Annotated in this window: 105 protein-coding genes, 1 tRNA gene and 2 pseudogenes (1 of these 108 running past the window's edge); 40 read left to right on the top strand and 68 right to left on the bottom strand. The window is 56.9% G+C overall.

Annotated elements, in window-relative coordinates; genetic code table 11:
• The first annotated feature begins 382 nt into the window (after positions 1-382).
• Complete coding sequence (locus ACZ5CE_RS06625) at positions 383-1,300, top strand: hypothetical protein (protein WP_464577129.1); 918 nt, start codon at positions 383-385, stop codon at positions 1,298-1,300.
• Between the two features lie 55 nt (positions 1,301-1,355).
• On the opposite strand, the gene ACZ5CE_RS06620 is transcribed toward ACZ5CE_RS06625, so the two are convergent.
• The 10 genes from ACZ5CE_RS06620 to ACZ5CE_RS06575 all read right to left on the bottom strand — a co-directional run bounded on the left by ACZ5CE_RS06620 (position 1,356) and on the right by ACZ5CE_RS06575 (position 11,992).
• A complete protein-coding gene (locus ACZ5CE_RS06620) occupies positions 1,356-1,697 on the bottom strand; it encodes an EscU/YscU/HrcU family type III secretion system export apparatus switch protein (protein WP_464577448.1) in 342 nt (113 codons plus the stop codon).
• A gap of 52 nt (positions 1,698-1,749) precedes the next feature.
• Positions 1,750-2,865, bottom strand: a complete 1,116-nt coding sequence (locus ACZ5CE_RS06615) for a flagellar hook-length control protein FliK (protein WP_464577127.1) — start codon at positions 2,863-2,865, stop codon at positions 1,750-1,752.
• Between the two features lie 111 nt (positions 2,866-2,976).
• Positions 2,977-3,309, bottom strand: a complete 333-nt coding sequence (locus ACZ5CE_RS06610) for a flagellar protein FliT (RefSeq protein ID WP_464577125.1) — start codon at positions 3,307-3,309, stop codon at positions 2,977-2,979.
• Between the two features lie 14 nt (positions 3,310-3,323).
• Complete coding sequence (fliS, locus tag ACZ5CE_RS06605; protein ID WP_464577124.1) at positions 3,324-3,824, bottom strand: flagellar export chaperone FliS; 501 nt, start codon at positions 3,822-3,824, stop codon at positions 3,324-3,326.
• A gap of 14 nt (positions 3,825-3,838) precedes the next feature.
• On the bottom strand, positions 3,839-5,848 hold the full coding sequence (fliD, locus tag ACZ5CE_RS06600) for a flagellar filament capping protein FliD (protein WP_464577122.1): 2,010 nt from the start codon (positions 5,846-5,848) through the stop codon (positions 3,839-3,841).
• Positions 5,849-6,305: 457 nt separating this feature from the next.
• Positions 6,306-7,463: a flagellin N-terminal helical domain-containing protein gene (locus ACZ5CE_RS06595; RefSeq protein ID WP_464577121.1), complete on the bottom strand. Its 1,158-nt coding sequence runs from the start codon at positions 7,461-7,463 to the stop codon at positions 6,306-6,308.
• Between the two features lie 471 nt (positions 7,464-7,934).
• Positions 7,935-9,092: a flagellin N-terminal helical domain-containing protein gene (locus tag ACZ5CE_RS06590; RefSeq protein ID WP_464577119.1), complete on the bottom strand. Its 1,158-nt coding sequence runs from the start codon at positions 9,090-9,092 to the stop codon at positions 7,935-7,937.
• Positions 9,093-9,344: 252 nt separating this feature from the next.
• Positions 9,345-9,971, bottom strand: coding sequence for a response regulator (locus tag ACZ5CE_RS06585; RefSeq protein ID WP_464577117.1), 627 nt, complete (start codon positions 9,969-9,971; stop codon positions 9,345-9,347).
• Positions 9,972-10,328: 357 nt separating this feature from the next.
• Positions 10,329-11,486, bottom strand: coding sequence for a sensor histidine kinase (locus ACZ5CE_RS06580; RefSeq protein ID WP_464577115.1), 1,158 nt, complete (start codon positions 11,484-11,486; stop codon positions 10,329-10,331).
• Positions 11,487-11,815: 329 nt separating this feature from the next.
• Positions 11,816-11,992, bottom strand: coding sequence for a hypothetical protein (locus ACZ5CE_RS06575; protein ID WP_464577113.1), 177 nt, complete (start codon positions 11,990-11,992; stop codon positions 11,816-11,818).
• 19 nt (positions 11,993-12,011) lie between these two features.
• Between ACZ5CE_RS06575 and ACZ5CE_RS06570 the strand changes: the two genes are divergently transcribed.
• A complete protein-coding gene (locus ACZ5CE_RS06570; RefSeq protein WP_464577112.1) occupies positions 12,012-12,296 on the top strand; it encodes an ArsR/SmtB family transcription factor in 285 nt (94 codons plus the stop codon).
• A 98-nt stretch (positions 12,297-12,394) separates the two neighbouring features.
• Here ACZ5CE_RS06570 and ACZ5CE_RS06565 read toward each other — a convergent pair whose 3' ends face one another.
• From ACZ5CE_RS06565 to ACZ5CE_RS06545, 5 genes are all read right to left on the bottom strand, one after another.
• Complete coding sequence (locus ACZ5CE_RS06565; protein ID WP_464577110.1) at positions 12,395-12,742, bottom strand: addiction module antidote protein; 348 nt, start codon at positions 12,740-12,742, stop codon at positions 12,395-12,397.
• Positions 12,739-13,062 (bottom strand): type II toxin-antitoxin system RelE/ParE family toxin, encoded by a 324-nt coding sequence (locus ACZ5CE_RS06560; RefSeq protein ID WP_464577108.1) that lies wholly within the window; start codon positions 13,060-13,062, stop codon positions 12,739-12,741. Before ACZ5CE_RS06560 ends, ACZ5CE_RS06565 begins: the two co-directional genes overlap by 4 nt.
• Before the next feature lie 584 nt (positions 13,063-13,646).
• Positions 13,647-15,593, bottom strand: coding sequence for a hypothetical protein (locus tag ACZ5CE_RS06555; RefSeq protein WP_464577106.1), 1,947 nt, complete (start codon positions 15,591-15,593; stop codon positions 13,647-13,649).
• Positions 15,594-15,600: 7 nt separating this feature from the next.
• Positions 15,601-16,362 carry a PP2C family serine/threonine-protein phosphatase gene (locus ACZ5CE_RS06550; protein WP_464577104.1) on the bottom strand — a complete coding sequence of 254 codons (762 nt, stop codon included), beginning with the start codon at positions 16,360-16,362 and terminating at the stop codon, positions 15,601-15,603.
• Positions 16,359-17,018, bottom strand: coding sequence for a vWA domain-containing protein (locus ACZ5CE_RS06545; RefSeq protein ID WP_464577102.1), 660 nt, complete (start codon positions 17,016-17,018; stop codon positions 16,359-16,361). Before ACZ5CE_RS06545 ends, ACZ5CE_RS06550 begins: the two co-directional genes overlap by 4 nt.
• Before the next feature lie 668 nt (positions 17,019-17,686).
• On the opposite strand from ACZ5CE_RS06545, the pseudogene ACZ5CE_RS06540 reads away from it, so the two are divergent.
• Positions 17,687-17,994 (top strand): annotated as a pseudogene (locus ACZ5CE_RS06540) (transposase).
• Positions 17,995-18,308: 314 nt separating this feature from the next.
• On the opposite strand, the gene flgL reads toward ACZ5CE_RS06540, so the two are convergent.
• The 11 genes from flgL to flgB form a co-directional block, all read right to left on the bottom strand.
• Entirely contained in the window at positions 18,309-19,244 is a 936-nt protein-coding gene (gene flgL, locus ACZ5CE_RS06535; RefSeq protein WP_464577100.1) for a flagellar hook-associated protein FlgL, read from the bottom strand.
• Positions 19,245-19,322: 78 nt separating this feature from the next.
• Complete coding sequence (flgK, locus tag ACZ5CE_RS06530) at positions 19,323-21,233, bottom strand: flagellar hook-associated protein FlgK (RefSeq protein WP_464577098.1); 1,911 nt, start codon at positions 21,231-21,233, stop codon at positions 19,323-19,325.
• A 162-nt stretch (positions 21,234-21,395) separates the two neighbouring features.
• On the bottom strand, positions 21,396-22,361 hold the full coding sequence (gene flgJ, locus ACZ5CE_RS06525; protein ID WP_464577096.1) for a flagellar assembly peptidoglycan hydrolase FlgJ: 966 nt from the start codon (positions 22,359-22,361) through the stop codon (positions 21,396-21,398).
• Positions 22,361-23,509: a flagellar basal body P-ring protein FlgI gene (locus tag ACZ5CE_RS06520; RefSeq protein ID WP_464577094.1), complete on the bottom strand. Its 1,149-nt coding sequence runs from the start codon at positions 23,507-23,509 to the stop codon at positions 22,361-22,363. The genes flgJ and ACZ5CE_RS06520 overlap by 1 nt, the downstream gene beginning before the upstream one ends.
• Before the next feature lie 9 nt (positions 23,510-23,518).
• A complete protein-coding gene (locus ACZ5CE_RS06515; protein ID WP_464577092.1) occupies positions 23,519-24,280 on the bottom strand; it encodes a flagellar basal body L-ring protein FlgH in 762 nt (253 codons plus the stop codon).
• A gap of 44 nt (positions 24,281-24,324) precedes the next feature.
• Positions 24,325-25,107 carry a flagellar basal-body rod protein FlgG gene (flgG, locus tag ACZ5CE_RS06510; protein WP_464577090.1) on the bottom strand — a complete coding sequence of 261 codons (783 nt, stop codon included), beginning with the start codon at positions 25,105-25,107 and terminating at the stop codon, positions 24,325-24,327.
• 396 nt (positions 25,108-25,503) lie between these two features.
• Positions 25,504-26,256, bottom strand: a complete 753-nt coding sequence (flgF, locus tag ACZ5CE_RS06505) for a flagellar basal-body rod protein FlgF (RefSeq protein ID WP_464577088.1) — start codon at positions 26,254-26,256, stop codon at positions 25,504-25,506.
• Positions 26,257-26,386: 130 nt separating this feature from the next.
• On the bottom strand, positions 26,387-27,607 hold the full coding sequence (gene flgE, locus ACZ5CE_RS06500) for a flagellar hook protein FlgE (protein WP_464577086.1): 1,221 nt from the start codon (positions 27,605-27,607) through the stop codon (positions 26,387-26,389).
• 84 nt (positions 27,608-27,691) lie between these two features.
• Positions 27,692-28,360, bottom strand: coding sequence for a flagellar hook assembly protein FlgD (locus tag ACZ5CE_RS06495; RefSeq protein ID WP_464577084.1), 669 nt, complete (start codon positions 28,358-28,360; stop codon positions 27,692-27,694).
• Positions 28,361-28,371: 11 nt separating this feature from the next.
• Positions 28,372-28,827 (bottom strand): flagellar basal body rod protein FlgC, encoded by a 456-nt coding sequence (gene flgC / locus ACZ5CE_RS06490; RefSeq protein ID WP_464577082.1) that lies wholly within the window; start codon positions 28,825-28,827, stop codon positions 28,372-28,374.
• Between the two features lie 14 nt (positions 28,828-28,841).
• A complete protein-coding gene (flgB, locus tag ACZ5CE_RS06485; RefSeq protein ID WP_464577080.1) occupies positions 28,842-29,240 on the bottom strand; it encodes a flagellar basal body rod protein FlgB in 399 nt (132 codons plus the stop codon).
• Between the two features lie 353 nt (positions 29,241-29,593).
• Between flgB and flgA the strand changes: the two genes are divergently transcribed.
• From flgA to ACZ5CE_RS06470, 3 genes are all read left to right on the top strand, one after another.
• Positions 29,594-30,325, top strand: coding sequence for a flagellar basal body P-ring formation chaperone FlgA (gene flgA / locus ACZ5CE_RS06480; protein WP_464577078.1), 732 nt, complete (start codon positions 29,594-29,596; stop codon positions 30,323-30,325).
• 252 nt (positions 30,326-30,577) lie between these two features.
• Positions 30,578-30,886 (top strand): flagellar biosynthesis anti-sigma factor FlgM, encoded by a 309-nt coding sequence (flgM, locus tag ACZ5CE_RS06475; protein WP_464577076.1) that lies wholly within the window; start codon positions 30,578-30,580, stop codon positions 30,884-30,886.
• Positions 30,887-30,900: 14 nt separating this feature from the next.
• Positions 30,901-31,368 carry a flagella synthesis protein FlgN gene (locus tag ACZ5CE_RS06470; RefSeq protein ID WP_464577074.1) on the top strand — a complete coding sequence of 156 codons (468 nt, stop codon included), beginning with the start codon at positions 30,901-30,903 and terminating at the stop codon, positions 31,366-31,368.
• A gap of 404 nt (positions 31,369-31,772) precedes the next feature.
• Here ACZ5CE_RS06470 and motD read toward each other — a convergent pair whose 3' ends face one another.
• The 15 genes from motD to ACZ5CE_RS06395 form a co-directional block, all read right to left on the bottom strand.
• Complete coding sequence (gene motD / locus ACZ5CE_RS06465; protein WP_464577072.1) at positions 31,773-32,672, bottom strand: flagellar motor protein MotD; 900 nt, start codon at positions 32,670-32,672, stop codon at positions 31,773-31,775.
• A gap of 195 nt (positions 32,673-32,867) precedes the next feature.
• On the bottom strand, positions 32,868-33,608 hold the full coding sequence (locus ACZ5CE_RS06460; protein ID WP_464577070.1) for a flagellar motor protein: 741 nt from the start codon (positions 33,606-33,608) through the stop codon (positions 32,868-32,870).
• Positions 33,590-34,318: an RNA polymerase sigma factor FliA gene (locus ACZ5CE_RS06455; protein WP_464577068.1), complete on the bottom strand. Its 729-nt coding sequence runs from the start codon at positions 34,316-34,318 to the stop codon at positions 33,590-33,592. The genes ACZ5CE_RS06460 and ACZ5CE_RS06455 overlap by 19 nt, the downstream gene beginning before the upstream one ends.
• Positions 34,311-35,249, bottom strand: coding sequence for a MinD/ParA family ATP-binding protein (locus tag ACZ5CE_RS06450; protein WP_464577066.1), 939 nt, complete (start codon positions 35,247-35,249; stop codon positions 34,311-34,313). The genes ACZ5CE_RS06455 and ACZ5CE_RS06450 overlap by 8 nt, the downstream gene beginning before the upstream one ends.
• On the bottom strand, positions 35,242-37,095 hold the full coding sequence (flhF, locus tag ACZ5CE_RS06445) for a flagellar biosynthesis protein FlhF (RefSeq protein ID WP_464577063.1): 1,854 nt from the start codon (positions 37,093-37,095) through the stop codon (positions 35,242-35,244). Before flhF ends, ACZ5CE_RS06450 begins: the two co-directional genes overlap by 8 nt.
• Complete coding sequence (gene flhA / locus ACZ5CE_RS06440) at positions 37,092-39,173, bottom strand: flagellar biosynthesis protein FlhA (protein WP_464577061.1); 2,082 nt, start codon at positions 39,171-39,173, stop codon at positions 37,092-37,094. The genes flhF and flhA overlap by 4 nt, the downstream gene beginning before the upstream one ends.
• A 3-nt stretch (positions 39,174-39,176) precedes the next feature.
• Positions 39,177-40,373 carry a flagellar biosynthesis protein FlhB gene (flhB, locus tag ACZ5CE_RS06435; RefSeq protein WP_464577059.1) on the bottom strand — a complete coding sequence of 399 codons (1,197 nt, stop codon included), beginning with the start codon at positions 40,371-40,373 and terminating at the stop codon, positions 39,177-39,179.
• A gap of 177 nt (positions 40,374-40,550) precedes the next feature.
• Positions 40,551-41,483 carry a flagellar motor protein MotB gene (gene motB / locus ACZ5CE_RS06430; RefSeq protein WP_464577057.1) on the bottom strand — a complete coding sequence of 311 codons (933 nt, stop codon included), beginning with the start codon at positions 41,481-41,483 and terminating at the stop codon, positions 40,551-40,553.
• 147 nt (positions 41,484-41,630) lie between these two features.
• Positions 41,631-42,491, bottom strand: coding sequence for a flagellar motor stator protein MotA (motA, locus tag ACZ5CE_RS06425; protein ID WP_464577055.1), 861 nt, complete (start codon positions 42,489-42,491; stop codon positions 41,631-41,633).
• 584 nt (positions 42,492-43,075) lie between these two features.
• Positions 43,076-43,624 (bottom strand): flagellar transcriptional regulator FlhC, encoded by a 549-nt coding sequence (gene flhC / locus ACZ5CE_RS06420; protein ID WP_464577054.1) that lies wholly within the window; start codon positions 43,622-43,624, stop codon positions 43,076-43,078.
• 74 nt (positions 43,625-43,698) lie between these two features.
• Entirely contained in the window at positions 43,699-44,019 is a 321-nt protein-coding gene (gene flhD, locus ACZ5CE_RS06415) for a flagellar transcriptional regulator FlhD (RefSeq protein ID WP_464577052.1), read from the bottom strand.
• Between the two features lie 261 nt (positions 44,020-44,280).
• Positions 44,281-45,108 (bottom strand): PP2C family protein-serine/threonine phosphatase, encoded by an 828-nt coding sequence (locus ACZ5CE_RS06410; RefSeq protein ID WP_464577050.1) that lies wholly within the window; start codon positions 45,106-45,108, stop codon positions 44,281-44,283.
• Positions 45,109-45,227: 119 nt separating this feature from the next.
• Entirely contained in the window at positions 45,228-46,424 is a 1,197-nt protein-coding gene (locus ACZ5CE_RS06405) for a hypothetical protein (protein WP_464577048.1), read from the bottom strand.
• Positions 46,425-46,776: 352 nt separating this feature from the next.
• Complete coding sequence (locus tag ACZ5CE_RS06400) at positions 46,777-47,793, bottom strand: zinc-dependent alcohol dehydrogenase family protein (RefSeq protein WP_464577046.1); 1,017 nt, start codon at positions 47,791-47,793, stop codon at positions 46,777-46,779.
• Positions 47,794-47,837: 44 nt separating this feature from the next.
• On the bottom strand, positions 47,838-48,413 hold the full coding sequence (locus ACZ5CE_RS06395; protein ID WP_464577044.1) for an NADPH-dependent F420 reductase: 576 nt from the start codon (positions 48,411-48,413) through the stop codon (positions 47,838-47,840).
• A 450-nt stretch (positions 48,414-48,863) separates the two neighbouring features.
• Between ACZ5CE_RS06395 and ACZ5CE_RS06390 the strand changes: the two genes are divergently transcribed.
• Positions 48,864-49,547: a zinc metallopeptidase gene (locus ACZ5CE_RS06390; protein ID WP_464577042.1), complete on the top strand. Its 684-nt coding sequence runs from the start codon at positions 48,864-48,866 to the stop codon at positions 49,545-49,547.
• Between the two features lie 16 nt (positions 49,548-49,563).
• On the opposite strand, the gene ACZ5CE_RS06385 is transcribed toward ACZ5CE_RS06390, so the two are convergent.
• From ACZ5CE_RS06385 to ACZ5CE_RS06375, 3 genes are all read right to left on the bottom strand, one after another.
• A complete protein-coding gene (locus tag ACZ5CE_RS06385) occupies positions 49,564-53,199 on the bottom strand; it encodes an ATP-binding protein (RefSeq protein WP_464577040.1) in 3,636 nt (1,211 codons plus the stop codon).
• Positions 53,196-54,488 (bottom strand): metallophosphoesterase family protein, encoded by a 1,293-nt coding sequence (locus ACZ5CE_RS06380; protein WP_464577038.1) that lies wholly within the window; start codon positions 54,486-54,488, stop codon positions 53,196-53,198. The genes ACZ5CE_RS06385 and ACZ5CE_RS06380 overlap by 4 nt, the downstream gene beginning before the upstream one ends.
• Before the next feature lie 80 nt (positions 54,489-54,568).
• Positions 54,569-55,039 (bottom strand): SRPBCC family protein, encoded by a 471-nt coding sequence (locus ACZ5CE_RS06375; RefSeq protein ID WP_464577036.1) that lies wholly within the window; start codon positions 55,037-55,039, stop codon positions 54,569-54,571.
• A gap of 239 nt (positions 55,040-55,278) precedes the next feature.
• On the opposite strand from ACZ5CE_RS06375, the gene ACZ5CE_RS06370 reads away from it, so the two are divergent.
• Positions 55,279-55,926: a MarC family protein gene (locus tag ACZ5CE_RS06370; protein WP_464577034.1), complete on the top strand. Its 648-nt coding sequence runs from the start codon at positions 55,279-55,281 to the stop codon at positions 55,924-55,926.
• A gap of 146 nt (positions 55,927-56,072) precedes the next feature.
• Here ACZ5CE_RS06370 and ACZ5CE_RS06365 read toward each other — a convergent pair whose 3' ends face one another.
• Positions 56,073-56,525: a surface-adhesin E family protein gene (locus tag ACZ5CE_RS06365; protein WP_464577032.1), complete on the bottom strand. Its 453-nt coding sequence runs from the start codon at positions 56,523-56,525 to the stop codon at positions 56,073-56,075.
• Positions 56,526-56,630: 105 nt separating this feature from the next.
• Positions 56,631-56,966: a hypothetical protein gene (locus tag ACZ5CE_RS06360; RefSeq protein ID WP_464577030.1), complete on the bottom strand. Its 336-nt coding sequence runs from the start codon at positions 56,964-56,966 to the stop codon at positions 56,631-56,633.
• Positions 56,967-57,354: 388 nt separating this feature from the next.
• On the opposite strand from ACZ5CE_RS06360, the gene ACZ5CE_RS06355 reads away from it, so the two are divergent.
• The 5 genes from ACZ5CE_RS06355 (at position 57,355) to ACZ5CE_RS06335 (ending at position 65,412) form a co-directional block, all read left to right on the top strand.
• The gene (locus tag ACZ5CE_RS06355) at positions 57,355-58,983 is read left to right on the top strand and encodes a DUF4011 domain-containing protein (protein WP_464577028.1); all 1,629 of its coding nucleotides are present in this window, start codon (positions 57,355-57,357) and stop codon (positions 58,981-58,983) included.
• Positions 58,984-59,014: 31 nt separating this feature from the next.
• A protein-coding gene (locus tag ACZ5CE_RS06350; RefSeq protein ID WP_464574421.1) for an IS3 family transposase occupies positions 59,015-60,243 on the top strand; the annotation gives its coding sequence in 2 pieces (ribosomal slippage) (positions 59,015-59,291 and positions 59,291-60,243; 1,230 coding nt in all).
• Positions 60,244-60,307: 64 nt separating this feature from the next.
• The gene (locus ACZ5CE_RS06345) at positions 60,308-63,832 is read left to right on the top strand and encodes an AAA domain-containing protein (protein ID WP_464577027.1); all 3,525 of its coding nucleotides are present in this window, start codon (positions 60,308-60,310) and stop codon (positions 63,830-63,832) included.
• A 77-nt stretch (positions 63,833-63,909) separates the two neighbouring features.
• On the top strand, positions 63,910-64,893 hold the full coding sequence (locus tag ACZ5CE_RS06340) for an IS5 family transposase (RefSeq protein ID WP_464574943.1): 984 nt from the start codon (positions 63,910-63,912) through the stop codon (positions 64,891-64,893).
• Positions 64,894-64,992: 99 nt separating this feature from the next.
• Positions 64,993-65,412, top strand: coding sequence for a hypothetical protein (locus ACZ5CE_RS06335; RefSeq protein WP_464577025.1), 420 nt, complete (start codon positions 64,993-64,995; stop codon positions 65,410-65,412).
• A 160-nt stretch (positions 65,413-65,572) separates the two neighbouring features.
• Here the strand turns inward: ACZ5CE_RS06335 and ACZ5CE_RS06330 are convergent.
• Both ACZ5CE_RS06330 and ACZ5CE_RS06325 read right to left on the bottom strand, forming a co-directional pair.
• Positions 65,573-65,661, bottom strand: a tRNA-Leu gene (locus tag ACZ5CE_RS06330).
• Between the two features lie 440 nt (positions 65,662-66,101).
• Positions 66,102-66,692 carry a CHRD domain-containing protein gene (locus tag ACZ5CE_RS06325; protein WP_464577024.1) on the bottom strand — a complete coding sequence of 197 codons (591 nt, stop codon included), beginning with the start codon at positions 66,690-66,692 and terminating at the stop codon, positions 66,102-66,104.
• Between the two features lie 479 nt (positions 66,693-67,171).
• On the opposite strand from ACZ5CE_RS06325, the gene ACZ5CE_RS06320 reads away from it, so the two are divergent.
• Genes ACZ5CE_RS06320 through ACZ5CE_RS06310 form a run of 3 tightly spaced genes read left to right on the top strand, consistent with a single transcriptional unit; the run spans position 67,172 to position 71,272 of the window.
• Positions 67,172-69,082, top strand: a complete 1,911-nt coding sequence (locus tag ACZ5CE_RS06320; protein WP_464577022.1) for a Tar ligand binding domain-containing protein — start codon at positions 67,172-67,174, stop codon at positions 69,080-69,082.
• A gap of 21 nt (positions 69,083-69,103) precedes the next feature.
• On the top strand, positions 69,104-69,517 hold the full coding sequence (locus tag ACZ5CE_RS06315) for a response regulator (RefSeq protein ID WP_464577020.1): 414 nt from the start codon (positions 69,104-69,106) through the stop codon (positions 69,515-69,517).
• Between the two features lie 57 nt (positions 69,518-69,574).
• Positions 69,575-71,272: an ATP-binding protein gene (locus ACZ5CE_RS06310; protein ID WP_464577018.1), complete on the top strand. Its 1,698-nt coding sequence runs from the start codon at positions 69,575-69,577 to the stop codon at positions 71,270-71,272.
• Between the two features lie 22 nt (positions 71,273-71,294).
• On the opposite strand, the gene ACZ5CE_RS06305 is transcribed toward ACZ5CE_RS06310, so the two are convergent.
• On the bottom strand, positions 71,295-71,903 hold the full coding sequence (locus ACZ5CE_RS06305) for a DUF4760 domain-containing protein (protein ID WP_464577017.1): 609 nt from the start codon (positions 71,901-71,903) through the stop codon (positions 71,295-71,297).
• 234 nt (positions 71,904-72,137) lie between these two features.
• Here ACZ5CE_RS06305 and ACZ5CE_RS06300 point away from each other — a divergent pair, with 234 nt between their 5' ends.
• Positions 72,138-72,848, top strand: coding sequence for a UdgX family uracil-DNA binding protein (locus ACZ5CE_RS06300; RefSeq protein ID WP_464577015.1), 711 nt, complete (start codon positions 72,138-72,140; stop codon positions 72,846-72,848).
• A 305-nt stretch (positions 72,849-73,153) separates the two neighbouring features.
• Positions 73,154-74,020: a DUF72 domain-containing protein gene (locus tag ACZ5CE_RS06295; RefSeq protein WP_464577014.1), complete on the top strand. Its 867-nt coding sequence runs from the start codon at positions 73,154-73,156 to the stop codon at positions 74,018-74,020.
• Positions 74,021-74,104: 84 nt separating this feature from the next.
• On the opposite strand, the gene ACZ5CE_RS06290 is transcribed toward ACZ5CE_RS06295, so the two are convergent.
• On the bottom strand, positions 74,105-74,506 hold the full coding sequence (locus ACZ5CE_RS06290) for a KGG domain-containing protein (protein WP_464577012.1): 402 nt from the start codon (positions 74,504-74,506) through the stop codon (positions 74,105-74,107).
• 345 nt (positions 74,507-74,851) lie between these two features.
• Between ACZ5CE_RS06290 and ACZ5CE_RS06285 the strand changes: the two genes are divergently transcribed.
• Positions 74,852-75,799: an EipA family protein gene (locus tag ACZ5CE_RS06285; RefSeq protein WP_464577011.1), complete on the top strand. Its 948-nt coding sequence runs from the start codon at positions 74,852-74,854 to the stop codon at positions 75,797-75,799.
• Between the two features lie 388 nt (positions 75,800-76,187).
• Here the strand turns inward: ACZ5CE_RS06285 and ACZ5CE_RS06280 are convergent, their stop codons facing one another.
• Positions 76,188-76,460: a KGG domain-containing protein gene (locus ACZ5CE_RS06280; protein WP_464577009.1), complete on the bottom strand. Its 273-nt coding sequence runs from the start codon at positions 76,458-76,460 to the stop codon at positions 76,188-76,190.
• A gap of 396 nt (positions 76,461-76,856) precedes the next feature.
• On the opposite strand from ACZ5CE_RS06280, the gene ACZ5CE_RS06275 reads away from it, so the two are divergent.
• The 6 genes from ACZ5CE_RS06275 to ACZ5CE_RS06250 all read left to right on the top strand — a co-directional run bounded on the left by ACZ5CE_RS06275 (position 76,857) and on the right by ACZ5CE_RS06250 (position 83,377).
• Positions 76,857-77,840, top strand: coding sequence for an IS5 family transposase (locus ACZ5CE_RS06275; RefSeq protein ID WP_464574943.1), 984 nt, complete (start codon positions 76,857-76,859; stop codon positions 77,838-77,840).
• 275 nt (positions 77,841-78,115) lie between these two features.
• Entirely contained in the window at positions 78,116-80,539 is a 2,424-nt protein-coding gene (locus ACZ5CE_RS06270) for a heavy metal translocating P-type ATPase (protein ID WP_464577007.1), read from the top strand.
• Positions 80,540-80,573: 34 nt separating this feature from the next.
• On the top strand, positions 80,574-80,783 hold the full coding sequence (locus ACZ5CE_RS06265) for a heavy-metal-associated domain-containing protein (protein WP_464577005.1): 210 nt from the start codon (positions 80,574-80,576) through the stop codon (positions 80,781-80,783).
• Entirely contained in the window at positions 80,758-81,075 is a 318-nt protein-coding gene (locus ACZ5CE_RS06260) for a metal-sensitive transcriptional regulator (protein WP_464577004.1), read from the top strand. Before ACZ5CE_RS06265 ends, ACZ5CE_RS06260 begins: the two co-directional genes overlap by 26 nt.
• Before the next feature lie 191 nt (positions 81,076-81,266).
• Positions 81,267-82,049 carry a cytochrome c4 gene (locus ACZ5CE_RS06255; protein WP_464577002.1) on the top strand — a complete coding sequence of 261 codons (783 nt, stop codon included), beginning with the start codon at positions 81,267-81,269 and terminating at the stop codon, positions 82,047-82,049.
• Entirely contained in the window at positions 82,046-83,377 is a 1,332-nt protein-coding gene (locus ACZ5CE_RS06250) for a c-type cytochrome (protein WP_464577000.1), read from the top strand. Before ACZ5CE_RS06255 ends, ACZ5CE_RS06250 begins: the two co-directional genes overlap by 4 nt.
• 304 nt (positions 83,378-83,681) lie before the next feature.
• Here ACZ5CE_RS06250 and ACZ5CE_RS06245 read toward each other — a convergent pair.
• Positions 83,682-84,617: pseudogene (locus tag ACZ5CE_RS06245) on the bottom strand (SulP family inorganic anion transporter); the annotation flags it as partial.
• 684 nt (positions 84,618-85,301) lie between these two features.
• Positions 85,302-87,515 carry a TonB-dependent receptor family protein gene (locus ACZ5CE_RS06240; protein WP_464576998.1) on the bottom strand — a complete coding sequence of 738 codons (2,214 nt, stop codon included), beginning with the start codon at positions 87,513-87,515 and terminating at the stop codon, positions 85,302-85,304.
• A 65-nt stretch (positions 87,516-87,580) separates the two neighbouring features.
• Here ACZ5CE_RS06240 and ACZ5CE_RS06235 point away from each other — a divergent pair, with 65 nt between their 5' ends.
• On the top strand, positions 87,581-87,835 hold the full coding sequence (locus ACZ5CE_RS06235; protein ID WP_464576996.1) for a hypothetical protein: 255 nt from the start codon (positions 87,581-87,583) through the stop codon (positions 87,833-87,835).
• A 158-nt stretch (positions 87,836-87,993) separates the two neighbouring features.
• Here the strand turns inward: ACZ5CE_RS06235 and ACZ5CE_RS06230 are convergent, their stop codons facing one another.
• From ACZ5CE_RS06230 to ACZ5CE_RS06200, 7 genes are all read right to left on the bottom strand, one after another.
• The gene (locus ACZ5CE_RS06230) at positions 87,994-88,500 is read right to left on the bottom strand and encodes a cupin domain-containing protein (protein WP_464576994.1); all 507 of its coding nucleotides are present in this window, start codon (positions 88,498-88,500) and stop codon (positions 87,994-87,996) included.
• A gap of 497 nt (positions 88,501-88,997) precedes the next feature.
• Entirely contained in the window at positions 88,998-89,378 is a 381-nt protein-coding gene (locus ACZ5CE_RS06225) for a hypothetical protein (protein WP_464576992.1), read from the bottom strand.
• A gap of 167 nt (positions 89,379-89,545) precedes the next feature.
• The gene (locus tag ACZ5CE_RS06220; protein ID WP_464576990.1) at positions 89,546-90,265 is read right to left on the bottom strand and encodes a hypothetical protein; all 720 of its coding nucleotides are present in this window, start codon (positions 90,263-90,265) and stop codon (positions 89,546-89,548) included.
• A gap of 148 nt (positions 90,266-90,413) precedes the next feature.
• Positions 90,414-90,854 carry a hypothetical protein gene (locus ACZ5CE_RS06215; RefSeq protein ID WP_464576988.1) on the bottom strand — a complete coding sequence of 147 codons (441 nt, stop codon included), beginning with the start codon at positions 90,852-90,854 and terminating at the stop codon, positions 90,414-90,416.
• 479 nt (positions 90,855-91,333) lie between these two features.
• Positions 91,334-92,293, bottom strand: a complete 960-nt coding sequence (locus ACZ5CE_RS06210) for a metal ABC transporter permease (protein WP_464576986.1) — start codon at positions 92,291-92,293, stop codon at positions 91,334-91,336.
• Positions 92,293-93,126 carry a metal ABC transporter ATP-binding protein gene (locus ACZ5CE_RS06205; protein WP_464576985.1) on the bottom strand — a complete coding sequence of 278 codons (834 nt, stop codon included), beginning with the start codon at positions 93,124-93,126 and terminating at the stop codon, positions 92,293-92,295. The genes ACZ5CE_RS06210 and ACZ5CE_RS06205 overlap by 1 nt, the downstream gene beginning before the upstream one ends.
• Positions 93,098-94,087 (bottom strand): metal ABC transporter substrate-binding protein, encoded by a 990-nt coding sequence (locus ACZ5CE_RS06200; RefSeq protein ID WP_464576983.1) that lies wholly within the window; start codon positions 94,085-94,087, stop codon positions 93,098-93,100. The genes ACZ5CE_RS06205 and ACZ5CE_RS06200 overlap by 29 nt, the downstream gene beginning before the upstream one ends.
• A 291-nt stretch (positions 94,088-94,378) precedes the next feature.
• On the opposite strand from ACZ5CE_RS06200, the gene ACZ5CE_RS06195 reads away from it, so the two are divergent.
• From ACZ5CE_RS06195 to ACZ5CE_RS06185, 3 genes are all read left to right on the top strand, one after another.
• A complete protein-coding gene (locus ACZ5CE_RS06195) occupies positions 94,379-96,712 on the top strand; it encodes a TonB-dependent receptor (RefSeq protein WP_464576981.1) in 2,334 nt (777 codons plus the stop codon).
• Between the two features lie 231 nt (positions 96,713-96,943).
• Positions 96,944-97,405, top strand: a complete 462-nt coding sequence (gene nikR / locus ACZ5CE_RS06190) for a nickel-responsive transcriptional regulator NikR (RefSeq protein ID WP_464576980.1) — start codon at positions 96,944-96,946, stop codon at positions 97,403-97,405.
• A gap of 36 nt (positions 97,406-97,441) precedes the next feature.
• Complete coding sequence (locus tag ACZ5CE_RS06185; RefSeq protein ID WP_464576978.1) at positions 97,442-98,200, top strand: carbonic anhydrase; 759 nt, start codon at positions 97,442-97,444, stop codon at positions 98,198-98,200.
• Positions 98,201-98,306: 106 nt separating this feature from the next.
• Here the strand turns inward: ACZ5CE_RS06185 and ftsB are convergent, their stop codons facing one another.
• The 5 genes from ftsB to tadA all read right to left on the bottom strand — a co-directional run bounded on the left by ftsB (position 98,307) and on the right by tadA (position 103,169).
• Positions 98,307-98,612 carry a cell division protein FtsB gene (ftsB, locus tag ACZ5CE_RS06180; RefSeq protein ID WP_464576976.1) on the bottom strand — a complete coding sequence of 102 codons (306 nt, stop codon included), beginning with the start codon at positions 98,610-98,612 and terminating at the stop codon, positions 98,307-98,309.
• Positions 98,613-98,659: 47 nt separating this feature from the next.
• On the bottom strand, positions 98,660-99,943 hold the full coding sequence (gene eno / locus ACZ5CE_RS06175) for a phosphopyruvate hydratase (protein WP_464576975.1): 1,284 nt from the start codon (positions 99,941-99,943) through the stop codon (positions 98,660-98,662).
• Between the two features lie 214 nt (positions 99,944-100,157).
• The gene (locus ACZ5CE_RS06170; protein WP_464576973.1) at positions 100,158-101,843 is read right to left on the bottom strand and encodes a CTP synthase; all 1,686 of its coding nucleotides are present in this window, start codon (positions 101,841-101,843) and stop codon (positions 100,158-100,160) included.
• Positions 101,844-102,198: 355 nt separating this feature from the next.
• Positions 102,199-102,678, bottom strand: a complete 480-nt coding sequence (locus tag ACZ5CE_RS06165) for a L,D-transpeptidase family protein (protein WP_464576971.1) — start codon at positions 102,676-102,678, stop codon at positions 102,199-102,201.
• Positions 102,675-103,169 (bottom strand): tRNA adenosine(34) deaminase TadA, encoded by a 495-nt coding sequence (gene tadA / locus ACZ5CE_RS06160; protein ID WP_464577446.1) that lies wholly within the window; start codon positions 103,167-103,169, stop codon positions 102,675-102,677. The genes ACZ5CE_RS06165 and tadA overlap by 4 nt, the downstream gene beginning before the upstream one ends.
• 903 nt (positions 103,170-104,072) lie before the next feature.
• Here tadA and ACZ5CE_RS06155 point away from each other — a divergent pair.
• On the top strand, positions 104,073-105,017 hold the full coding sequence (locus ACZ5CE_RS06155) for a DUF5996 family protein (protein ID WP_464576969.1): 945 nt from the start codon (positions 104,073-104,075) through the stop codon (positions 105,015-105,017).
• Positions 105,018-105,302: 285 nt separating this feature from the next.
• Here ACZ5CE_RS06155 and ACZ5CE_RS06150 read toward each other — a convergent pair whose 3' ends face one another.
• Positions 105,303-105,611, bottom strand: coding sequence for a hypothetical protein (locus ACZ5CE_RS06150; RefSeq protein ID WP_464576967.1), 309 nt, complete (start codon positions 105,609-105,611; stop codon positions 105,303-105,305).
• Between the two features lie 112 nt (positions 105,612-105,723).
• Here ACZ5CE_RS06150 and ACZ5CE_RS06145 point away from each other — a divergent pair, with 112 nt between their 5' ends.
• Positions 105,724-106,707 carry an IS5 family transposase gene (locus ACZ5CE_RS06145; RefSeq protein ID WP_464576965.1) on the top strand — a complete coding sequence of 328 codons (984 nt, stop codon included), beginning with the start codon at positions 105,724-105,726 and terminating at the stop codon, positions 106,705-106,707.
• A 145-nt stretch (positions 106,708-106,852) separates the two neighbouring features.
• On the opposite strand, the gene ACZ5CE_RS06140 is transcribed toward ACZ5CE_RS06145, so the two are convergent.
• The gene (locus tag ACZ5CE_RS06140) at positions 106,853-107,266 is read right to left on the bottom strand and encodes a hypothetical protein (RefSeq protein ID WP_464576963.1); all 414 of its coding nucleotides are present in this window, start codon (positions 107,264-107,266) and stop codon (positions 106,853-106,855) included.
• A 388-nt stretch (positions 107,267-107,654) separates the two neighbouring features.
• Between ACZ5CE_RS06140 and ccmA the strand changes: the two genes are divergently transcribed.
• From ccmA to ccmI, 9 genes are all read left to right on the top strand, one after another.
• Positions 107,655-108,275: a cytochrome c biogenesis heme-transporting ATPase CcmA gene (gene ccmA / locus ACZ5CE_RS06135; RefSeq protein WP_464576961.1), complete on the top strand. Its 621-nt coding sequence runs from the start codon at positions 107,655-107,657 to the stop codon at positions 108,273-108,275.
• Between the two features lies 1 nt (position 108,276).
• Complete coding sequence (gene ccmB, locus ACZ5CE_RS06130) at positions 108,277-108,936, top strand: heme exporter protein CcmB (RefSeq protein WP_464576959.1); 660 nt, start codon at positions 108,277-108,279, stop codon at positions 108,934-108,936.
• A gap of 251 nt (positions 108,937-109,187) precedes the next feature.
• Positions 109,188-109,934 (top strand): heme ABC transporter permease CcmC, encoded by a 747-nt coding sequence (ccmC, locus tag ACZ5CE_RS06125; protein WP_464576958.1) that lies wholly within the window; start codon positions 109,188-109,190, stop codon positions 109,932-109,934.
• A gap of 11 nt (positions 109,935-109,945) precedes the next feature.
• On the top strand, positions 109,946-110,128 hold the full coding sequence (gene ccmD, locus ACZ5CE_RS06120) for a heme exporter protein CcmD (protein ID WP_464577445.1): 183 nt from the start codon (positions 109,946-109,948) through the stop codon (positions 110,126-110,128).
• Positions 110,112-110,558, top strand: a complete 447-nt coding sequence (gene ccmE / locus ACZ5CE_RS06115; protein ID WP_464576956.1) for a cytochrome c maturation protein CcmE — start codon at positions 110,112-110,114, stop codon at positions 110,556-110,558. The genes ccmD and ccmE overlap by 17 nt, the downstream gene beginning before the upstream one ends.
• 115 nt (positions 110,559-110,673) lie before the next feature.
• A complete protein-coding gene (locus ACZ5CE_RS06110) occupies positions 110,674-112,713 on the top strand; it encodes a heme lyase CcmF/NrfE family subunit (protein ID WP_464576954.1) in 2,040 nt (679 codons plus the stop codon).
• Positions 112,710-113,234 carry a DsbE family thiol:disulfide interchange protein gene (locus tag ACZ5CE_RS06105; protein WP_464577443.1) on the top strand — a complete coding sequence of 175 codons (525 nt, stop codon included), beginning with the start codon at positions 112,710-112,712 and terminating at the stop codon, positions 113,232-113,234. Before ACZ5CE_RS06110 ends, ACZ5CE_RS06105 begins: the two co-directional genes overlap by 4 nt.
• Entirely contained in the window at positions 113,231-113,728 is a 498-nt protein-coding gene (locus ACZ5CE_RS06100) for a cytochrome c-type biogenesis protein (protein ID WP_464576952.1), read from the top strand. Before ACZ5CE_RS06105 ends, ACZ5CE_RS06100 begins: the two co-directional genes overlap by 4 nt.
• Positions 113,725-115,053 (top strand): c-type cytochrome biogenesis protein CcmI, encoded by a 1,329-nt coding sequence (ccmI, locus tag ACZ5CE_RS06095; RefSeq protein ID WP_464576950.1) that lies wholly within the window; start codon positions 113,725-113,727, stop codon positions 115,051-115,053. Before ACZ5CE_RS06100 ends, ccmI begins: the two co-directional genes overlap by 4 nt.
• Positions 115,054-115,338: 285 nt before the next feature.
• Here ccmI and ACZ5CE_RS06090 read toward each other — a convergent pair whose 3' ends face one another.
• On the bottom strand, positions 115,339-115,343 hold the final stretch of the coding sequence (locus ACZ5CE_RS06090; protein WP_464576949.1) for a hypothetical protein. 553 nt of this gene lie beyond the right edge of the window; the window shows 5 of its 558 coding nt (coding positions 554-558); the start codon falls outside the window, past its right edge — the gene reads right to left on this strand; it ends in the stop codon at positions 115,339-115,341.

The following is a 115,343-nucleotide window of genomic DNA, read 5'->3' as shown; positions in this document are numbered from 1 at the left end:
GCGACCCCGTAGCGGGATGCCTGCGCCCCAACAAAACTGGGGTGCGGTCGAAGCATCCCCTCCGCTGCCCGATCCCGTTCTGCGGGGCCCCTCGGGCGACGCTCCGGGGCGCTCCTTCGCCAGGAGCCTGACAAGGCAGACCGTTCGCAAAGCCCCGCCCCATAAGGGTTGTGGTAAAATCGGGTTCTCATGGCGTTGCACTCCTTGGCATCGTAGTCCCGGCTACGACCTTCGTCGCGCGCCTTATGATCATCCCGATTTTACCAGCAACGCGCTCAACGAGGATTTGTTCAGCGCTTCCCTAGCCTTAAAAAGGCGAATAAATCGGAGTTGCTTCGGCTTCGGCCTGATTGCCGCCCGAAACTGGAATCCGGAGGGAGAGATGGCTGTTTATTTCAGCGGCCGAAAGAAAATTGGGGAAGTATCTGTTGATCTCGATTCCGGCCGGACGAGGATCGATTGCGTCATTCATGAGAAATGGATCGATATCGACAGCAGCACCACGGCGAGATGCGGATCGCCGGGAGTCTGCCAGGTTGCCCGGACCGAAGGCGTTTCGGAGAAAACCAGCCAGACGGTCGAACAATCCATTGGCGCTTCCCTCGGCCTGGAGGATATCCTCAAGCTGAAGGCGACGATCAAGGAAGTTTTCGGCTACGAAGTCAACTGGAGCCACAGCATCACCACCACGAAAACCTTCAACTTCGAGGCGCCCATGTGCGGGAGATATTCTCTTGTGATATACCAGCTTTTGCGGGAATACGAACTGACCTGCTTTCGCCAAAGGCGCTGGACCTTTCGGGATGATGCCTGGGACAAAAAATGGAGCCGCACCATAGTCGAATACACGAATACTCACGACGCGCTTCCCGATGTGGAAGAATTCGATGAAATATGCAAATCCCGGCCGCAATGCAAAGACAGAGATGCCGCGTCGCCTTTTCACGACGGATTGCTGTGCTTCGACATGGGAAAAGCAAGCTTTCGCGTTCCCTTCAGGCTGACACCCGATGGATTCGACGTGCAGATATTGAAGCGGATCATCTCCTTCACCTTCACCGACTATCCCGCGGGAGTTCGCGGCCTGGAACACGGATTGACTATCTCGCTGCCGATCCAGGCCATACCCGAGCCGCTCGTTTTTCTTTCGCCGCCCCAAGGCCAGGAAATGGAGGCGCAGGTATTCCGGTATAGGGACCCGAACGAGAGCCAGGCCCGTATCCCCGTGGAAGCGCTGACCGGCGTCATCACGCTCAAGGGCATACTGGCGCTAACTGGCCAGGAAACCCAGACCCGTTAAGACAGAGCTGAGGAAGCGCTGAATAAATCCCCAGCAGGGATTTGTCCAGGGCTTTCTAACCGTCTCGATCCTTCATCATATTTTCTATCGCGGGAAGCGAATGCGAGAGCGGGAGAGCAACTCCCGCTTCGAGCCGGTAAAGCCAGGCGAGCAGTTCAGCCACTGCGCGGTAGAGTTCGGGTGGAATCGCCTGATCGAGGTCCACCTGCATCAGCAGGGATACCAGTTCCGGCGATTCGTGCACATATACTCCATGTGCACGCGCCTTCTCGATTATGGCTTCCGCCACCAGCCCCCGGCCTTTTGCAACGACTTGCGGAGCTATCCTGCCATCCCGATAGGCCAGCGCCACCGCCGCGCCATGGGATGCTGGGGATGCAGGAAGCGCAGGAAACATGGAGGATTCCGGCGGTGTGGATGTCACGGATAAGGCAGGTAAGGCAGGCGGTTCAGGAGGCTTCATCATGCTCCGCCTCCATGCCCATCAATTCGATTCCCGCTGCTTTCAGGCCATCCGCCAGTGGCGCCATGCCGGCACGCAGCGCGGCCACGGTGCCTGCCTCCGCTGCGGCGAGGCGCACATCCACTGCGCATCCGATGCTCTTGTCAAGCCGGAGGCTTGCGGTGATCTGGCCAAGCCGGGGAAGAACAAGACGCACTGTGGTGCGCCAGGCGGAAGCGGTTTGCTCTCTCTCCCCCGGATTCCGAGCGTCCGATTCTCCCCGGTCTTGCGTTATTTCCTGTGCCGCCTCCCACGTGATGACCTGACCCGGCCAGGCCATTCCCTGCAGGGCGAATTGCCGCGTTTCCAGCATATCCAGTTGTTGCCGCACCAATGCCAGGGTAGCCGGATGAACGGGATCGCTTGCGCCGGCTGTACCTGGCGCGATGGAGGGCGCGGCTGGCCCCCCTTCTTCTCCACCGATGATACCGCCTGCCCCCGCCCCTACCCCTTGTGCGGCGGCGAGACCGGCTTCGGAAGATAGCCGGGCCTGAGGCTCCAGCAGCAATCTGGGCAGGGATCTCAAGCCCGCGACCCATTGCGCCTGATGGGATTCGTAGAAAAACCCGCTCCGATCCAGCGCTCCTGCAAGGCTTTTCGCAAGCTGCACGCTATCCAGCGGTGGCCCCACAAGAAGAGATCCCGTGCTCGACAACGTCGTCAGCCCCGCGGGTGCCGCCACCGGCTGGCGCAGCAACTGATCGATAAAACGACCGGCATCGCTGACGCGCGATGATACGCCCTGCGAGAAGGGAGAATCTTCGGCAGCAATCATGAAGGTCGGACGCGGCTCCCGCGAGACGAAAACGAGATTCAGCAGATCGCCCGGACGCACGCCTGCCGGCAACTGCATTTGCACCGCCCGCCCCCCCTGCCCACCCGCATGCCGCGCGGCCAGTTCGACCAGGAACTCGCCGTTATGAAGCTTGCCGAGCACGCGCGCACCCAGGCGCCGCCCCGGCTCCAGGCCCGCGAGCAGCGCCAATTCACCGGGCTGCTTGCGCGCCAGGAGCGCGCCGGCGGAGCTCCGGGCCAACGCATTCAACGCATCGAGCGCAAGCATATCAAAGACCTCGCATTTTCTCGTCCACCTCGACCCTTCCAGCCTCGAGAAGACCGGGAAGCAGCGTCAACAGATAAAATCGGCAGGTTCTGGCTACTGGTTTACCGGCGATTACTCGAACGCGCTCGAATCGTAGGCTTTCCCTACCTGTCTCGCCATTCTGGAACTGCCAAGCAGCGACCACAGGCGTTTCATCCAGGGCTCGGTGAAATTGCGGATTTCCGCATCATTGGCCAGGATCTGATGTATCAGTTCGATTTTGCGGCGCTGCGTCTCGCTCGTGAGCTGTACCGGCTGCATCGCCTTGATCTGGGCAACTTTGGCCGCGCAATGCCGCTCCAGTCCTGCGAGCTTTTCCCATTCTCCGGCTCGGGCCGCTTCAGCCATTTCGGTGGTCACCTGGGCTATGTATTCGAATCCTGCAAGGCTTCCGGAATCATTCATGGAGTCGGTATCCTTCATTTTCCGTGCCCATTGTTCGAGGAAAGAGCCGAAACCGGCGCATCATAGGAATGATGAGCGGCGGATGATGATATGGATGATATGGGTGGCATGGCGGATACCGTCGAAGCCGGCCCGATCGCCTCCCATGCATCATTCAGTTCCCCCAGAAGGCGAGCCACTTCTTCCAGATATTCCGGCTTGTTATGCAGGTTGGCCTCAAGCAGCCTGCGGCTCATGTAATCGTAGAGCGCGTACAGCCGCTCGCCGAGCTCGCCACCCGCTTTTATCTCCAGGCTGGCCTGCAACCCGGAAGTGATGATGGTGATGGCTTTGGAGATGGCCTCCCCCTTGGCGATGATCTCGCCATTCTTCATGTGAACGAGGGCCGACGCAAGCGCAATCCGCGCACCCTCGAACAGCATCAGGATGAGCTTGTGCGGGCTGGCAGCCAATACGCCGGTTTCGAGTCCGATGCGGGCGTAGGCGCTGGTGCCGTAGCGGGATGCGGAATACATTTCACGTTCTCCTATCAGGAATATTTGGTCGGCAAGGCACTCAACTGCTGGGTCATATACGCGCTGGTCTGATTGAGACTGCTGAGCATGGTGTCCAGCGCGGTGAATTGTGCCCGGTAGCGCGCTTCGATGGCCGTCAGGCGATCATTGAAATCACTCTGGCGCTGGTCGAGATCCTTGATACTGGCGTTAAGCCCGTCGGTACGGCTGGCAATCAACCCGTCGCTTGTCAAAAAGCCGCTAACCAGCGTATTCAGCTGATCGGCGTATCCGCGCGAAAAACCGATATTTCCGCGTGAACCGAGCGGACCGCCATTGATATTCACCCGCAACCCTTCCGCGTGATCGCCGACGGCCGCCGAAAGCGTCTGCCCTATTCCCGTAGCGGCGATGCCATTGATCGTGCCGGCCACGTCTACTCCCGCGGCGGAGACGGGGCTCGCCCCCATCAGACTGGCTGCGCCATTGCCGCCCATGACGCTCACCGCGGAGGCGGAACCGTAGCGGGCTGAAGCAATAGTGAGCACGCCTGCGGATTGGGAAACCGTAACGGCATTTCCGGCATTCAGGAGTGCCGCCGTGCCGTTCAGTTTGCTCTGCACCTCCGCAGCCAGCGCATCCGCCGATCCATATGTTCCTGCGGAGAGCGTGATGCTTGCCAGAGTGCCGTCCACATTGATGTCCAACTGGTCGTTGATACCCGTGGTGATGGTCAGACCCGCGGCCTGGCTTCCGGCCACGCTGGCCTGGGCCGCGAGCCTGCTGACGGTAACGGCGTAGTTTCCCGGCACTGTATTCCCGGTAGACCCGACGTAGGAAACCAGGCTGTCGCTGGATTTCCCCTGCGCGGAAAACAGTCCGGCGATCCCATTGAAATTATTATCCAGCGCAGCCTGCAGCTTGGTGGAATCCAGCGCCAGGGTGCCATCTTTCTGGAAAGCCACCCCGATATCCGACAGCGAGCTCAATCCACCTCCGGCCGCGGCTGCGCCCACGGTCGCGGATAGCGTGGCGCGTATGCGGGACTGGATCGACAGCGTGGTCGAATCCCCCTGCAGCGCCGCGCCAGTCTTGGTCGCGGCGTTATATGCGCTGAGGCCTGCAAGGGTCTGGCTGACATTGTTATATGCCTTGACAAAGGCTTCCACGGACGCCTTGACGCCGGCGACATCGCGCCCGACGGTCAGCGTGGTCGGGCTGCCGGTATTGCTCTTGAGCAGATTGAGCGTGACGCCCTCGATCGCATCGGTAATCGTGTTCGATGACTTGCTGATGTCTATCCCGTCGATCTTCAGTTTGGCGTCCTGCCCCGGCTGTACCTCGGCCATATTTCTTCCCATACCCGCCGCTGCGGTGGGATCGAAAGCGAGCCGCGAAAGCCCGGATGCATCCAGATCGTTTCCGTCGTCGTCGGCGAGACTGATCTTGATGCTGCTGGAAGCGCCCGTATCCTTGCTGGTCATTACCAGCCGGTTGCTGGCGCCATCGTTGATGATGGTCGCGCTTACGCCGATATTTGCCGCGTTGATTGCATCGCGCACTCCGGAGAGCGTGTTGTTGGCCGGATCGATCGTCACGGTTTGCGCGGGTTTCGCATTGTTCAGGGTGAAGGTGTTGGAGTCGCCATCGTATGCGCCGTACTGGATGGTAAGCGTGCCGCTTCCTATCACCGTGGAGGTGCTGGCGAATCCATCGGAGCGGATTTTCTGCTGCTGCGCCAATTGCTGCACCTCGACGGAGTAACTGCCGGGTACCGCCTTGCCGCTTGCGCTGGCGGCAAGCACCGAGGAATCCGCCGCACTCGCGGTCGCCGCCTGGAATTTACTGCCATCAGCCAGACCCTGCATGGCGGTCTGGAAGGCCGAAAGCGAACCTTTGAGGGATCCGTATGCGGACAGCTTGGCCTGGTAGTCCGCTTCGCGTTTCTGCAGCAGCGCAAGCGGCTGCTTTTCCACCGCCATCAACTGGCTGACGATGCCATCCACGTCAAGATTCGATCCGATACCCGCTGCCGACATTGCCATGTTTTTCTCCAACTTCCCCGCGATGCGCCGTTGCGCCTCGCCTTTGTTTCGATCCTATTTTCCTTGCGTTTATCGTCGCCGATTACCCGCCGCTTCCGATTGCCGGCCCGCACAGGTTCAAGCTTCGCTTACAGCAGTTCCTTCCTGGCCTGCGGGGGTCGTAACGAGACCGGCACGCCCGCGGCAACGGTTCCGGTCCGGTTGCTGATATGATCCCCAATCCGGCAGTTGATCGCTCATTTCCAGTTTAGAGCTATGACCCACAAAGACTTTTCACGGTAACGACGTTCACCTGCATGGTGAGTTCGCTACAGATGCGCATTATTGAGCTCATTCTTCGATTAGAAACCGTTCGGAACTGAAACCCGGGGCATGTCGATCACCCCGGATTCCTTTTTCTGCTTCCACTTTTTCTACATTTTCGCCGGACTGCGCCGGGCGATCTCGACCGTGCCGATCAGCCTCTCAGCAGGGACAGCACCGATTGCGGCATGGCGTTGGCCTGGGTGAGCATCGCCGTGCCGGCTTGCTGCAGCACCTGGTTGCGCGACAGGGAGGCCGTTTCAGCCGCAAAATCGGTATCCACGATGCGGCTGCGCGAGGCGCTGAGGTTTTCCGAGGTGGTCTGCACATTGGAAATCGCCGAGGAAAAACGGTTCTGGTAGGCGCCCAGGTCGGCACGGCCCGCATTCAGCGCGCTCAAGGCCGAATCCATCGCGGCAATGGCGAAATCGGCATTGGCGGTATTGCTGATATCGAGATTTTTGAATCCCGCGGCGGTGGCAGTAGTTACCGCGGTGGTGCCAGCCGTCAGGCCGGTGGTGGCCGTGGTGGCGGAAGCGCCGGCAAAGGCCACTACCGTGGTGCTTCCGGAAATGTTGTTCAGCGTCACCTTGCCCGCCGCATCCGCGGTGGCGGTCACGTTGGTGGTGGATGAGACCGTGTTGATGGCCGCTGCAATGTTCGCGCCCTGCGTCGCGGCATTGCCGCCAGCCGCTACCGCGCCCACGCTCACGCCATTGACCGTCAGGTCTCCCGCCGTGATCGCAGTGAAAGCCGTCGCGGCTACACCGGTGACGTTGGCTGTGCTGCTGGTGCTGGTGCCGAGAGATGAACTCTGCGCGTCAACCAGATTGCTGATGGTGATGGTTTCGCCGACATTGGCGCCAACCTGGAAAGACTGGTTGGTGAACGAGCCGTCGATCAGCTTGATGCCATTGAACGAGGTCGAGGAAGATACCCGGTCGATTTCCGACTTGAGCTGCTGGACTTCGTTGTTGAGCGCCTGCCGGTCGCTCGCGCTGTTGCTCGCGTTGCGCGATTGCACCGCCAGCTCGCGGATGCGCTGCAGGTTGTTGCCAATCTCGCCCAGCGCGCCTTCGGCAGTCTGCGCCATCGAGATGCCATCGTTGGCGTTGCGGGCCGCCTGGTTCAGGCCACGAATCTGCGAGCTCATGCGCTCGGATATGGCAAGCCCGGCCGCATCGTCCTTGGCACTGTTGATGCGCAAACCGGACGACAGCCGCTGCAGCGAAGTGGCCAGCGCATTCTGCGAACTGGTGAGGTTGCGCTGGGCATTGAGCGATACGACATTGGTATTGATGATTGCAGCCATTTTCGAAATTCTCCTAGATTAAAGTCCGTTGGAATAAACCCCTACAGCTCTGGCTTGATCCCCCTGCTTTATCCGAGGCTGATCAACCGCTGCTATCCTGGTTAACGGCGCTCAGGAGTATAAATTGAGTCATTCATCAAGTTTTTTTGATGTCGCATGCGGTCTCGATAGCTTGCGGCCGCGCCATTGCGGGATTTGCGGTACCGGTTCCCTTGTTTCGCCACTTTGTCCACCGCCGTTTTACCCAGCAGCCATGATAAGTGCGCCAGGCTGTATTCCATCCGCGGAATAACGGGCTATATATCGCGTATCTCGGTACTTGACCCGGAATGCGCGGCAATCCGGAAAATGTGAACCAGCAGTCTGTCGAACTTGTTTTGCGTCCAGGCAAACGCATAACGGGAATCCGGAACAATGCCCCGGATTCCCGTTTGGCTAAGTGATGCCGAAATGGATTACCGCTTCGGCCGATCAGCCTCTCAGCAGGGACAGCACCGATTGCGGCATGGCGTTGGCCTGGGTGAGCATCGCCGTGCCGGCTTGCTGCAGCACCTGGTTGCGCGACAGGGAGGCCGTTTCAGCCGCAAAATCGGTATCCACGATGCGGCTGCGCGAGGCGCTGAGGTTTTCCGAGGTGGTCTGCACATTGGAAATCGCCGAGGAAAAACGGTTCTGGTAGGCGCCCAGGTCGGCACGGCCCGCGTTCAGCGCGCTCAAGGCCGAATCCATCGCGGCAATGGCCGTATCCGCTCCCCAGGTGGTGCTGATGTCTACCGTGGAGAAACCGGCAACCGTGCTGGAGGACGCGGTCGTCGTGCCGGCTGTCAGGCCGGTGGTGGCTGTGGTGGCGGAAGCGCCGGCAAAGGCCACTACCGTGTTGCTTCCGGAACCGTTGGTCAATGTCACCAGGCCTGCGGCATCCGCGGTGGCGGTCACGTTGGTGGTGGATGAGACCGTGTTGATGGCCGCTGCAATGTTCGCGCCCTGCGTCGCGGCATTGCCGCCAGCCGCTACCGCGCCCACGCTCACGCCATTGACCGTCAGGTCTCCCGCCGTGATCGCAGTGAAAGCCGTCGCGGCTACACCGGTGACGTTGGCGCTGCTGGAGGTAGTGCTTCCCAGGGCAGAGCTTTGCGCATTGACCAGATTGCTGATGGTGATGGTTTCGCCGACATTGGCGCCAACCTGGAAAGACTGGTTGGTGAACGAGCCGTCGATCAGCTTGATGCCGTTGAACGAGGTCGAGGAAGATACCCGGTCGATTTCCGACTTGAGCTGCTGGACTTCGTTGTTGAGCGCCTGCCGGTCGCTCGCGCTGTTGCTCGCGTTGCGCGATTGCACCGCCAGCTCGCGGATGCGCTGCAGGTTGTTGCCAATCTCGCCCAGCGCGCCTTCGGCAGTCTGCGCCATCGAGATGCCATCGTTGGCGTTGCGGGCCGCCTGGTTCAGGCCACGAATCTGCGAGCTCATGCGCTCGGATATGGCAAGCCCGGCCGCATCGTCCTTGGCACTGTTGATGCGCAAACCGGACGACAGCCGCTGCAGCGAAGTGGCCAGCGCATTCTGCGAACTGGTGAGGTTGCGCTGGGCATTGAGCGATACGACATTGGTATTGATGATTGCAGCCATTTTCGAAATTCTCCTAGATTAAAGTCCGTTGGAATAAACCCCTACAGCTCTGGCTTGATCCCCCTGCTTTATCCGAGGCTGATCAACCGCTGCTATCCTGGTTAACGGCGCTCAGGAGTATAAATTTAACCGCCGCTGAAATATTTTTTCCCCGGATTCTTCAGCCCGGGATAGCGCCCGCGCGATGGGGAAATGGCACAGACTTACCTATCTGTGGAATCTGCAAGGGGAAGAGGGAAAAGAGCAGCCGGATCAGACCAGGCCGTTTTTGATGGCGTAGCGCGTCAGCTCCGCATTGTTCTTGAGCTTCATCTTTTCCAGCACGCGCGCGCGATACACGCTTACCGTCTTTACGGACAGGCGCATCTCCTCAGCCGCATCGGTCAGCCCCTTGCCCGAAGCGATCAGACAGAGGGTCTGGTACTCGCGATCGGAAAGCGTTGCATGGGGCGGTTGCTCGTGATTGACGCCAAGGCTGTCGGCCATCGCCTCGGCCAGCGCCGCCGTGAGGTATTTGCGGCCCCTGGCGACCTGCCGGATCGCGGCCGTCAGCTCGGCGGGCGCACTCTGTTTCGTGATATAGCCCGAAGCGCCGGCTTTGAGGGAGCGTAGCGCGTAAAGGCTTTCCTCGTGCATGCTGAGCATGAGTACGGGGATCTTGGGGTACTCCTTCTTGATCTGCTTCAGGACATCGATGCCGCTTCTGTCCGGCAGCGAGATATCCAGCACCACCGCATTCCACTCGCCCTCGCGTACGTGGCGCATCGCTTCCGAACCGCAATCCGCTTCCTTGATGAGCATCGGTTCGCCGCTCTCCGCCAGGATCTGCCGCAGGCCCTGGCGCACAATGGCATGGTCGTCGACAATGAGGATATTCATGGTGTTAGGAACCTCTGAACAAGTCTTCGCTGGCGCGACGGCGGCTTTGCAGGATGGAATGCGCGAAAGACGACGACGCGAATGGTGCGACCGCGCAGGGCGGAGCAGTGTTTTCCGAAAGGAAGATGCGACCCCGTAGCGGGCTGCTGGCGCCCCATGTATACTTTGGCGCGCTCTGGCATCGCCGCCGCTGCCCGATCCCCGCTTCGCGGGGCCCCTCGGGCCACGCTCTGGGGAGCCATGGCGTTGCGCTCCCTGGCATCGTAGTCCCGGCTACGACCTGCGTCGCGCGCCTTATGATCTTCCCGATTTTACCAGCAACGCGCTCAGCGAGAACTTATTCAGAGGTTCATTAGCCTATTCATGCCAGGAGTCGGGGCGCGGGTCGCGGGGGATGTCATTTTCCTCCGGCGCCAGCGGGACCGATAAAAGCACCGTGGTACCCTCTCCCGGCGCGCCGCTCACGGTCAGTTTGCCATCCAGCAGGCCGGCACGCTCGACCATCCCGCGAATGCCAAAGGAATTCAGCTTTGCCTTGTCGAGCTCCGTAACGCCGCGGCCATTGTCCCGCACCTCGAGCTCCAGCACGCACCCCGAAGCGTCGTTTCCAGATCCACAAGTATCCAGCCGGACCCAGGCCTGCGAAGCTCGTCCATGCTTGGCGATATTGGTAAGCGCTTCCTGGAATATCCTGAATACGGCAACGGCGGCGTCCTGCTTCAGATCGATGTCTTCCTGCGCGCAGCTCACTTCGCAGGGAATCCCGAGGCGTTTGCTGAACTCGCCTGCCTCCCATTCGATCGCCGCGACGATGCCGAAATCCATGATGCCCGGGCGCAGGTCGCGCGACATGCGCCGGATGGAATCGATGGTTCGGTCCACCAGCCGGTCGATGGTTTGAATTTTTTCCAGCAATACGGCGTCATCCTCTCCGATGTGGCGGCTCAGCCAATCCAGGTCGATCTTGATCGCGGTGAGGTTCCCGCCCAGGTCGTCGTGGATCTCCTGCGCGATGCGGATGCGCTCGTGCTCTCTTGCCGCCATGACGTGCGAAGACACCTCGCGCAGCCGTTCATGGGATTCCTTGAGTTCCGCCTCCCTGCGCCGGCTCTGGGTGATATTGATGATGATGCCTTCCCAGATCACCCCGGTTCCTTCTTCCCGCCGCGGGCTGGCTCGCAGGCTGATCCATTTCACGTCGTGGAACGACTCGATCCACAACCGCCCTTCCCAGTTCCATGTGCCGAGGCTGGCCGCCGATTCGGCTTTTGAGCGGCGCAGGCTTTCGCGATCCTCGGGCAGGACGATATCCATGAACAGCTCCGGGTTGCTCCGCAGCGTCTCGACGGGCAAGCCCAGCACGTTCAGGCACTGATCGCTCACGAACGGCAAAGCATACCGGCCGTCTTCGCCCTGGACATACTGAAAAACCATGCCGGGCGCGTTGGCGACGATGGTGGACGGCTGGGTTTCTTCTTCCGCTAGCTGGAAAGGTTCTATTTTCTTCTCCGGCAATGCTGTTTCTGCGTGAAATTCCTCGGGCAAAGGAAGGCAACCATCTGGAACTGGTCGGACGAGACGAGATTGCCGAGGCTGCCGGACTCGGACTATGACACGAGGAAAAAGAAAAATCGTGGGTGCGTGCTTCCTCCACGAAATACCCCGGACTGCTGGTGGACGTACCAAAGTGTAGACGATTACCAGCGAGTTTTTCAAGAGCTTGCCGGCTGGATGCGAAATTCTCATTGGGCAACAAAAAAGTTGCGTGCCAGTGTGGTCCGCATGGAGCCGGAAACGCTGTTTTCCTTCACCTGGCATCCTTATGCCGTGGATCCCGCGATAGACTATTCGAAGGAAACCCCTACCCTGGTGGATTTCAGGTTGCAGGGAATCCCCGGTGGCACCCCCTGTTTCGCGTTACCGAATCCGGATTCGACAAGATTCCCGCCGGTCGCCACGTGGAAGCATTCCGCATGAATGACGGCGGATGGGAGGAGCAGATCAAAAATATAGAAAATCATGTCATTGCGAATGCGTAGCATGGCTCTGGCAAAGCAGCATGCCTATGCGAACGTATTTGCGGCTTTGGGAGATCCTACGCGGCTATCCCTGGTCGCGAAACTCTGCGGCAGCCAATCCCGTTCCATTTCGCGACTAGCGGAAGGAAGTGCACTTATCCGGCAAGCGGTTACCAAGCACCTGCGGGTGTTGGAAAACGCAGGGATCGTTCACAGTGTGCAGAGAGGCCGCGAGAGCAGGTTTACGCTTGATCCCGGGCCGATCGACGATCTCAGGGCCTATCTGGATGAGGTTTCCGGACAATGAGGCCATGCGTTGGCGAGACTGAAGAAATAGTAATCGAACTAAAGGTACATCAGCCTCTGAGTAGTGGTTATTCTTATTGCACTCCCTCTGCAACCGGTTCAGACAATGGCTTCCAAACCTTTCTTCTGCACGTGCTCAGATTCAACGGATAATCGTAACCCGACTGTCTTGAGAACCGCCAGCAGCGTTTTGAGAGTAGGGTTGCCTTTTGGCGATAACGTGCGATACAGGGATTCACGGCTGATGCCTGCTTCGGCGGCAACGACCGCAAGCCCGCCATAGGCTTCAGCCACGGTGCGAAGCGCCAACAGGCCCGCAGCACGGTCGTCGGGATTATCGAGCGATTCCATTGCTGCCTTCAAATATTCGACTGCCAATTCGCGATCAGCGCTCAGTTCGGCGATTTCTCGTTCGTGGTGCGAGACGACACCTTTCAATTTGCTCATGCTTGCCTCCGTTTCCATTCCATCCAAAGTGCCTTGGCTTGCTTGATATCTGCCGGCTGCGAACGCTTGTCGCCACCGCAAAGCAGGATAACAACCGATTTTCCATGCCTTCCAAAGTACACACGGTATCCAGCGCCGACATGAATACGCAATTCTGTTACCCCTTCGCCAACCGGTTCGCAGTCTCCGAAGTTGCCGGTTTGTATCTGGCGCAAACGAATCCGGATACGCGCCTGGGCGACCTTATCGCGCAGAGTATTCAGCCATTCAGTAAAAGGTTCGCGCCCATCGCCACGCTGATATCGGAGAAGTTCTATCACATGCCATATTGTAGCTTAAAAGCTACTTTAAAGCCACTATGTCGTTTTCGAAAGACGACAGCACGGAATATCAGGAATCGGCTGCACCCATCGCTTGCAAGTGCGGCGTACAGGATGGTTTACCAACCTTGAGGCATGCCGCAGCCTCGCGGACGTTCAATCCGTATGAATAACACCCCGACTTCGCCACATGCTCAGCGGTGATTCCGTACCTGGTCAGATCGGAAAGATATGTGGTCAGCAGTATCCGAAGATTTAGTTAAATAAATAAGGTAATCCCCCAGCTATGCTGCAGGATTACCTTATTTATTTACGATTCATCACGTTAGCCCGCTTGTCGAAGTGGATTTAAAATCTCGATCCCGGGAAAATCCTTCTCGTTGTCCGTCACGACGATGCAACCGTTGGCCTCGGCGACCGCAGCGATGATGGGATCAAAGCCGCTGCGAGGTTTTAAATAACATTGTCACCATCACCGGCTAAAACAAAACGTCATTGAACCGAGCGAAGTAAATTTACAGCAAAATTTGAACTTGACCGAGTTGGAGTGCGGTGTTAGAGGTTGTAAGTGATGAAAGCAATAATCAAATAACATTTAGATCAGCCTGTGTTTGGGCTAATTTTTGGCTGGCTGCTTGTAACAATGGGTTTAACGCATTCACTTTATTGATCATATCTTGGCGCAAGTGTTGGAGCTGCGCCGGGCCAGCATTGAGGGTGATTTCAAGGATGCGCTTACGGTTTGCAATCTGTGCTCGTACGGAATTCTTATCGGCCTCGGTTGCGCCAAGATGAGGATTAAAGAGAAACCGGCGTTCACAGGCTTTCCGCCAATCTACCACGGCCCGCGTTAAGACCTCGCCAAAACCCTTCACGGCAATGACCTTGTTCCATGTCACATCAGCCGCTGTTTCAATTCCGAATGATCGCAAAGCTGCTTTCTTGGTCGAGCCAACACCGGAAATGGACACAGTATCAAGAAATTGGCGTTCCAAAAATTGATGTTTCTGGCGGGCTTCTGCCGTAGCATGCAGATTGGCAATTTCAGTTTTCTCGCGTTCTGGCAGGTGTTGGTATTCATCCCGTAAGCGGATGAGTTCTTGTTTTTTCTTGCTGAACGCTTCCGGACTGATTTCTTGCTGCACGCGTGCGACCATCTGGTCATACACCTGCTGGGCGGCGTCTCGTGCTTTCTGGCGTTTGATTCGCTCGGCTTTGCGTTTGTTTCCTAGATCATCTACCGTCACCCATGCCCACCAAGTTCCTGCCAAAGTGAAGAACCACACCCCGGGGGAGATGGTAAACAGCCAGAGCGTGATACTGACGATAACGAGTCGCCAGAAAGTGATCATCCCTTGTTTCTTGATATCCGATGGTAATGGGGCAGGTGTGGCCGTAATGGATGCGATATTAGGAATCGATATGGTGGAAGGCGCGGGAATGGCTTCGATCGCTGCCCAGATCCGCGCCAAGACAAAACCGGCGGTCCCCCTGGAGATAACCTCCACCTGCACATCCAGAAAATAAATCACCCCATGATCTTCCAAGGCGCACCACGGGCACCGGCCCAAGTGGCCGGAATAGACATGCATTGGAGTCGTGACACAGCGCTTTAACTGGCCCCGTAAGCCGTCCAAAGCGGTTACCCATTGCTGGGCAGTGGGCCGCCCACCTTTCGTGCCGTTCTCGGTAAATGCAGCCGTAAGCATCGCCTCGATAGAATCCGGCACGATGGTGATTGGAATAGATTTAGGTGGTGGTTTAAACCCGCGTTGTTGACCATCCCGGGCATAGGCATAGCGGTAGGCTTGAATATCTTTCTCCAGCGCTTCGCCGGCATTGGCGCGCAGGGGAACGCCGGAATAGGGATGTCGCCCGCCAAAGAGCAAGTGGAAGATCAACAGAGCCAAGCCAAAGTTGTCGTGGTTGCTGCTGCGGAATACTTGGTCAAATAACACATCCCCTTGGAGTTCTGGCGGCGTGAAATGGGCCACTCCGACTTTGCATAAGTGCACTGTGCCATTGGCATTGATCTGAAAAGAGTCGGTATCAATCAGGACCGCCTTGCTATCGGCACCAATCAAGACATTGCCTTGGTTAACGTCGCCTAGCACATGCCCGTGGCGGTGAATGGCGGCAAACGCGGCCGCAATATTCCGGGCCGCAAAGAGTAGAAAATCCCATGCCGCGTTGGGATAGTCTTGGCGACGGTGGGCGGGGCTATAAAGCATATGGATCGGCATCCGTCCGCTGACCTTGGGCATCAAGAATCCAACTACCGGCCCATTATGGCTCTTATGGAGGGTGCCTTGGGGCCAAGCTGCGTAACTGAGCAACTCCGTATCTGCCGTACTAGTCATGAAACGCAATTTGGCCTGTTTTGCTGCATCCGGCGCGTGGTGTATGTTGTATAATTTGGCCACCCAATGGTGATTCGCAGGTATCTCATAGACTGCGCCCTCACCACCCTTGCCGAATTCCCGTCCAATCTCAATCGTCTTGCCCGTGCTAGTGACAAAAGTTTTTGTCATAGCGCAACTACCCTACCCAGTGTGCCAACGCTAATGTCTTGTCGTCGTCGGTACGTTCATTTACGGCCCGACTGCTCAAGAACCGCACCAACGCGGTTTGGAGGTAATCCTCTTGCACTGCCGTGGCCGTTGCCAAAACCGTAAAAAATGGGATAAAGAACGGCCCGTAAGCAGTATTGGTGCCCATATTCAAGGCCAACCGCTGAATGCCATCGGAGAAGACTGCTACTTTATCGGCGCGGGTTGGCAAGGTGGTGACTGCGAGCACATCGATTGCATTCTCGTCAGTCACGAAGTTGGTCATATTGGCGTATTCCCCCGTCATTGGAGTAATAGGCACTTCTAGCCCATTGCCAACATCGACTACGATCCCGCCGTCGCCAATCTGCATTAGCAGAGTGGCAAAAGGGGAGGCGACCACGCCCAAGAACGTACAGGCATAGTCCCTGGCTTTCGTACCTTGCTGATCCGCAACTGCATAGATTTTCGTCCGTACAGCTTGGACGCATTCCACCGCCCAATGGTCATTAAGGGCGAGTTCCGTCTGGGTATATTGTTGGCCAACAAACGCCGTGGCGGCTTCAATTGCCAATTCCGCGCCAGTTCCACCGTAAGTGGCACTCCCAGCCCCGTCCGCCACAAAGATCGTCAGGAACGGTGGTTTGGCTGGATCTGTTTCAACTTGGGCGAGACAACTATCTTGGCAGTTTGTATCCGTGACCGTATGAGATGTCCCAACCGCAGAGGCGGCAACGACCCGCCACGTCACACAGAAGCCCAACCTTGCGGAGACTGTAATGGTACTTCTGTACCCGGTGTGGATCGGGATACCGAACGCAAGGAACTCGACAGCCAACTGAACAAATCTCGGAACCGTAAACCATCCAACCGTAGCGGGTCCCGCACACTAATTTGTTGCAGGGTATCCATATTGGCGCCTTGAACCCCAATCGCGAAGAAAGCAAACGACTTCGAAGCTTCACCTTCCCGCACAACGGTAGCTGCCGAGTGCCATTCATCAGTTGGGCCACCATCAGTAATCAGAAACACCCACGGTCGATAGTAAGAAATCCCGTTTGCCCGGTACTCATCCTTACGCTGGCGCACCAATTCCAATCCCTGCTTGATCGCAGCACCCATCGGGGTATCACCCTGGGTCGTCAAGGTGGGCGGATAGAACGTCGCTGCCCCTTGAAATGGTAAAGCAATCTGTACCGGTCCGAAAGTTACAATTCCGACTTCCACTCGCTTCATCGCCAAGGTATCCGTCACCAGCTCATCTTTGAAGGTGGTCAACCCGGCATTTAGCTCGGCAATTGGTTGACCTTGCATTGATCCGGACACATCTAATAGTAACAAGCATGGACAACGCGGTTCAGGATTGTCTGCAAATTCTGTGGTCCCAAATGAAATTTGTTCAGTCATTACGATCTCTCCGTTCAGTGTTTGTATAATGCTCGTTGGCTTGCATGAAAAGTGGGTAGCGGGCACATGTTTGCAACCTGTAACGATCAATTGGGGCGTATATTAACATTACAAAATGCTTTAACGATCAGAGCGAAATGAATAAAGCCGATGAACATCACCCAGCTTCTCGAAACACGAGAAGATGCACCGGAAGCCTTTGAGCTTGTGAAACAGGCATTTGATTAAGTGAGGTAAACCCCCGGCTTTGCCGGGGGACTCCGAAAGGTTTGACCTTTGCGTCGGTCGGAGATGGTTTTGAATCGGTGCATGGAACTGGAGAGGCCCTATGATCGAAGTAATGTTTGCAAGAGAGATCAACTTTGGAGCTGTACGCCTCACTGCGCCGCGAAGCGGCTCACGGTTTTGAGACCCCTTTGAGGGGTTCACCCAATAAACCACCGGCTTTGCCGGTGGTAATTTAATTTCGTTACGGCGCTTGCATATCTCCCATCAAGCTGACATGTGCCACGCCGCAACGAAAGACGACCCGCTCGTACTGGGGCTTGAGTGATTTCCAAGCCCTGCGGTATACCTTGATACATGTAATAAAGACCTCCGTATGACCCCTTATCTGGCCGGCGCAGGTACCCTATGAAGACGAACAGTTTTACTGCACACGCGGCGAGATGGAAAACCGAATCAAGGAGTGCCAGCTCCACCTGTTCGCCGATCACACTTCGACTGCCACGACGCGTGCCAATCAATTGCACCTGTGGTTCGCCTCGTTTGCCATATGATGCTGGAAGCATTGCGCCGTCTCGCCCTGCACGGTACCGGACTGGCGGACTCAACATGTGAGCGTATGCGCCTGAAACTCCTGAAGATCGGCGCACTGATACGCATCGGTGTACGCCAGGTTTACATCTGCATAGCCAACAGTCATCCCCATCAACACAAATGGCGTCTCGCACAAGCGCGACTAGCATCAGGCTGAGCCTCATTACGCCCACGCATGTGCATTGCGCCATGTGGCGAGGAGACATCGTGCCTGTTGCAGCGAAACTCAGGGGTAGGCCTGTCGCAAGCTCAGAAATCCGTACATGCTGCAGGCAAACCTCGTTTATCTACCCAATCTCGTTTCTCTACCCAATATTGACTGCCCGCAGGCTCCAACCGATCAAACAGTACGGAAACAAACCCCAGCAAAGCGTAATCGTGAGGGTGTGAGAAATGCGGGCTAGTTCCCTTCTATGCGGGAAAAATAAGGGTCGCATCTAAAAATCAAGTGTTAGCCGATCTCGGAATCGATCACTTGATGAAATCGAACAGCGACAACCCCTGCACTTTCAGGAAGGCCTGTTGTGTCGCCTGCAGGTAGGTCTGCTGCTGGGTCAGGTCGCTGATGGCTTTGGCATAATCCACGTCCTGCAGCGAGGAAAGCTGCTGCTTGTACTGTAGGCCCAGGTCGTCCCCGGTATTGTTCAGCGTCTCCACTTCGTTCATCCTGTTGCCAACCCCCGAGCGAACGCGCAGCACGCTGTCCAGCGAGTTCGATAGATTGGTTTGCGCAGAATTCAGGCCATTGGCGAGCGCGGTCTTGTCGGCCGGGGTGGCGACCGGGGCCTGGAGCACGTCGATCATGTCCGACAGTGTCTTGAAGAGGCTCTGGTACCCGCCTCCGGCAGCGGGTATGCGCTCGAATACTTCGCGCCCCGATTCGTTCACGGCAAGCTGCCGCGAGTCGCTGGCCTGCACCAGCCGCTGGCCATCATCGCCAAGATACTGCACGCCGCTGCCCGTATCCACGAACGGTTTGGTCGATCCCTGGAAGCCGGAAAACAGATACTGTCCGTTGGCGTCCGTGCGGTTGGCGAGACTCATCAGTTCATCCAGGTTGCCCCGCAATTGAGTGGCGATGGCGGCCCGCCCGCTATCGCTGAGCGTGCCATTGCCAGCGTAGACCGCGAGCTCCTGCGCGTTCTGGATCACCTGCGTCACGTTTCCCAATGTTCCTTCCAGCGCGCTCAGGCTGGTCGCCGCGCTCTGCCGATTGGCCGCGTATTGCGTGTTGGCGGCGTCCGCCTGGGATACCTTCAACGCCTGCACATATGATGAGGGATTTTCCGCCGGAGTGAGAATGCGCTTTCCGCTGCTGATCTGCTCCAGGTTCTTCACCTGTGCGGCTTGCTGCCGGTTGAGGGCGGCAAGACTGAGTTCGAAGCTGGTATTACTGCTGACACGCATGATCTTTCCTCTCGCTAATCTCGGTAAACCGGGTAAGCAGCCGCATCAAACAACGCCCATTCCTGAATTCCGGACCCATCACCTGCCCAGGCTCAGCAAGGTATCGAACATCAGGTTGGCTGTCTGTATCACCTTGCTCGCGGCCTGGTACGCCTGCTGGTAGCGCAGCAGGTTGGCCGCCTCTTCGTCCAGGTTCACGCCTGACTCGGATTGCTGGTAAGCCTGGGTCTGGCTTACCAGGTTGGTCTGGGCCGCGCTGGTCACTTCCAGTTCGCGGGTCTTGCTTCCCATCTGGCTGATTATCTGTCCAAAGGCGCTCTGGTAATTCGCAGTGCCGCCCGCCAGGATATTCTGGCCCGGCAGCGCTCCCAGAAGCAGCGCGTTGCGGTTATCCCCCACGCCGTTGGTGTTTGGTTCTATGGTAAAGGTATCGCCGGGTTTCGGCTGCCCGGTAACCTGCACGGTCCAGCCGTTGTAGCTGATCGATCCGCCTGGCGTGAATGAAACGCCCGCAGGGTTCCCGGTACCGGTTCCGCTAACATCGAAAGTATTCGTTCCGGTAAAGGTCAGGGTTACGGGCTGCCGCAGGTTGGGATCTGGCGGCGCCGGGAGATTGACCACGCCGGTGCTGATGAGTCCCGTGCCGGTGTTGGCGAGCGGCGCGCCAGTACGAATCGGCGCGGCTGCCGCAATCAGGCTGGGATCCTGTATGGCGACCTTGATTTGTCCTGCCCCGTTGCGCGTGGGTTGTATCAGGAATTGGTCTCCGGCGGCCATCGTGCCGGAAGCCAGTGTCAGGCTGACGCCATCCATGGTTTGCGGAAACGTGGCGAACGTCTGCGCGGTCCCGTCATCCAGCCGCGTGAGCGTGTAATTCGCTCCATCGTAACGCAGGGAATAGTCGCTGGCGGTAAGGCTGTTGAAGCCGGTAATATCCGCCGCAATGGTGGCGTTGCCCGTGTTTTTTATGGAGGGAGCCACGGCCGGGCTGGGCACGGTGAAAAAGTCGCCGCCCAGGTTGCCCTGCATATCCTGCCCAAGCTGATGCTGCTGGTTGAAGGTTCCCGCCAGGCCGATGGCGAGCCTTCCCAGCCCATTGCGCACGGCGTCCAGCGATTCGCTGCGAAATTGCAGCATGCCGCCCAGCCTGCCGCCATCCAGGCTGGATTCCTTGATGGTAGCCGTATTGCCGCCGGAAACGTGCGCCACCTCGAGCCGGCTGGCGTCATCAGGCGAGGCAACTGTGGCTAGCTGGAATACCTGGGTGCCTACCACCAGCGACTGCCCGTCGCCGATGAAGATATTGTATGAGCCATCATTCTGCACCACGACATTGGCGCGGATCTCCTGGTTGAGCTGGTTCACCAGCTCGTCGCGCTGGTCACGCAGATCGTTGGCAGGCTGGCCGCGTGCCGCATTCTCCGATTTGGCGATGGTCTCGTTCAGCTTGCCGATTTGCGCCGCATAGGTATTTATCAGGGAAACGCTGTTCTTTATCTGCGTGTTTACACCATCCTGTATTTCATTCAGACGGCTGTCGAGCGACTGGAAGCGCCGCACCAGCACTTCCCCGCTGGACAGCATGGACTGGCGCGAACTGAGATCGGAAGGATTGGTGGCGACATCCTGCGCACCATTGAAAAGGTTCTGGAGCGCAGGCGACAGGCCAAGATTGCCATTGGGGTCCGCCAGCAGATTGTTGATCTGTTGCATCTGCGCGTAATAGGTATCGAGCTGGCTCGACTCCGTTTTTGCCTGTGTGAGCTGGTTGGAGAGAAACTGGTTGTAGGCGCGGCTTACGGTGTCGACCTTGACCCCCTGGCCGTAGAATCCCGTGCCGGTTGCCTGCGCCGCATTGGTGGATTGAACAATGGATTGCCGGGTATATCCGGGCGTGGCGGCATTGGCGACATTATGGCCTGCGACCAGCAGCCCCTGCTGCGCGGCGGCCAGGGCGCTGAGCCCGATGCCGAAGATGCTGTTACCCATGCGGTCCTCCATCCCTGCCGAACATACCGATGCATCTCTCCAGATGCATGCCGATCATCCTTACCGTGCTCATATCCGTTTTTACGGCAGTGCCAGAAAAATATTTAGCTTTCCCGGGCGGCAGATGCATTTTCATCGCGCCATCTTTCAAAATCGGGGGTATCAGGACCACTGCGTGGTCTTGATGATGCGGCTCAGCTTGTCGGCATAATTCGGGTCGGTTGCATAGCCCGCGCGTTGCAGGCCATAGGCGAACCCGTCGGCATCCAGCCCCCGCACCGCCTGATCCATGATTCCCGCATAGCGCGGGTTGCTGCGCAACAGGTTGGCATAATCGCGGAAAGCGTCGGCATAGGAATCATATGCCCGGAATTTCTCCACGCTCTTCTGTGCTACGCCGTTGACATACTCGGTGGTAACTGCCTCCACTACTGCCCCTTTCCAGTTGGCCCCCGCCTTCACGCCGAACAGGTTATGGCTGGGGGTGCCATCAGCCGCGCGGATCTCTCGCCTTCCCCACCCTGTCTCCAGGGCCGCCTGGCCCAGCATGAACTGCGCCGGTATCCCCGTCATCTGGCTGGCTGCCTGGGCATGGGGCATCAAACGGGCCTGAAATTCAGCGGACTGGCCTTGCGGGTGGGACTGCGGGGATGTCCACTGCGGCCGCAGCGATTGCTGCAACGCCTGTGGAGCCTGGGTTCCCTGCAAATCCTGTGCAGCTGGAGCTTGCAACGGCTGCGGCGCCGCTCCCGCCGGGGATGGCGCGGAAATGTCCCGGGCGCCAGCCTGGGCGGCTTGCGCGGATATGTCCGCAGCTTCCGCGGACATGCCGCGGCTCAACTGCTGCACCATCATGTCGGCGAGCCCCACTCCCCTGGCGGCCATGCTCTGCGCGAGCTGCTGGTCCAGCATGGAAACGTATAGCCGGCTCTGGTCGTTATCCATCAGGCTGTCCTGCGGGGTGGCTTCGCGCATGCTCTTGAGCATCATGTTCATGAACAACGCTTCGAATTGCCGGGCTGCGGCCTCAAGCCCGGCCTTGTCGGTTTTTCTTGCCTGCAGACGCAGCCCGTCTACCGCCTGGACATCGAGGGCAAGCTTGCCGGAAAGATCGGCGGATAGCGCCATCAGATGATCTCCAGGTCAGCGCGCAACGCTCCCGCCGATTTCATCGCCTGCAGGATTGCCAGCAGATCCTGCGGAGTGGCGCCAATCGCGTTGAGCGCCTTGACCACCTCGGTCAGCGAGGCGCCTTCCACCATGGTGAGCATGCCGGATTCCTGTTTGATCTCTATGGTGGAGCGCTGCGCCTGCACCGTCTGACCACTGGAGAATGGGCCGGGCTGGCTGATGACAGGCTCGGTACTGATCACGACCGAAAGATTGCCATGGGCAACGGCGCAAGCTTCCACTGTCGCCGCCTGGTTCATGACCACGGAACCGGTGCGGCTGTTGACGATCACCTTGGCATAAGTCTGGGCCGGTATGACGTTCATGCTTTCCACCTCGGCAATGAATGCCACACGCTGGTCGCTTCCCTGGGGAGTGCGCACCTGTATGGTGCGGCCGTCGAGCGCCGCGGCGGTGCTGGCGCCGAAGCGCTCGTTGATCGCATCCACGATGCGCTTGGTCGTGGAGAAGTCGGTGTTGATGAGATCGAGGCGGATGGTGTCATCCTCTCCCAGCGCGACCGGTACTGCGCGCTCGACTGTCGCGCCGCCGGTGATGCGCCCGACGCTCAGGTGATTGACCTGGACCTGGCTGCCGCTGGCTGCGGCGCCAAAGCCCCCGACCAGCAGGTTGCCCTGGGCCATGCCGTAAACCACCCCATCCGCACCTTTGAGCGGAGTCATGAGCAGCGTTCCGCCGCGCAGGCTGCGTGCGTTGCCCATGCTGGAGACGGTTACATCGATGACCTGGCCGGGCTGAGCGAAAGAAGGCAGCATGGCCGTAACCATCACCGCCGCCACGTTTCTCAACCGCAGGTTGGTGCCGGGAGGAAGATTGATCCCCATCTGCATCAGCATGCTCGTTATGGTCTGCACCGTGAACGGTGTCTGGCTGGTCTGGTCGCCGGTGCCATCCAGGCCCACCACCAGACCATACCCGATGAGCTGGTTGGGCCGGACCCCCTGCACCGAGGCGAGATCCTTGATGCGCTCAGCCTGGGCCTGCATGGGCATGACGGCCCAGCAGGCAAGCCAGGCCAGCGAAAGAATCAACCGGATGGGCTTGGGGAAGCGGCGATGCATTGCGATATATTGCATGGGTTGCATGCTTACCTCTCAAAATGGAGAGACAGTCAGGAAAAACCGCGAAAGCCAGCCCATCGTCTGGGCCTCGTCGATATAGCCATTGGCCTTGTATTCGATTTTCGCATCCGCCACCTGCACCGAGGACACGGTGTTATTGATGACGGATTCGGGCCGTACCACACCGGAGAAGCGAATGTATTCGGTGCCCTGGGTCATGGCGATCTGCTTCTCCCCGCTGACCAGCAGGTTGCGGTTAGGCAGCACTTTCAGCACCGTGACAGTGATAGTGCCCGTGAAATTGTTGTTGGAGGCGGCCTGGCCATTCCCGTCGTACTTGTTGTCGGAAGAAGCGCCGAGTTCCACCTTCTTGGTGATGGGCACGCCGAATACGATGGGCGGAACGCCGAAATTGAGGGAACCGTTCTTGCTGACACTGCTGTTCGACTGCTTGCGTGCATTGTTTTGCTCGTTGAGCACAATGATCAGGATGTCGCCCACCATGCGCGCCCGCCTGTCTTCGAATAATGGCCGGTCGTGCGTTCCCGCCTGGAAGATGGCGCCATTGCTGGGCGCCGGTTCCGGCTGCGGGGTAACCGTGGTCAGGGGATGCTGTACGATAGCTGGTGGTGCCGGCAGGGTCACGCAGCCGGAAAGAGCTGTCAGCACGACGATGCCGGAGAATGCCGTTTTCAATTTCCGGGTGCACCGTGCGGATAGGCCGTACAGGCCAGGCCTGCCGCCCCCGCCGCCCTTGCCGTTTCCGTTGCCGGGGATGCGCGTGTTCCCGTTCATTGGCTTCTCCTTTTTCCTGCGTCCTTGTATCGCTGGGCGATCCGTTACATTTGAGAAAGTTTCTGAAGCATCTGGTCCGAGGTCTGCACTGCCTTGCTGTTGATTTCGTAGGCGCGCTGCGTCTGAATCATGTTGACCAGCTCTTCCACCACGTTCACATTGGATGTCTCCACGTAACCCTGGTTGAGTATGCCGGCTCCATCGATGCCGGGCGTATTGATATTGGGCGGTCCGCTGGAGAAAGTTTCCACGTAGAGGTTTTCTCCCACTGCCTGCAATCCCACCGGGTTGATGAAGGTGGCGAGCTGCAGCGAACCCACCTCCACCGGCGCGCTGGAACCGGGCTGGGTAACGGAAACCGTGCCATCCCGCCCCACGGTAATGCTGAGCGCATTGACCGGGATGGTGATGTTGGGATGCACCTGGTACCCGCTGGATGTCACCAGTTGACCCTGGAAGTCGGACTGGAACGAACCGTCCCGGGTGTAGGCAGTGGTTCCGTCCGGCATCATCACCTGGAAAAACCCCTGGCCCTGGATGGCGACATCCTTGGAGTTGCCGGTTTGCTGCAGATTTCCCTGGGTGAACACCCGCTCGGTCGCCACGGGCCGCACACCGGTGCCGACCTGGAGGCCCGAAGGCAACTGCGTCTGCTGCGATGACTGGGCGCCGGGCTGGCGCAGGGTCTGGTATAGCAAATCCTCGAACACGGCGCGGGAACGCTTGAAGCCATTGGTGCTAACGTTGGCCAGATTATTGGCGATCACGTCCATCTGGGTCTGCTGCGCATCCAGGCCGGTTTTCGAAATCCAAAGCGAGCGAATCATGCGAATCTCCTGAGAGGGAATCCATATCGGGCGAGGCCGGGCGCCGGCATGCAGACACAGGCGAAATACCCATACTGCATTGTTTGCCGCATCATCTTCTGCATCATCTCCTGTCTCCTGTTGGCTGTCTGGACCGGTTCATGCCGGCCGCCACGTTTCCGTCATCTTATTGCAGCAATGCCGGAATCAGCGCCGGGAAAAGAGGGATGATTGCCTGCCTGTTTACGGGATTGACGGGATTGACGGGATGACGGGTTTGATGGGTTTGATGGGTTTGATGGGTTTGATGGGTTTGATGGGTTTGATGGGTTTGATGGGTTTGATGGGTTTGATGGGTCCAATGACTTCAGCTTGCCCCTGGCCGGGCAGGCCGGCATGGACCCACGCATGCCAGGGTTAGGAACTCAGGTTCAGCAGGCTGCTGGCCCGCTGCGCATTGCCCTCCGCATTTTGCAGCAGCTTCATGTGCGTCTCGAACTGGCGCGAGAGCCCAATCATATCCACCAGGGCATCCACCACATTGACATTGCTGCCCTCCAGCATGCCGCTGATCAAGGTGACGTTCGGGCTGGCTTCCGCCGGGCGGCCGGTGCCGAGGCGGAAAAGGCCATCGGCCCCGCGCGTAAGCTGCCCCTCCGGGGGATCGACCAGCTTGATGCGCCCGGCGGTTATCACGACGTTCGATTCATTCGAACCCGGGCGAAACGGCACGGTGGAAACCGTGCCATCCTTGGCAATGGTGATGGTGGAATTGGGCTGGATGGCGATAGGGCCGCCGTCACCCATGATGTTCATTCCATTCCGGGTCTGCAATACCCCGTTCGCGCTGACCTGGAGATTTCCGTTGCGGGTATAGGCTTCTTCGCCATTCTCCAGTTGCACCGCGATCCAGCCCCGGCCTTCAACCGCGACATCGAGATCGCGCGCCGTTTCCTGGAGCGTGCCCGGCCGGAAATCCGATCCGGCGCTGGAATCGACCACGAAGGCGCGAGTTGCCAGCGTATCGCTGAATACGGGCACGGCGCGCAGCATGTTGTTTTCGGCGCGGTATCCGGTCGTATTGAGGTTTGCGAGGTTATTCGATGCGGCGGCCTGCTGTCCCAGGGTATGCTTTGCCCCGGTCATCGCCACGTAGATCATGCGATCCATCTTCTGTTCTCCATTCCAGGCATCAAGATATTCGGGTGTTCAATCCAGGCATGGCGAATGGCTGAAAGGAAGGCCAGGCCTTCGCCGAGCCTTCGCCATGCCTACACCAAGCCGTTCTTTCCGCGCTTCATTACCTCATGTTCACCAGCGTCTGCAGCAACTGATCCTGCGTCTTGATGGTTTGCGCATTGGCCTGGTAGACGCGCTGCGCGGTAATCATATTGACCAGCTCCGACGTCAGTTCCACGTTGGATTCCTCGACCGCTCCCGACTGCAAAGCGCCCAGGCCGCTCGTCTGGGGCGCGCCCACCAGCGGAACGCCGGAGTCGGTGCTTGCTGCCCAGAGATTGTTGCCCTGCACTTGCAATCCTTGCGGATTGGCGAAATTCGCCAGTGCAACCTGGCCCAGGTTCAGGAACTTGCCATTCGAGTAGCTGCCGCGGATCATGCCATCGTTCCCGACGTCGAAACCGACCAGCTTGCCAGACGCATAGCCATCCTCGGCCAGGGAATTGACGCCGAAGCCCGACCCGAACTGGGTGGAGCCAGTGAAGTCGAGGTTGAATACCACGGGATTCGCCCCGTTGCTCACGGGTTTCGTCACATTGAATGTCGCCGTACTCAACGGGTCGAGTGCTCCATTGGACAGATAGTTCAGCGAGCCTACCGGCGCCCCCCCATTGAGCAGCGTGCCCTCGCTGGAGGCGAATACGTCCCAGGTGTTGGCTGCCGTCTTGACGAAATAGGCGGATAGCGTGCTCGCGTTGCCCAGGCTGTCGTGAAGCGGCATGGGCGTGGAACTGGTGTACGTCGCGGAATCCGTTGGATCGAAAGCGGCCGGATTGAGCGTGGATGCCCGGGAATCCAGGTTGATCCCGGCGTTCACGAGCGTGGTGGCGCGGGGAGACAAGTCGGCCGTCGAGATCTTCAGGTCGGTTGGCGAGCTGGCGGTAATCTGGCCGGACGCGGTAGCGACGTAGCCGGTCAGGCGCTGGCCGCCGCTGGAGACGATATATCCATCCTTGTCCGGATGGAACTGGCCGTTGCGGGTATAGGCTATGTTGCCCTGGTCATTGAGACGGAAGAAGCCCGCGCCGTTGATGGCGATATCCAGCGAATTGCCGGAAGTGGTAATGCTCCCCTGGCCGAATTGCTGCGCCACGGAAGCCACGCTGACACCCATTCCCGCCTGGGTGGAGCCGCTTCCCGCGAGCGAATTGGCAAACATGTCGGCGAATTGCGCATGCGACTGCTTGAATCCAACCGTATTGGCGTTCGCCACGTTATTGCCGATCACGTCCAGATTCCTGGCCGCTGCATTCAGACCACTCAAGCCTTGCTGAAAACTCATGATACGCTCCTTGTCCTTGGTAAGCGTCTCGCTCCGGCTTGGGCGCGAGACAGAATATGATTAAACCGCTCCGGTTTCGAATACTCAGAAAATCTGCTTCACATCGGCGATTGCCGCCGTGCCCAGTGACCCGACATTGAGGCGCGCTCCCTGGCTATCCTGCGATACGCCCTGGACCATGCCGATGGCCAGCGGCTGCGCGTCGACCTTCTGGCCGCCGCGCGTCGCCTCGACACTGATCGCATAGCCGCCATCGGCTGCCTGGGTTCCGCCCGCGGTTTTGCCATCCCATCCGAATGCAAGCGATCCCGCAGCCTGCGGACCCAGGTTCATGACCTGCATGGTTGCGCCGGAGCTGTCCTGTATCGTGACCTTCACCTCATCCGCAGGTTGCGCCAGATCGATGCCGAACGCGCCGCTGCCGCCGGCGAGATGCAGGGCCGAACCAGGCACGAGGACATTGTGCCCGATCATGCCTGCCGCCTGCAGGGACTGCCCGGCGGTGAAGCCATTCGCCATGGCCTGCAGGGTGGTGTTGAGCTTCTCGATGCCATTGACGGTGCTAATCTGGGCGAGCTGGGAAGTGACCTGGGCGTTATCGAGCGGATTCAGGGGGTCCTGGTTCTTCATCTGCGTGACCAGCAGCTTGAGAAAGCGGTCCTGCGGATCGTCCGCCGCGGACTGCGTCGTGTTTTTTGCGTTGTATGATGTAAACAGGTTCGAGGCCTGTCCCGTTTCCTGGATGGAGCTCATGGCGGTTTTCCTTATTGTCCGATGGTCAAGGTTTTCAACAGCAGCGTCTTCGCGGTATTCATCATGTCCACGTTGTTCTGGTAGGAGCGCGAGGCGGAAATCATGTTGACCATTTCCTCCACCACATTGACATTGGGCATGGTCACGAAACCATCCTTGTCCGCCATGGGATGGCCGGGCTCGAACACTTTTCGCATCGGGGATTGGTCTTCGATTACTGCCGAGACGCGCACCCCGGCGGTGCCATAGGACCCATGCGCTCCATTCATGCCATCCGCGGGCAATCCGGCGGCAGCCTGGGCGCCGACGGATTGGGTGGTGAATACCACCTGTTTTGCCTTATAGGCCTCGCCATTGGAACTCGCCGCGCTGTCGGCGTTGGCAAGATTGCTCGCAACAACGTTGAGACGCTTGTTCTGAGCGGTCATCGCCGAACCGGCGACGTCGAAAATGCTGAATAGCGACATGATCCGGTTTCTCCTTAATTTTGAAGGGCAGCCAGCATCATCCGCACCTCGGTGCTGATGAATGTCAGGTTGGCCTCGTAATGGATGGCGTTATCGGCGAACTGGCTGCGCTCGATATCCATGTCCACGGTATTGCCGTCCACGCTGCCCTGCACCGCTCCGCGGTAAAGCAGGGGAGCGCCCCCATTCGCGCTCGCGGGAGGCGCGATATGGTTGGGCGCGCTGGTGGTAAGCACGACGGCATTGCCGCCCGTCAACGCACCTTGCAGCGCCGCGCTGAAATCAATATCCCGCGCCTTGTACTGGGGCGTATCCGCGTTGGCGATGTTGGATGCGATCAGTTGCTGCCGCTGGGCCCGCAGGTTTGCGGAATCCTGATAAAACCGGAAGGTGCTGTCCAATTTGTCTATCACGGAAACTCCTCAAAAACTCCTCAAGTTATGCATCTCGCTGCTGTTCACCACTACGGACTGCAGCCACTGTGGACAGCATCCCGCATGGAGCGCGCGGCATACGATGTAAGCATGGTAGAGCATCGCCTCTGGAATCAAACCAGGGAAAAGAGAGCCAATTACCCCGCATCTCGCTGCTTTGGCCCGCTGGCTTGGCAATGGGCGCATCATAGAGAAACCCGCTGGAAGGCAATCGGATGAACAGCGGCCCAAATCAGCCTCAGTTCCATTCAATGGCGCCGCCGGGAGATGGCTAGAATTCCTCACGTCGCCGCGGCTCGCTCCGAAACGCGGAAAAAACTGGAGAAATCATCATGCCTGCAATCGGTTCGCGCCATTCGCGCACTTCGTCATCCATTCCCGGCCTGCTCCTTCTTGTCCTTACGCTGGCGCCCGCCGCGGCACCCGCTTCGCCGGGCGTCAAGCAGGATCACGGGCTCATCCAGGCATCGGTCACGCATTTCCTGCGCATGCAGACAGCCGGCCTTCCCGGCGAGGTGGAAATCATTCCCGGCGCAATCGATACCCGCGCCAGCCTGCCGGCATGCGCTGCGCTGGAGCCCTCGCTGCCGCCGGGAAGCCGAGCGTGGGGCAACACGACCGTGGCGGTGCAATGCACCGTTCCCCACTCCTGGACGATTTATGTTCGCGCCACGGTAAGAGTCGTGGCGGATTATGTTGTCAGCGCCCGCCCACTGAACCAGGGCCAGTTGCTGACCGCTGCGGACTTCGCAATACGCAAGGGAGATCTGACGCAGCTTCCCCCCGGCATCGTCACGGACCTGAACCAGGCGATCGGCATGACCATGGCCGGCAGCATCCCATTCGGAAGCCCGTTGCGCCAGGACATGCTGCGCGCCCAGATAGCGGTGAAGCAGAACCAGCCGGTCAAGCTGGTTTCAAATGGACGCGGATTCAGCATAAGCGCCGAAGGCAGGGCGCTGGGCAATGCGCTGGAAGGACAGCGTGTGCAGGTCAAGAACCATTCCGGCCAGATAGTGAGCGGCATTGCCCGCGCGGGATCGATAGTCGAGGTGATCTATTGATGACGCGCCCTGGCATTCCGGATGCCGGACAGTCATTTCCTCCACCCGGAAGGAAACTTGTTCGAAGGCTCGCGAATGATCTACAATGGTTTATGCCAGCGACGGAAGTATCCGGGATAATGGGGGGATGAAGTGGCGGATGGCAGCATCAATTTACGCCTGATTGTGCCGGATATTTCTGTTCATGTTTCCTTCTCAAGTTTTACCTGGGGCTGCCGTTAGACATCTACGGTCAACCGTAGGAGAGATACCATGAAAATCGATAATTCCGTCAACAATACTGTCACCGCCCTTCCAGGCGAATCACCTATCCGATCGGCCAGGGCCGCGCAAAAAGCGGAACCGGAAGCAGTCGTGAATGGCCAGGGCGCCGCTGTGCACCTGAGCCCGCAATTGCAGACCATCGAGAAGAATTTCGCCAGCAACGAGGCTTTCGATATCACGCGCGTGAATGAAATCAAGCAAGCCATCAGCGAAGGACGCTTCACCGTCAATCCCGGCAAGGTAGCGGATGGCCTGCTCGATTCCGTGCGGGATCTGATCCAGAACCGGAACACCTGATTCGACTCGTCATCATGGTTTTTGACCCGGCCACGCGTATTGCAGCGGAACGCGATGCCACCCAGGATTTCATTCATCTGCTCCAGCGCGAGCAGGGTATCCTGCAGGAAAAAGATGTTTCCGAATTGCTGGCGCTGTCAAGGGAAAAAGGCAGCCAGGCCCAGCGCCTGGTGGAGCTTGCAAGCGAGCGCAATCGCTGGATCGAAAGCCTGGGCTGCAGCCACGATCACGCCGGGATGGAGCGCGCCCTGCAAGGCTATCCGGAAGCAGCGCAAGCCTGGAGCCAATTGCTGCAGCTTGCCCAGGCCGCGAGCGAACTGAACAAGATCAACGGCATCCTCGTCAACCAGCGGCTGCGCTACAACACGCAGGCGCTTGCCGCGTTGCAGGGGCCGGTGCAAAGCGCTGGACTGTCCGGCCTCTACGGTTCGGATGGACAGCCACGGCTGTTCAAGGGTGGCCGCCGGCTGGGCGAGGTTTGATTCTTCGTTTCGCTCTCCCGCCTCCGCATGCAGATGTATTGAATGGGTGGCACGGGAAGATGCTTTTACCGCTTTGCAGGCGCGCGGGCAAACCCGTTTTGATCGTTCCGGTTGCTTCCTAGCGCGCAATGCGCCTGCAGCGATTGCTGGACGTCCAGCGCATGAATCTCATGCGATGTCTTGATGGGCTACGCTGCGCTTTCCCATCCTTCCATTGCTGCTATTGTTGCGATTGCTTGCGGCAGAATGGATGGAGTGAAACGTAACCCATCGCTATGGCCTGGCTTTCAGCAACCTACACGGATTATTTTTTCGTCATCAAATCGCATATACATGGGCATTTCTGGTACTTCCGGGTATTTCGGGCACACCGGCAGGAACGAGTACCGAACCAAAAAAAGAACTCAAGCCGATCCGGTTTCCGACTCCTTGCGATCTTCTGTCCGGACTTCATGCACAGGGCCGGCTGGCAAGGTACCAGCTTCCGGCGCCGCTGCGTCTTCCGGGGTTTCCTCCGGATCTTCAGGCGCATCCGGCGGGCCGGACAGGATCATCAGGGTGACGCGGCGATTGCGCGTACGTCCCTCTTCGGTATCGTTCGATTCCACCGGATGATTTTCCCCATAGCCCACGGCGGTAAGCCGGGAAGCGGCCACGCCGCTGTCGATCAGCAGCCGCACCACGCTCGTGGCCCGCACCGCGGAAAGCTCCCAGTTGGAGGGAAACCTGGGGGTGGTGATGGGCTTGTCATCGGTATGCCCCTCGACCTGGATGAACTGATCGCCCTTTTGCAGAACCTGCGCCACCGCCCTGAGCGCTTTGCCGGATTCCTCATGCAATGTCGCCTCGCCGGACGAGAACAGCACGTTGGCATTGATTTCCACCCGCACCCCCCGTTCGTTCTGCATGACCCGGACCTGTCCGTCTTCCACCAGGGGAGCGAACGCTGCCACGATATCGCGCGCGATGCGCTGCAATCTTTCGTGCTGCCTCAGCCTTGCTTCCGCAAAACGCCTGGCTTTTTCACTTCGCGCATCCTCCTTTGCTGCTGGCTGCGGAGAAAGCGGCGTCTCGACGCGCTCCGGCAAGGGGTCAGGCGCGACGATCAGCGGCGTGCGGCGTTCCGCTTCCTTCGCGAACGCCGTGATGAGCGAATTCGTCAGCTTGCGGTACTTGCCTTCGTTGACCTGGGAAATCGCATACATCACGGCGAAGACCGCCAGCAGCAATGTGATGAAATCGGCATAGGACACCAGCCAGCGCTCGTGGTTTTCCCGCTCTTCCGCCCTGTATTCCTTTCTCATGTTCCATCCTTCCTCATATGGTATTCACATGCTCCGGAATCAAACTTCCAATCATGTATCCTGCATGGTAACGGCAGGATGGGTGGAGTGAAACGCAACCCATCAAAAAACTCCACCCATCCTGCGCAAACTGCATAATCCACAATGCATGTCAATGGAATATAACGTTCCACTGGAACCAAATACGGGTTTTGCTCATACCCCATATCCCTTCAGCCTCCCGGCTATCAGCCTGGGATTCTCGCCGCTCGCGATCCCCACCAGCCCGTCCACCATCATCTCGCGCATCAATACCTGGCGTGAGATCAGGGTCTTCAGCTTGTTGGCCATGGGCAGGAATGCGAGGTTCGCCAGCCCCACGCCATAGATGGTTGCCACGAAGGCAACGGCGATCCCCGCTCCGAGATTCGCCGGATCGGACAGATTTTCCATGACCTGGATAAGCCCCATTACGGCTCCGAGGATGCCGATGGTGGGCGCATATCCACCTGCCGCCTCCCAGACTTTCGCTCCCTGGCGGTGCTGGTCCTCGAAAGCCTGTATTTCGACTTCCAGTACCCGTTTCAATTCTTCCGGCGGGGTACCGTCCACCACGAGCTGCAACCCCTTCCTGATGAAAGGGTCGTCGATTCCCGCGATGTGCGGATCCAGCGAAAGCAGCCCTTCCTTCCGCGCCGAGTTGCTCCAGGCGAAGACGTGATCCACCAGCGCCCCGGCATCCAGCAGTGGCGGCATGAATATCCAGCGGCTCATCCTCATGCCGAGCAGAAACTGGCGCACCGGGCTTTGCAGCAGCACGGCCCCGAGGGTGCCACCCACCACGATGGCAAATGCCGTGAACTGGATGAGCGAGCCCGGGTGGCCCCCTTCGAGTGTCTGGCTGCCGAAAACCGCTATCAGGGCAATGACGATGCCCGCTATGCTATTGAAGTCCATGCTCCCTCCTTGAGTTTGGCGCGCAACCGCGCAACCGCCTGGTTGTGAATCTGACATACCCTCGACTCGGATACGCCCAGCACTGCGCCGATTTCCTTGAAATTCAGCTCCTGCTCGTAGTACAACCCCATCAGCATCTTTTCCCTCTCCGGCAGATCGCCGATCGCCTCGATCAACAGTTCGCGCAAATCGTCGTTCAGCAGGCTTGCCAGGGGATCGGGCTCGGCGCCGGAACAGTTGCGCTCCAGGAAATCGTCATCCCCCTCATTCACGAAATCCTCGTAATGGATGAGCTGGGTCCCATGGGCATCCATCAGCATCTGCTGGTAATCGGCAAGCGGCACCTTGAGTTCCGCGGCGATTTCCGTTTCCGCGGGCGGACGGCCGAGGCGATGCTGCAATGCCTGCACTGCCGTCTCGATCTGGCGCATGCTTTTGCGCGCGCTGCGCGGCATCCAGTCGGTCTGGCGCAATTCATCCAGCATGGCGCCGCGGATACGCTGGGCCGCATAAGTCTCGAATTGCGCTCCCGGTGTTTCCTCATAGCGGCTCAGCGCCTCCATCAGACCCATCATTCCTACCTGGATGAGATCGTCCACTCCCACGCTGGGCGGCAGCTTCGCCATCATGTGGTTCGCGATGCGTTTCACCAGCGGAGCGTACTCGGCTACCGCGGGCTTTCTATCGATGACACCTGCTGCGTTATACATGATCACTCCTCGTTTCCTGGATGGTTGCGCTGCTCTGCCTGGCGTGTTGATCGGAATGGCTGGGCTGGTCGCCAGCGAGCCGCGTGAGGCTTTGCATGAACCCGCGCATCCCGCCGTTGTTCGCGTCTTCGGACGTCCAGTTGAAAAGCGATTCCGCCGCGCGGCTGAAGGCGACGGCCGACTCGGATGCGGGGAACAGGTCTATGACCGCGCGGCCGCGCCGGATCGACTGCCTGAGCTTGTCGTCCGGCGGTATGAAGCCGATAAAATCCAGCGATACCGAAAGATAGCGGCTCGCCACCCGGGCCATGTTATCGAATATCTTTTTCGCTTCCGTTGCCTCGTTGACCTTATTCACCAGCACGCGGAAGCGCTGGCTGCCGCCATTGCCGCTTATGTGCTTGATCAAGGCGTAGGCCGCGGTGATGGACGCGGGCTGGGATGAAACCAGGACCGCGATTTCGTGGCAGGGGAAGACAAGCGAGAGCAGTTTGCTGGCGTGGCCAGGCGCCGCATCGACGAGTATCACGTCCACGGGAGGCGTCAGGCTCCCGAACGAATCGACCAGGTGAGCCTGATCGTCCGGATTGAGCTTGTTCAGCACTCGCATACCGCGTCCCGCCGGCAGGATGCTGAATCCGTCGTAATGCTGGATCAGCACCTTGTCGAAAGCCATGTCGCGGCGAATCACGTCCAGCAGATCCCGATGCGCGCTGAGTCCCAGCGTTCCGCCCAGGTTGCTGGCGCTCGCATTCTCGTCGATTATCAGCACCTTTTTGCCGCTTCGCACCAGGGCGGTCGCCAGGTTGATCACCGCGATGGTCTTGCCCGCGCCCACGCTGCCCGAGATCACGGTTGCGGCATGCAGATTGCTGTCCTGCACCAGCAGGCGGCGCAGGCCCTCGGCCTGGTCCTGTATCGGATTAGCCAAGGCGGCCTCCATTCATTTCGAGACCGGCCACCCTCCCGATTCCCCCCCTCATCAGCAACGGAAATGTGTTTTCCGGCATGGCAAAGGGAGAAGCGGCAGGCAGGTTATCGAAGGCGTCGCCAACCAGGTGATCCGCATTGCCAACATGCAGATCTTCGGGAACTCTTTGCCCAGTAGCAGCATAGTAGAGCTTCAATTGATGGCGGATGACAGTATCGAGCACGCCGCCGGTGGTAGCCGCTTCGTCCAGCTTGGTAATGATCGTCCCCGCGAGGCCGCCGCCCTCGTAGGCGGAAACGACTTCATTCAGCGTATCTCCGCTGGATGAGGCATTGAGCAGCAGCAGGCGCTTGACGTCCGTGCCGCAGCCGGAAAGCATCGCCACCTGTTCGGCCACCATCCTGTCGCGCTGGCTCATGCCGACGGTATCGATCAGCACCATGTGCTTGCCCCTCAGTTCCGACAGGGCCAGGGAAAGATCCTGCTGGTCCTTTACCGCGTAGACCGTGACCCCCAGGATCTTGCCGTAGATGCGCAACTGCTCATGGCCGCCTATCCGGTATCCATCCGTAGTCAGCAAAGCCAGCTTGTCCGCGCCATGGCGCACCACGCAACGTGCGGCGAGCTTGGCCGTGGTCGTGGTCTTGCCCACCCCGGTAGGCCCCACCAGCGCATATACGCCGCCTTGTTCCAGGATTTCGTTTTCATTGGCAATAGTCTGCAAGTTGGCTTTCAACACGGTCTTGATCCACTCCATGGCCTTGCGTTCTTCCAGGCCCGCGGGAAGCCGTTCCAGCAGTTCATGCGCCAGCGCGGCGCTGAACCCGGCTGCCAGCAACTGGCCGAGCACGTGGCCACGGCTGGGGTCGCGGCGCTGCCGCTCGGTCCATGTCAGCGTAGCAAGCTGATGCTCGAGCTTGCCGCGCATCGACCTGATTTCGCTGAGCACGCTCGCTGCCACCTGGTCGGCAACCTGGCGGGAATCGAACGCGGGCTGGCCAGTCGCTTCGGATACCGCATCCTGCTCCCGTGCCTGCGATTTTACCGCCTTGCGGACAGTTGCCGCGGCGCGCCGTTTCCTGGGGCCTGCTTCCACCTCATGATCCCGGATGTTTTCTTCCTTCGGCCCAGGAATGGCTGGCTCGTCGCCGTTTTCGGACTGGTGCAACGCCCCATTGCCGGATGCCGTATCCACCATGCTTGCGGCAACGTTCTTTCCGGCCCCGAACGCAGGGAGGGTTGCGGCACTGGCGTTCTCCGGCATCCGCTGGGTATTCCCGGCAGCGGGCGCCAAAGGCTCGCGCGCTGCATCGGCACCGGTTGCGAAGTTCGGAATGTTCGATACCGGGGAACGTGGAGGCCGTTGCTGCTGCTTATCGAACGCGGGAAACTTGAATCGCGGCAAACTATGGGCCGCAACAGGATTGCTCTCCGCTTCTTCCTCTAACCACTCCTCCTCAGATTCCTCCTGCTTGTTCCGCCCGCCTTGTTCCACCGGCGGCGCCATGAATGGAGAGATCTTCCGGGATTGCGCCGTTTCTTCCATTTTCAACGCCCGATAGACGGAGGCCTTGGCACTTTCCTGGCCTGGAGCACGGAATCCCGGTTGCTCCGGCTCCGCATCATTCCTGGATTCATCCAGCCGGGTTCTGTCCACCGCACCCTTCGCTGCGGCTTTCCCCGCTGGCGGCATCAGCGCCGTGATGTCTTCCGCGCCGAGGGCGAGGATTTCGACCCCGCCATCGACCGAGCGGTTGGAAAGGATGACTCCATCGGGACCCAGCGCATCCCGCACCATGCGTAATGCATCCCGGGTGGTGGCTCCAAAAAACCGCTTTATGCTCATGCTCTCGCTCCTAGAATAGTGGTGACTTTGATGTTGCTGGAATCGGGTACTTCAGCGTGCGACAGAATCCTGAGTTGCGGCAGCGCGCGCCGCAGGAAGCGGGCGAGCAGCGTCCTGAGCGGCGCCGGCACCAGAAGCACCGGAGCGATGCCCATCTGCTCCTGGCGCTGGCTCGCGCCCATGGCTTCGCGCAACAGCGTATCGGCCAGCCCTGGCTCGATGCCGGTATTGCTGGGGCTAGCCTGCAATGCCTGGACAAGCAGTCTCTCCAATCCGGTATCCAGTGCCATGACCTGCAATTCGCCCATCTGCGGCGCGATCTGCTGCACGATCGCCCTTCCCAGCGCAACCCGCACCAGGGCAGTCAGTTCGTACGGATCCTGCACTCGGCTCCCATGTTCAGCCAGTGCATCCAGAATCGAGCGCATGTCGCGTATGTGCACATTTTCGTCCAGCAGGTTTTGCAGGACCTTTTGCACCGTCGAGATGGGAAGGAGCTTGGGAGTGAGGTCTTCCACCAGCTTGGGAGATTCCTTTGCCAGCCGGTCGAGCAGTTGCTGTACCTCCGTGCGGCCCAGCAATTCCGCTGCATGGCCATGCAGCAGATGATTCAGGTGGGTAGCCACTACGGTGCCGGCATCCACCACGGTATAACCGAGCATTTGCGCATGGTCGCGCTGGCCGGCTTCGATCCACAAGGCGGGAAGCCCGAATGCGGGATCGCTGGTGGCGGCGCCCGGCAGGCTGCCGGAGACATTTCCGGGATTGATGGCGAGATACTGGCCGATATTGACTTCGCCCGCGCCAATGGATACGCCCTTTATGGTGATGCGGTATCCGTTGGGGCGCAGTTCCAGGTTGTCGCGTATATGCACCGAAGGCGGCAGATACCCGATTTCCTGCGCAAATTTCTTGCGCACGCCCTTTATCCTGCGCAGCAATTCGCCATCCTGCGCTTTATCGACCAGCGGGATCAGGCGGTAGCCCACTTCGAGGCCCAGGATATCCACCGGCATGACGTCATCCCAGCTCGCGTCCTGCACCTCCGCCGGCGCTTTGGGCGCCGCCGTTGCTTGCGCCGCCACCGCCCGCTTCTCCCGTTTGATCATCAGATACGCGCCGCCGCCCAGCACCGCGGCCAGCAACAGGAAAGCAACATGGGGCATGCCGGGTATCGTGCCCATCAGGCCGATGATCGCAGCCGTCAGGATCAGCACTTGCGGCTTCATGAAAAGCTGCGTGATGAGCTGCCCGCTGATATCCTCGTCGGTGCCTACGCGGCTTACCACCAGGCCCGCCGCCGTGGAGATGATAAGCGCCGGTATTTGTGCCACCAGCCCGTCGCCGATGGCCAGCAGGGTGTAATTATGCGCCGCGGTGGAGATATCCAGACCGTGCTGCAGCACGCCGACGATCAGGCCGCCGATCACGTTGATGAATAGAATCAGGATGCCCGCTATCGCGTCTCCACGCACGAATTTGCTGGCGCCATCCATCGAACCGAAGAACTCCGCTTCCTGGGCAATGGCGCCGCGCCGTTTGCCAGCCTCCTCCTCGCCGATGAGGCCGGCATTCATGTCCGCATCGATGGCCATCTGCTTGCCGGGCATCGCATCCAGGGTAAACCGCGCGGCGACCTCGGCTATGCGCCCCGCACCCTTGGTGATGACGATGAAATTGATGACCATCAGGATGAAGAAGACCACGATGCCAACCGTGTAGTTGCCGCCCACCAGGTAGTGGCCGAAAGCCTCGATGACCTTGCCTGCCGCATCCGGCCCGGTATGGCCTTCCATCAGCACGATCCGGGTGGAGGCAACATTGAGCGACAGCCTCAGCAGCGTGGTCAGCAGCAGCACGGTGGGAAACGCGGCGAACTCCAGGGGTTTGTGCGTATGGATGCTGACCAGCAGCACCATGATGGAAAGAGCGATATTGAAGGTGAACATCATGTCCAGCAGGAAAGCCGGCAATGGCAGCACCATCATGCCCAGGATCATGAGTATCAGAAGCGGCCCTGCGAGGCCCCTTGCGTTCACGCCGCCGAAGAAAGAGGAAAGACTGGCAATCGCGTTCATGGGTTAACGGGCCTCTATGTCGGTTTCTGTCGGGGATGCGGAGGATGGGCTGTTCAGCGGATCCATATCGGCCGGCACCGCAAGCGTAGCGGGCGGAACCGGCGCCTTGCGGCCCGCCATCGCATTCGGGCCGTATTCGCGATAGCGGCGCAGCTGATAAATATAGGCCAGCACTTCGGCCACGGCGTTATACAGCGCATGGGGAATTTCGTCGCCCAGTTCGGTGTGGGTATAGAGCGCGCGCGCCAGCGGCGGCGCTTCAAGCACCGGGATGTCATGCTCCGCGGCGATTTCGCGGATTCTCAGAGCCAGCAGGTGCGCACCCTTCGCAACCACGCGGGGCGCGCCCATCTTGCCATCCTCATATTTCAGCGCAACCGAGTAATGCGTGGGGTTGGTGACGATGACGTCCGCCTTGGGGATTTCGGCCATCATGCGCCGCCGGGCAATCTCGCGCTGCTGGGCGCGTATCCTGCCCTTGACCTGCGGGTTGCCCTCCGTTTCTTTTGCTTCCTGCCGCGCTTCTTCCTTGGTCATCCTGAGCTTGCGGTGATGGTCCCATAGCTTATAGGGCACATCCACCGCTGCGATCAGGATCATGGTGCCGGCCACGGCAAGAAAGCTCATCGCCACCAGTTCGCCCATGTGGCCGATCCCTGCCGCCACAGGCGCCGCGATCAATGAAAGCACGGCCTCCTTGTGATGCCAGATGGTCCATACTCCGGCGCCGCCGATCAGCGCGGCCTTGAGGAGGGCCTTCGACAGTTCGACCAGGCTGTGCATGGAAAACATCCTGCCCAATCCGCTTGCCGGATTGAGCCGGCTAAACTTGGGGATGAGTGCATTCCAGGTGAACAGCCAGCTCGAAAGCAGCATGGGCGCGGCGAGCGCCACCAGGAGCATCAGGACCAGGAAGGGAGCAAGTGCAAGCAGGGCGTGTATCGATTGCCCGAGCAAGCGCTCGGAAAGCAGTTCCGCATCGAAGCCGACGTCGCGGGACACTTTCATGCCGTCTTTGATCAGGCCGGCAAGCTGGCCCGCAATATGGCCACCCATGAACCACATCGCGGCACCCGCAGCGATCAGGGTGGCAAAGGTGGATAGTTCCGGAGAACGTGGAACCTGGCCTTCCTCGCGGGATTTCTCCAGCTTCCTGGGCGACGCAGGTTCTGTTTTTTCGAGATCGCTCTCTTCGCTCACGCCTCACTCCGATATCTCGTTCATCAAGGCTGCCAACGCTACGATCGGCTACCATTGGCGAGCATTATCGAACGGCCCGGGCGCGGGTCATCGAGGGAAAAGAGAGAAATTCCTGCCGCTATTCGGCGTTAAGAAATATCATCAAAAAAAATCAGATCATGGAATGAGCGCATTTTCTCATCCGGCCTCGGAAGGCTCCGGGGTCTTGGCATTGATCGTGGCGGCATCGCTCTTGATATCCATGGTTGTCCCGCCTTCCTGGGTGACAGCCTCCGCCGCCTTGTGGCTCATCACGACGATGCTGATGCGCCTGTTCACGGGGTTGACGGGGTTGATCTTGTCGAACAGCACGGCCGAACTCAACCCCACCACGCGCATGATCTTTTGTTCGTTCATCCCACCCATGACGAGCTGGCGGCGTGAAGCATTGGCGCGATCGGCGGACAGCTCCCAATTACTGTAGTTTTTTTCTCCGCTGGCATAGGGGGTGGCGTCGGTATGGCCCGCGAGGCTGATCCTGTTCGGCATTTCGTTCAGCACTCCGCCAAGCTTCTGCAGGATATCCCGGGTATAGGGCTGCAGATCCGCCTTGGCAAGCGCAAACATGGGACGGTTTTTATCATCGACAATCTGGATGCGCAGTCCCTCCGATGTAATGTCCAGCAGCAGTTGATTCTTGAAGTCGCGCATGGTCTCGTTCGAGGCGATCAACCGTTCCAGCCGGCTCTTCAGGTCCTCGAGCTTGATTCTGTCCAGCCGTTCGAGCTCGGCCTGGGCCGCCTTGAGGTTGCGAGGCTTGCTCCTCTCGCCGCTTACCTTCCTGGCCTGGCCGACATTCATCGTAATATCCCTGCCCCCTCCCTGGATCACGCTGGCACGATCTCCGGTTCCGCGGGCCTTATCCAGAGGAGTCTTCACCGGGGTCTGAAAATACTCCGAAAGCCCCTGCAACTGCTCCTCGCTGGCCGAGCCCAGCAGCCACATGAGCAGGAAGAATGCCATCATGGCGGTGACGAAATCCGCATAGGCGATCTTCCATGCGCCCCCATGATGGCTGCCATGTTTTTTCACTTTTTTGATGATGATGGGGCGCTTCTCGGTCGCGGTCATGGTTTACTTCCTGGAATCATCCATCCTGAACCCCCCTGCAGCGAACTTGCCATATGGCTGAACCTCGAGTGCCGTGGAAAGTCTTCGTGGATCATGGCTCTAAACTGGAAATGAGCGGTCGATTGCCGGATTCAGATTCAAGATCGCCTATTTATGCCTTGCCTGCCTGACACGCTCTTCCAGTTCCACGAAGCTCGGGCGCTCGGTCGAATACAGCGCCTTGCGGCCAAACTCGACCGCCAGGGCGGGAGCGTAGCCATTGATGCTGGCAAGCAATGTCATCCGGATGCACTGCAGCATCTTGGTCGACTCCTCGAGTTTTTGCTCCAGCACGACGGCGCACGGTCCGACGAAGCCGTAGCCCAGAAGAATTCCCAGGAAGGTGCCTACCAGCGCCTGCGCTACCAGCACCCCCAGCTCCGAGGGCGGGAGACCAACCGACGCCATGGTATGGATCACGCCCATCACAGCGGCGACAATGCCGAATGCGGGCATGCTGTCTCCCAGCTTGGAAATGCAGTGCACCGGAATCTGGCCCTCCTGGTGGTGCGTCTCGATTTCATTGTCCATCAGGTTCTCGATCTCGAACGCATTCAGATTGCCTCCCACCATCAAGCGAAGATAGTCGGTCATGAACTCGATTGCCTCATGATCCGCCAGGACACTGGGGTAATGTGAGAAGATCGGGCTCTCGCCCGGATTGTCGATGTCGGACTCGATGGACATCAATCCCTCCTTGCGCACCTTCGCCAGGAGATCGTAGAGCAGCGCCATGAGGTCCATGTAAAGCATCTTCGTATACTTCGGGCGATGAGCAACCCTGGGCAAAGCCTTCAAGGTCGCCTTCAGCGCCTTGCTTGTATTGCCCAGCACAGAGGCGCCCACTGCGGCCCCCCCTATCATCAGAAGCTCCAATGGCTGATACAGTGCGGCAAGGTGTCCGCCCGCCAGTGCAAATCCTCCGAATACTGAGCCCAGAGTGATGAGGCATCCTACAATGATCAGCATTTTTTCCGGTACTCCGTTTCGATGATTGATGCTGCGTGTCCCCGCTCTTGCGGAACTTTCAATTCGTTGGCTCAATGCAGCCGGCATTGCCGGCAATTGCGCGAACGCCCACCCCCAGGCGGCAGCCGTGCTGCATTGAAACATTCACTTCTGTAACGGCGGGAACCTGGCAAACTTTAACGGGAGCAAGCGAAAGAAGCGCTGGAAAACCAGGCGGATAAAGCGTTTTGGGCTTAGCGGCAGGACGCAAAAAAAATGCGGTGTGGCAGCCTCAATATAGGGGGATTGAGAATGCCCGCACCGCAGCGGAAATCAGGGGCCGGTTAAACCTGAATCCGGCAGTTGATCGCTCATTTTTAGTTTAGAACCATGATTCACCGAGACTTTTCTCGGTACTCGACACTCATCTATAATGGTGGGTTCGCTACAGGGCGGATTGTGCGATTTTTGCGGCACATGGCTGCGTTGCAACTCCTTGGAATGGAATGGCCATTGCGCGTCGCAGCACCTTGCCCTGCATTCCAAAAACCGCACACTCCACCCCGTTAAACTGCCGGATTCAGGTTAAAGCCCGTAAAAGGGAATCAGGCCGCCATGGCGGCGTAGGTCAGCGTACGCGGCTTGCTGGTCTTGCCCGCGCGGGAAGGAACATTGCACAGCCCGCAGACGAAGCGATGGGTGAGATCATGCGCATGAACCACGAAATGGCCGCTGCATTGCCCGCAGGAGGCTGTTTTCAACATTTTTCCTTCAAAAAAACGCACCAGGGTCCAGGCGCGAGTCAGACTTAGCACGGGCTCCATCTCCGCGACTTCGCAGTGCTCCAGGTAGAGCTTGTAGCTTTTGATGATTGCCTCGATTCCGCGGCACTCGGCATGGGCTGTCAGATAGCTGTAAATATCGGCGAATACGGAAGAATGAATATTGGGTTGCCAGGTCAGAAACCAGTCCTCTGAAAAAGGCAGCATGCCCTTGGGGGGAGAAACGCCCTTCAATTCCTTGTAAAGCTTGATCAGGCGTTCGCGGCTCAGACTGGTTTCGCTTTCCAACAGCTGGAGGCGCGCTCCGAGATGGATCATTTCCATGGCAGTCTGGATTTCCCTGGCTTCCGACGCTACGCTCTTTTTCCGCATGATATTTCCCCTATCGTTGGAGTACTGTTTTTTATCGATGAATCTTGTCGGCTTCGCTTGCCCTTGCCCGGCGCCTAGGTGATCTCTTCCACCGGCTGGCCTGCCATGAGGATGGCCGCATGGGATTGGGACATCGTTTTTTCCTTGCCGCTATAATTCGCCAGCATGCCAAATACCAGGTTGTCGTCGAACCGGATACGGCAAAGCATCATGTTGGAGTTGGATAATTTGAGAATCTGGCTGGGGGTCAGCACTGCCAATATGTCAGCGATGTCCTTGCTGATCCCCAGGCGGAAGATGGCCATGTCCTTGTCGGCAAGGACCATCTGCTGGGCCAGCATCAGGTAGGTCAGGTTGAGATCCCTGATTTCCGTGGTCAATTCGTTCGCTTTCATTTTGCCCCCAATGTGTTGTTGAGGACTTCATTGTGCCCATGGGACGATGTTCCGGAAATCGGAAGGCCTCTGATTCGCGCGTAGGAAATGGATGCGTTTCCATGTAGGAAAATTTCCTACATGCGCAGGAAAAGCGACGCCATGTCCGGATGGCCCGGGAGAAGCTCCGGAAAATGAATGCCGGCGCGCAGAGTGCTTTTTAAAGGAGCATGCCGACTCAACGGCACGGCTGCCTCGAACTTTAGGGAAATTTTGCGGAATTCAGGCAGCCACTTCGCAAAGCACGACGGTAACGTTGTCCCTGCCCCCCGCCGCCAGCGCCTGTTCGATCAATTTCAACACCTTTTGCTGGATGGATTTGTGCGAAACGAGTATTTCCCGGATCTCGGCATCCTCCAGCATATCGGTCAGTCCATCCGAGCAGAGCAGGAAGATATCGCGGTCCAGCGCATTCCCCCTCAGCAGGTCGAAAGGCACGGCGGCATCCGGTGCATTCATCGAACTCCCGCCAGTTGAGCTCATGCTTCCGCCGAGAACCTGGAACAGAATATTCTTTCGAGGATGATGCCTTGCTTCCTCCGCAGTCAGCTCGCCGTTATCCACCTGAAGCTGCACCAGGGAGTGATCCTTCGTCAACTGGCATAAATTTCCTTCCCGCAGCAGATAGACCCTGCTATCTCCAATATGGCCGATTACATAATCATTTTCATGGATTATCAGCAGGTCCGCAGTGCATCCCATTCCCTTGTCATGCGGGTGCTCCACCACATGCCTGGCTATGAGCCTGCTTGTCCGGTTGAATACTTTTTCCAGCAGATGCTCGTAACCCGCCACGGGCGAGGCGGCGGTAGCGGCGTGCCGCAATTCGCCATTCGCGTGCATCCCGGGAGTCCCGCCGGAGTCTTCGCCGCCAAAAACGCTACGCGCAGCCTCGATGAAATACTTGCTGGCAATTTCCCCGGCGGCTGCGCCGCCCATGCCATCCGCCACTCCAAAGAGGCCGATTTCCGGCATGACGCAATAAGCATCTTCGTTGTTGGTGCGCCGGAGCCCGATATCGGTGGCTCCGGCAGACAGAAGCCTGGTCATTCAGTCAGTTTTGCCTGCAAAAATTCAAGATCGGATCGGTTCATCTGTCTTCCTTCGCCAACTGCCTGTCCCGCACTTCTGTGCTTGCGCCAATCGGTGTCCGCCAGAATGGCGGTTGCTCACGGAAACTTTCGATCCAATGCAGCATAGAAGGACCTGATCCGTGATTTTATGCTCGCTGCTCCGGTTCTGTCTTCTTTCGCCAGATCATCCACCAGCGCTTCTACAGCCGGCCGTTTCTGCCTGAATTCCGCCACGACAGCTGAAATATCCACAGGCTTGAAGAAAGGATTGTTAAAATTTGGCAGTTCAGGAGCGGAATCATCCGGCCTCACCCAGCCGGCCAGGTCGTAATCGTAGGGAAAAACGATCCATTTGCCATCGGTTTCGACTACCTTCATATTCCAGAGGCCGCGGGAAGCGCTGGTGTCGTCGGGTGAAATGCGCAGGATCCAGTCATAGTTTGCGACCAGTGACTGGAACAGCATGAGGCGGATGATACCCCGGGGGTCTATGGGCTCGATTTGCGAGCCTGCATCCCGCGCATCTTTTTGCGCTTCCGTGAGGCTGGTGAAAATGTACTGCGTATCGGAATCCTTGATGGGCGAATCCGCGGCGCGGATTTCCTTTCCTTTCGCATTTTTCACAAAGGTCTTGATATTCTCAAGGAAGAAACCCGGCATGGGCTGGTTCACCGCGAACCCGCTGGGCTGCGGCTCGACCGGACCTCTCCCCGTAGTGCTGTCGATATAGCTGAAGCTTGTCGCCGCGGCCTGGAAACCGGGAACGCCCAGAAGCTCCTGCACCTTGTATACCAGCGCTTCCCGATGAGGCGACAGGCCTCCCCAGACACGGTGGAAACGCTGGGATGCCCCCGGCTTGCCTCCGCAGTGGGTGCCTATCCCCACGGAATGCAGCCCGTCGAACAGCGTGCCCTTCGAGACCCGGTCATCGGTTGCACGGTCTTTTTCGAAACTGATCGTCATTTTCGGGAATGGGCATTCCGTTTTAGCCTGGCTGGTGTTTCCTCGCAACTGCACTTGCACCGGAAGATCATGCGAGCCAGAACCGTCCTTCCACGAAAGCCTTCCGGGAGCCGTAAAATCCCTTATGTCTTCTGGCACCTCGGCGTTTGGAATGGCGCGATGGTTCCACAAATCTCCGAAATCCGTCTTCAGGGTGAATACGATTTTCTCCTGCGTGGAAAATATCGGCGCGTTGCTATGGCCAATGCCGGTACTATCAGCTTGCGCCGGGAAAACAGCGCAAGCGGCCAGAACCGCAAGAGTTGCCCAGCTGATCAAGCACTTTCTCATGGCTGTTCTCCTAATATGGTCGAGATAATCGAGATAATCGGGATAATCGGGATGCTTAAAAAATACCGGGCACCTGGATACAAATTTCCAGGTCTCGCGGCATGCATCAACTCCAATTGAAATATAGACCAGAAATGCCGGATATGCGCGAGTGAAAGGGCCGCGAGCAACTGGCCGCATCAAAAGGAATGGGAGAAGGGACGAGCCAGCGATGAGAAGGGTCTCAAGGTTCCGGGTTCCGGGTTCCGGGTTTTGAAGGCCTGCGTGCATGGGTTGGGCACTCCGGCTCTTCCCGGAACATTATGATTCCTCCTGAATCGATCCGCTGAATCGATCCGCTGAATCGATCCGCTTAGGCAGCGCCGGCCACGACCGTTTTCCCGAAATGTTTTGCCGCCTGCTGAAAATGATAGGCGTAGATCGCATGCTCGAAGGGATACGAGCGGGCAATGACAGGATGTAAACCAGCTTCGGAAATGGCGCGGTTCATTTCCGTGAACATCGCAACCGAACCGGTATTGATGCCTATCAAGCGTATCGAGCGCTGCATCAGCGGCAGCGGATCTATGTGCCCAAAGCCGGAAACCAGGCCGATCAGCGCCACGGCTCCCCCGAACCGCACGGATCGCATGGACCGCTCCAATGTTTGCGCGCCCCCCACCTCCACCACGATATCGACGCCGCGGCCAGCGGTCAGTTTCATCACTTCCTGATCCCAATCCGGCGTCTTCTCATAATTGATAAGATGATCGGCGCCCATCGCCCTGGCCTGCTCCAATTTTTCGTCGCTGCTTGAAGTCTGAATGACAGTCGCACTGTGCAATTTGGCAAACTGCAAGGCGAACAGGCAAACGCCGCCGGTTCCCAGCAGCAGAACCGTCTGGCCTGCCCGGATGCGCCCGGCTTCCACCAATGCATGCCAGGCGGTTACGCCTGCATTCGGGAGGGTGGCCGCTTCCTCATAACTCAAATGGTCGGGAAAGGGGATAACGGCACGCTCTGGAAGCACCACATATTCGGCCAGCATGCCATCGATCGAACCGCCCAGAGACCGCAGGAAAACCTCTTGCGTCAGAGGGCCTGCTACCCAGTCCGGAAAAACGCAGCCTGTCACACGATCGCCCACCTTGACCCGGGTTACGCCCGAGCCGACCTCGACCACATCGCCAGCGCCATCCGAAAGCGGAATGACGTTGGGTTTGACTCCCCCCGGATATTCGCCATGGGCCACGATGAAGTCCCGGAAATTCAGGGAATTCGCCCTCACGCGAATAAGCACGTCGCCCCCGCCGGGCTCAGGCCGGGCCAGATCCGTGCACAATGCCAATCCGTCGATGCCGCATGCTTGCCTGAGTTTGAAAGCTTTCATTGGTTACACTTCCTGTTCATATTTCCCTGCATCGGCCATTTTCCTCAATGTATGAATTTGAAACCGGTATCCGTGCCGTTACCCAGGGTATACCCTAGCTGGATAATGAAATACCCCAATGCCTCAAGCTGGCGGGCATTGCTGAGCGGGCCGGCATCCACCGCATCGAAACCGATGGCCTTGCCCATCTCCAGTGCCGCGGCGCGTGCCTGCTGATCGTCGCTCGCCGCAAATAGCGTAAGCTGCTCGCCTGCCACCGTGCCCTTATCCATGTGCTGGGCGAACACGGTGTTGAAGGCCTTGACGATATGTGCGCCAGATGCCTTCTTTTGCAGCTCTTCCGCGCCGCTGGTCGAAAAGCCCAGCGCGAGCTGCATGTCCGGGGTCAGCGGATTGGTCGCGTCCACCACTATCTTTGTGTCGATCGTTTCCGCGAGTTGATGCAGCACATCATCGATCGCGCCGAAAGGAACCGCAAGGATAATGATCTCACCCCATGCGGCCGTTTCCTTGACTGCTTCCTTTCCGCTATTGCGTACGTCATAACCCGCCCGGTCCAGCCCGCGCTTCAGCGCGCTTCCGACATTGCCTTTTCCGATGATTGCGATTTTTTGTTTCATGGCGTCCTCTCCATCAGAGATATGAAAAAATCGTGGGACCCGCAACAAAATGCGCGAAGGTAGAACTTGCGGCCTGGCTTGGGCCCGAGATATCACTCTACGCAGTATAGTAACTAGGGCCTGTTAACACTTCAAAGTAACTCATTGAACTCGAAGCATTACCCAGAATCCTCACATCTAAATAAAACTTTTGCAAACAATGATATATGTAATATGTGTTAACAGGCCATAGTAACTGCATGCAACAGATCCAGACCAGGAAAAAAGAACCTCTGAACATGCCCTCCGCCCCTGTAGCCACCCCGCTATAATTGACGTGTTTATATAGCCGCTTTTATGCCCTGCCCACCCGGGAATTATTGTCGCCATTATCGATCAAATGCTCTCATATGAGACCGATCAGCCTCATTCAGGCTGGCTGATCGAAGTCATTTTTCCGGTATTCCCTGAATGCTTTATCTGATATTGGCCTGTTTCATCGCTCTCCTGATTATCGGCCCGTCTTACTGGATCAGGCATACCATGGAGAAATATAGCGAACCCGCAGACCGCTACGCATTCACAGGAGCGCAACTCGCCCGCGACCTTCTCGACCAGGCGAATTTGCAACACGTCGGTGTGGAGCTTGCCGAATCGGGCGACCATTATGATCCCCTGGAAAAAAAGGTTCGCCTTACCCCGGATAAATTCAACGGCCGCTCGCTGACCGCCATAACGGTGGCGGCGCACGAAGTCGGCCATGCGATCCAGCACCGGGATAACTATGTACCCCTTGCCTTGCGCACTCAGTTAGTGCAATGGCTTGCTCCTGCCGAAAAGCTGGGGGCGAGCATCCTGATGCTGGCCCCGGTAATCATGGCGTTATCACGCTCTCCCGCCGTAGGATTGCTATTTCTTGCGGGCGGAATCCTGACTCTGGCGAGCGCGGCGCTGGTGCATGCCGCAACCTTGCCAATGGAATTGAACGCGAGCTTTGCCCGGGCGTTGCCCATTCTGGAGCAAAAACGTTGCCTGATCGACGGAGACCTGCCTCATGCCCGGCGCCTGCTTACTGCCGCGGCCTGGACTTACGTTGCGGCTTCCCTTATGACACTTCTCAATATGGCGCGCTGGTGGGCAATCCTGCGACGGTAATGAGTCGGGAAGATGCTTACAGTAATTTTACGGTGCCGGAAGCGCGCTGGCCGCCGGAAAACGGTTCCCCCAGATCGTGCCGGCGCCATGTACCCAGAGGCAATGCCGAGGCAGCAAGCTCGCAAAGATGTTCATGGTGCGTAAAGAACAGAACCTGGGTTTGCCGGGACAGGCCGGCCAGCACCGCCAGGGTAGCTGATGCGCGCGCATCGTCGAACTGGACAAGCAAGTCGTCGATGACCAGCGGAATCACCTCCCGCTGCTTCAGGTGCTCTTCGATTGCGGCGATGCGTAGCGACAGGAAAAGCTGATCCCGTGTCCCCTGGCTCATGCCGGCAACATCGACGCGGGTAGCGCCGGGCCGTTGGCCAAGCAGAACCTGTGCATTGTCCTCGTAATCGGTTATCAGGCCGCTGAAGCTTCCCAGCGTGATGTTCGCGAAAATTTCCCCTGCGCGCCGGAGCACGGGCCGCTGGTGCCGCTCGCGGTAGGCCTGCACGACGCGCGACACGATCACTTCTGCGAGCCGCGTACGGGCATAAATGCGCGCATGTCCGGCAATGCAGGCAATCAATTCTTCCGCCTCCTGCTGTGCCTGTGCAGCTGCATCGTTGCCGTCCATGGTGTCGAATTCCCGGTTCGCTTCGAGTAAATGGGCGTGGGCGGTTTCTGCTTCCGGCTCGCTATCCCTGACGATGGCTTCGATCTCGCTCAGCCGCGCCGCTGTGGCTGATATGTCATGGCCTTCGACTTCAGCCAGGACTTTCGCGAGTGGCCTGGCCGCGCTGCGAACCAGTTGCTCGCCAATCTCGTCTATCCTGGCGGAAAGTAGCTGTTTGCGCGCGGCGTTCGCCTCGATCGACGGCAACTCGTCCTGCGATTGCGCGCCGGCGCGGCTGATCAGTTCCGCCAGGCGCTCGCGCTGCGTTTCGGCTGCAAGCCGGGCCTGCTGAAGGCGGACCGTTTCGTGCTCGATGAGCCCATCAGTCTGCTTGCGCAGTTGATCCGCTTCCCGTGCGGCGGCTAGTTCTTCATAGAGTTTCGCCACTAGATGATCCGCATCCCCGGAAGCATCTCGCACCTCCATTTCAGATATCCCGGGCGCCTCCTGTATTTTCTCCGCTTCGTCAACTTTTCTCGCGAGGGCAGTGAATTCAGCCTCGAAATCGAAGCACCTTGTGTGTTCTACTTCGCTTTGCCGAGTAAGGTCATCGAGCGCGACAAGCGCGAGATTGAGCGCATGGAATTCGTCACGGCGTACATCCGCTTCTGCCGGCAATGCCCCGGCAGGCAGGCGCAATGCGGTGACTGTTTCATCCCACTGGCTCTGCCAGAGCTTCGTCTTCTCACTTGCTCGTGCCTGCTGGGAAGCGATGTCAGCCTGCTCAAGCGCCAGGTGGGCGATTTGTGCGACGAGCGCGGCTCGCGCCGTGGTTGCCTGTTGCGCAGCATCGACTGCCGCCTTGGCACGGGCGAGTGCGACAGCCAGCGATTCGCCATCGGCCAGATCGGGAAGCCCGCAAGCCGTCAGTGCCACGTTCAGGCCGGCGCGCGTCGCCGCCAGCAAGCCGGCGATCTCCTGTCGCGTCTGCTTCAATGCGCCCAATTTCGTATAGCGCTCGACCCAGTTGGCGTGTTTCTGGCACCATTCAACTGCTGCGGCCGGCGTGAGCTCCACCGGGCCTAAAGACTTGGCGATAGCGCCCCAACGGCTGTCAAGTTGGTCACGTTCCGCACTTAGCACATCGCGACGAGCAGACAGCATGGCACGTGTCTTGTGCATGTCGGCGATACGCTGGCGGGTGGTTTCGTAGTTGGCCGAGCGTTCAGCGTGGGCGTGCAGGATGTCGGCCAGGCGGTCGGCTTCGCGCACAGCGCCTTCGTAGGCAGCAGGCAGAGATAATCCGGGAGAAAAGGCGGCTGGCAGTCCGTCAGGAACGTCAGGAATTTCTGTCCGCTCGATGTATTCGTGGCGAACACGCTTCCAGCCGTCGTCGCGATGCGCGCGCGCTGCCTGCACCTGCGCATGGGTGGCGATTTCGCCGGCGGCTGCCAGGCCGCGCAGCTCGCGCTCCCGCTCGTCGATATCCCGCGCCAGCTCATCATCCCTGCTCTGAAGCGCACGCAAATCCTCGTCCACGCGCCGATAGCCGGCATCGAATTCCTTGATAGTGGTCGAGAAAGGAACGCGCAAGGCTGCGAGTTCATCGAGCGTTCCGTTCCAGAGGACGGCGGCGTCACGGACGATGGCGGCCTCCAGGGCGGCAATTTCCCGGTCCAGCCCGGATTGCTGAGCTGTGATGTCGCCCTGGGAGGCAGCTTTTTCACGGGCAATTGCCAGGATATCGAGGGGTGCGGGCGCCGGGTGGGCGGCCAGGTCGCTGCGCAGCCTGCTGAGCGCATCCGCAACCTTGCGAGCGCGTTCTTCCAGTTGTTCATTGCGCGCCTGCAAGGTGGCGTATTGATTTCCCAGCGCCTGCACGCGAGCGGTCAGCGCAGGCGTTGGAATGAGCGTGCGAGCCTGCTCGATTGTGATACCCTGCGCCAGTTCCGGCGCGATCGCACCTACATGGCTGGCTATGCTTCTGCGGGCGATATCGATATCCTTCCTGATGCGCGGCAAACGTTCTATCGCGCCACGCCAGTCTTTGGCGGCGTGATGCAGGCGCTCGATGCCGGCGGCATTGACGATCAACGCTTCGCGCACCGTCAGCGACGATCGCTTCTGTTGCAGCCGTTCCAGTCCCGCCATTGCCTGGCGTTGATCTTCGACGGCGTTGCGCAGCCGCTCCTCCGCCTCGATCCGATGCTGCGCCGCCTCGGGCGAAAGCAGGGGAACGTGCCCGAGCGTAGTTAGTTCCGCCTCCTTCGCCGCGCGCTCAGCCGCCAATGGCAGGTTGACGGCGATACGGGATAATCGACGCTGTTCACTCCTCAATACTGTTAGTTCGTCACGTATCGCAGCATATTTAACCTCCGCCTGGCGCCTGTTGCGGTCGGCTTGCTCCCAGGCATGAGTGCTGACTTTGGCGTCGCGCACCCGCTTGCGTTTTTCTTCAAATTCCTTGATGGCGATATTGATCACACTGGTAGTGGCACGCGGCCGGAAAAGGTGCGACGCTTCGCTATCCAGGCGGCCCAGCAGTTGCTGCAGGCTGGTCATCCCGGCGGCGGCTTCGAACAGGCTCTGGCCGATTTCCCCCTTGCCCGCCAGCAGGGCTTCGCTGCCCCGGGCCAGCCCTTCCATATCCAGGCCGAACAGGGAACGGTAGAGTCCTTCATCCAGCCCGCCGAGCAGTCGGGAAAGCGTGTCTTCCGGCAGCGGTCGATCGGTCAGCTCCACGCCGGTTGTTTCATCCAGTGCAAACAGCGTCTGCTTGCGCCCCTTGCGCCGCATGACGGACAGCTGTGTTCCCTGCCCGGTGATCAGGGTCGCACCAACGCGCAATTGAGGGTTCGGGTGCAGAAAACTGTCTGCCGTACGGTCGTCGATGCCGAATAGCAAGCCCGTCAGCGCTCGCAAGGTGGTTGATTTACCGGCCTCGTTCGGGCCGTAGATGATGTGGAAATTCGCACCATCCCCGTTGCCGAAATCGAGGCGCTGGCCCGAGAATGCGCCATAGGCCTTGAGATAGAGCTGCGCGATCTTCACGAGGCCATCCCGCCGCCACTATCGCTATCATAGCCACCCTGGCCGGACAGGCGTGCAATCACCTCCGCTTCGACCTCGCCCAGAAGCGCTGCGAGTGCTTCGGGCGCATCCAGGAGCAGGGCATGCGGCCCTTCCCTGAATTCCAGCGGCAGTTTTTGCTGCAGGTCCCGGATTGCCTCTTCCACCACGCTGCCCCGCGCCGCATCATCGGCTGCCAGGCCCCGCAGTTCGCGCACCAGCAGGCCCAGTGGATCGTCCCGCTCGGCGAGGCGGTCGAGATCCAGCTCGGGGCGTGTGGTGAGCTCGATTTTCTCGATCCAGACTTGAGCGTTGGATGCCTCGATTGCCGCGCCGCGCAGTTGTTGTTCCACTGTCTCAGGCCGGGTTGCGAGCAGGCGGTGCAGCGGCCCGCTCCCGGCAATCCGCACCCGCATTGCCAGCGCCCGGCCATCCGCCCGGGCAAGCCGGGCGCGAATGCCCACCGTAGCGGCATCCAGCAGGGCCTCGAGGTCGGGCAGCGCGGAGATGTCAAGCAAAAGGGTTTCCCAGCGCATAACATCCAGCGCAATGATTTGCTGCTCCCGCACCGTGCCATTTTCGACTGCTATAAGGGAACAGCCCTTGGCGCCGGATTCGCGGATATGCCTTCCCTGCGTATTGCCTGGATAAACCACCCAGGGCTCGCGTGAGACGATTTCCGCGGCATGGACGTGACCCAGTGCCCAATAATCGTAACCCTTGCCCTGGAGGACTGACAGGGTCGTAGGCGCGTAATTGTCATGTCCGGGGCGGCCGTTCAGGGACGTATGCAGCAGGCCGACGTTGAAACAGTCCGGAATGGGAGCTGGATAAGCGGATGCAAGATCATCCAGCACGGCAGGCGTGAAAAAACTCTGTCCATGCACGGCGACCCCGATCTGGTCGAGAACGACTGTTTCGGGCTTTGCGTCAGCCAGTAAATATACGTTGCGCGGCAGGCGCAGGGACTTGGTCAGCTTGCTTGCCGCGTCATGATTGCCGCGCACGACGATGACCGGAATGCCTTCTTCCGCAAGTTGCGCGACCCCTTTTACGAAGAAAAGCCCCGTATTGTGGTCGGGCCAGTCGCCATCGTAAAGGTCGCCGCCAATGACGACGAGATCGACGCGCTCGCGCAGAGCAACGGCGATCAGGTTTTCGAAGGCCCGGCGGCTGGCTCCGCGAACCTCGTCGACCGGTGCGCCCTCGTACCGGCTGAGTCCGAGCAGCGGACTGTCGAGGTGCAGGTCCGAGGCGTGGAGGAAGCGCACTGGCAGACTACCCGCTCAAACCTTGTTCATGCAAGGATTCCCGCAAAAGCTTGACCGCGCCATACTGGAAAATCGGGAATTTATTCAGGGTTTCCTCCATGCTTCGCTATTTGGTTCGAGCGTCTGGCGCCAAAGCCTGTGGCAAGGTCCATGAGGAGAGACCGGTACACTTCATTCATGTAGCCGACCATATCCGCATTTTTCGACTCCCATGTCGCGGACCATTCCACGAACGTCGCGCTATCGGCTGTCACCGGCAGCAGATGCAGGTCGCCCACATAGTCTTGAATCTCGCTGGAGGAAACCGGCGAGGGCCCTTCATCCATGGAATACATCATTCGCCTGCCGATCGAGCTATAGGCGATCAGCGTGTCCAGGAATACCCCGTTCAACAACCGCCTTGCACCTATCGAGTACCCGTCGCCCGGCCCTATTTTTTCGCATGAAGTAACCAGGGATGGCGCCCATGAAAAATCATGAAAATCGCACACCCTTGACCATACCGCTTCCACCCGGGCGGGGACGATAATGGAATTGTATACTTTTGGCATGGTATTCCCTCTATATTCTGATGTTTGATGCGCTGGTGCGTTCGAAGTTCTTCTATCGCTTTCCACCGCGAAAGCGCGATATCGAGGTATCATTCAGGCGAGCTATAAACCTGTGAACGAGCTTGCCACGTCCGTGCCAGCTTGCTCATATCAAACGTCGAACCCAGCTTGAAAAGAATCGACCGCCCATCCCTCATCCGCGTGGGCGGTACACCATATTTCACCCATACCGCTAGATAATGCTTTCAATCCTGGCCCTGACGATCAAGAAAACCATCACGCTGTTCGTGCTGATGGGACCTGTTTCCATGATCCCGGTTTTTCTCGCGGCTACGGAAGGTTTTGATGCACGAAGCAAAGGCCGCTTTGCCAAGACGGTGGGGTTGAGCGTCACGGTGGCATTGCTGGTAGCGACGTTCCTGGGGATGCCTATTTTAGGATTGCTTGGCGTATCGCTGGGGGCGATGCAGGTGGGCGGGGGAGTGATTGTCCTGCTGCTGGCGATTGCAATGGTTCTTGGACAGGAAACAACCTTCAAGGGATCCCCCGGCATTGCCAATGAGGATGGAATTCGGGAAGCGGCAATCGTTCCTCTCGCTGTGCCATTGCTGGCCGGTCCGGCGGCCTTCAGCTACGTCATGGGAAACAGCGCCTGGCATGCCACCGCCGATTTGATTCACGTGGTGATGCCTATCCTTCTCGCAGGCATAGGGTGCTGGTTAACTTTTTATATGGCTTCCCGCGCGGAGAAGAAGATTCGGCAATCCACGCTGGACGTAGTACAGCGCATCGGAGGATTTATCCTTGCGGCTATAGCCGTGGAAATGATGGCCGCGGGATTGCGTAAACTGTTTCCGATGCTTGGTCATGTAATATCCAATTCGTAATCCATATACCTGGTTCAGAAAATCACACCCGGAGGATTGTTTATTGATAGTCTCGCAACAACATCCCAGAATGCCATTCACCACTCGGCAATTAGCCAGTTGTCATTTCCCGGCGGGTTGCTCCATCCCCATTCCACCTGGGCCTTTCATTTCTTGGGGCATACAAGCCTCATTAATTCTTCCGTCATGCTATTTTGAGCTATGTCTGTGTATTCAATCTCTTTTTCTGCATAAGAATACGAGAAAATACGAACTCCATTTTTACTATAGGCATACATAGCCGTCCTGGCAAACTTATGTTCATTGCAATTTATATTTCCCCTCGTTTCGGTATAGGCGTAGTCCTTGAAAGCAGAGTCCATTGCAATCGATTTTTGTAAAACATCATCTGTTACCGCAAATTTTTCCCATACGGAAACAACACCATTTCCCAACTCCCTTATTCTGCCCTTATCGTAATAAGCAGGTCCGGTGGTGCCAAGCGCAAACTGTACCCATTCCGCACTTGAGTTTGTGGAAAAGATTGCTATCAAGATCGCTGCCAAATATCTCATTCTGGCATCTCTATCGTGCCATGGGAAATCCTGCCAGGCACCCACCTGAATGGCGTTTCCATCTTCTCTCCTTTTTGTCGGTCATGTAATCGTCGGTCATGCCCTATTGTACGGCTTCCCCCAAAAGAGAAAAACCCCCGAGGGCTTCGGCTACCAGCCATGCGCGCGAAAGGAACCGTCAGGTTCCGGATGGTGAGAAACTAAAACCAGGTAACCAAGAGAGTCGAACCGGCATTGGCGATTAAGCCCGAGGGATTTTAAGTCTCTTATTTTCAATAATATACAATAGGCCGGCAGAATATACAGCAATACAATCAAAAAGATATAATTTTCTTCTTGTTGTGGCTTATCGTACTTTTTTGTAATTATCTTGCCCTCGACCAATGTGCGTTTCTCGATATTTGCCATTCCTACCCTCTGTAAAAACAACGCGAAAGGGATACGGTAAACGGCAACAAATAGCAACAAGGTCCATAGTTTTTTCATATGCCTACATTCCAATCCTGTTCTTGTGGGGCACTAGCGGGGCATATTTGAAAAAAATTTTTCCCTGTTTCAGAAAGATGGACAGCCACCAGTTTTTAGGCCGTCTTTTTGCATATCATGGACTGGTCTACGGCTTTCCTATTCTCAATATCTTTGTTGATTTCCGTTGTACTTTGGGACAGTAGCTAATCCCGCTGAATTCTGTAAAATTTCGCGCGAAGCTAAGAGGTGCAACCCTATAAAATGGAGATAAGGCAATCCCATTCAATTGAAAAAAGAGCGTTATTTGAGAAGGGAGAATAAATTGGCATCAATATTTAAAAGGTGGATGAACGGATAATTGATCGGAATCAAAAGGCGTCACCAGTACATTCCAGGAGTCTAGAACATGCAAAATCAACAAGAAAAAGCCGTTGACTGCGAGGTGAGCAGTCCTGAGTTCCAAAATCTCGAGGAAAAGCAAACTAAATTTTTCTTCAATTCTCTAGCTTCCATCAGAAGACGGCTTCTGGACCTTTCGGGTAGAAATAATCTTCTCAACTACAAACATCCAAGATCCAGCTGCATTAGGCTCATTGATGAGCTTCCAGATCAGATTTACACGATCCTGAATACCCCGGGCGCGAAATTTACTTTCATTCCTGTTCCTGAGCCAACGGAACGGGAACTTACGGACGCGGGACTCATAAAGCTAAATGCTGATACAAGGAAGAAAATTATTTCCGAGTATCCGAGCGCAGAGCAATGGGCAAAACATATTGGGCTGTCCACATCTTACGATCTTCCCGGCGTTAGTACGTCCGAAACGCAAGCGAGGCACATCGATAAGAATTTGCAAAGCTTGCTGTACCCTCCTGAACTCGAGGTGAGACTCAGGTCGATCAGGGCTACCGCTGAGACATCAATCGAGGAGAGTGGGGCAAACATTTTGTACCTCACGCTGGGCTTCCTCGAATGGTATGAATCTAGGGATTCAGATGCCGCAAGACTTGCTCCTCTCTTCACACTTCCCGTGCAACTGGAACGATCAGATCTTGACAGGAAATCAGGAGCATATCGTTATACATTGCAGTTGAAGGATGACAACCTTATCAGCAACGTTACGCTGCGGGAGAAGTTGGCCAATGACTTCGATCTAATACTTCCTTCGATTGACGACACAACAACTCCAGAGATTTATTTCGATCAAATTCACAATACGATTCTCCAGCATCAGCCTCGTTGGAAATTACGGAGGCAGGCTACCCTTGCCCTGCTCAACTTCACGAAGCAGGCAATGTATGAGGATCTGGATCCGAAGAACTGGCCGGCTCATGCGAACATCGAGAAGCATCCGCTTATCGAAAAGTTCTTTGCTTCAGCGGGTGAGGAGCGCGATGCCAGTCTGGCATTCACCTATGAACCAGAATACGAAATCGACACCCTTGAGGACTTGCACGCCCAATACCCTCTTATCTACGATGCAGATAGTTCCCAGCACAGTGCTATCGTAGACGTGGTGAACGGGGATAGTCTCGTCATCGAAGGCCCTCCGGGTTCCGGCAAGTCGCAGACCATTACGAACCTGATCGCCGCAAGCATCTCGAATGGCGAAAAAGTGCTTTTCCTCGCAGAGAAAATGGCGGCATTGAACGTGGTGAAGAGTCGACTCGACAAGGCCAGTCTTGGAGACTTCTGTCTCGAACTGCACAGCCACAAGACGAACAAGCAGAAGATTCTGAGCGAGCTCAACGTCCGCCTATCTAAGCAGGAGCAGTATGCCTCGCCGTGGGAAATCGATGCAGACGTCGAACGGTATGAGGATCTTAAACGCAAACTGAACGTTTACGCTACGAAGATCAACAGCATTTGGCAGAAGACCGGATTGACCATCCATGCGATTTTGCAAAGGGCAACCAGACTTAGGGAACAGTATGCGATCAATCCCGATCCTCTCAGGATTGATGGACTCTCGGGAGAGACCCTGACCGCGGTAAGGCAGAATATAGTGGACCCCAGATACTGGACAGTGATTTAAGATGGTAGCCTGCTATAAAAAGGAGTAGGCAGTGAGTGAGAAGAAACGCAAGAATTTCAGTGGTGAGTTCAAGGCCAAGGTGGCGCTTGAAGCGATCCGGGGAGTCAAGACGGTAAACGAGATTGCCCGGGAGTTTGGGGTGCATCCGACCCAGGTGGGGTTGTGGAAGAAGGAGTTGCAGGGGCAGGCATCCGGGATATTCGACATTAGGCGCGGCCCCAAGCCGGTTGACCCATCCGCCAGCCCGGAGCGACTCTACTCTGAGATCGGGCGGCTGAAGATGGAACTGGACTGGCTTAAAAAAAAGTCCGGGATCAGTCTATAGGAGAGCGCAAGCGCTGGGTCAGTCCCAATGATCAGTTGGCACTGACCCGGCAATGCGAGCTGGCGGGGGTCGCTCGTTCCGCCACCTATGCACCGCACCGGGCTGTTGAACCGGACGAACAGGAATTGATCCTGTTGGTGCAGATCGATGCCGAATACACAAGGCATCCTTTTTACGGTAGCCGCAAGATGACGGTGTACTTGCGCGGCATGGGGCATCGCATCAACCGCAAGCGAGTGCAGCGGCTCATGGGCAAGCTGGGACTGGCGGGCATGGCGCCGGGGCCGAATACCAGTCGCGCCACCCAGCAGCACAAGGTCTATCCGTACCTGCTGCGCGGGGTAGAGGTGACACGGCCCAACCAGGTGTGGAGCAGCGATATTACTTATCTTCGCCTGGCGCGGGGATTTGTGTACCTGGTAGTGGTGATCGACTGGTACAGCCGCAAAGTTCTGACGTGGCGCGTGTCGAACACGTTGGATAGCGGGTTCTGTGTAGACTGCCTGGAGCAGGCATTGCAGACCTGTGGCCCCCCCGAGATATTCAATACCGATCAGGGCTGCCAGTTTACCTCAGAGGCATTCATCAGAGTGCTCAAGGCGCATGGTATTGCCATCAGCATGGACGGACGCGGACGGGCATTGGATAACATCTTCGTGGAACGGCTCTGGCGCAGCGTCAAGCACGAGGACGTGTATTTGAAAGGGTATGCCACCGTGCCTGAACTGCTGCTGGGATTGACAGAATACTTTGTGTTTTACAACACGGAAAGATCACACCAGTCGCTGGACTATCGCACGCCCAACGAGGTCTACCAGACAGCAAGGGGCGGCGGGGCAAGAATTGTGGATAAATTCAGTGAGCGAGAAACATCTCACTCAGAAACCGAATCGGAGCAGCGCCGTTCCGCTGCATGTGATCAGCTACCCTCTTAAACTCAACCTGATATTGTCTTGACTGAGGGGTCCACTTTAGAATGAGCTGGGAGACTACGCCTTTATGCTGGGAAGCATTTACAGGCAGATTGCTGACCAGGCTGATGAAGGCAGAATCGAGAACCATTTCTGGTACGGAGTGGGCAACCCGGACCTGTCCTCCTATGAGCAGGAAGAGCTGCTTGCAGCCCTCAAAGAATGGACTGCAAGCCTGCAGGATCTTCAAGCCGTGTGGCAGGGATGTCTGAACGAGTTCAGGCTGCAAACTCCTGAAATTGTCTGCATATCCGAGATCAATCAATTCTCCGCTATCGGTCGGAGCCTGCCTGAGCTTATAGGTGGGGAATCATTTGACCGACTGGACGAGCTACATCAACGCCATGATGAAATACGAGAGTGGCTTAACACCTATGCGAACATCCAAGCCGACGTTGCAAGATTAAGTACGGAAATTCATGCAGAGGCCATTTATGACAAGAGCACTGCAGAGGCATTGTCCAGTGTCGCCCAAATCTTGAGAAGTCTTGGCTTTCCCGAAGGAGGCAAAATTGCGGATCTCGCCGAGGATTTTGGCACCGTGACCAAGGCAAGCCAGCTTGCCAGAGACGTGGACGAGATTCTCAAGAGCATCCGTCCGAATGTTCCCATAAAGATCGGCAGACTTTTTCTGACGACCCGCACCGGACTCGCAGAGTTGATTGTTTTTATATCGCTACTCGAAAGACTTCCCCCGGACCTTTATAAATACCGGGATGAGGTCTTCGAGAATCCCGAATTGGATGGCTTACTGTCCCATCTCAGGGATCGCTTGAAGGTCGCAGTGCCCGTGTACGCAAGACTCAAGGATAGAGTTGCCTTGGACAGACTTCCCAGCGCGGGGGTGTTGAAGAACCAACTTGCGATTCTGGAAGACGGAGGATTGTTTCGGTGGTTCTCTTCCTCATGGCGAGCATGTAGAAAGGCAGTTGTCGCGCTTTCAACGAATCCGAAACCGAATGGTAAGGAAGTCATCGCACTCCTGCCCGACATAATTCTCTTTGCAGAGGAGCGGGAGAGTATAGAAAAAGTCGTCCTCGACAACCCTGTGCTGGGAAACCAGTATCAGGGCATGGAAACGCCCGTAGACCGAATCTCGACTCTGAGAGATTGGTACAAGGCGGTCAGATTTGAGTACGGTATCGGCTTTGGTGAGCGCGTGGAAATCGGAAATCAAATTGTCAGATTGGACAGACAGATCTGCCTCTCTCTGATTGATGAGGGCAACAAGGGATTGACGGAGAAGGTTCGCGCACTTCAAGAACTGCTCGTGAAGGTTTCCCAAGACTTTCCAAACCATCCCATCAACAAGAATCGCGAAGACGATCTCATCATTGCCGACGGTCCATTGGCTAGACTGCTGTCCGAATTGTCGAAGCTCATTGAGAGGCTGTCGAAGATAGCCAAAACCAATGACCTGACGCTGGCGGAGTTGAAGAGTTTCGAGAACCGCATTAAAGAAATTCAGTCGGACTCCGAGGGGTGGAATGGCAGCGATTTCAGGAATCTCGTCAGACCGTTCAATAGGCATCTAACGCTCGCAAAGGGTGGTTATTCCGAGATCGACCTGCGTTCTGCCAGAAACCTTCTGACTATCGCTAGGCTTGTAATGGAAAACGAGCATCTGGCGGCTGCAATTCGTCAACAACCGACGGAAATGATTTACGAGCAGTTGAGGAAATCAGCTGCCAGCTTAGAATCCGATCTGAACAGACATGATGCTTGCAGGAAGGTGTTTGGAGATAAAGGTTTAGTCAATTTCGGCCTATGGCTTGCTCCATGTAAAGACACGATCAGTTCCCTGTGTGAAAGGAACAATAGGGCTTCTGACAGCCGCGATTGGCTTAGTACGTGGCTCGATTACGTCCGCCTAAAGAACAGGCTGTATGGCGAAGGGTTCAAAAACTTCATCCATGTAATAGAGAGCTCAGGAATGAGTTGCCAGAACCTGCAGGACATCGTTTCCCTCGTCTACTGCCATCAGTTGACCAAAGAAGTCTTTCAGAAGCATCCCGAACTCGCCAATTTTACAGGTCTGGAACAGACTGCCATCCAACAGCGCTTCAGGGAATATGACAGCAAACTTCTGAAACTTCAGAGATTGAAGATTGCTCATCGCGCGTCTCAGAATAAGCCGCCATTGGGCGTCGCATCAGGCAAGGTTTCTGATTTTTCGGAAGTCTCATTGATCAAACATGAGGTAACGAAGAAGGCCAAGCACATTCCCGTCAGAAGCCTGATGAAACGTGCAGGTAAGTCAATATTGGCGCTGAAGCCGTGCTTCATGATGAGTCCCATGTCCGTTGCGCAGTATCTTGAACCGGGACGTTTCCACTTCGACCTTATTGTTATGGACGAGGCTTCACAGATCAGACCTGAAGACGCCTTGGGAGCGATTGCGAGAGGTGCGAAGCTGGTCGTGGTCGGCGACCCTAAACAGCTACCTCCAACAAACTTTTTCAACAAGATGATTGATGACGGCACGGGAGAGGAAATCGTCAGTCTCCAGGATTCTGAAAGTATACTGGAATCCGTGACGCCGATATTCAAGACTCGCCGTCTGAGGTGGCACTACCGTTCGAAACACGAATCACTGATTGCGTTCTCGAACAAGTATTTCTACGACGAAAACCTCGTGATATTTCCTTCGCCGTTCAAATCATCTCCAGAGTTTGGCGTGAAGCTCGTCCACGTCGGTCATGGACGCTTCGCGTCGGGACGCAACGTCGAAGAGGCAAGAGAACTGGTAAAATCGGTCGGAATGCACCTGAAATCCAAGTCCCATGAGTCAATAGGTCTCGTGGCGATGAATGCGGAACAGCGGGACGAAATCGAAAGGCAGTTGGACCAGTTGGCTAAGGATGATCCTGCCCTGCTTCGTGCTATCGAAGAAAACAGGGCATCGGAAGAGCCGCTATTTATCAAAAATCTGGAAAATGTGCAGGGGGACGAACGTGATGTCATCTACATTTCCCTGACATACGGTCCTGAATCCGTAGGTGGCAGAACCATGCAGAGATTCGGGCCCATCAATTCGGGCGTTGGCTGGAGGCGACTCAACGTTCTATTCACCCGTTCGAAGAAGCGAATGCACGTCTTTTCTTCAATGACATCGGGAGATGTTCTCGAAGGAACAGGAAGCAGTCGAGGAGTCCGCGCCTTGAAAGCGTTCCTCGAATATACGGAGAGGGGTCATCTTCACAATTCCGCTCCTACCCTTAAGCCGGCAGATAGCGACTTCGAGATCGCCGTTATAAAAGCCTTAGAGAGTTATGGTTACGAATGTGAACCGCAGTTAGGCGTCGCGGGATTCTTCCTGGACATCGCTGTAAAAGATCCGGGTAAGCCAGGTAGATTTCTGGTTGGCATTGAGTGCGATGGTGCAACCTATCATTCAGCGAAGTCTGCCAGAGACAGAGATCGTCTCCGTCAAGAGATCCTCGAAAACCTTGGTTGGAAGATCTATCGCATCTGGTCAACCGACTGGTTCAAAAACCCACAGGCACAGCTACGCCCGATTCTGAATGAGCTAGAAAAGCTAAGGAAACGCTGATTTAATGCATTTTGACGAACGGAGGCAGTGGATGACATGCGAGAATTGGTGCATTGAAAACAGATAGGCACTTGGCGATGCAAGGGAGTTTTTCTGACCTGGAATACGCGGCGAAGAAGAAGGTGACGCGACGCGACCGATTTCTCGGCCAGATCAATGCTGTGACACCGTGGTTGGCACTGGTGGCCGAGATTGAGCCATTCTACCCCAAGGGCACAGGCCGTGGTCGTCCACCGATTGGCGTGGAACGCATGCTGCGCATGTACATCGCCCAGCAATGCTTTGGTCTTTCGGATGAAGGCATTGAAGATGCCATTTACGACAGTCAGGCTCTCCGGTCCTTTGTCGGGATTGACCTGTTGCGTGAGTCGGCACCGGATGCCACCACCCTGCTCAAGTTCCGTCGCCTGCTTGAAGACAACAAGCTGACCGAGCGCATCTTTGCCGCCATCAATACCTTGCTGGCCGTGAAGGGGTTGATTCTCAAGGAGGGCACCGTCGTCGATGCGACGATCATCGCAGCCCCGTCCTCGACCAAAAACCAGAGTGGCGGGCGTGATCCAGAGATGCACCAAGCCAGGAAAGGCAACCAGTGGCACTTTGGCATGAAGGCCCACATTGGCGTCGATGTCGAGTCTGGCATTACCCATACGCTGGTTACCACGCCAGCCAATACCCATGACGTTACCCAAGCCCATGCGCTGTTGCATGGGAATGAGAAGGTTGTCTTTGGCGACGCTGGCTATCAGGGTGTCGAGAAACGGGAAGAGAACCTGAATACCGAAGTTCAATGGGAAGTAGCGATGCGCCCCGGCAAGCGCAAGACGTTGCCGGATACTCCAATTGGCCGCCTGAAGGAGCAGATCGAGCAGATCAAGGCGAGTGTGCGGGCCAAGGTCGAGCATCCCTTCCACATCGTCAAGAACCTCTTCGGCATGAAGAAGGTGCGCTATCGCGGACTGGCCAAAAACACGGCACAGCTTTATACCCTCTTCGGATTGGCGAATCTGCTGATCGCCAAGCGGCGACGGTTTGCACTCGACGCCCAAGGTGCGTCCTGAAATAGGCGAAACGATGAAATTCGCGGGAAAACAGGGCAAATGCCGCCCAAAAACAGGAGCAGAGCAGGCATTTCTTGCCCGCGTCGATGTAAATGATGAATGAGTGCCGCCTGCTCGTGCCATCTTCGATCAAATGATGATTTGTTCAGCGCTTCCCTAAGGACACCAACTTCCGAAACGGAAATAATAAGCGAGATCAGTGCCGAAATCGAGCTGTTGGAGCAGGCGGACGAGAACATCCAGATTGAGATTTGGGAGGGCGAACAGACAGCTGACATGAGCCTGCAGGAGCGCTTGCATTCGTTCGACATGCTTCATATCAAACCGATCTTTCCGGATACGCCAGAAGAACAACGTCTTCTCAGGCAGGAAATGATAGATGCCTTGCTTGAGCACTTGCCCTGCTCTAAGGCGGAATTCTTGGAGCTGATTCCTGCGTTCTTAAGGGCGGGAACTTCGTCGAATGAAGCAAAGCTGTTTCTTGAACCCGTGCTCCAGCTCGTCAGTGACTTCGCTTAGAGCCTGTTAGAATAGGCCTATTGATTGATCGGATCCATGAAGCTAATACCTTATTGTAGTAATGCGAGGAAAATCCTTATCCGTAGTGTCCCGTTAGTGCCCCACAAGCAAAAAATGAGAACAATAGTCGAGCGGGAGATATTCTAATATATTGAAATGATGGTGCCCGGAGCCGGGATCGAACCGGCATGGGCGATTAAGCCCGAGGGATTTTAAGTCCCTTGTGTCTACCTATTTCACCATCCGGGCAAAGGGATTTGCATGAATGAGCCTCTTTCGGAGCACCGGGTCTGGCCGCATTGGCTGCCAGGAAAAGAAGAAAGACCCTCCGCAAGCGCCAGGATTTTAGCATATGGGGTTAGAGAGGCGTATTGGCTTTCGAGCCGCAGCTCTGCAAGACGCGGCGTAGCCCGCAATCATCTCTGCGAGATCTCATGGACGCATCGATGCATGGCATAACCATCCCGCCCAGTTACCTGAGATAAGTAATACAAACAATCTGAAGGGATTGCCGATTGGCGAAGTGGCGAGTGCGCTCAGCTGCGCGTAACCGAACCGGACAATCCCAGCCTGTCGTTCATACAACATGCAGGCCTGGACTGAATGCTCAGGGCTCTCGCGCAGAAAAAGGGGCGCGAAATCATGCAAGGGGCCGTCGCCAGCCCCTTTTTGCCGGTATATTCTCCGGCTCAGATCCGGCGGCGTCGAGCTATTGCGCCAATCAGGCCCAGCCCTGCGAGCAGCATCGCATAGGTTTCAGGTTCCGGTATGGGCGCTGCGTGCAGAAAGCCGCGTATTTCGCCCATCGGGAAATCGGTGGAATGAATATTGGCATAAGCGGTGCCGCCATTGAGGCCGGCCACCAGAGCCTGAAAGGCCCCGTTTATTCCGCCATTGGATGTGATGAATGCGCTGTTGTAGCTCGAGGCCTGCGTCATGTCGAATGTGTGATCGTAGGTACCGCTCATCACGCCGGATGGAAAATCCGTGAAGGTTGGTGTCACGGTAGCTACCCCGGCGGTACCGCTACCGGGCATGCCTGTGCAGCAGTGGATATGGGAAGCGGTAACGCCAGCCGCAAGATTGCTGAAGCTTTCCTGGACCCGCATGGTCAACTGATCGGAATCGATCGTGACGATTGCCGTGCCGGTTCCGGTGGAGCTATTTGGCGAAGACTCGCTCGAACCATCGAGCGTAGCTGTATACACCGACTGCCCGGCCGTTGCCGTTGAGACCACGCCCGCGAATAAACCTGCAGCAAGTAAGGCATTGAGCTTCATGTTGAGCTATCCTTTCAAGATGACATCGATTCGATCGGTCACTTCCTCCAGTTCCCGGCAGCCTGGGACGAAAACCGGAAAAAATGCAACCCAAGGAAATAAACGGCTTTCCATGTTTTTTGATTTTTTAGCAGTGCTTGTATTCTGTCAATAGTCCATTATGTTTATCCTTGAACACATTCTCGCGCAAGAGGCTGGTTTTCTTGCCTGATACGCACGCGGAACAAACAGGATTCATGCATGATTCACTGCGGGCGAACCAAGGGTTTTTACCTTTTTATTGCGTGAAGGAACCTCCCCTGCTCCAGTTACAGGCGTAACGAAAACGCCTGACAACGGGAGAAGCAGCTTTGCAAAAGCTTTAAAAAGACCATTAAGGCAATATTAAAGAGGTTATTATTTCCTGAATGCTCGCGAATCCCGGGCGCCATGGCAGTCCGCCGCATTGCATCCGGGAATCGCTCACGAGGATAGGTGCTTTGAAGAATTCAGGCTTTATATTCAAGAAGCTGACCATCAAGTCGCGTCTCATTCTTACGCTTTCACTACTGGTGGCATTTCTGCTGGGGGTGCAGATGCTCGGCTTGGTTGGCATGAGCAGGGCTATCGATGGCATAAAAACGGTTTATCACGATCGCGCCGTCCCCCTGACGCAGATGTCGGATATCGAAACGCGCCTGCTGCAGAACAAGTTGGCCATCACATCCGCGCTGGTCGTGCCGGACCCAGCAACCATTGCCGCCAAAACGTCACAGGTGGAGGAAAACAACAAGGTAATCGAACATATCTGGAATGAATACCTCGTCACTTATTTGACGGAAAAAGAAAAAGGCCTGGCAGCAGAACTTACCTATACCCGCGCGCAATTTCTGGGCGAGGGTCTCCAGCCGGCAATTGCGGCGTTGCGCGCAAATGAGATCGAGGAGGCGCACCGTCTTGTCATTGAAAAGATCCGCCCCCTGTATATACCCCTGAACAAAAGCCTCAAAGCGCTTGTTTCACTGCAACTGGACGAGATCGAGCAGGAATATAACGAAACCGTGAGTAGTTATAAAAGCATACGCAATATCCTGATCGCATCCATAGTGGTCGCTCTATTACTGGCAGTGCTGATCGGCATCATGCTGAGCGATGCGATTTTCCGGCCCTTGGAAAGAGTCGTCGAAATCGCCCGCAGCGTGGCGGCAGGCAACCTCACGCAGGAAATCGTCCCCCATTCGAGGGATGAGATCGGTCACCTCATGCAGGCGCTCAAGGAAATGCGGGACAGCCTGGTCGATACCATCTGCAAGGTGCGCGATAGCGAGGCACACACCAGCGCCTTATTGCGAACCATGATCGATGGTGTTGTTTCCATCGACGAGCAACGCGTGATCAAGACCTTCAATCCCGCGGCGGAGCAGATATTCGGCTACCAGGGGCACGAGATTATCGGGCAAAATGCAAACTTGCTCTTCCCCTTGCGCGTCGCAGGCGAGAGTATGCAATACGATTATTTTGAAACTGATTACGTGCAATGGCGAACCAAGGCATCCGGCGTGACGCATGAAACAACTGGGAGACGCAAGGATGGCACGGTATTTCCCATGGATCTGGCAGCGGTCGAAATGCAGGATGGAGAGCATCACACGTACGTAGGCATCATGCGCGATATCAGCGAGCGCAAGCAGGCTGAAGAGCAGAAAACCCGCCTGATGAGCGAACTGGAAAGTGCCAATGAGGAGCTCAAGAGCTTTGCCTACGTGGTTTCCCACGACCTCAAGGCGCCGCTGCGCGCGATCGGCGCCTTAGCGGACTGGCTTTCTCACGATTATTCGGAAAAATTTGATAACGAGGGTAAGGAGCATATGCGTCTGCTGATCAGCAGGGTCCACCGCATGGGCAACCTGATCGATGGCATTCTCCAATACTCACGCGTAGGCCGGGTGAGAGAAGCCCTGGTCGCGGTAGACCTCAATCAGGCAGTTCGGGATGTGGTCGACTTGATTTCTCCGCCGTCCAACGTCACTATTGCTGTGGAGAACTCCCTGCCCACCCTCGTTACTGAACGGACAAGAATAGAGCAGGTATTTCAGAATCTGTTTTCCAATGCCATCAAATACTCGGATAAGCCAAAATGCGAAATCTGCGTGGGCTGCAGCGCGGAGGGCGAATACTGGAAGTTCAGCGTAACCGATAACGGCCCCGGTATCGAGACGCGGCACTTCGACCGGATCTTCCATCTTTTTCAGACCCTGGCCCCGCGCGACCGCATAGAAAGCACTGGCGTGGGTTTGACACTGGTAAAAAAAATCGTCGAAATATATGGGGGATCCATCTGGATCGAATCCACCGTGGGACAGGGCGCGACATTCTTTTTTACTCTGCCCCGGGTTGCACCGAATCATTAACTTGCATAGGAAAGAAACAACGTGAAAATCACGAATAAGCCCATTCTCCTGGTTGAAGATGATCAGGTGGACACCATGACCGTCATGCGCGCGCTGAAAGAAATCCATGTCACCAATCCGCTCGTGCATCTGGAAAATGGCGAGGACGCAGTCAATTACCTCAGAGATCCTCAAAAGGAAAAACCCTGCATCATCCTGCTCGATCTCAATATGCCGATCATGAATGGCATCGAATTTCTGCAGGTCGTCAAAAATGACAGCAAGGTGCGGTGCATTCCGGTGGTGGTGCTGACGACATCGGAGGAGCAGCAGGATAAGGTGAACAGCTTCAATCTGGGCGTGGCGGGCTACATGGCCAAGCCGGTGGATTACCGGCAATTCGTCGAGGTCATGCGTTCCATCGACGCCTACTGGACCATCAGCGAGATGCCCTGACGACATTCAAGTGAGACATACGGTTCCAATATGAGCGGCTCCGCCTTGAATAAACCGATGATTCGCGTCCTCCTGGTCGAGGATGACGCCGTTGACCGCATGGCATGCCGCCGGGCGCTCACGCGAAACACGGATTATGAGTTTGTCCTTTCCGAAGCCGAGTCGGGGCACGAAGGATTGCAGGCGGCGCATGCGCAAAAACCGGATTGCGTGCTGCTCGACTATCATCTGCCTGACCTGAATGGCCTGGAGTTTCTTGCGGCATTGACGAGCGATACCGGCGAAATTGCCATCCCGGTGATGATGCTGACCGGCGCGGACAATACCACCATCGCGGTAGAAGCCATGAAGCGCGGCGCGCGCGATTACCTGATCAAGGATGTGGAGCAGCAATACCTGCAATTGCTGCCAGCAGTCATCGAGCGGGTATTGAAAGAGCGGCGGATCCTCGCGGAAAAGAAACTTACGGAAGAGAAATTATCCCAGACCGAAGCAAAATATCGCTCCCTGGTCGAGAGAATTCCTGCTATCGCCTATATTGCCGAACTGGAAGGGACCCACCGCTTCCTTTATGTCAGCGGACAGATCGAAAAACTGGGGTTTACTTCGGAAGAGTGGTTGAGCAATCCTGAAATCCTCCTCGCGCAAACTCATCCGGAAGACCGGGATTATGCGCTTGAAGAGCGTGCAAAGAGCGGCGCCACTGGCACGCCGCTGCGGTGCGAGTACCGGCTGCTGTCCAGGGACGGCAAGGTTTTGTGGTTCCGGGATGAAGCCAGCGTGGTGCGGGATGAAACGGGTCGCTCGCTGTTTCTTCAAGGCATTCTGGTGGATATCACCGAAAGCAAGCGGGTCGAGGCGGAATTGCGCGAGCATCGCTATCGGCTGGAAGATCTCATTGCCACGCGCACGAAGGAACTCGCCCAGGTCAACGCGGAGTTGCGGCGCGATATTGCGGAGAGAAAGCTGATCGAGACGGAATTGATCAAGGCCAAGACCGATGCGGAAAAAGCCAATGTCGCGAAATCAGATTTTCTTTCCCGGATGAGCCATGAGTTGCGCTCGCCGCTCAATGTCATGCTCGGCTTCGCGCAATTGATGGAGTCGAGCACGCCTCCCCCCACGTTCAGCCAGGCAACCATGCTGAAGGAGATTACCAGCGCGGGGTGGTATCTGCTTGAACTGATCAACAAAATCCTGGATCTCGCGGCTCTCGAATCCGGCAGGCTCGTGGTTGAGCATGAGCCTGTGTGCATGGCCGAGGTCATGCCGGAATGCCGCACCATGATAGAACCCCTGGCTCAGGAGCGGGACATCCAGATCACCTTTCCGCCGCCTGATCTCCATCTGTACGTCAAGGGCGATCGGACGCGGGTGAAGCAGATATTGATCAATCTCCTGTCCAATGCGGTCAAGTACAATCGTGAAAGAGGTACGGTGGAAGTGGCTCTCGAAGCGGTATCGCCAGAGCGCATCCGTATCAGCGTCAAGGATAAGGGTCCGGGATTGTCTCCGGAAAAACTCGCTCAACTTTTCCAGCAGTTCAACCGGCTTGGGCAAGAAGCAGGCTCGGTGGAAGGCACAGGTATCGGACTGGTAGTAACGAAACAGTTGATCGAACTGATGGGAGGCGAGATCGGGGTGGAAAGCACCGTTGGAGCGGGGAGCGTATTCTGGTTCGAACTGCCGGCCGATGAGCCGCCTTGCTCTCCGGCAGGACAGGATAAATCCACTGCGACGGCCGGGAAAGATTGATGCATCTTATTTCATCCAGCTATTATTTCATCCAGCGGTTTTTCAGCCATACCAGATTTTCATAGGATTTCAGATTCGTCTTCTGGCTGTGTTTTATATATGCTTCCGAGAACTGGAACGCATTGAGAACGATCCCGCGCAGGCTGCTCTTCAGCAGGCTTTCATGAAGATCCCCGTATCGGATGCCTATCGAGATGAATTCGATATAGTTGAGAATGTATCGAAGCGAGTTCAGCTTGTCCTGGGTGGCATCGCTTTGCGCTTCCAGCTCGGACTGCAGGAGTGGCCTGAGGCTTCCGTCAGGGGCTATGAAATTCCTGTTGACCACATCCGCATGAGCCATGTAGGTGGCGGAAAGCCGGGACTGTAGCAAGGCATTGATGGTATGCTGCTTGATGGAATTTCTCACGGTGACCATGGCCGTGATTATCCAGCCGGTGAGGGCGGAAGCCAGCGTGATGAGAAGAATCCATTTCTGCGTATCGAGTGCAGGTGGAGGATGACTGAAAAAGGTGAACTGGAACCAGACCAGTTCCCACCCTGCGAATAGCACAAAAGCGATCAGCTCCGTAAACAGTAAAAGACCGAGCACCCGGCTGGGCCGGAACCACAGCATGATACGGTCAAGCATTGACTTTAGCAGGGGTGATGGGCGGGATAAAGCGGAAGAATGGACTATACAAAGCAAAAGACCCAACGCAGAGGTTGGGTCTTTATAATAACACGGCGGAAATACCGTTACGCACCGCCGGTACCCTCGTTGTAATACTGCATATTTCCTCCAGAATGTCTCATTTGTCAGACTTGCCGACCATTCAGGCTACCTTGGTAGGATACTGGAATTTGAGTCAATGTCAACCCGGAAATGCAAGTTTCTGGCCAGGATCTGTCCGCTGTATGGGCTGGATGGGGCTCGCCTGGCACGAGAAGGAATATTGCTGAACATTATATCGCATCATCGGTCAGAGTAATTGTCAAAAGCTCTCAGGGTCAGGTCTGCGTCCTGGCTTCCAGTCCGGGCGCCGACCCCGTCCATCGTCATGAACGGCAACAGGAATCTACGGTGAAAACTGCTGTAGAACATGATCTCTATCCTGCCGGCAAGGCAGGAGATACCATCGAGGCAGTGCGAAAGGCTGCTGCGGATTGCCATGCCTGCCCCTTATGGAAAAATGCCACCCAAACCGTTTTTGGGGAAGATCCATCTCATGCGCCCATCATGCTCGTCGGCGAGCAACCGGGAGACCAGGAAGATCTCATGGGACGTCCATTCGTTGGCCCTGCGGGCCGGCTTCTGTCCCAGGCACTGGCGTCATCCGGCATACCTCGTGAAGAGGTCTATGTCACGAACGCGGTCAAGCACTTCAAGTTCGCGCTTCGCGGCAAGCGCCGTCTTCACAAAAAGCCTGTAGATGCTGAAATTATCACATGCAATCAATGGTTAAGGCGTGATATCGAACTTGTAGCCCCTCGCCTGCTCGTAGCCCTGGGCGCAACCGCAGCCCGCGCGCTTCTGGGCCTTGCGACGCCAATCGGAGCAAATCGGGGAAAGATCCGCGATACGCATCGAATATAGCGTTATTGATTACGGTCCACCCTTCCTTCCTGCTGCGCGTGCCCGAGGAAAACAAGGCTGAGGAATATGAGGAGTTTGAAGCGGATATCAGGCTGGCAAGACCCTACCTCCGCACCGCCTGAAAACTGTAGCCTTCGTCAGGGCTTTCACGTTGTTTTTCGAGCATGTGGCGATAGCTTGAGCCTGCCGGAGAGATGGAGGCATGGATGAAACGAAAGAACCCGCTTCGTGCGCTGAACTGCTACGTGCCACCAGCCTGTGCCGGCGGCGAAAACGAACTGCCGGGCAGGCGGGGCTGATTACGAATGGATGGCATATTCATCGGAATCTCCGGCTGGCGGTATCCCCCATGGCGTGGCATATTCTACCCTCCGGGCCTGCCGCAGCATCGCGAGCTCGAATATGCTTCCCATAAACTGCCGTCAATAGAAATAAACGGAACATTTTATTCGCTGCAAAGGCCGGAAAGCTTCGAGCGCTGGTATCACGATACCCCTCCCAGCTTCGTTTTCAGCATCAAGGGTCCGCGCTATATCACCCATATCCGGCGGCTGCACGATATCTCCGGTCCTCTTTCCAATTTTTTCGCATCAGGCATTTTCAACTTGCGGGAAAAGCTCGGCCCCATCCTGTGGCAATTCCCACCCAGCTTTCGTTACGATCCCGAAAAGATGCGGGGTTTCTTCGCGCTTCTGCCCCGCGATACTTCCCAGGCCCTCAGCCTTGCCAGGCACCGGGAGCCCCATATGACCGGCCGCGTGCACTTGGCGATCGACGCCGCGCGTCCGCTGCGCCACGCGGTCGAAATTCGGCACAAAAGTTTTGTCGATGAATCCTTCGTGCAACTGCTGCGCGAGCACAATATTGCATTGGTAGTGGCAGACACGGCAGGAAAATGGCCTCATTGCGAGGATGTAACGGCGGATTTCCTCTATCTTCGCCTGCACGGCGACAAGGAAATCTATGCAAGCGGCTACACCGATGAGGCTTTATCGTGCTGGGCTGCGCGCATTCACGCCTGGCATTCGGGATCCTGCCTTGACAGCCCCCACCTGCTATCGGATGCGTGCCCTGGCCGCTCCACCCGGGACATTTATTGCTATTTCGATAATGACGTGAAGGTGAGGGCGCCGTTTGACGCCGAAAAACTGATTGCCCGGCTTGCTGCATAAATACCGGGACTATCGAAAACAATACCTATGAAGAGGGGCTTTCGCCCCCTCACCTTTCAAGCCGGACTGCTGGCGACCGGACTTCTAGCGATTCTTTCCGCTGGACGAAGATGAGCCTGAACCGCCGGCGTGGCTTCTACCGCGCGATTCACCGCCTTTTTTGCCAGCTTCGCGTGCCTCGTCCGAGCTGAATTCGTGCGCAGTGCCCTTTTCATGAGCTGCGTGCCCGCCTTTGCGGCCGGCTGTACGCGCCTCTTGCGAATCGAATTCGTGGGCAGTGCCTTTCTCATGGGCAGCCTGTCCGCCTTTCCGGCCGGCTGCACGCGCCTCTTCAGAAGTAAATTCGTGGGCCGTGCCTTTCTGGTGGGCCGCTTTTCCACCCTGACTGGCTATTTCACGCTGCCTGCCTACGTCCATCGAGGCAAAACCCCGCCTGCTCTCGCCAGCGCTTCTGTCACTGCTAAGTCTATCTTTATCTGAGATCATGGTCAGTCTCCTGTTTCAAGGGATTGTCTTTTCCCAGAACGGCCAAAAATATCGATATCGGCGCTAAACCCTGGGAACTTTATCTCGTTTATTGCTATTAAAAGCAGAGAATGATGCCATGGTAATGAGCTGGGTTGCCAATGTTCTGTTCGGCAGCATACAGAGCCGGGGCGGGGCTGGCTTCCGCTGCAGCCAACCCCGCCTCCCCTTCACCAGATTTGACTTGACAGCATGTCAGCAACGGCTATATATAGTATGAAATACAAATGTTTGATCCTTCCAAATGGATGAGGCTCGTGCGGAATCACTGTATCGGCAAAACCCTGATAATGAGGAGTATTCAAAATGAAATTAAAATGGATATTGGGATTCGTAACGGCAGTTGTCTTTAGCCTGGGATTGAATGGGGCTCAAGCCGAGGAGCAACAACCCGACGCAACCATTAAACTGGAGGCAACTTCGTTTGCGCTCGGTTTTGGCTTCAGTTGGGGCAACGGCACGCTAACTTACCGGGGGAAGGACTATCCGGTGGAACTACAAGGGTTTTCGCTTGTTGACATTGGCATTTCCAGTATCGACGCGGTTGGCAAGGTATATGGCCTGAATAACCTCGACGACTTCAATGGCAATTATGTAGGAGCTGATGCCGGATTGACGCTGGCAGGCGGCGGTTCCGCCGCCGCATTGAGAAATCAGAACGGCGTAAATATCGTGTTTGTGTCTACAAACAGAGGCCTGGAGTTTGCCCTAGGTTTCAGCAGCGTGTTCATGAAGATCAGTGAGCCGGAGAAGACAGCAGCAACCTCATCAACCACTCCTGCCGATGCGTCTACTGCTGCCCCTGTCGCTGCCCTTGCTCCCGTCTCTGACGCTTCCCCCGCTGCTGCTCCCACCACGTCAGAAGTGCCTGACAGGATACGCTTTGCTACGGATGAGCTGTTCGATTTTGATAAAACCATGTTGAAGCAGGGACCATCGCGCGATCAACTGGATGAACTTGCGCTCAAGTTAAAAACGCTTCGTTATGATTCGATCAATATTGTCGGTTACACGGACCGTATTGGTTCTGAAGCCTATAACAACCAGCTTTCCCGGATTCGCGCCAGAGAGGTCAAAAACTATCTGGTATCGAAAGGAGTGGATCCTGAGAAAATCAGGATTGAGGGCAAGGGAATGGCCGATCCAATCACTGGTGACGCATGTAAGGGCACGGAGCGGAACCCGACTTTAATCGCCTGCCTGCAGCCCGATCGCCGCGTCGAAGTCCAGGTGAACGGCATGCAAGCGAAATAAATCCGGGTTCCCCGCGGAACGTTGCAGATAAACCGGAGTAGTCATGAGGCGCGCGACAATGGTCGCGGCCTCCGGCATTGCGATACCAGTGAACGGCGCCACTGGCGCATCTGCGCCGATCTGGAAAGTATTGCCGCAGCCGGACTGACAGGGAAAATTTACGTCATACGGCTACTGCATCGCCTTGGCCGCGCTTATCGGGAAACATGTCAACCCACCATGTCAATCCGCCATCTCAATCCATATGGCCGGCTTGATCTCGACATGAAGACAGACTGACTGATATTGCCGCAATTAAAATAACGGCTGGCGACCTGCTGACTGCCCGCCCATTTCCTATCCTCAATACACCTCAGTAATACACCTCAGTACTTCCTGGTGGTGCCTCTCACCTTTGGCGGGCTGTGCTAAGAACCTCCCCACGAGTTGCAGACGCAGCGTTTTTACGGCTGGATGCGCCCCTTCCGCGAGCCTCTCCACCCTTCCTGCCTGCCGCGCGCGCTTCTTCGGATGTGAATTCATGGGCAGTTCCCTTCTCGTGCGCCGCTTTGCCACCCTTGCTTGCTATTTCGCGCTGCTTGGCTTCATCCATGGAAGCAAAGCCTCGCCTGCTCTCGCCGCCGCCTCTGTCATTGCCATTTCTGCCTCTATCCGAAATCATGATGCGCCTCCTGTTTGAGCAACGAAGAACTTTCCCGGCGCGGCCTCTGCCTGAGCAACAAGGCCCCGCCGGTCTTTATCCGCTCCTAACAATAGCGGGATGATGGGCATGCTAGCGAACACGGATGAACCGCTCTGTTCGGCACCATACATAGAGCACATATGACGATGGCTTGTGAATTCAGGCGAAACGCATACTCCTGGTTCATCGCACCTGCTTCATCGAATGCGGGAAATATCATTTAAAAAAGAGCGAAAGTGCGAACCATGAATAATTTGCCCGGCGAGAAACGGCGCAGTCAACCTTAAGGAAACGCTGATTTAATGCATTTTGACGAACGGAGGCAGTGGATGACATGCGAGAATTGGTGCATTGAAAACAGATAGGCACTTGGCGATGCAAGGGAGTTTTTCTGACCTGGAATACGCGGCGAAGAAGAAGGTGACGCGACGCGACCGATTTCTCGGCCAGATCAATGCTGTGACACCGTGGTTGGCACTGGTGGCCGAGATTGAGCCATTCTACCCCAAGGGCACAGGCCGTGGTCGTCCACCGATTGGCGTGGAACGCATGCTGCGCATGTACATCGCCCAGCAATGCTTTGGTCTTTCGGATGAAGGCATTGAAGATGCCATTTACGACAGTCAGGCTCTCCGGTCCTTTGTCGGGATTGACCTGTTGCGTGAGTCGGCACCGGATGCCACCACCCTGCTCAAGTTCCGTCGCCTGCTTGAAGACAACAAGCTGACCGAGCGCATCTTTGCCGCCATCAATACCTTGCTGGCCGTGAAGGGGTTGATTCTCAAGGAGGGCACCGTCGTCGATGCGACGATCATCGCAGCCCCGTCCTCGACCAAAAACCAGAGTGGCGGGCGTGATCCAGAGATGCACCAAGCCAGGAAAGGCAACCAGTGGCACTTTGGCATGAAGGCCCACATTGGCGTCGATGTCGAGTCTGGCATTACCCATACGCTGGTTACCACGCCAGCCAATACCCATGACGTTACCCAAGCCCATGCGCTGTTGCATGGGAATGAGAAGGTTGTCTTTGGCGACGCTGGCTATCAGGGTGTCGAGAAACGGGAAGAGAACCTGAATACCGAAGTTCAATGGGAAGTAGCGATGCGCCCCGGCAAGCGCAAGACGTTGCCGGATACTCCAATTGGCCGCCTGAAGGAGCAGATCGAGCAGATCAAGGCGAGTGTGCGGGCCAAGGTCGAGCATCCCTTCCACATCGTCAAGAACCTCTTCGGCATGAAGAAGGTGCGCTATCGCGGACTGGCCAAAAACACGGCACAGCTTTATACCCTCTTCGGATTGGCGAATCTGCTGATCGCCAAGCGGCGACGGTTTGCACTCGACGCCCAAGGTGCGTCCTGAAATAGGCGAAACGATGAAATTCGCGGGAAAACAGGGCAAATGCCGCCCAAAAACAGGAGCAGAGCAGGCATTTCTTGCCCGCGTCGATGTAAATGATGAATGAGTGCCGCCTGCTCGTGCCATCTTCGATCAAATGATGATTTGTTCAGCGCTTCCTTAGTATACAGGTACGGGGTATTTGACTTATACCCCAATGAGGTATATATTGAACAAATGTGCATCATTCCAATGCGGCTTGATGCAGTCGAATAAAGATCAGTCATGTGGGACTACTCATGAGTTCGCTTACTCTCAAACAGATAGAACTACCTATCGAAGGCATGACCTGCTCAGCCTGCGCGGCGCGGATCGAGAAAACCCTGAACAAGCTTCCCGGCGTGCATGCCAACGTTAATTTCGCCAGCGAAAAAGCAAGGGTGGAGTTCGATGAGGCCAGGACGCAACCAGAAGAACTTGTCCGTTCAATCGAGAAAACCGGTTTTCACGTGGTTCCCCAAACCGTGCAGCTGCAGATCACAGGCATGACATGCGCGGCATGCAGCGGCCGTATAGAGAAGGCGCTGAGCAAGCAGCCCGGCGTTACCGCCACTGTCAACCTTGCCACCGAGGTGGCAAATGTCAGCTTCATACCCGGCACGACATCAGTGGACGGCCTCATCGCCGCGGTAGCCCGGGCAGGCTATGGCGCCAGTGAAATCACCAAAAGCAGCCGGGCAAAAGAGAAAGCGCGAAAAATGACCGCTTATCAGACGGAACGCCGGATGTTCTGGATTTCCGCCATTCTTGCCCTGCCCCTGATGGCCCAGATGATTCCCATGCTCTGGGGCGAGCATGCCGAGTTGCCGCGCTGGCTGCAATGGGCGCTGGCGACTCCGGTGCAGTTCTGGGTAGGCAAGCGCTTTTATACAGGAGCCTGGCATGCGCTGCGTGGCGGAAGCGCCAACATGGATGTACTGGTGGCGTTGGGCACCAGCATGGCGTATTTTTTCAGCGCAGCCGTAACCCTGCTGGGAATGGATCAACATGTCTATTTTGAAGCAAGCGCAGCCATCATCACGCTGGTGCTTCTGGGCAAGCTGATGGAAGCGCGGGCAAAAGGCAGGACTTCGGCTGCGATAGAGCAGCTTGTCAGCCTGCAACCCAGGATAGCCCGAATAGAACGTCAGGGCAAGATCGTCGAGGTGAATGCGGGTTCGCTTAAGGGGGGCGATATTTTTATCGTGCGCCCGGGAGAGAACTTCCCGGTGGATGGCGTGGTGATCGAGGGCGCTTCCAACGTGAATGAAGCGATGCTGACAGGAGAAAGCCTGCCTGTTACGAAACAGGCCGGGGAGAAAGTATATGCGGCAACGACGAACCAGCAAGGTTTGCTCAAGTGCCGCGCTACCGGAGTCGGTGCGCACACCCAGCTTGCCGCCATCATACGCCTGGTCGAAACGGCGCAAGGGTCCAAGGCGCCCATCCAGCGCATGGCCGACAGAATCGCGGGGATATTTGTCCCTATAGTGATCACGCTAAGTGCGCTGACCCTGATCTTGACATGGTGGCTGGGTGGCGGATTCGTGCCGGCACTCATCAACGCCGTGGCGGTAATGGTCATCGCCTGCCCCTGCGCATTGGGATTGGCGACCCCTACCGCCATCATGGTCGGCACGGGGCGGGGAGCCCAGGCCGGTGTGCTGGTCAGGAATGCCGCTGCACTGGAACTGGCGGAAAAAATCCAGGTGCTGATAGTGGACAAGACTGGTACGCTGACCGAAGGCAGGCCCGTGGTTACCGATATCGTTGCAGCAGGATGGACGACAGAGCAAGCGCTGATGCAGGCAGCCGCCACGCTGGAGCAGGGATCGGAGCATCCCCTGGCCAGAGCGGTAATGGAACGTGCTGGCGTCATGGGTATTCGTCCCCAGCCAATGAGCGATTTCAATGCCATTCCCGGTGGCGGCATCACCGCCCGAGCCGATGGGGTGAAATACCTGCTAGGCTCGCCCAGCTTCCTGCTGGATCACGGTACAGGCATCGATGCCGGCACGATCGCCAACCTCCAGGCCGAAGGCAAGACCGTCGTCGGCCTGGCAGCAGAAGCGTCAACCCCGCCCGCCGGGAATAAACCCGCTGGAACCACGGTTCTGGGTTATATCGCCATTGCCGACCGGCTGCGGCCCAGCTCAGGGCCGGCAATATCGCGGCTTCAGGCACTTGGCATCGAAGTCGTTATGCTCACCGGCGACAACGCCGCGACTGCCGCTGCCATAGCGAAACAGGCGGGCATAAGCAACTACCGCGCGGAAGTGCTGCCGCAGGATAAAGTAGCCGAGGTCGATCGCATGAAAGGCAGTGGCAGGCTTACCGGGATGGTGGGAGATGGCGTCAACGATGCGCCGGCGCTGGCGGCCGCCGATGTGAGCTTCGCCATCGGCGCAGGTTCCGACGTGGCGATCGAGGCGGCCGACATCACGCTCATGCGTAGCGACCTCATGAGCGTGGCAGACGCCATCTCGCTTTCCCGGGCCACGCTGAGAAAAATCCGCCAGAATCTTTTCTTCGCCTTCATTTACAACATATTGGGGATACCGCTGGCGGCCGTGGGGTTGCTCAACCCTGTCATAGCGGGCGCCGCGATGGCGATGAGTTCGGTATCCGTGGTCAGCAACTCCCTGCTGCTGCGCCGCTGGCAGGCAGGCGGCGGAGGGGATTAATCGTGAAAATCATGAAATGCAAAGGAGTGCGGAAGTGCAAACGGAAGTCATAAATATCGAAGGGATGACGTGCATGGGTTGCGTCAATAGCGTCAAGAACGTGCTGGAGAAGATTCCCGGCGTGGCCGGCGTGGAAGTATCGCTGGATCAAAAACAGGCAACCATCCACTATGATGATGCCGCAGCTAACACGGATCAGTTCAGGAAAGCAATTGGAGATGCCGGGTTTGAAGTCGCCATCTAGAAAGGGGCCCCGCGAATCCCTGCCAGTGGTGCAGCCAGGCAAGGAAGCCTTGATCAAGCGCCTCAACCGTATCGAGGGCCAGGTGCGGGGTGTCAACAAGATGGTATCGGAAGACCGTTATTGCGTTGACATCCTGAACCAGATCTCCGCGCTGAAATCCGCGCTCGACGCCGTAGCCATGCTGCTGCTGGAAAATCACACTCATGGCTGCCTGCAGGGAGCCATCAAGTCGGGCAAGGGAGACGAGGCGATAGACGAGCTGATGGCAGTGGTGCGGAAATTCGCGCGTTAACCATTTCATGATTGCTTGCCAGCGTTGCCCGGTTTGAGAAAAGCCATGGGAACTGCTGCGCGAGGAAGCGCTGAACAAATCTTCGCTGGCGCGACGGTGGCTTTGCGGAATCCCTACTCACGGATCAACCCCGTTAGCCCTGATCCAGAATAATTTGCATGCGAGTGAGGGGAAAATCGAGAACAGAAAAGATGGTAAAAAAATCTGTATTGCTTTTTTTCCTGGTTTTGGCGGCCGTGCCTGGGCTGGCTCTGGCGAGGCCAGATCTGCCCGATATTCCTTCCGCCATCATCCCGGTCAACGCGCCCGACACGATGGCAGAAAGGGTAAAGGCCTGCACCGTTTGCCACGGCCCGGAGGACAAGGAAGGCAGGGATGCCTACTATCCGCGTATCGCAGGCAAACCGGAAGGCTACCTGTTCAATCAGTTGCGCAATTTCCGGGATGGAAAACGCCACTACCGGCCGATGGCATTGCTGCTGGAGGATTTACCCGACCGATACCTGCGCGAAATGGCGGCGTATTTCTCATCCTTGCGGCAGGCGTTTCCACCCCCGGAGCCGATGAACCTCTCCTCTTCCGAAATCAGGCTGGCACGCAGGCTGATCACCCAGGGTGACCCAGCCCGAAAAATTCCCGGATGTGTGGAATGCCATGGGAAGGACCTGATGGGTACGGCGCCCTATATCCCGGGTTTGCTGGGCCTGCCACGCGTTTATATTATCGCGCAATTCGGAAACTGGCAAAACGGCGGCCTGATGCGCGGCCAGACTCCCGACTGCATGTCGGAAATCGCGAAGCAGCTCTCGACGGATGAAGCAGGTATGATCGCAGCCTGGCTGGCAGCGCAACCTGTACCGGAGGCGCTCATGAAGAGGCCGGACACAGTAGCTACCCTGCCGGAAAAGCTGTCCCGGCGCTGCAGCAGCATCCTTCTGCCGTCCGGTACGCTCCCCCCTGGAACCATCCAATGAAACGCACTGTCATCGCCTCTCTGGCAGGAGCAGCCATAAGCCTGGCCATATGGCTCGCGCCTGAAGGCCGCTCCTCCATTCATGCGCAACCCTCGCAGGCGCTAATGGCACCCATAGTGGAGGAGCAGGCAGACACTGCGGCACAGCCGGCATTGGCGGGCCTGGTCAGCCGCGGGGCCTATCTCGCGCGCGCAGGCAACTGCATGGGTTGCCATACGGCCCGGGCCGGAGATGGAGCGGCTGGCCGCCCGTATGCGGGGGGCCACATTCTCGCCACCTCTATCGGAACATTTGTTACTCCGAACATCACTCCCGATACCGAGACCGGTATCGGTGGCTGGAGCGAAGAAGATTTCTGGCAGGCGCTGAATGCGGGTAAGTCACGAAACGGCGCGCCGCTGTATCCAGCCTTCCCCTACACCGACTATACAAAAGTGACGCGTGAGGACGCGAATGCAATCTTTGCCTACCTCCAGTCGCTGCCACCGGTAGTGCAGCACAATGCATCCAACCGAATCGATTTTCCTTTCAATTTCAGGTCGCTTCTATATATCTGGCGCGCACTCTATTTCACTCAAGGGGTATATCGTCCTGCTTCCGGAGAAAGCGATGAATGGAATCGTGGCGCCTATCTGGTACAAGGGCTCGGCCATTGCAATGCCTGCCACACAACCCGAAATCCACTGGGCGCAAGCCAGGGAAACGTGCTGGGCGGCGGTCAGATCATGGGATCAAACTGGTATGCGCCTTCGCTGACGTCATTCCAGGAGGTCAGCACGGCCGACTGGACCATTCCGGAAATCATGCGATTGCTGAAGACAGGACTGTCATCGCGGGCAGTGACTACCGGACCAATGGCCAGTGTCATCAGCGACAGCCTGCAGCACCTCACCGACGCCGACGCGCGCGCGATGGCGATATATCTCAAGTCGCTTCCTCCGGGCGCACCTTATTCGCGGGGCGCCGCCCCGGCGCTGACCGAGGAAGTGGACAAGCAGCTCCGGCGCGGCGGGGAAATCTACGAGACCCACTGCCTCGACTGCCACGGAAACTTCGGACAGGGGCAGCCCGGAGTCTATCCCGCGCTGGCAGGGAATCGCGGCATTACGCTCGCCTCCCCCATCAACGCCATACGCAGCATCCTCAATGGCGGCTACGCGCCGGTAACCGCCAGCAATCCCCGTCCCTATGGCATGCCGCCATTTGCGCAAATCCTTCCTGACGAAGAAATTGCCCTGGTCTTGTCGTACATCCGCAACGCCTGGGGAAACCGCGGCAGCATGGTTACTGCGGTGCACGTCGACCGAAGCCGGAAGGGGGCGCAATAACCGCAGAAAATTCAAGAGGCAGGAATAGCTGCGGCCGCTCTCAGTCCACGCCCCCATTGGAGGAAAACCGTTTCAGGTACTTCCTGATTATGACCAGGCCGGGTATCTTCCCGGCCTGGTTGAACACGACATAGTTGATCAGGCCATGCACTGCGAGGGCAATCAACAGGCCTTCGAAGATCCCCATCTTGTAGACCAGCAGGGCGCAGGCTACCGCAAGCATCAATGCGTACTGGCCGTAATGCGCCACGCGCCACAATCCTGCAATCATTTTCCATCCTGAAAAAATCATGATCGCCGCCAGCGAAAACTTCGGCAGGTATTCGAGATACGCCGTGTTTAGAACAAAGAAAGTGACAACGATCGCGATGACCAGCACCGAAAATTTGGTCATCGCTCCGGCCAGCTTGTTCGTGGTGCTTTTGGCCAGGCCATCGAGATTGGTCATCCCCCCAAAGAAACTCGAACCCATGTTGGCTATCCAGATCGCGAGCAGGCTGTTGTTGGTATTGCACTTGCGCCCCAGCGGATCTATTTTCTCGATGGCTGCATTGCTCATCACCTGCTCGATGACGTTGATGACCGCCAGCATGGCGGCGAAACCCACGACGTATAGCCAGGTCAGCGCTCCGCTGAAATTCGGTACCGGCAACTCGAGCCCGAGATCCACGTCATCCACATGCACCATCGGCATTGGCAAATAGCGCGCCAGCACGATGCTTGCGCCAACAAGCAGAAAATAAGGCACGGCGGGCTGGGTATTCTGCAGCCTGGAAAACAGCCATGCGAAAATGGCAAAGCCGGATATCGATATGAGCATCATCTGGATTCGGGCAGCATTCCAGAATATATCGGCGGTTTCCAGCTCGGGGGGGATTTCATAAGTAAAGGTGAAAAACTTGACAGCTATCGTCAAGCCAATTTCCGCCAGTAGCCCTTCCACCAGATAACTGGGGACGGCCAGCAGAATATAGCGCTGCCAATTGAATTTCCATATCAATGCCTGCAGGCTGGCAGTCAGGAAAATGACAAATGCCATGTTCTCGATTCCAAAGCTCGCAATGCCCAATGCCAGGACGGAGGCCAGTCCTGCGGCAACGCCGGGCACGCCGACGAAGTTGCCCGGTTTGAAAAAGGCACAAACCCAGCCTACCAGGCAGGCGAATACCACGGTGAAGAGGGCAACCTTGATGGGATAATCCGACATCAACGCGATCCCGACAGATAGCGGAACCGCCATTGCTCCCGTTATGATTCCCGCCAGCAAGTCCCGCGCAAAGAACCGCATCTGGAAGGCCGGCGATACCGATCGAGGAGTAGCTGGCGCCGAGCGCCTGGGCGTCCTGCCCGCAAAATCGCGGTTTTGCAAAGGAACGGGGATTCCCCGGCTTCCCGGCGAGGACATGTTATCGCCTTCCGGGCGAACTGCCCGGTAATTCGAGCCGAAATCCGGCGTCGGCGACCCCGGGTATCCGGGGAAACGCGGGACCTTTACCGCCGTATCCCGGTATCGTTTCCGGGCTGCAGCATGAGAAGAAATTTTTCAAGCTGTGCATAGCATCGATATGTTTCGGCCTTGGCTGAGCCATGGCCAGCATCTACTGTCCGTGAGCCTTCCGGCGTTGGGTTGGTGGAGGAAGATGGGTTGTTTTATCGGAAAAGCAGGAGAACCGCTTTCATTATTTCCACTCCTTCCAGTAATACTTCATTTTCAAATAGTGATAAAAAAACCCAGTTTAAAACCGGGTTTCCCACAGTATACCGGCAAATCCCTGGTTGCGTCAGCGGTATTATCTGCAAAATGGTTTTCCGCTGCACCGCTAACTTCCCTCATGACTCTCGATTTGATCACCCGCGCGCGGCAAGGTTCGTTCCTCTCATGAACTTTCTGGCAAAGTCGGAACAAGTGTTAACGGACCCCGGATTAAAAAACATAGCTGGCGTTGATTCCCACCATGTAATTGCGTCCCGGTGCTGGTTCGTAGAACCGTCCGTTGCTCTCGTTGACGATAACCGATCCCACATACCGGGTATCCGAAATATTGTCGATCCGGACAAACTCGCTGAACTTCCACTTGCCGTGCTGATGGGTATAGGCAACCCGCATATTTGCCAGAATATACTGTTTTGCAGCTTCCGCATTGATGTCATTCGCGAAAATCCTGTCCCGGTAAATGGCTTCCAGCACCGCTGAAAAGCCGGGCAGCCCCCGTCGCCATGCGAGCTCCCCATAGGCGGTGTTGCGTGGCACCCCAGGCAGGAAATTGCCCGCAGCCACGGTTGCCATGGGTGACGATGGCGAGGAGCGGTAGCTGTAGGCATCGCGGAAAGTGGCGTGGAGATAGGTATAGGAGAAATAAGCAGAGAGACTGGACCCGAAACGGGAATCGGCGGAAAGTTCGACCCCATGCCGCATGGTGTCAGACGCGTTCTGAAATGTTGCCCGGCCGCCGGAATTGGTGGCAGGCAGAATCTCGCCGGAAACGCGTGTTTCGAAAAACGCGAGATTGATGCGCGTAGTATCCGCCGCCAGCCATTTGAGACCTGCCTCGATATTGTTGCTCCTGCTGGGGCGCAAGGCAAAGTTGAGGCCGCTCGCGCCATCCGGCCGGTAGCCGAGCTCCGCAAAAGTGGGCGTTTCGAATCCCCTGCCGGTGCTGACATACAGATTGAGCATGGGAGTGGCTTCATATAAAAGCCCCAGCACCGGATTCAGGTTGCGATAACTTATGCTGCCGCTGTCATCGGGATTGCCGGGGCCGATAAAAAAGTCCTGTGAACTGAACTTCACCTCAGTATTGCGAAGCCCGGCTGAAAGCCGCCAGGTGGGCAGGAATTGCCATTCGCCCTGGATATACTGGCTGAAACTGGTGACAGTGTTGTTCTCGTTGCGGCGCAAATCGCCCCGGACGCCCAGGACGGAGCCGGAAAAATTTTCGAATCCCTTGCGCCGCTCTCTGGAGCCCTCGTAGCCGATACCCGTGGTCAGCGTCAGCGGCCGGGGGCCTTCGCCGCGGTATGTCCACCTCAACCCCAATCCACCAAATTCACGGTCCAGATCGACTACGCCGCCCGAATTGGTCACCGGAATCTGCGCGCCGGCGGGCACCGCAAGAAACTGGAGAATCTGCCTGGTCCCGGCATAACCGATCAGCTTGATGGAATGCGCAGCGGAAAACCGGTAATCGTAGACTACGCCGCCCTGGGTATTGTCGATGCTTTTTCGCGTGTTGAACAAGGTTGCGGTGGCGTTGGCCTGCCGCGGATTGGCGATGACCTCGGCGCGCGAAAGGCCCAGCGGATCCAGCGTATTTCCCTGGTGAAGTTCGTTGGCGACCAGCGTCAGCACGGCGTCCTGGCCGAAACGATGGGTCAGCTTGGCGCTGGCCTGGTAACGCGTCGCGGCGCTATGTTCGCGATAGCCGCTGGTCTGGAAGCGGGAAATATCGGCCATGTAATTGAAAGGCCCGGGTGCCGCGCCCGCGCCTGGACCGCCGATTCCACCCAGCGTGCCGCCGAGCTTGATCTCACCCCGGCTGGTGCCGTAACTTCCGCCCAGCAGCGAACCGGACAATGTCGTGCCCGATGGTCCATCCTCGGTGAATGCCTGTATCACGCCACCCGAAGCATTGCCGTGGATGGCGGAGAACGGGCCGCGCAAGACCTCGATGCGTTTCACCGAGCCCAGGTTGATGGTAGCCGCCTGGCCCTGTCCGTCCGGCATGCTGGCGGGAATATCATCCACCACTATCCGTATTCCCCGAATGCCAAATGTGGATCGGGCGCCAAAGCCGCGGCTCGATACCTGCAGGTCCTGCGCATAGTTCTGCCGGTTCTGAATGACCAGCCCCGGGATACGGGACAGCGCTTCCGTGAGATTGACCCGCGGCTGGGCTTCTTGGATGACGGAGCCTTCCACCGCATCGACGGACATGGGCAGCATGAAGCTCGATTGCTCCACCCGCGTCCCGGTAACGACAACCGGGTTGAGCGCCGGGACAGCCGGCTCAACCGTGGCAGACCCCGCAGATGGCGAAGCCTGTTCCTGCTGTGCGAAGGTAAAGCCGGAGGCCAGCAGCAGCGTAGTGATACCCGTCGTGATGCTGGCGCACAGCCCGTGGTTGTGCCGATCGATCAAATCGCCTTTACATCTCCCTAAAGCTGATATAGCATTGAGACGCATTCTCATTGTGGAGATGAAAAATGAGTACTGAGGCACCTACGGACATACAAGCGTTTGAAGCCTGCGGAACCGCGTTGAAAGCCCTGGCGGTCGCCCTGGGCTGGCAGATAGACCCCGTGCGCCTGCATGCGGATCTCCAGGCCATGGCTGAGCTCGCGAGACAAAAAGGACAGGGAGCCTCGGCCGGCATGATAGACGAAATGGCTAACGCGGTGAAGACTCAGCTGCTCACCACCAGGATGAGCATAGAGCGCACCATCATTCCCTTGCGCTGATTGGACCCAACGTCTCCGTCCCTGCTTCCATTCCCGCCCTGGACAGAAGGTTTATTGTTTGTGGCAAGGCTGGAATACAGGAAGCCGTAACAGCAAACCAGTGACCCATCCGGCCAGGATGAACTCCGCGGCGCAGCGCCGCTTTCAATCAAGCCGCTTCAGTGCGCGTGCGGGGGTGGCACGGAACCGTCCTGGTCGTAGGTCGTCAGCTTTGCTCCCGTCGGAGCAATAATGGTGGCGATCAGGCGCGCCGGTACCGTTTTGCTGGGGTTTTCCATATACGAATGGACGCTTCCTGGCGGCTCATTCCAGCTATCGCCGGCGCGATATTCTATCACTTCCCCATTGTTGAGCTGGGAGCGAACCGTGCCTTCAAGCACGTGCACGAATACGACACCGGCATGGCGATGGCTGCTGGTGCTGGCTTCGGGTGCCAGGTATACCATGAAGGCGGTCAGCGTCTGCTTGGGATCGTCTGGCAGAATCTGCGCGGTCACGGCCATGAGTGTGACTCCCACCGATTTTGTATCTCTTGCGCCAGAAGCGCCAGAACGCGCATCATCTGCATTCGCCATTCCCGCAACCGAAAGGAAACCCGCCATTATCGATGCCGCGAGCAGCCTGGCATATACCATGATATTGGATTCAACCAATCTGAATTTCATCGACCCTCCTCCTCGACAGTTTTCATATCACCATAGCCGCTAGCCGGGCCAAGGATCTGTTCAGCGCTTCCTAAAGCGTCGCTTCAAACGGGAATCACTCGACGGTTAAAAGCATTTTCCAGTTTATCACGGCTTAATAACCGATAGATAATCAGGTTTTATATTCCCGCAACGATCTGCTATTTTTAGGGTGCGGCGCAACATTGGCCGTAACACGGATAACGGAAGAACGATCGATTGAATGGGAGAATGGGATAGAGGTTCGTGAGATAGCCTGGCAGATGCCGGAAAAACCCTTGCGCGCGTCGCCATCGCATGGGTGCCGGGCGGCAGCGAAGCTAGCACCGAGATGAAAAGACAGTACCAGCGGCGCGGCAATCCTTGGCGCAGCAAAACGGGTTTGTGTCAGGGACACAGTCGAGCCAGCACCGAAAAGCGATCAAACCTTATCGGGATATCACCCGAGCGCTCAAAACCAGGTATCCGGGGCTTGCGCCCTAGCCCATTTTCCGTCCGGGGCGCAGCACCAGACCTGATTTAGGCGATGTAAAGAATGCTCGCCAATCACACCACCCCAGGCCGCCTACATGGTGCCGCCTGCCGTACCGCCTGCGGCCAACCTTCTTTTGATGAGCCGGGGTGCGGGGGTATCTGCTGTCGCTGATTCGAAAATCAAGCCAGTATTCATTCTTCGCCGGCAGGCCATGCTCCCATGTGCCTCGCCCACCGCCCCAGGTCTGGGCATCGTCCGATGCATTCAGCAGCCACAAATAGGCTCGCTTCAGCCACTTTGCACGGAAGCGAGTCCCTGCCAGATCCGTGTAGCCGCCCAAATAGTACAGCGTCCATGAGGCTGCCCATCCGATGAATTTGCGCATGACTTTCTCTCGAAAAATTCGTGCTGCGGCGAAAACCGCAGTGGGAAATATCATACGAGCATGGATGCTGCCAGCAATTGGACTCTGGTACTAAGAATGGTCTGCGAACTCCTGACAAAGGGCTAAAAAAGGACTGAGCGTATTGCGACGCCCTCTTCTCACTTCTCTTATTTCCCTGAAGCCGGACGAATGAAAGTCAGCGTGGCGCGGTGGCGTACCGCCTCATAGTTTTTTCCTTCAAATTCCCCCGGCTGGGTTTCCCGGTGAATGACCTCAAGCACATATTGTCCCGTCGACCCGGTTGATATCGTCGCCTCCCCGTTTTCATCCGTGGTTTGCTCTTGAGTGGAAAGATTCGGGCCATGTATTTTGATCGTGGCTTTTACCAATGGCGAATTGTGGAAATAAACGGTGAACGTCCTGGATGCACTTCCATTCGTCGACTCCGGCAGGATATCGAGGCCAAGCTCCGGCTTGCCTGGCGCCTTTACTTCAAATGAACTATAGCGGGCGTAAAACATTGGCTTGACAACGCCATGTCCGTTCTTGCTCCAGTCCTTGACTTCATATCCGCGCTCTTCGGCGATCACGGTCGATGCGCCATGCCGGATTACGCCAAGATCGAAATGATCGGCTCGCCGGGTTACTTCCAGCGCCTTACGCTTGCCGCCCGCCTCTATGGTCCATGCTTGCGGTTTTTTGATTTCATCCAGCCTTCCCGGACTTTTCTCCCTTTCTCCTTCCTGGTATTCGCCGAAAAAAAGACGGGATTGATGCGACCCATCCTGTTCGATCCATATGTAATGCGCGGAGGCGGGAAGCGCGGCAAAAAGCGCGGCAAACACAAAGAAAATAAACCGGGTGCAGGAAATGGCATTGGTTGGCACGATTACTCCTTTCAGAAAATAAGGAACCGTATTGGATTGTCAGGAACCAGGACCATATATCTATTATTACACAAGCCAGCTACTGTACAGGGTATCAGGAACGGAGAGCAAAAACCATTCCGCCTTCTGCGAACCGCCGCTGCGCCGATCAATAATTTGGATTCTGCATCATCTGCGTATTTGGATTTTGCATCATTTGCGGTGTCGCTGGGGCGGGAGGTGAAGAATCCACCTTGCTTCTTGCCGCGGTCGCATCCGCGTTGACTTTCTGGATCGCCTCGTTTATTTGCGTCTGTTCGGCGTTTGCCGCGTGGTTGATTGCCGCCGCATCTGCATTGGCTTCCTTGATCAGGCAGTCATTATATGACTGCAACTGCTTTTGCCAGACATTGACCAAGCCAATGCTCCGGTTATACGCCTCCGGGTTCGTCGATTCGATGACTGGGGCCTCAGGCCGGGCGCCACATCCGCGGGGTGCCCAGCTTCCGTTCTCCAGCGCTCCCGCATGCGCCGCCAGGGAAGCACCCGCTGCCAATCCGGTAGAGGTGGTAATGAGAAGGACTTGCTTCATCGTTTTGAATATCGTCATGTATCTCCTCCAAAAATATTCATTCTGCTTATTTTTCCCGGCTCTTCATTCTTAAGGAAGCGCTGAACAAATCCTCACTGAGCGCGTTGCTGGTAAAATCGGGATGATCATAAGGCACGCGACGCAGGTCGTAGCTTGGACTACGATGCCAAGGAGCGCAACGCGGTGAGCGCCCGATTTTACCGCAACCCTCCTGGGGCGGGGCTTTGCGAGCGGTCTGCCTTGTCAGGCTCCTGGCGAAGGGGATCAACCATTCGCGTCGTCACCTTTCGCGCATCCCATCCCGCAAAGCCACCGCCGCGCCAGCGGAGATTTATTCAGCGCTTCCTTAAAGCAGCGCCGAGAGGAGCATATCATTATACGCTCGGGCGTACGTAAGGAGATTTTAGAAGTGAATGGCGGACAGCAGATGTTGAAATCATGCCGCGTCTCAACCCATATCTCTGGATTGCGGCCCCCGACAGGAAGTCGAAGTGATGCTAAAGGGGCTTGCGAGCCGGCTCTCGTGGCTTTGGCGTGCCAAAGCCTTCGTCTTCCGCCGATTTGGCCGATTCGAGATGGGCTTCGGTATGGGGATGCGAATGGATCAGATCGCCGTGGCGATGAAGAGTCACGCTCAGCGCGAATTTTTGCTGCACGAGCTTCGTCAGTCCCGCCAGGCAGAATAACAGCGCGCCAAACAATACGATGGCCGCTCCTGAGGCAACATTGAAAATATAGCTCAAATACATGCCGGTGACACCGGTCACGGCGCCGATAAGGCAGGCATAGAGCAACATGCGGCTGAAGCTGTCTGTAATCATGCGGGCAGTCATTGCAGGCGCAATCAAGGTAGCTGCAATCATGGTGACGCCGACCACGTTCATGGAAGCAATGACGGATAGCGTAAGAAGCAGCGAAAAGATCAGATGGACGGCCCCGGTCCTGATTCCGAATACCCGTGCCGCCTCATTGTCGAAGGTGGAAAACAGCAACGGGCGATACAGCAAAACGACGGCAGCGATATTGATCGCGGTAACGCTGCCAATGACGACCAGATCGCCATGGGTAATTCCGAGAATATTGCCGAACAACGCCGCTTCGAAGCTCAACCCGGAAGTGCGCGCCTGGCTGATGATAGCAACGCCAAAGGCGAACATGGCCGTCGTGACGATGCCAATAGCCGCATCCAGCTTGACCTTGCCGCTCCTGGTGATCCGGTCTATCAGCAGCGCGGCAACCAGTCCCATTACCGCCGCACCGGCATAAAAATTGAGGTTCAGGAAAAAACCGGCTACCGCACCGCCAAATGCGGCATGAGACAGTCCATGCCCCACGTAGCTCATGCCCCGCAGTATCACGTACACGCCGATCAGGCCGCATAGCGCGCCGATCATCAGCGCCGCCAGCAGGGCATGCCTGAAGAATTCATATTCCAGCGGTTCGAGGAGAATTTCCATTACTGGGCATCTCCCCTGAAACGCAGCGGGGTATTGTTGGCGATGAGGAAATGGCCCTCATGCCTGACTATGACGATATCTCCGCCATAGGTCCTGGTCAGGATATCGGCGGTGAAAATATCCTGTGGCCGGCCCTGGGCTACGATGCCGTTATTGAAGCAGATCACCCATGGCAAATGGGAGGCTACCGCGTTCAGATCGTGCGTGGTGAGCAGAATGGTGATGCCTTCACTGTTGATATCGCCTAGAAGATGCAGCACTTCATGCTGAGTCTTGATGTCTACGCCTGAAGTAGGCTCATCCAGCACCACGAGCCGGGGATTGCTGATCAGCGCACGCGCGAGAAATGCTCGCTGGCGCTGGCCGCCGGAGGTATGCACGATGTGGTGGCGCAGGCAATCGTGGATTCCCAGCCGATGCGCGAGGTCGCGGACTCGCCGGCGCTCTTCCCTGCTGGGCCAGGGCCAGACGCGCCCGCTGGTGTAGAGGCCCATCAGTATGACTTCTTCCACTGTGACAGGAAAACTCCAGTCCACGCTCCCCAGTTGCGGCACATAACCGACCAGGCCTGGCCGGATAGTGGCTGCGGCCTGCCCGGCCACACGCACTTCGCCCGAAAAGGCCGGCATGGTGCCGAGGATGATCTTGAGCAGCGTGGTCTTGCCGCATCCCGTAGGGCCGACAATACCGGCGAATTGACCGGCGTGAATATCCAGCGACAGGCGGGTAAAGACGACATTATGCTCGTAGCCCGCGCTCACCCCGGTCAGGCTTACCGCAGGCTTCGCCCCAGGATCTCCTGGGTCAAGGCGCGATATTGCTCGTGTCGACATTCGCCACGCAACCGTCATTGCCACCCAGCGCTGCCGTCATGATCGCCATGTTATTGGCCATCATGCCGATAAACGAATCATTCGGCGCCGCAGGCAACTCGTCATCCGAAAGCTCATCGATGAACTTGACGCCGGTTTCCCGGGCAATCTGGGCCATGACTTTGCTCGGAAAAACCTCGGAACCGAAAATTGCCGGTATTTTTTCCTTCTTTATCTGCTTGATGATCCGCGCGACATCCCTGGGACCCGGTTCCGAAAAATCGGATGGCTGAATGGCCGCGACCACCTCCATGCCGTAGCGCGGGGCAAAATAGGCAAATGAGTCGTGATAAGTGACCAGCTTGCGATTTTGCGGAGATATGGTATTGACACATTTGAAGATCGCCTGGTCCAGTCCTCGCAATTTGACCAGATAGGCGTCGGTATTTTTTTCATAGCTATCGCGATGGGCAGGATCGAGCGCGGCTAGGGCATCCCGCGTTATTTCCGCATACCTCATCGCCAGCGCGATATTGGGCCACAAATGAGGGTTCGGATGCCCGTGCTCGCGCGGAAAGCTGAAATCATACCGCCAGTCTTCCTTGCGCAGGGTGCGATTGCCAAGCTTCAGGATGGAAACACCGGATTTTTTTACCTTTTCTGCCAGCTTCACCGTAGGCAATTCCAGATCCAATCCGTTCAGGATAATGATATCCGCAGCCTGCAGGATTTTAGCGTCGGCCGGCGTCGGTTCGAAGGTATGGGAATCAGTTCCATCGGGAACGACCCCTGTCACCTCGGCGTAAGTGCCCGCCACGTTCCGGACAATATTGGTGATGGGCGCGACAGTAGTAACAACACGGATCGTTTTATTCGGGTCGGCCGCCTGAGTCACGCTGGAGAGCAGAAACGGCAGCAACGCCAGCAGGAAAATGAAGGGTCTGATGGGTCTGATGAAAAACCGGGTTATCAATCCATTCATGGTTGTTCCAACTCGCACCAAATGCCGACGTGCTAGTTTAGCGCCCTCGTCGAAATATGAAAAGATATAAATATTTCATACATTCGATAACGTATGATAATATTTTAAAAATTCATACGATTATCCTGTCGCTTTGAATTCTGGGAATTTCTTCATCGCTGAGTGAAGAACCGGTGTGAACGCGAGCGCCATAGGCGGATAAGGCGCGCGAACGCTGGAATATAAATTTGAGAAGGCCGCTGGCTGCCAGCCTCGTGCCGGACATGAGAATAATAATCTTCCGGGTGCAATGTGCCTCTGAGCAGAACGTCGGGAATCACGTCCTGGTCTAATACCGGGATATCCACTCTATCCATCCTTGTACCATTGCTGGTTTTTTCCCCAGGCGGAATCGACGCTTATGCGCAAGAGGTTCCAGGCGCATCGGTAAAACCCGAAATGCCGCCTGAACGCGCTGATCCAGTAGAGAAACAGGACTCATCCGCCACCGTTCAACTCGCCGATACCGTCTCGCAGGATGCCATGCGTCCGGATAAAATGCGAAACAACCAGGCAACTGCGGAACCTGTGGTCAAGCTCAAGGAAGTGGTGATACTGGGCAAAGAGCGCGGGACCAGCCTTGTTGGCGAAACCCAATCCGCGTCTCAAGGATTCATTGGCCAGGAGCAGATTAAAAATCGTCCGCTGTCACGCGTCGCCGAAGTGGTGGAGTTCATTCCCGGCATGATTGCCACCCAGCATAGTGGCGATGGAAAAGCCAACCAGTATTTCCTGCGCGGATTCAATCTCGATCATGGCACCGATTTCGCCACATTTGTTGACGGGGTACCCATCAACCTGCCTAGCCATGCCCATGGGCAGGGCTACATGGACCTCAATGGCCTGATTCCGGAACTGATAGACAATGTTCAATATGGGAAAGGACCTTATTATGCAGATCAGGGAGATTTTTCCGCGGCGGGCCACGCCAAGATTACCACCTTCAACTCGCTTCCCCAGGGATTTGCCAAGTTTACCGGTGGCTCTTTCGGCTTCTACCGAGGGGTGGCGGCGAATTCAAATAGGGTAGGAGGTGGTGATGTTCTCTACGCCATCGACGTGAATACGTATAACGGTCCCTGGGTGTTGCCTGAACATGCTCTCAAATTCAACGGCATGCTCAAGTATAGTGTCGACTATGGCAACTGGGGCGCAAGCATCGGAGCTCACGCATATCACGCAAAATGGCGCCCAACCAACCAGATTCCGCTATTTGCGGTAACTGAAGGCCTCATCAATCGCTTCGGAAACATAGATCCCACCGACAATGGCGAAACCGGGCGCTATACGCTTCATGGCAACTGGTGGCAAAAAGAAAAGGACTACCGCCGGGAAGCTTCGTTTTATCTGGTCAAGTACAATCTCAACCTCACGTCCGACTTCAGCGGTTTCGTCAATTCGGTCGCCGACAACATAGTGCTTCCCGGCGGAATAATTCCCAGCGACCAGGTGAATCAAACGGAATCCCGCATCTATTTTGGCGGCAGGGCGCAGCAAAGCTGGTTGAGCAAAATAGCTGGTTTCGATATGGAGAATACTCTTGGGATTCAGGTCCGCAATGATTTGAACCATGTATTGCTGAACAATTCCAATCGTGGAGTCGTTTATCATAATGTGAGCAGGGATCAGGTCACCGAAGCCAGTGTCGGCTTGTATCTGCAAAATCAGACATTCTGGTTGCCCAAACTCCGAACCATTGCGGGTCTGCGTGGCGACATCTTCAATTTCAACGTACATGCCTATACCGTTCCCCAAAACTCCGGCAACAAAACGGATGGACTGGTGAGCCCCAAGCTCAGTGTTGTTCTAGGGCCTTGGTATAACAGCGAGATTTACTTTAATATCGGTGAAGGTTACCATTCCAACGATGCCCGCGGCGTCACCGCGACGGTCAATACCAATCAGATTGGCAACAATAATTTTGCGCCTCAATTGGCCGCCAACGGGCTTGTGCGCGCGAAAGGCGCGGAGGTGGGTTTCCGTACCGAAGCTATCGCAGGTTTAAAGTCAACACTGGCAATCTGGTATCTGCATTCGGCGTCGGAACTGGTATTCAGTGGAGATGCAGGCACCACGGAAACGAGTGGCGCCAGCACCCGCTACGGTATTGAATGGGCCAACTTTTACAGGCCCTCCAAGTGGCTGATCCTCGACGCCGATTTCTCGTTTACTCATGCACGCTACGACCAGGCTCAACTGAACCAGGCTAGCGATCCCGCAAACCAGGCGTATGGATTTCATATCCCCAATGCTGTGGGACGCACCATAAGCGCAGGCGCGACCTTGAATCTGTCGCATAACCTGTTTGCCACGCTTCGTTTGCGCCATTTTGGCAATGTATCGGTGGATACCAATAATCCTGTCAAACCCTACAGTACGACGATCGTCAATCTCTCGACCGGATATGAGCTGGCCAGAAGATTCAGGATCCAGCTCGATGTATTGAATCTGCTCAATGCCAAAAACTTCGATATCGCATACTACTATGGATACCAGACGAGTCCATCGGCCATGGCGAGGGATGGTCTTGTCTTCCACCCGATTGAATCGCGCATGTATCGTGTCAATCTGACATATCAGTTTTAAAATTGGCGCTCCTTCCTTGGGAGTACATGGACGAGACTCGCAAATCCGCTCCATAAAAATTAATCCATATTTACCGCTGCAAGCCGGAAATCAATCACAAATCATGCAACGCGGGTATAACTCCATGGTAAGCTTCCTCAATGCCGACATTCCATATGTAAATGGGAAGCTCTCTTCCATGTCGATGACAGTTACGTCAGCAGGCTGCTGAAATACTGAATATTATGTACCATGGAACGCCTTACCATATCGCTCGACAACCAGCTCTGTGAGCAGTTTGACCAATTCATACGCGCGCGCGGGTACACCAATCGCTCGGAGGCGATGCGCGACCTGATACGCGAAGAACTGGAGGCCGCGCGCCTGGACAAGGGAAGCGAGGGACACTGTATCGCCACTCTCAGCTACATCTACAATCACCACGAGACCGATCTCGCCAGCCGCGTTACCGCGGTGCAGCATGACCATCACGACTTGACGCTGTCCAGCATGCACGTGCATATGGATCACGACAACTGCCTGGAGGTGGTCATTCTCCGCGGCGATATCCGAAGCGTCGAAAGTTTCGCCAATACGGTGATGGCGACTCGTGGCGTCCGGCACGGCAAGCTGCATATGGTGCCGGTAGAAATCAGGCACGAGCAGCATTCTTCCTCCTCCGTGCCCCATACGCACAGCAACCCCCTCACCTGATCCCATAACCAGATCATAGCGCGGAACGGAATACGCATGTGCAATGCGCATGATAGGGACGACAAGGCCAACGGGATTGCCGCGGCTTCCTATGACCGGCGACGGTTTCTCAGGACGGCAGCCGCCGTGAGTTTCGGGACAGCGCTTGCCGCGGCCGCGGCAGGAACAGGATTTGCCGCAAAAAAGAAGGGGCCGCTGCCTGAAAATATCATAGCGCCGGATGCCGCGCTGGAAAGATTGATGGCTGGCAACAACCGGTATGTATCGGGACAATCCAGGCCACTGAATTTTACGGACGAACGCGCCCTGCTGGTTGGCGGACAGAACCCTTATGCATGCATATTGAGCTGTTCCGATTCGAGAGTAAGCCCGGAGTTCTGCTTTGACGAGCAGCGGGGCGACCTGTTCGTGGCGCGCGTAGCCGGCAATTATCTAACGACGGATTTTGTAGCCACCCTGGAGTATGCGGTTGCCGTGCTGCATGCACCCCTGATCATGGTGCTGGGCCATCAAGGCTGCGGAGCGGTGGATGCCGCCATCAAGGCGGTGCAAAACAACGAGCAGTTTCCCGGCCACATCCAGTCCCTGGCAAGCGCGCTGGCCCCCGCGGTCAGGGCTGCCAAAAACATGCCCGGCGAACTGTTCGGCAACACAGTCAAGGTGAATGTCATCCGTACGGCGGAAAAACTGAGGAAACAGCCGCCCATTCTGAGCAGACTGGCCTCAGAGGGGAAAATACTTGTAGCGGGCGGCGTTTACAATCTTGAAACGGGAAAGGTCGACCTGGTCACCTGAGCACAGCCGTTTCGCTGCCGGCTCGCATTCCGCGCATTCCGCCCGGATTTACCCTCAACGCGTTTAGCGATGGCCCATCCAGGAGTTTCCGAAGAAAGAATGGAGCTCATCGCGAGGCCTCCTTCTCCTTGCCTTCTTTTCCCCCCTCCAGTATGTGGACAAAGACCTCTTCCTTCCTGATCATTCCCAGCTCGCTCCGGGCACGCTCCTCGATAGCTTCATGGCCCTGCTTGAGGTCCCGCACCTCCGCATCCAGCGCGGCGTTGCGGATTTGAAGCTCCTGGTTGATTTCGTGTTGCGTCCGTATCTGCTGGCCGACCTCGCGTACCTTGAGCCAACTGCCCTTCCCCAGCCACAACGGATACTGCAGCAGGACAATAAAAGCAACCAGCACAAAACTCAATACTTTCACAGGGCATCCAATGGTCAGCTATCCGCTTGCCTGCAGTTCTCGCAAGATTACCTCAACTGATAGTATGCCCCTCGTCCGGGATAGCTTGCGGCATCCCCGAGGTCTTCCTCGATTCGCAGCAGTTGATTGTATTTCGCCAGGCGATCGGAACGGGAGAGCGAGCCGGCCTTGATCTGCAGCACATTGGTGGCTACCGCGATATCCGCGATGGTGGTGTCTTCCGTTTCTCCCGAACGGTGAGAGATCACCGCTGTGTAGCCTGCGCGCTTGGCGGTTTCTATGGCCGAAAAGGTTTCGCTGAGCGTGCCTATCTGATTCGGCTTGATCAGGATCGAGTTTCCGATTCCCTGCGCGATGCCTTCCTTCAGGATTCCGGTATTCGTGACGAAGATGTCGTCTCCCACCAACTGCACGGATTTTCCCAGTTTCCCGGTTAGAAACCGCCAGCCATCCCAGTCGTGCTCGCTCATCCCATCCTCAATGCTGAGGATGGGATATTTTCCCACCCAGGTACCGAGGTAGTCGGCAAACTGCTCCGGCGTGAGGGTCAAGCCATCCGCGGCAAGATGATACTGGCCGTCCCTGAAAAACTCGGAACTGGCGCAATCCACCCCTATCGCCACGTCGGGCCCGGGCATATAACCCGCCCGCTCGATCGCCTCCACCAGCAATTGCAATGCAGCCTCATTATTGGGCAGGCTGGGCGCGAACCCGCCTTCGTCTCCCACCGCCGTATTCATGCCCTTGTTGTCCAGCATCCCTCTCAATGTATGAAAGACCTCGGCCCCGCACCGCAGCGCTTCCCTGAAGCTTTGCGCTCCCAGTGGGATGATGACGAATTCCTGCATGTCCAGCTTGTTATTGGCATGGGCGCCGCCATTGATGATGTTCATCATCGGCACTGGCATCGACATGGGGCCCGCTCCGCCCAGATACCGGTATAGCGGCAATCCGGATTCCTCTGCCGCGGCTTTCGCTACCGCCAGCGAAACCGCGAGCACGGCGTTGGCGCCCAGCCTTGATTTATTGCCGGTTCCATCGAGATCGGTCAATGTCTGGTCAATAAAAAACTGCTCCATCGCATCCAGCCCCATGATGGCCTCGGCGATCTCGGTATTGACGTTCTCCACGGCCTTCAATACTCCCTTGCCAAAATAGCGCTGCGCATCTCCATCCCGCAGTTCCATCGCTTCCCGGGTTCCCACGGAGGCGCCAGAAGGCACGGCCGCCCTGCCCATCACGCCGGATTCGAGCAATACATCCGCCTCGACGGTAGGGTTTCCCCGTGAATCAAGAATTTCGCGCGCGATAACATCTACAATTGCACTCATGCTATTTTTCCCTGGTCGTTTATGAATTATTTTTGTTGCTTGATAGTTTGAATATCTGGAGACTGGAGACGCTTTATTGCAAAAAGCGTTTTGGCTCTCACAGGCATATACCCCGGAGATAAAAAGAGCCGGTATTCGATATTCCGGTCTGTATGGCTAGCTCATTCGCTTCCTGCCGAACAGGGAGTCGCCTCGACGACGCCAAATTCATGGATTATGCTTGTGCGATATTTTTTAACCTGCCGGAAGCCGTGGATTCAGCCGTATTGCGCTTGCGCGCAAAATCGACCGCGGCCTGGATGAAGGCCGTGAACAGCGGGTGGCCCGCCTTGGGAGTGGAGGTAAATTCCGGGTGAAACTGGCAGGCGACAAACCAGGGATGCTCGGCTTGCTGCAGTTCTACCATTTCGCATAACGACTCTCCCGCGGAAACCGCGCTTATGCGCAGCCCTGCCTGTTCCAGGCGGGGGATGTATTCATTGTTGACTTCATAGCGATGGCGGTGCCGTTCGACGATTTTCTCCATCCCATATATATGACGCACCAGCGTTTCTGTTTTCAACAGGCACTCCTGCCCGCCCAGACGCATGGTGCCTCCCAGGTCGGACCCTACGGAGCGGACTTCCAACCCGCCTTCACGGTTACGCCACTCCGTGGTAAGCGCGATGACAGGATAGGATGTGTCAGGACCAAATTCCGTGCTATGCGCGCCCTTCATTCCGGCTTTATTGCGCGCATACTCGATTACCGCCAGTTGCATGCCGAGACAAATGCCAAGATAAGGTATACGGTTTTCGCGCGCGTGGCGGATGGCCATGATCTTGCCTTCCACCCCTCGCTTGCCGAAACCGCCTGGCACGAGTATCGCGTCCATGCCCGAAAGGCAATCCGTCCCCGCTTTTTCGATGCTTTCGGAATCGGTGTAATGGATATTGATGCGCGTGCGCGTGTGGATCCCTGCATGGGTCAGCGCCTCCGACAGGGATTTATAGGACTCCTTCAGATCCACATACTTTCCCACCAGCGCGATTTCTATCGTCCGTTCCGGATGCTCCAGCGCATAGACCAGATTTTTCCAGGTACTGAGATCCGCTGCCTTTGCCAGAATGCTCAGCTTGTGGCATACGATTTCATCCAGCATCTGGTCGTGCAGCAACCCGGGGATCTTGTAAATGCTGTCCACATCCACTGCCAGGATCACTGCTTCTTCGCGCACATTGGTGAACAGCGCGATCTTGCGCCGTTCGTCGGTGGGCAATTCACGCTCGGCACGGCACAGCACCACGTCCGGTTGAATGCCGATTTCGCGCAACTCTTTCACGGAATGCTGGGTAGGTTTGGTTTTCAATTCCCCCGCCGTCGCGATATAAGGCAGCAACGTCAGGTGGACGAAACAGGTGTCCTCTCGCGGCAGTTGCACCGCCATTTGCCGGATGGCTTCCAGGAAAGGCAGCGATTCGATGTCGCCGACGGTCCCTCCTATCTCGACAATCGCGACCTGCGCATCGCCCGCCCCGGCCTTGATATGCAGCTTGATTTCATCGGTGATGTGCGGAATGACCTGGACGGTGCCGCCCAGGTAATCGCCTCGCCGCTCCTTCTTGATAACGCTTTCGTAAATCTGGCCGGTGGTGAAGTTGTTGCGCTTGCTCATCCGCGAGCTGATAAAACGCTCGTAATGCCCCAGATCGAGATCGGTTTCCGCCCCATCCTCGGTGACAAATACTTCACCATGCTGGAACGGGCTCATGGTGCCGGGATCCACGTTGATATAGGGGTCCAGCTTGAGCAGAGTAACTTTGATTCCGCGCGTTTCAAGTATGGCTGCGAGAGAAGCGGCCGCGATGCCCTTCCCGAGGGAAGATACGACGCCACCCGTCACGAATACATACTTTGTCATAGCTCCCAATGATACCGCAAAAGGCTCTTCCGAACAAATAACCTCAATAGCAACATGGTTTTTATCCTGTGAAATCCAGCCCCATGGCTCTTCCGGTCGCGCTTGCCTTCCCCGGTGTCCAGAAACTCTTCCTCAAACAACAGCAACCTTGCCAAGCCACCCATTATACTTGCCATTTGTTACAGCCTTGCCGGAACCGGTAAAGTGTGGCGCAGTCTATCAAAGCCCGCGCCACCATACCGCACCCATGGTCGAATATCGGCCGATTCCGCTCCGACCACCCTTTTTTATGACTGCACGGTTCATGGCTGGTGTGGATTGTGGAGACGATGTGCTGGATGCTCCAGAATGCCTGTCAGCAGCCAATATCGACCTCGGTCCCGGCATCCACCAGGTCGAACAATTCCACCAGATCCCGGTTGCGCATCCGGATGCAGCCGATGGACCCCGGCTTGCCCATCTCCACACTATCCGGACTTCCGTGGATATAGATATAGCGGCGCATCGTATCCACCGCGCCCAGCCGGTTGAAGCCGGGCTCGCGTCCCGAAAGCCACAGGATGCGGGTCAGGATCCAGTCGCGGCGGGGGAAGGCAGCGCCCAGTTCGGGGCTGTAGATCTCGCCCGTAGGACGCCGCCGCACGAATACGGTATTGACCGGCTGCCCGGCCCCAACCTTGGCACGAATGATGTGCCTGCCCAGGGGCGTGCGGAAGCTGCCGCGCTGCTGCCCGGTGCCATACCGGGCGGAAGAGATGCGGTAGCGCCTGAGAATATCCCCACTGTCGTCCAGGATATCAAGTTCCTGGGAAGGAATATGGATGATGATTTTCATCCGCACCCCTGATGCGCATTCATTCCCGTCCGGCGGCGGTCCGCGAAAAATTGCCTCAGCATCCTGGCGCACTCCTCTGCCAGCACTCCGCTCGCGACCTGCACATGATGATTGAGCCGCCCCTCCGCGGGCAGGTCTATCACGCTGCCGCAGGCGCCGGTCTTGGAGTCGGGCGCGCCATAGACCAGCCGTGCGATGCGGGCGTGGAAGATCGCGCCCACGCACATGGCGCAGGGTTCGAGCGTGACATAGAGCGTACAGCCGCCCAGGCGATAATTGCCCAGGCAGCGCGCCGCCTCGCGCAATGCCATGACTTCCGCATGCGCGGTAGGATCCACCGCCGAGATGGGACGATTATATCCCTGCCCGACGACCAGCCCATCTTTCACTATGATGGCGCCGACAGGCACCTCGCCCGCCTCCCGCCCCGCCTCTGCAAGCTCGAGCGCAGAACGCATGAAATCAGTATCGCCCGGGTCAGGTTTGTTCATTTTGGACATAAAAATTCCCATGGAGACATCGCCCACAGCTTCATAACGCCGGAATAGTTCAGGACAGGCCTGGATTGAGGAAGCTCTCATTAAGGATGCTCTCAAGCATTCATTGAACGCGATATCCTCATCCTGCATTACAAATGTCCGAATGCATGATCCTTGATGATGTAGCGAAAAGAAAATCCTGTATTTTAACAGGGAGAACCGGAAAAATTGGCCCAAGAAGAATGATTACCTCCTGTTAAATACATCAAAAACTTATCGTCGCAGCGTTAACCGAGTTAGATCAAAATCTTGGCAGGCACCGCAAGAAGATCGCCTGGACTTATCTTCCAATTTCAAGAAGATGATTTCTTGCTATTCGAAACAATCCGGTCTATAAAAAATATTGTGATGGATACATCGACCAGACAGCAAAACTGGTTGGTTTTCTCGAACAAGCAAGGAGGATTTTGAATATGCCTAAATCCACGAAAAAGAAATTGAAATCCCTCATACCTCTCAAAGGCCAGGATCGGGAGCGAATGGGCCGTTTATTCGAAGAAATCACGGGCAAAGTGCAGGAAATGAGCGCCATAATGAATCGGCTACATGGGACGCCGGTTCATTGGTCAAATTTCAGAATCTCATCTTCAGGCTCACCGGAAACGGACGGCCCTTCCGTACTTATAGTCGTGTGCAACGAAGATACGGGAGAATGCGGCTGCTACGATCATGAAGCGGGAACATGCGGGCCTTGCCCGGATCTCGGCTGACACAGTTTCACAGTGTGCTGATAGCGGATGAGCAGCCGGTCCGCCTGTCCACGGCGATCGGCCTGTATCCGAGGGTCAAATGGTTAATCGACGACGCGCGCGATGACAGCATGATGCAGTGTCTCTTGATTGAAGAGGAACGATCATGACAGCAGAAAACGTGCCCGATACACGCGATGCATGGCCAGAACTGCAACCGCTGGAAAACTGGCAGGATACCTGCAGCACCGTCCACATGTGGACACAGATCGCCGGCAAAATCCGGCTGACGCTCTCTCCGCATATCAATCATTGCTGGGGTAGCACGCTGTACGTCGCCTCGCGTGGCCTGACGACCTCGCCTGTTCCCTATGGGTCTTTCACGTTCGCCATCGATTTCGACTTTGTCGAACACAGGCTGCTCATCACCACCTCGTCAGGGGAACAGCGGGCATTTCCTCTGGGTCCCATGACCGTGGCCGAGTTCTACCGCAAAATCATGCGGGCGCTGGACGAACTGGATATCCACGTCAGGATCCTCGCCCGGCCGGTCGAAATGGAAGTGGCGATACCCTTCGAGAAAGATACTCAGCATGCAAGCTACGATGCCGATGCCGTCAATCGCTTCTGGCGGGCGCTGGTGCAGGCCGACCGCGTCCTGAAGGAGTTCAGGGCGGGATTCATAGGCAAGGCAAGTCCGGTACACTTTTTCTGGGGAGCGTTCGACCTGGCGGCGACGCGTTTTTCCGGAAGAACCGCGCCGAAGCATCCGGGCGGAGCGCCCAACGTCGCGGCGTGGGTAATGGAAGAAGCCTATTCGCATGAAGTGTCCAGCGCCGGCTTCTGGGCGGGTGCCGGCCTGGGCGAAGCGGCCTTCTATGCCTACGCTTATCCGACTCCTCCCGGCTTCGACAGCTACCCGGTCCAACCGCAGGCCGCCTATTTCCATGAAAAACTGGGTGAATTCATCCTTCCCTATGAAGCCGTGCGCACCGCGGAGCAACCTGATCGGGCATTGTTCTCGTTTCTGCAGACCACCTACGATGCCGCCGCCACCTTGGCGCATTGGGACCGGGCGGCACTGGAACGCAGCCCTCCCTCCACGCCATAAACTCACGGGAATGCATCCCACCCTTCCGTAGCGCAAGGCGGAAGCATGCTGCATGGAAGACGGCGCGGTAGCCGTGCCGCGCCTGTCTCTCCCATGCATGCAACGATTGCTGACGTCACCCGGTAACATTCATCGCAACCTTGGCTTCGAAGTAGCCGAACCCTAGCTCGCTACTCATGACTCAAGTGAGCAACCACTTGATAGATAACTGCTTGTGGTATGGTCGCGAACGCCGAAATGGTCGAAAGCAGTAGGTTGGTTGTCGGCCCGCATATAACAAGCGCCCTATAGCTTTGCAGGGCGACTATACTCGTTTTCCTTGTGCTCCATATATTTTGGCGTCATCGAAATTTTGAGGTGAGTTGCCTTAGAGTGCTTCCGGATCGAGGAGCAAACTTTATCATGCAGCCCCCCAAGTCGCTCTACGTTGAGCATGTCCTGTGCGATATTTCGGAAAATGCGGGTAAAGGGTTTATTTTTATAGAACCGGAAAAGCTGATTGAGCTTTACGTTGGTGCCCAGGCTTATACCCGTCAGTCCCAGCGACAAGGAAAATTGCAAACCACTTTCCGTCGAGATTGCGTATTTTTTCATGAGGCTTGCGCATGACTGATCTAGGGAAACGCTGATTTAATGCATTTTGACGAACGGAGGCAGTGGATGACATGCGAGAATTGGTGCATTGAAAACAGATAGGCACTTGGCGATGCAAGGGAGTTTTTCTGACCTGGAATACGCGGCGAAGAAGAAGGTGACGCGACGCGACCGATTTCTCGGCCAGATCAATGCTGTGACACCGTGGTTGGCACTGGTGGCCGAGATTGAGCCATTCTACCCCAAGGGCACAGGCCGTGGTCGTCCACCGATTGGCGTGGAACGCATGCTGCGCATGTACATCGCCCAGCAATGCTTTGGTCTTTCGGATGAAGGCATTGAAGATGCCATTTACGACAGTCAGGCTCTCCGGTCCTTTGTCGGGATTGACCTGTTGCGTGAGTCGGCACCGGATGCCACCACCCTGCTCAAGTTCCGTCGCCTGCTTGAAGACAACAAGCTGACCGAGCGCATCTTTGCCGCCATCAATACCTTGCTGGCCGTGAAGGGGTTGATTCTCAAGGAGGGCACCGTCGTCGATGCGACGATCATCGCAGCCCCGTCCTCGACCAAAAACCAGAGTGGCGGGCGTGATCCAGAGATGCACCAAGCCAGGAAAGGCAACCAGTGGCACTTTGGCATGAAGGCCCACATTGGCGTCGATGTCGAGTCTGGCATTACCCATACGCTGGTTACCACGCCAGCCAATACCCATGACGTTACCCAAGCCCATGCGCTGTTGCATGGGAATGAGAAGGTTGTCTTTGGCGACGCTGGCTATCAGGGTGTCGAGAAACGGGAAGAGAACCTGAATACCGAAGTTCAATGGGAAGTAGCGATGCGCCCCGGCAAGCGCAAGACGTTGCCGGATACTCCAATTGGCCGCCTGAAGGAGCAGATCGAGCAGATCAAGGCGAGTGTGCGGGCCAAGGTCGAGCATCCCTTCCACATCGTCAAGAACCTCTTCGGCATGAAGAAGGTGCGCTATCGCGGACTGGCCAAAAACACGGCACAGCTTTATACCCTCTTCGGATTGGCCAATCTGCTGATCGCCAGGCGGCGACGGTTTGCACTCGACGCCCAAGGTGCGTCCTGAAATAGGCGAAACGATGAAATTCGCGGGAAAACAGGGCAAATGCCGCCCAAAAACAGGAGCAGAGCAGGCATTTCTTGCCCGCGTCGATGTAAATGATGAATGAGTGCCGCCTGCTCGTGCCATCTTCGATCAAATGATGATTTGCTCAGCGCTTCCTTAGATATTCGCTTGAAGCCCAAACGTCCCACCGCAACTGTGGATCAATCCGAAGAGCCTCGAAAAAACTAATGACATCACCAGCCGGTTTGGAGCCCTCGAATGAAAAGGCCATGCTACTCGCAAACCTCGCTGCGTCTGTTGCGAGCACTGCATAGGTAGGTTGGTCAATTTTAGAGAACCTAATGAAGTCAAAGTTTTTCAACCTGCTTGAGCGAAACTCATTCTTATAATCATCGACGCCAATGAGTTCGTCGCTGAACAAGATCGCAGTGATCAACTTTTCGAGGCAGAGAATATCGTTATCGATATTGTTCAGATTCAACGTCTGGCTAATGCCGGTGATGCGTTCAACACCGCTCAATGTGGCGTTATCAACTAGAATGCGGCGATTAGTGCTCATGTGAAAATTCGGCTCAAGCTTATCATGCTAAGTTAAAAAGTTTGCCTCGTCACCGTCCAGCTGTCAGATCGCAGCATCGCAGTGATCCTGCGATACCCATAGCAGCTGTGCCTAGTAAGCGACCTGGATGTCGGAGGTCAACGTCTCGTCATGAGCGCGGCCTTTTGGCTTCTCGCGCTGGATGGAGCAATGCTTAACCAAGAATCTTGCAGGCTAAGTGTTCGGAGACCGAGACTTCGCCATCACATAATCGATGCACAGCGGGCGAGTGGATCTAGTCTAGCCTGCTATTCTTCTGCAAGCGTAAGCCGCCTGCTGTTTGCATTGATATTCAAAACAGGTGAGCTGCTTCGATGCGCTATAATGCCGGTTTTTTTGGCCCGAATAAATGCCGGTGCTGCAAGGAAAAAGCCTGGAGTGCGTGCGGGGCGACCGCCGCCTGTTCCATGGCATAGATTTCACCCTCGAGTCCGGCGGGCTGATGCAGGTCCAGGGGCCCAATGGCAGCGGCAAGACCAGCCTGCTGCGCATGCTGTGCGGGCTGGCGCTTCCCGCGCAGGGCGAAATCCTGTGGGATGGCGCGAGCATTCGCGCGCTCAAGGGAGAGTACTATGCCGCGATAACTTATCTGGGCCATCTGGGCGGCGTAAAGGATGACCTGACCGCGATCGAGAACCTGCGCGTTTCCAGCGCGCTGGCTGGCGTCGATATCGATGAAAAACAGGCGCACGACGCCTTGCAGCACATGGGACTGGGCGGCCGGGAACTGCTGCCCGCCAAGGTCCTGTCGCAGGGACAGCGGCGCAGGGTGACGCTGGCGCGGCTGCTGGTTTGCGGCACGGCATTGTGGATACTGGACGAGCCGCTCACCGCTCTGGACACGGCCGCGGTCAAACTGGTGCGGGGCCTGATGGAGCGGCATCTGGAGCATGGCGGGATGATCGTGATGACCACCCACCAGGAACTCGAAATTGCCGCCGGTGCAACCCAGCAACTGAAGCTCGCCTGACATGTTTTTCTGGATAATCCGACGTGATCTCCTGCTTGCCATGCGGCGGCGCTCGGACGTCCTGACGACACTATTCTTTTTCATTATCGTGGTGAGCCTGTTTCCCCTCGGCGTGGGGCCGGAAATGAACATGCTTCGCACCATGGCCCCCGGCGTGGTCTGGGTGGCGGCGCTACTGGCCTCGATGCTGTCGCTGGGACGGATGTTCGCCAGCGATCATCTGGACGGTACGCTGGAACAGATGCTGCTCTCGCCTCAATCGTTATCCATGCTGGTGCTGGGCAAGGCACTGGCCCACTGGCTGGTTACCGGGGTGCCGCTGGTGCTGATGGCCCCGGTGCTGGGGATACAGTATGACCTTACGGGAGAGGCGCTGCTGGTGCTGACCGCCTCCCTGCTGCTGGGCACGCCGGTGCTGAGCCTGATCGGCGCCATTGGTGCAGCGCTGACCCTGGGGCTGCGCGGCGGCGGTGTCCTGGTTTCGCTCCTGGTATTGCCGCTCTATATACCCGTCCTGATTTTTGGTGCGGGCGCGGTGGAAGCGAGCGCCGCGGGCCTGGGGGCCGGGGCGCATATGTCCCTGCTGGGAGCGTTCCTGCTGGCCTCCGTGGTGCTGGCGCCCTGGACCGCGGGCGCATCGCTGCGCATCTCTATGGAATAGGAGTACGGCCTGTATGGTGCAGAGAACCGGAAGGAACAGGATCGGCGGAAATGTGGCAGGAGAGATAGCCCAGGAAAAAGCGCCGCCGAGCCTCTCCGCCGGGACTCTTCCCCGAATGACTCGCTCACCGGTGTCCCGCGGCGACGTGCACGATTCATGAAGAAACCAATTCTGAATTCAAGGTTTTTAGGTTAAAATTGCGAGTTACTCACTGAAGCACTGCATCCAAGCTATGGTTTTTAGTATTTGACATGGCGATAAACTGGTTCAAATATTCGTCTCCCGCGAGTTTCTATTTTCTCGCCGGCAAGATGATTCCGCTGTTTTCCATCGCTGCGATCGTCTTGGGCGCGGCAGGACTTTATATCGGTTTTTTTGTGGCTCCGACCGATTTCCAGCAGGGGGAGGCCTACCGGATCATTTTCATCCATGTGCCCGCCGCGTGGTTGTCCATGTTTCTCTATGTCATCATGGCAATATGGTCCGGCATCGGCCTTGCCTTCAATACCCGCCTTTCATCGATGGTCGCGACCGCCATTGCGCCGACGGGAGCAATGTTCACTTTTCTTGCCTTGTGGACGGGCGCGCTGTGGGGCAAACCCATGTGGGGTACCTGGTGGGTATGGGATGCGCGGCTTACGTCCGAATTGATCCTGCTGTTCCTGTACATCGGTTTCATGTCCCTGCAGGCCGCAATAGATGATCCGCGGCGTGCCGACAAGGCCGGGGCCATGATTGCCCTCGTAGGGGTGGTGAACATCCCGATCATCTATTTCTCGGTGAAATGGTGGAATACGCTGCACCAGGGCGCCACCGTCAGCCTGACCCAATCGCCGAAGATGGCAACCACGATGCTGACCGGCATGCTGATCATGTCGCTTGCCTGCTGGATGTATGCCATCGCCGTGATATTGATACGCACCCGCGCCATCATCCTGGAGCGGGAACGTCATACCGCCTGGGTGGGAGAATTGCAATTACAGGGAGTCACACGTTGAACTGGGCCAGCATGTCCGATTTTTTTTCCATGGGCGGGTATGGGCTTTACGTCTGGGGCTCCTATCTGGTGGCGATTGTCTGCATCGCCGGGGAGGTTATTCTTGTTTTTAACCGTAGGCGAACTTTGATGAGGCATCTCAGTCTGATTCATCAGTCAAACAAACAAGAGAAAATAAATGAAACCGCGTCATAAAAAACTGGCAATTATCGCTTCCGGCGTGACGGCACTGGGGGTTGCCTCGATACTTGTGCTGAACGCGTTCCAGAGCAATCTCGTATTCTTTTTCAGTCCCAGCCAGGTGGCCGCCAACGAAGCTCCCGTGGGAAAAAGCTTTCGGATCGGCGGACTGGTGGAAGAAGGCAGCGTCAAGCGGCAGAGCGACGGCGTGACCGTGAATTTCGTTGTAACCGATACGGCAAAAGTGATTCCGGTGGTCTATACGGGCATTCTCCCTGACCTTTTCAAGGAAGGCAAAGGCGTGGTGGCCCAGGGAAAACTGGCAAGCGATGGCGTTTTCCGCGCGGATGAGGTCCTTGCCAAGCATGATGAAAACTATATGCCTCCCGAAGCGGCCAGTGCGCTCGACCAGGCGGAAAAGGCCCGAAAAACGGTGATGCAATAAGCGCTGGAGAGGGTTCGCATAGCAGGCCGGCAGAGTTTCTGTAATCGCTCCTTTCTTCCATATCCGAATATCTGAATATCCGAATTTTTCCAATTCATAACGGACAGCCACTACCATGATCCCAGAACTCGGTAATTTTGCTCTGATCCTTGCGATGCTGCTGGCGCTGATACAGGGCACCCTGCCCATCATCGGCGCGGCGCGGGGAATTCCCTCATGGGTTGCGCTGGCCCGGCCGGTGGTGCAGGGACAGTTCGTCTTTGTCGCCATCGCCTTCTTCTGCCTCGCCTATTCGTTCGTCAACAATGATTTTTCCGTGATGAACGTGGCGCAGAACTCCAATTCGAAGCTGCCCCTCGAATACCGTTTTGCGGCGACCTGGGGTTCCCACGAAGGTTCCCTGCTGCTATGGGTATTGATGCTGGCGACCTGGTCGGTCGCCGTAAGCGTATTCAGCCGCCGCCTGCCGGATGACATGGTTGCCCGCGTGCTGGGTGTCATGGGCCTGGTAAGCGTGGGATTTCTGCTGTTCCTGCTGTTCACCTCCAATCCTTTCGACCGGCTTCTACCCGGCGCGCCGGAAGGCAGCGACCTCAATCCCCTTCTGCAGGATCCGGGCATGGTATTCCATCCTCCCATGCTCTACATGGGCTATGTAGGTTTCTCGGTGGCATTCGCCTTCGCCATTTCTGCCTTGCTGAGCGGACAGATGGATGCAACCTGGGCGCGCTGGTCACGTCCCTGGACCACGGTTGCCTGGCTTTTCCTCACCATCGGCATCATGCTGGGGAGCTGGTGGGCATATTATGAACTGGGCTGGGGCGGCTGGTGGTTCTGGGATCCGGTCGAGAACGCATCCTTCATGCCCTGGCTGGTGGGCACCGCGCTGGTGCATTCACTGGCTGTCACGGAAAAACGCGGCAGCTTCAAAAGCTGGACCGTGCTGCTTGCCATCTGCGCATTCTCGCTGAGCCTGCTTGGCACCTTCCTGGTCCGCTCGGGCGTCCTGACATCCGTCCATGCTTTTGCCACCGATCCGAAACGCGGTATTTTCATCCTGGCCTTCCTCGTGATCGTGATTGGCTTCTCCCTGTTGCTTTTTGCCTGGCGCGCGCCGAAAATCGGGCTGGGCGGCAAATTCGAGCTGGTCTCGCGCGAGTCTCTCCTTCTCGCCAACAACCTGCTGATGATGGTGGCTGCCGGCAGCATCCTGCTCGGCACGCTTTATCCGCTGATCATGGATTCGCTCGAACTCGGCAAGATATCCGTCGGCCCGCCCTACTTCGAGGCAGTATTCGTACCATTGATGACACCAGCGATTTTCCTGATAGGCCTGGGTCCCCTGGCACGCTGGAAGCAGGCCAGCCTGCCCGAGCTGGCAATACGGCTGCGCTGGGCTTTCGGCGTGAGCGTCGTAACCGCCCTGTTGATGCCTTTCGTGATGGGGGAATGGAAGCCCTTCGTGAGCTTCGGCCTGCTGCTGGCCTTCTGGGTCATCACCAGCATATTCGCCAGCGTGCTGCATCGGGTCCGCAGCAGTGGCAAGGAAGGGTTCTTCGCGAAGCTGGCCGCGCAATCGCGCAGCTACTACGGCATGCACTTCGCCCACCTGGGCATAGCGGTGTTCATCATAGGCGTGACGCTGGTCGGCGGCTATGAGACCGAAAAAGACGTGCGCATGGAAATCGGCGATACGGTCGAAGTCGGCGGCTACACCTTCCGTTTCAATGGAGCCAGCAAATCCCAGGGACCTAACTATATTGCCGATATCGGCAACATGGATGTACTGCGTAACGGCCAGAAAATCCAGGCCATGCAGCCGGAGAAACGGGTCTACAACGCTTCCGGCATGGCCATGACGGAAGCGGCGATCGATACCGGCATTTTTCGCGACCTCTATGTCGCACTGGGCGAGCCGCTGGAAAACGGTGCCTGGGTGGTTCGGGTCTACCACAAGCCATTCGTGGACTGGATCTGGTTTGGCTGCCTGCTGATGGCGTTCGGCGGCGGGCTGGCCGTATCAGACCGGCGCTACCGCCTATCCTCGCGGAAGGAACGCGAGCCTGCGGATGACAAGAAAGCTTCCGGTAAAAAAACGCCCTCCGGCAGGAAGGCTCCGGTTGCGCCCGTGATCGCGCGGAGCGGGAAGGTCTGATGCGTTTCCTGCTTCCGCTGATCGCCTTTATCGTCCTGGTCGGGTTCCTGCTCGTCGGCCTCAATCTGAATCCGCGGCAGGTTCCTTCGCCGCTGATTGGAAAGCCTGCTCCCGAGTTCCAGTTGGAGGAGCTCCATGCATCGGACAAGACGCTTACATCGAAGGACAATCTCGGCAAGGTATGGCTGCTGAACGTATGGGCCTCCTGGTGCGTGTCATGCCGCGAAGAGCACCCGCTGCTGGTCGAACTGTCCAAGGCCGGGATAGTCCCGGTCTACGGCCTCAACTACAAGGACGAACGGGATCTGGCCCTGCAGTGGCTCAGGCAGTTTGGCGATCCCTATGTAGCGAGCGCCAGGGACCCGGAAGGCAGGACAGGCATCGAATACGGCGTTTACGGCGTGCCGGAAACGTATGTCATCGACAAGAACGGCGTCATACGCTACAAGCAGATCGGCCCGGTAACAGTGGACGCGCTTCAAAACAAGATACTCCCGCTGGTGAGGGAACTGCAAGGATGATCGTTTCAGGGTTTTCAGGCTTGAATAAATTTCTCCTGTTATTTGCGCTCTTATTTCTCCTCCTGCCTTACGGCTGGGCCAAGGAAGCCGCGCCTGTCGCGGAAGACCCGGAAATCGAGCGGCGCATGATCGCCCTGTCCGAGGACTTGCGTTGCCTGGTATGCCAGAATGAATCCCTCGCCGGTTCCAGAGCGGATTTTGCCAACGATCTGCGGCGTGAGATACGCGAGCAGATGAAAGCGAACAAGAGCGACAAGGAAATCGTCGATTTTCTGGTCGCGCGCTATGGCGATTTCGTGCTCTACCGACCGCCGATGAAACCCACCACCATCCTTCTGTGGTTCGGTCCCTTCGTATTCCTGATAATCGGCGCGATAATACTGGTCGTTTATCTCAAGCGCCGCCGCAAGCAGATCGAGGAACCGGTGCTATCCGAACAGCAACGCAGGCAGGCTGAAGCCCTGCTGGAGGAAAGCAAGGGTAACAACGCATGACGTCATTCTGGGTTGTGGCCGGCATATTTATTGTCGGCGCCTTGCTGTTTGTCCTGCCTACCTTGCTGAGCAAAAGAAATCGTGAAATCGGCGAGGAGCGCGACTCGACCAACGTCTCAGTTTATCGGGATCAACTGGCCGAACTCGACAATGATCTGCGCAGCGATATCCTTACCAGGGAACAATATGAGCAGAGCAAGCGGGAATTGCAGCAGCGGATGCTGCAGGATATCCCGCAGGAGGAAGCCATGTCTACCGCGATAATGGGCGGGAACCACAAAAACGTGGCCACGGTAGCGTTGACAGTCCTGGCGATACCGCTGCTTGCCGTCTCCCTGTATCTGTGGCTGGGCAATAGCAAAGCGCTGCTGCCCCAGCCGGCTGCCGAGCAAATGCCGATGGCGGGCGCGGGGGAAGAAGAAGGCGGCCATGCGAATATTTCATCGGTGCTGGAGAACCTTACGGCGCGCCTCCGGGAACAGCCTGACGATGTGGAAGGCTGGCTCATGCTGGGCAGGACTTATGCCATCATGCGGCGCTTCACCGACGCGAAAAGCGCCTACGAAAAGGTGATGGCGTTGTCCCCCGACAATGCGGAATACATCACCGACTATGCCGACATCGTGGCGATGGTCAATGACGGAAGCCTGATAGGCAAGCCGGAGGAATTGATCAATAAGGCATTGAGTCTCGATCCGGGGAACCCCAAAGCCCTGGCATTGGCGGGCACTGTCGAATTCGAGAAGAAGCGGTACAAGCAGGCGGCCGGGTACTGGGAGAAATTATTGGCGCTGGTCCCACCGGGCACTCAACTGGAGCAATCCGTCCGCGACAGCATTGCAGAAGCGAACTCGCTTGCCGCCGGCAAGGGCTCCATCGTAGCCAGGGCGCAGGAGCAATCCGCGCCTGGCAGCCAGACCCCGCCCCCGGCACAGAATCAACCGGCGTCGGCCGCAGCCGCAGGGGCTGGGGGACCATCCTCCGGCACCCTTTCCGGCAAGGTGACGCTGAGCCCAGCCATGGTTGGCAAGGCTTCCCCGAACGACAGTCTCTATGTCTTCGCCCGCGCCAAGGTCGGCCCACGCGCACCTTTGGCAACCTTGCGCCTGCAAGTCAAGGATCTTCCCGCAAGCTTTACCTTGAACGACTCCATGGCGAGGTCCGGGGTGCAGCTATCGACTTTTGGCGACGAGGTAGTAGTAGGCGCCAGGATATCTAAATCGGGATCCCCGATGCCCCAACCGGGCGACCTGCAGGGGCTTAGCCAGCCGGTCAGGGTCGGCGCGTCGGGAATCAATGTCGTAATAGACCAGACGTTGCCCTAACTCCGATTTGCAATAGTGGCAAAATCGTTCCAGGGAATTTCCTGCCCGCCTTCCCCTCGCCTACCCTTCCGCGTTAAGGAATTATGGCCTCGGCTGTGCAGCATCTCGCGAGAATCCGAACATACCATACCGTTCATATGGAGTTATGAACTCCATTTGATCAAATTAAATCGGCGGCTTGGAGCTTGGGGTTAAATGAGGGTGTTTCAAATATAGTGGATTTTCATGAAATGTGATTGACATTCTTACTTTTTTTCCTTTGTTTTTGTATTTATGTGCCCCGGGTTAAA

The organism is Nitrosospira sp. TNL200, from assembly GCF_055386305.1.
This window is presented reverse-complemented; position numbering and strand designations above follow the sequence as displayed.

Excerpts from the sequence above, each read along its gene's own strand:
- ACZ5CE_RS06270 (WP_464577007.1), top strand. The coding sequence starts at position 78,116 with ATGAGTTCGCTTACTCTCAAACAGATAGAACTACCTATCGAAGGCATG.
- ACZ5CE_RS06395 (WP_464577044.1), bottom strand. The coding sequence starts at position 48,413 with ATGAAACAAAAAATCGCAATCATCGGAAAAGGCAATGTCGGAAGCGCG.
- ACZ5CE_RS06235 (WP_464576996.1), top strand. The coding sequence starts at position 87,581 with ATGAGTACTGAGGCACCTACGGACATACAAGCGTTTGAAGCCTGCGGA.
- ACZ5CE_RS06310 (WP_464577018.1), top strand. The coding sequence starts at position 69,575 with ATGATTCGCGTCCTCCTGGTCGAGGATGACGCCGTTGACCGCATGGCA.
- ACZ5CE_RS06305 (WP_464577017.1), bottom strand. The coding sequence starts at position 71,903 with ATGCTTGACCGTATCATGCTGTGGTTCCGGCCCAGCCGGGTGCTCGGT.
- flgC (WP_464577082.1), bottom strand. The coding sequence starts at position 28,827 with ATGTCGCTATTCAGCATTTTCGACGTCGCCGGTTCGGCGATGACCGCT.
- ACZ5CE_RS06610 (WP_464577125.1), bottom strand. The coding sequence starts at position 3,309 with ATGAATGATTCCGGAAGCCTTGCAGGATTCGAATACATAGCCCAGGTG.
- ACZ5CE_RS06255 (WP_464577002.1), top strand. The coding sequence starts at position 81,267 with ATGGTAAAAAAATCTGTATTGCTTTTTTTCCTGGTTTTGGCGGCCGTG.
- ACZ5CE_RS06520 (WP_464577094.1), bottom strand. The coding sequence starts at position 23,509 with ATGCAACCCATGCAATATATCGCAATGCATCGCCGCTTCCCCAAGCCC.
- motD (WP_464577072.1), bottom strand. The coding sequence starts at position 32,672 with ATGAGAAAGGAATACAGGGCGGAAGAGCGGGAAAACCACGAGCGCTGG.
- ACZ5CE_RS06225 (WP_464576992.1), bottom strand. The coding sequence starts at position 89,378 with ATGCGCAAATTCATCGGATGGGCAGCCTCATGGACGCTGTACTATTTG.
- motA (WP_464577055.1), bottom strand. The coding sequence starts at position 42,491 with ATGCTGATCATTGTAGGATGCCTCATCACTCTGGGCTCAGTATTCGGA.
- ACZ5CE_RS06215 (WP_464576988.1), bottom strand. The coding sequence starts at position 90,854 with ATGACGATATTCAAAACGATGAAGCAAGTCCTTCTCATTACCACCTCT.
- ACZ5CE_RS06290 (WP_464577012.1), bottom strand. The coding sequence starts at position 74,506 with ATGATCTCAGATAAAGATAGACTTAGCAGTGACAGAAGCGCTGGCGAG.
- ACZ5CE_RS06575 (WP_464577113.1), bottom strand. The coding sequence starts at position 11,992 with ATGATTTTCTATATTTTTGATCTGCTCCTCCCATCCGCCGTCATTCAT.
- ACZ5CE_RS06470 (WP_464577074.1), top strand. The coding sequence starts at position 30,901 with ATGGTTTTTGACCCGGCCACGCGTATTGCAGCGGAACGCGATGCCACC.
- ACZ5CE_RS06515 (WP_464577092.1), bottom strand. The coding sequence starts at position 24,280 with ATGAACGGGAACACGCGCATCCCCGGCAACGGAAACGGCAAGGGCGGC.
- ccmI (WP_464576950.1), top strand. The coding sequence starts at position 113,725 with ATGACGTCATTCTGGGTTGTGGCCGGCATATTTATTGTCGGCGCCTTG.
- ACZ5CE_RS06340 (WP_464574943.1), top strand. The coding sequence starts at position 63,910 with ATGCAAGGGAGTTTTTCTGACCTGGAATACGCGGCGAAGAAGAAGGTG.
- ACZ5CE_RS06590 (WP_464577119.1), bottom strand. The coding sequence starts at position 9,092 with ATGGCTGCAATCATCAATACCAATGTCGTATCGCTCAATGCCCAGCGC.
- ACZ5CE_RS06545 (WP_464577102.1), bottom strand. The coding sequence starts at position 17,018 with ATGACTGAACAAATTTCATTTGGGACCACAGAATTTGCAGACAATCCT.
- ACZ5CE_RS06300 (WP_464577015.1), top strand. The coding sequence starts at position 72,138 with ATGCAAGTTTCTGGCCAGGATCTGTCCGCTGTATGGGCTGGATGGGGC.
- ACZ5CE_RS06625 (WP_464577129.1), top strand. The coding sequence starts at position 383 with ATGGCTGTTTATTTCAGCGGCCGAAAGAAAATTGGGGAAGTATCTGTT.
- ACZ5CE_RS06405 (WP_464577048.1), bottom strand. The coding sequence starts at position 46,424 with ATGAGAAAGTGCTTGATCAGCTGGGCAACTCTTGCGGTTCTGGCCGCT.
- ACZ5CE_RS06150 (WP_464576967.1), bottom strand. The coding sequence starts at position 105,611 with ATGAAAAAATACGCAATCTCGACGGAAAGTGGTTTGCAATTTTCCTTG.
- ACZ5CE_RS06170 (WP_464576973.1), bottom strand. The coding sequence starts at position 101,843 with ATGACAAAGTATGTATTCGTGACGGGTGGCGTCGTATCTTCCCTCGGG.
- flhD (WP_464577052.1), bottom strand. The coding sequence starts at position 44,019 with ATGAAAGCGAACGAATTGACCACGGAAATCAGGGATCTCAACCTGACC.
- ACZ5CE_RS06555 (WP_464577106.1), bottom strand. The coding sequence starts at position 15,593 with ATGACAAAAACTTTTGTCACTAGCACGGGCAAGACGATTGAGATTGGA.
- ACZ5CE_RS06355 (WP_464577028.1), top strand. The coding sequence starts at position 57,355 with ATGCAAAATCAACAAGAAAAAGCCGTTGACTGCGAGGTGAGCAGTCCT.
- ACZ5CE_RS06165 (WP_464576971.1), bottom strand. The coding sequence starts at position 102,678 with ATGAAAATCATCATCCATATTCCTTCCCAGGAACTTGATATCCTGGAC.
- ACZ5CE_RS06460 (WP_464577070.1), bottom strand. The coding sequence starts at position 33,608 with ATGGACTTCAATAGCATAGCGGGCATCGTCATTGCCCTGATAGCGGTT.
- ACZ5CE_RS06370 (WP_464577034.1), top strand. The coding sequence starts at position 55,279 with ATGCTTTCAATCCTGGCCCTGACGATCAAGAAAACCATCACGCTGTTC.
- flgK (WP_464577098.1), bottom strand. The coding sequence starts at position 21,233 with ATGGGTAACAGCATCTTCGGCATCGGGCTCAGCGCCCTGGCCGCCGCG.
- flgG (WP_464577090.1), bottom strand. The coding sequence starts at position 25,107 with ATGATTCGCTCGCTTTGGATTTCGAAAACCGGCCTGGATGCGCAGCAG.
- ccmE (WP_464576956.1), top strand. The coding sequence starts at position 110,112 with ATGAAACCGCGTCATAAAAAACTGGCAATTATCGCTTCCGGCGTGACG.
- ACZ5CE_RS06410 (WP_464577050.1), bottom strand. The coding sequence starts at position 45,108 with ATGACCAGGCTTCTGTCTGCCGGAGCCACCGATATCGGGCTCCGGCGC.
- ACZ5CE_RS06565 (WP_464577110.1), bottom strand. The coding sequence starts at position 12,742 with ATGAGCAAATTGAAAGGTGTCGTCTCGCACCACGAACGAGAAATCGCC.
- ACZ5CE_RS06110 (WP_464576954.1), top strand. The coding sequence starts at position 110,674 with ATGATCCCAGAACTCGGTAATTTTGCTCTGATCCTTGCGATGCTGCTG.
- ACZ5CE_RS06335 (WP_464577025.1), top strand. The coding sequence starts at position 64,993 with ATGAGTGCCGCCTGCTCGTGCCATCTTCGATCAAATGATGATTTGTTC.
- nikR (WP_464576980.1), top strand. The coding sequence starts at position 96,944 with ATGGAACGCCTTACCATATCGCTCGACAACCAGCTCTGTGAGCAGTTT.
- tadA (WP_464577446.1), bottom strand. The coding sequence starts at position 103,169 with ATGAACAAACCTGACCCGGGCGATACTGATTTCATGCGTTCTGCGCTC.
- ccmC (WP_464576958.1), top strand. The coding sequence starts at position 109,188 with ATGGCGATAAACTGGTTCAAATATTCGTCTCCCGCGAGTTTCTATTTT.
- ACZ5CE_RS06570 (WP_464577112.1), top strand. The coding sequence starts at position 12,012 with ATGGCTCTGGCAAAGCAGCATGCCTATGCGAACGTATTTGCGGCTTTG.
- flgM (WP_464577076.1), top strand. The coding sequence starts at position 30,578 with ATGAAAATCGATAATTCCGTCAACAATACTGTCACCGCCCTTCCAGGC.
- ACZ5CE_RS06400 (WP_464577046.1), bottom strand. The coding sequence starts at position 47,793 with ATGAAAGCTTTCAAACTCAGGCAAGCATGCGGCATCGACGGATTGGCA.
- eno (WP_464576975.1), bottom strand. The coding sequence starts at position 99,943 with ATGAGTGCAATTGTAGATGTTATCGCGCGCGAAATTCTTGATTCACGG.
- ACZ5CE_RS06390 (WP_464577042.1), top strand. The coding sequence starts at position 48,864 with ATGCTTTATCTGATATTGGCCTGTTTCATCGCTCTCCTGATTATCGGC.
- ACZ5CE_RS06200 (WP_464576983.1), bottom strand. The coding sequence starts at position 94,087 with ATGAATGGATTGATAACCCGGTTTTTCATCAGACCCATCAGACCCTTC.
- ACZ5CE_RS06375 (WP_464577036.1), bottom strand. The coding sequence starts at position 55,039 with ATGCCAAAAGTATACAATTCCATTATCGTCCCCGCCCGGGTGGAAGCG.
- ccmA (WP_464576961.1), top strand. The coding sequence starts at position 107,655 with ATGCCGGTGCTGCAAGGAAAAAGCCTGGAGTGCGTGCGGGGCGACCGC.
- ACZ5CE_RS06345 (WP_464577027.1), top strand. The coding sequence starts at position 60,308 with ATGCTGGGAAGCATTTACAGGCAGATTGCTGACCAGGCTGATGAAGGC.
- flhC (WP_464577054.1), bottom strand. The coding sequence starts at position 43,624 with ATGCGGAAAAAGAGCGTAGCGTCGGAAGCCAGGGAAATCCAGACTGCC.
- ACZ5CE_RS06325 (WP_464577024.1), bottom strand. The coding sequence starts at position 66,692 with ATGAAGCTCAATGCCTTACTTGCTGCAGGTTTATTCGCGGGCGTGGTC.
- ACZ5CE_RS06285 (WP_464577011.1), top strand. The coding sequence starts at position 74,852 with ATGAAATTAAAATGGATATTGGGATTCGTAACGGCAGTTGTCTTTAGC.
- ccmD (WP_464577445.1), top strand. The coding sequence starts at position 109,946 with ATGTCCGATTTTTTTTCCATGGGCGGGTATGGGCTTTACGTCTGGGGC.
- ACZ5CE_RS06360 (WP_464577030.1), bottom strand. The coding sequence starts at position 56,966 with ATGAAAAAACTATGGACCTTGTTGCTATTTGTTGCCGTTTACCGTATC.
- ACZ5CE_RS06185 (WP_464576978.1), top strand. The coding sequence starts at position 97,442 with ATGTGCAATGCGCATGATAGGGACGACAAGGCCAACGGGATTGCCGCG.
- ACZ5CE_RS06295 (WP_464577014.1), top strand. The coding sequence starts at position 73,154 with ATGGATGGCATATTCATCGGAATCTCCGGCTGGCGGTATCCCCCATGG.
- ACZ5CE_RS06620 (WP_464577448.1), bottom strand. The coding sequence starts at position 1,697 with ATGTTTCCTGCGCTTCCTGCATCCCCAGCATCCCATGGCGCGGCGGTG.
- flgE (WP_464577086.1), bottom strand. The coding sequence starts at position 27,607 with ATGAGTTTTCAGCAAGGCTTGAGTGGTCTGAATGCAGCGGCCAGGAAT.
- flgL (WP_464577100.1), bottom strand. The coding sequence starts at position 19,244 with ATGCGTGTCAGCAGTAATACCAGCTTCGAACTCAGTCTTGCCGCCCTC.
- flgJ (WP_464577096.1), bottom strand. The coding sequence starts at position 22,361 with ATGGCGCTATCCGCCGATCTTTCCGGCAAGCTTGCCCTCGATGTCCAG.
- ACZ5CE_RS06585 (WP_464577117.1), bottom strand. The coding sequence starts at position 9,971 with ATGAATATCCTCATTGTCGACGACCATGCCATTGTGCGCCAGGGCCTG.
- flhA (WP_464577061.1), bottom strand. The coding sequence starts at position 39,173 with ATGAACGCGATTGCCAGTCTTTCCTCTTTCTTCGGCGGCGTGAACGCA.
- ACZ5CE_RS06140 (WP_464576963.1), bottom strand. The coding sequence starts at position 107,266 with ATGAGCACTAATCGCCGCATTCTAGTTGATAACGCCACATTGAGCGGT.
- motB (WP_464577057.1), bottom strand. The coding sequence starts at position 41,483 with ATGACCGCGACCGAGAAGCGCCCCATCATCATCAAAAAAGTGAAAAAA.
- flhF (WP_464577063.1), bottom strand. The coding sequence starts at position 37,095 with ATGAGCATAAAGCGGTTTTTTGGAGCCACCACCCGGGATGCATTACGC.
- ACZ5CE_RS06495 (WP_464577084.1), bottom strand. The coding sequence starts at position 28,360 with ATGAGCTCCATCCAGGAAACGGGACAGGCCTCGAACCTGTTTACATCA.
- ACZ5CE_RS06100 (WP_464576952.1), top strand. The coding sequence starts at position 113,231 with ATGATCGTTTCAGGGTTTTCAGGCTTGAATAAATTTCTCCTGTTATTT.
- ACZ5CE_RS06595 (WP_464577121.1), bottom strand. The coding sequence starts at position 7,463 with ATGGCTGCAATCATCAATACCAATGTCGTATCGCTCAATGCCCAGCGC.
- ACZ5CE_RS06260 (WP_464577004.1), top strand. The coding sequence starts at position 80,758 with ATGCCGGGTTTGAAGTCGCCATCTAGAAAGGGGCCCCGCGAATCCCTG.
- ACZ5CE_RS06205 (WP_464576985.1), bottom strand. The coding sequence starts at position 93,126 with ATGTCGACACGAGCAATATCGCGCCTTGACCCAGGAGATCCTGGGGCG.
- ACZ5CE_RS06280 (WP_464577009.1), bottom strand. The coding sequence starts at position 76,460 with ATGATTTCGGATAGAGGCAGAAATGGCAATGACAGAGGCGGCGGCGAG.
- ACZ5CE_RS06145 (WP_464576965.1), top strand. The coding sequence starts at position 105,724 with ATGCAAGGGAGTTTTTCTGACCTGGAATACGCGGCGAAGAAGAAGGTG.
- ACZ5CE_RS06155 (WP_464576969.1), top strand. The coding sequence starts at position 104,073 with ATGACAGCAGAAAACGTGCCCGATACACGCGATGCATGGCCAGAACTG.
- fliS (WP_464577124.1), bottom strand. The coding sequence starts at position 3,824 with ATGTATTCCGCATCCCGCTACGGCACCAGCGCCTACGCCCGCATCGGA.
- ACZ5CE_RS06455 (WP_464577068.1), bottom strand. The coding sequence starts at position 34,318 with ATGTATAACGCAGCAGGTGTCATCGATAGAAAGCCCGCGGTAGCCGAG.
- ccmB (WP_464576959.1), top strand. The coding sequence starts at position 108,277 with ATGTTTTTCTGGATAATCCGACGTGATCTCCTGCTTGCCATGCGGCGG.
- ACZ5CE_RS06250 (WP_464577000.1), top strand. The coding sequence starts at position 82,046 with ATGAAACGCACTGTCATCGCCTCTCTGGCAGGAGCAGCCATAAGCCTG.
- fliD (WP_464577122.1), bottom strand. The coding sequence starts at position 5,848 with ATGGCAATGTCGGCAGCGGGTATCGGATCGAATCTTGACGTGGATGGC.
- flgF (WP_464577088.1), bottom strand. The coding sequence starts at position 26,256 with ATGGATCGCATGATCTACGTGGCGATGACCGGGGCAAAGCATACCCTG.
- ACZ5CE_RS06275 (WP_464574943.1), top strand. The coding sequence starts at position 76,857 with ATGCAAGGGAGTTTTTCTGACCTGGAATACGCGGCGAAGAAGAAGGTG.
- flgA (WP_464577078.1), top strand. The coding sequence starts at position 29,594 with ATGCCTGCAATCGGTTCGCGCCATTCGCGCACTTCGTCATCCATTCCC.
- ACZ5CE_RS06615 (WP_464577127.1), bottom strand. The coding sequence starts at position 2,865 with ATGCTTGCGCTCGATGCGTTGAATGCGTTGGCCCGGAGCTCCGCCGGC.
- ACZ5CE_RS06210 (WP_464576986.1), bottom strand. The coding sequence starts at position 92,293 with ATGGAAATTCTCCTCGAACCGCTGGAATATGAATTCTTCAGGCATGCC.
- ACZ5CE_RS06230 (WP_464576994.1), bottom strand. The coding sequence starts at position 88,500 with ATGAAATTCAGATTGGTTGAATCCAATATCATGGTATATGCCAGGCTG.